The following is a 95,386-nucleotide window of genomic DNA, read 5'->3' on the forward strand; positions in this document are numbered from 1 at the left end:
GCGTTTGCCCAGGGCGGCATCCACCGCCTGGGCCAGGGCGGCGATGACCAGGCTCACCGAGGGGCGGACGACGCTGTCGTCGAGGCTCACCGTGCCGGAGAAGCCGGCGCCCGTGGCGATCTCCTCCAGGCGCTTGCCGGCCTCCTCGGCGGCCGTGCCGGTCAGGCCCAGCGCCGGCTCCATCCGCAGCACCGCGACCAGGGTGGCGAGCGCGGCGGTCCGCTCGTCGGGGAGCTGCCCGGCAATGAGCGCCTCGGCCAGCCGCTGCCGGATGTCGGCCTCCACCGAGGCGTCCGCGACCGGGTAGCGGTGCACGTGGATGAAGCCCAGCTCGGTCTCGTCGACGTCCCGGACCACGCCCCGGCCGCAGAGGTCGCCGAGGATCCGGTCGCGCAGGCCGTGCCGCAGCCGCTGCACCCACGAGGACGGGGTGTGCGGGGTGTCGGCGGCGATCCGGCCGAGGACCTCGTCGGCGATCGGCTCCCCGGTCGGCGCCGGGTCGACCACCGCCAGGTTCCCGTCGGCGTACGCGATCCGGCCGGCCAGGGCCAGCTCGACCAGCACCGCGGCGGCCATGCCGAGGTCCAGGCTGATCCGCGGCATGGTGGCCTTGCCGGTTTCGTCGTCATAGGCGAGGAGCAGCAGCTCTTCGGCGAGCGCAACACCAGTCATGGCCCGAGACGGTAGCGGCTGGGCGCACCCCGCGCACGGACTCGCCGGGTCAGGTGTCGGGGCGGCCCGCCGGCGCTGCCGGCGGGCCGGTCCGTGGGTCAGAAGCGGGGCATGCCGCCGAACTGGCGGTCCCCGGCGTCGCCGAGGCCCGGGACGATGAACATCCGGTCGTTGAGGCCCTCGTCGATCGACGCGGTGACCAGGCGCAACGGCAGCCCGGACCGCTCCAGCCGCGCGATGCCGGCCGGCGCGGCCAGCACGCAGAGCACGGTGATGTCGGTGCAGCCGCGGTCGGCGAGCAGCCGGCAGCCGTGCTCCAGCGAGCCGCCGGTGGCCAGCATCGGGTCGAGCACCAGCACCGGCAGGCCGGCGAGATCCCGGGGCAGCGATTCCATGTAGGCGCGCGGCTCGTACGTCTTCTCGTCGCGGGCCAGGCCGACGAAGCCCATCGACGACTCGGGCAGGAGGCCGAGCGCGGCGTCGGCCATGCCGAGACCGGCCCGCAGCACCGGCACGAGCAGCGGCGGGTTCGCCAGCCGGGTGCCCTCGGTGCCGGTGACCGGGGTCTGGATCGAGTACTTCTCGACGGGGAACGAGCGCGCGGCCTCGTACACCAGCATGGTGGTGAGTTCGTGCAGCGCGGCCCGGAACGACGCGGAGTCGGTCCGGGAGTCCCGCATGGCGGTCAGCCGGGCCTGGGCGAGCGGGTGGTCAATGACGTGTACGTCCACGATCGCTCAACCTACCGGTCGCGGGGCGGGCGCATCGCGGGTGCGGGCGGACCAGCGACGCCGCTCACGTGCGGCACCCCGGGCCGGCCGAGCGTGACCAAGATCACCCGACGCGCGGGTGCGTAGTATTCGAGGCATGACGGCGACAGCGACGTCGGCCCGGTCGGAGCTCTCCGAGCTGGGACGATCCGAGACCGCTCTGCGGACCTTCCTGCACGGCCTGCCCGGCGTGGACCAGGTCGGCGCGGAGCAGCGGGCGGCACAGCTCGGCACCCGCTCCATCAAGACCACCGCCAAGGCCCAGGCCATCGACCTGGCGATCCGGATGGTCGACCTGACCACGCTCGAAGGGGCCGACACCCCCGGCAAGGTCCGGGCGCTGGCCGCCAAGGCGCTGCGCCCCGACCCGGCCGACCCGTCCTGCCCGCACGTCGGTGCGGTCTGCGTCTACCCCGCCATGGTCCCGTACGTGGCCGGGGTGCTGGCCGGCAGCGGCGTGCACCTGGCCAGCGTGGCGACCGCCTTCCCGTCCGGCCAGGCCCCGCTGGAGGTCAAGCTCGCCGACACCCGGGCGGCCGTCGCGGCCGGCGCGGACGAGATCGACATGGTGATCAACCGGGGCGCCTTCCTGTCCGGCCGCTACAAGGAGGTCTACGACGAGATCGTGGCCACCAAGGAGGCCTGCGGGGACGCGCACCTCAAGGTGATCCTGGAGACCGGCGAGCTGGCCACCTACGACAACGTGCGCCGCGCCTCCTGGCTGGCCATGCTGGCCGGCGGCGACTTCATCAAGACCTCCACCGGCAAGGTCCCGGTCGCGGCCACCCCGCCGGTGACCCTGGTCATGCTGGAGGCGGTCCGCGACTTCCGCGCCGCCACCGGGCGGCAGGTCGGCGTGAAGCCGGCCGGCGGCATCAAGACCACCAAGGACGCGATCAAGTACCTGGTCATGGTCAACGAGACCGTCGGCCCGGACTGGCTGGACCCGGACTGGTTCCGGTTCGGGGCGTCCAGCCTCCTCAACGACCTGCTCATGCAGCGCACCAAGCTGACGACCGGCGTCTACGCCGGCCCCGACTACTTCACCCTGGACTGAACGCGATGTTCGAATACGCACCCGCCCCCGAGTCGCGCTCGGTGGTGGACATCAAGCCCTCGTACGGGCTCTTCGTCGACGGCAAGTTCGTCGACCCGACCGACGGCGGCAGCTTCAAGTCGATCAACCCGGCCTCCGAGGAGGTGCTGGCCGAGATCGCCGAGGCCGGCAGCCAGGACGTGGACCTCGCGGTCCGCGCCGCCCGCGAGGCGTACGAGAAGGTCTGGGGTCCGATGCCGGGCCGGGACCGGGCCAAGTACCTGTTCCGGATCGCCCGGATCATCCAGGAGCGCTCCCGCGAGCTGGCCGTGCTGGAGTCGCTGGACAACGGCAAGCCGATCAAGGAGTCGCGGGACGTCGACGTGCCCCTGGTCGCCGCGCACTTCTTCTACTACGCGGGCTGGGCCGACAAGCTGGAGCACGCCGGCTTCGGGGCGAACCCCGGGCCGCTCGGCGTGGCCGCGCAGGTCATCCCGTGGAACTTCCCGCTGCTCATGCTGGCCTGGAAGATCGCCCCGGCCCTCGCGGCCGGCAACACGGTGGTGCTCAAGCCGGCCGAGACCACGCCGCTGACCGCGCTGCTGTTCGCCGAGATCTGCCAGCAGGCCGACCTGCCGGCCGGCGTGGTCAACATCGTCACCGGCGCCGGCGAGACCGGCCGGGCCCTGGTCGAGCACCCGGGCGTGGACAAGGTCGCCTTCACCGGCTCCACCGAGGTCGGCAAGGCCATCGCCCGGGCGGTCGCCGGCACCCGCAAGAAGCTCACCCTGGAGCTGGGCGGCAAGGCCGCCAACATCGTCTTCGACGACGCCCCGGTCGACCAGGCCGTCGAGGGCATCGTCAACGGCATCTTCTTCAACCAGGGGCACGTCTGCTGCGCCGGCTCCCGGCTGCTGGTCCAGGAATCGGTCGCCGACCGGGTGCTGGAGTCGCTGAAGCGGCGGATGGCCCAGCTCCGGGTCGGCGACCCGCTGGACAAGAACACCGACATCGGCGCGATCAACTCGGCCGCGCAGCTGGCCCGGATCCGGGAGCTGTCCGAGGCCGGCGCCGCCGAGGGCGCCGAGCGCTGGTCGCCGCCGTGCGAGCTGCCGGACCGCGGCTTCTGGTTCGCGCCGACCATCTTCACCGGCGTCACCCAGGCGCACCGGATCGCCCGCGAGGAGATCTTCGGCCCGGTGCTGTCCGTGCTGACCTTCCGCACCCCGGCCGAGGCCGTGGAGAAGGCCAACAACACGCCGTACGGGCTGTCGGCCGGGATCTGGACCGACAAGGGGTCCCGGATCCTGTGGATGGCCGACCGGCTGCGCGCCGGCGTGGTCTGGGCCAACACGTTCAACAAGTTCGACCCCACCTCGCCCTTCGGCGGCTACAAGGAGTCGGGCTACGGTCGCGAGGGCGGCCGGCACGGGCTGGAGGCGTACCTCAATGTCTGAGCGGGTCGCGGTACGCAAGACGTACAAGCTCTTCATCGGCGGGAAGTTCCCGCGCAGCGAGTCGGGACGGTCGTATCTCGTGCAGGACTCCAACGTGTCGCTGGCCTCCCGCAAGGACGCGCGGGACGCCGTGGTGGCCGCCCGGGCCGCCGTGAAGGGCTGGGCCGGCGCGACCGCGTACAACCGCGGTCAGATCCTCTACCGGGTGGCCGAGATGCTGGAGGGCCGGCGCGACCAGTTCGTCGCCCTCGGCGCGTCCGCCGACGAGGTCGACGCGGCCATCGACCGCTGGGTCTGGTACGCCGGCTGGTCCGACAAGCTGCCCCAGGTCTACGGCGGCGCGAACCCGGTGGCCGGGCCGTACTTCAACCTCTCCGCGCCGGAGCCGACCGGCGTGGTGGCCGTGGTGGCCCCGGACTCCCCGGTGCTGCTCGGCCTGGTCAGCGTGATCGCCCCGGCGATCGTGACCGGCAACACGGTGGTGGTGGCCGCCTCCCCGTCGGCGCCGCTGGCGGCCGTGACCCTGGCCGAGGTGCTGGCCACCTCGGACCTGCCGGGCGGGGTGGTGAACATCCTCACCGGCCGGCTGTCGGAGACCGTGCCGACGCTGGCCGCGCACATGGACGTCAACGCCATCGACCTGACCGGGGTCTCCGACGCCGACCTGGCCGCCGAGCTGGAGGTCAAGGCCGCGGAGAACCTCAAGCGGGTGCTCCGGCCGGCCCCGGCCGACAACGACTGGTACGCCGACCCGGGCATCGCCCGGATGACCACGCTCCTGGAGACGAAGACCGTCTGGCACCCGAAGGGCGTGTGAACCCCCTTCTACTACGCGAGGTAGGATTACGGGGTGACTCGGCTCGGTGATCTGGAACGTGCGGTGATGGACGTGCTGTGGGACTCGGTCCCCGCCACGTCGGACGGCGTGACCGTGCGCGAGGTCGCCGACGCCCTCGACGGGCGGGAGCTGGCCTACACGACGGTGATGACCGTGCTCGACCGGCTCGCCGGCAAGGGCATGGTGCAGCGCGAGCGGGAGGGGCGGGCCTGGCGTTACCGGCCCGCCGCCACCCGCGAGGCGCACATCGCCCAGCTCATGCTCGACGCCCTCGACCTCGGCGGCAGCCGGGACGCCGCGCTGGTGCGCTTCGCCCGCTCGGTGACCGGCACCGAGGCCGAGGTGCTCCGGGCGGCGCTCAGCGCCGAGGCCGGGCTGACCGACCGGGTCGAGGACCCGCGGGCCGGCGGCCCGGCGCTCGACGAGGCGACGGACCGGTAGGGCGGCCGCCGTGGCGTACGCCCTGCACTTCGCCGCGACCATCCTGGCCTGCTGGCTGACCGCGCAGGTCCTGGCCGCCGCGCGGTGGACCTGGCAGGCCCCGCGGGTGGCGATCGTCTGCTGGCAGGCGGTCGGGCTGGCGCTCGGCCTCTCCGCCATGGGGCTGCCCATGGCGCTCGGCCTGAGCGCGTACGAGCTGCCGACCGGGAGCGCGCTGCTGACCCTCGTCGACGACCTGGCCCACGGCACGCTGCCGGCCGGGCTGGGGGCGCTGCACCTCGGCCTGGTCGGGGTCGGTTTCGGCATCGGGGCGGTGCTGCTCACCACGACCGTGCGCAGCATCCACGGCACCGTGCGCGCCCAGCGCCGGCACCGGGAGCTGCTCAGCCTGGTGGCCCGGCGGGACCCGACGGTGCCCGGGGCGCTGGTGCTCGACCACCCGAGCGCCGCGGCGTACTGCCTGCCAGGGGTGAAGCCGCGGGTGGTGGTCAGCGCCGGCACGCTCAGCCTGCTCGACCGCGCCGAGCTGGCGGCGGTGCTCACCCACGAGCGGGCGCACGCCCAGGAGCGGCACGACCTGGTGCTGCTGCCGTTCACCGCGCTCTGCCGGGCGCTGCCCTGGTTCCGCTGGGTGCGGGACGCGCACGAGCGGGTGGCGCTGCTGGTCGAGATGCGCGCCGACGACAAGGCCCGGGAGCTGCACGCCGGAGCGCCCCTGGCGGGGGCGCTGCGCCGGTTCGCCGCCGCCGGGCACCGCATCACCCCGGCCGGCACGCTGGGCCTGGGCGACCGCGACCTCGACGTACGCGTGCAGCGGCTCATGGTGGCCGACCGGCCGCCGCGGGTGCTCGGCGCCACCGCGCTGTCCGTCGCGACCCTCCTGGTCACCCTGCCGATCTCCCTCTTCCTGAGCTGACCGACGGGAACCCGACTCTGCGCCGCCACCGGGCCTCATAGGTAGCGAGGCTACGTGTAGGCTCGCTATGACAAGCGAGTCAACTAGTGGGAGGACGGTCATGGACCCCCTGCTCCTCGCCCGCCTGCAGTTCGCCACGACCACCTCGATCCACTTCCTCTTCGTGGTGGTCACCCTCGGCCTGGTCACCCTGCTGGTCGGCCTGCAGACCGCCGGCTTCGTCACCGGCAAGCCGGTGTACGAGCGGCTGACCCGCTTCTGGGGCCAGCTCTACGTGATCAACTACGTGCTCGGGATCGCCACCGGCATCGTCATGGAGTTCCAGTTCGGGCTGAACTGGAGCGGCCTCTCGCGCTACGTGGGCAACGTGTTCGGCGCGCCGCTGGCCATCGAGACGCTTGTCGCCTTCTTCCTGGAGTCCACGTTCCTCGGCATGTGGATCTTCGGCTGGCACCGGCTGCGGCGCGGCGTCCACCTGGCGCTGCTCTGGGGCGTCGCGCTCACCGCGTACGCCTCGGCGTTCTGGATCATGGTGGCCAACGCGTGGCTCCAGCACCCGGTCGGCTACGAGGTGCGCGACGGCGTCGCCCACCTCACCGACTTCGGCGCGCTGCTCACCAACCCCACCCTCGGCTTCGCCTTCGGCCACGTGGTCTCCGCCGGCCTGGTCACCGGCGGGATGCTGATGGCCGCGGTCAGCGCCTGGCACCTGATCCGGCGCACCCCGGACCACCTGCTCTTCCGGAAGTCGCTGCGGATCGGCCTGATCACCGCGGCGCTCGCGGTGACCACGCTCCAGGGCTTCGGCTTCGCGCAGTTCGGCCCGGTCGGTGAACTCCAGCCGACCAAGTTCGGCGGCGGGGCCGACCGCGACGCGCTGGTCGCCGAGTGGACCGCGACGTTCGGCCCGGGCGACTACACCCCGCCGGTGCTGTCCAACGTCGGCCTCGGCTTCATGATCCTCATCGGCTTCACGCTGGGCTGCGTCTGGTTCCTGCTGCCGCTGCTCTGGCGCGACTGGATCATCCGGCTGAAGTTCCCGCTCTGGCTCGTGCTGCTCGCCGTGCCGCTGCCGTTCGTCGCGGTGATCCTCGGCTGGATCGCCCGCGAGGTGGGCCGCCAGCCCTGGGTGGCGTACGGCCTGCTGCCGACCGGGCAGGCCGTCTCGCCGGTGAGCGCCGGGCTGATGCTCACCTCGCTCATCGGGTTCACCCTGCTGCTCGGCACCCTCGCCGTCACCAACTGGGTGCTGCTGGTCCGGCACGCCGCCCGGGGCGCGCACGACCCCGCGCTCGGCCGGCCACCCGCGCCGGACACCGACCACCACCCCCACCCCGTGTTCGCCTGAGGGAGCCCGCCGTGGAACTCGTCTGGTACGCCCTGCTCGGCCTCTTCTTCGCCGCCTACCTCGTGCTCGGCGGCTACGACTACGGCGTCGGGCTGCTGCTGGCCCGGGGCGCCACGCCCGAGGCCCGCCGGGCCGCCCTGAACGCGGTGGGGCCGTTCTTCCTCGGCAACGAGGTCTGGCTGGTGGCCGCGGTCGGCATCCTGTTCGGCGCCTTCCCCACCCTGGAGGGCGAGTTGCTCTCCGGCCTCTACCCGGCCGTGCTCGGCGCGCTCGCCGGGGTGGTGCTGGTCACGGCCGGGGTGCAGCTCCGCAGCCGGCCGCGCGGCCGGGCGGCCCGCGCCTTCTGGGACCGGGTGGTGGTGGCCGGCAGCGTGCTCGCCGCGCTCGGCTGGGGCGCGCTGCTCGGCGCGCTGCTCCAGGGCGTGCCGCCGGCCGGCCACGGGCACCCCGCCGGGGTCGGCCATTTGTTCACCCCGTTCGTGGCCGCCGCCGCGCTGGCGCTGCTCGCGCTGGTCGCCGTGCACGGTGCGACATTCCTCACGCTGCGGCTGCCGGCCGCCGACCTGCCGACGGTCGCCCGGCTGGCCCGGGGCCTGGTGCCGGCCGCGCTCACCGCGGTCGCCGCCGCCACCGCCCTGGGCCTGCTCTCCGATCGGGTACGCGCCGCGGTGGCCCGCCCGGCGGTCGCCGTACTCCTGCCGTTGGCGCTGGTGGCGGCGCTGCTGGCGGCCCGCGCGGCGCTGCGCCGGGGCCGGGCCGGGCTGGCCTTCGCGGCGACCAGCGTGGCGCTGGCCCTGCCGGTGCCGCTGGTCGGCGCGGCGCTCTGGCCCCGGGTGCTGGTCGCCACCGCCGACCCGTCCGCCGCGCAGCAGGTGACCGACGCGACTGTGCTCACCGTGGCCGACGCGGCGGCGAGCGGGCCGACGCTGGCGCTGCTGGGCTGGCTGGCGCTGCCGCTGGTGCCGGCCCTACTAGGCTTTCAGGCGATGAGCTGGTGGGTGTTCCGGGGACGGACCGACGGCAGGGCACCGGTGTACTGGTGAACCGCCGCCCGTTCGACCCGCGGCTGCTGCGCCGGGTCCCCGCGGCCCGGCGCGATCTTGCCGTGCTCGCGGTGCTCGGCGGGCTGACCGCGCTGCTGGTGGTCGCGCAGGCCACCGCGCTGGCCACCCTGCTGGCCACCGCGATCGACGGGCGGCTGCACCGGCCCGCGCTCGCCGGTCTCGTGGCGGCGGTCGCGGCCCGGGCGCTGGTGAGCTGGGCGCAGGGCACCGTGGCGGCCCGGGCGGCGGCGACGGTCAAGGCGGCGCTCCGGGCCGACCTGCTGCGCGCGGTCGGGCGGCACGGCCCCACCTGGGTCGCCGGCCGGCGAGCCGGACAGCTCGCCACCCTCGCCGGGCGCGGCCTGGACGCGCTCGACCCGTACTTCACCGGCTACCTGCCGCAGCTCGTCCTGAGCGTGACCGTGCCGCTGGCCGTGCTGGCCCGGATCGTGTTCGCCGACTGGAGCTCGGCGCTGATCATCGCGCTGACCATCCCGCTCATCCCCGTCTTCGGGGCACTGCTGGGCTGGCAGGCGCAGGCCGCCACCGAGCGGCAGTGGCGGCGGCTGTCGCTGCTCGGCGGGCACTTCCTCGACATGGTGGCCGGGCTGCCCACGCTGCGCGCGTTCGGCCGGGCCCGGGCCCAGGTCGGCGTCGTACGCCGGATGGCCGACGGGCACCGCCAGGCCACCATGAAGACCCTGCGCATCGCCTTCCTGTCGGCGCTGGTCCTCGAACTGGTCGCCACCCTCTCGGTCGCGCTGGTCGCCGTGCCGGTCGGCATCCGGCTGCTCGGCGGCGGGATCACCCTCTCCACCGCGCTGCTGGTGCTGCTGCTCACCCCGGAGGCGTACCTGCCGTTGCGGGCCGCGGGCAGCCGGTTCCACGCCAGCATGGAGGGGCTGACCGCGCTGGACGAGGCGCTCACCCTCTCCGCGACGCCGGAGGCGGCCGCACCGGAAGCCGCGCGGCCGGCGCCGGACGGCCGGGGCGAGATCCGCTTCGAGGGCGTGACCGTCACGTACGAGCGCACCACGGCCCTGCGGGACGTCACGCTCACCATCCGCCCCGGCGAGCGGATCGCCGTCATCGGGCCCAGCGGGGCGGGCAAGACCACACTGCTCAACCTGCTGCTCGGCTTCGTCACCCCGACCGCCGGCCGGGTCACCGTCGACGGCGTGGACCTCGCCGGGGTCGACCTCGACGCCTGGCGGCGGGAGCTGGCGTGGGTGCCGCAGCGGGCCCACCTCTTCGCCGGCTCGCTGGCCGACAACATCCGCCTGGGCGCCCCCGACACCCCGGACGCCAGGCTCCTCGGCGCGGTCACCGACGCCGCGCTGGACGAGGTGGTCGCCGCCCTGCCCGACGGGCTCGGCACCACGCTGGGCGAGCGCGGGCACGGCCTGTCCAGCGGGCAGCGGCAGCGGGTCGCGCTGGCCCGGGCGTTCCTCCGGGACGCCCCGCTCGTGCTCCTCGACGAACCGACCGCCCGGCTGGACAGCGCCAGCGAGGCCGTCGTGCTCGCGGCCACCCGGCGGCTGGTCGCCGGGCGTACCGCGCTGCTGGTCGCGCACCGGCCCGCGCTGCTGGAGGACGCCGACCGGATCCTCCGCGTCGAGGACGGCCGGGTCACCGAGCTGAGCCGCGTACCGGCCGGGAAGGTGACGCCATGACCGACGGACCCGAGCGGGCGGTGCTGCGGCTGGCCCGGCCCTACCTGGGCCGCCTGCTGGGCGCCGGGCTGCTCGCCGCGGCCACCGAGTTCGCCGGGCTGGCCCTGATGGCCACCGCCACCTGGCTGCTCATGAGCGCCGCCGGCCGGCCGCCGCTGGACCGGCTGACCGTGGCGATCGTCGCCGTGCGCGCCCTCGCGGTCAGCCGGGGCGTGCTCCGCTACACCGAGCGGCTGGCCGGGCACGACGCGGTGCTGCGCATGATCACCGACGTCCGGGCCCGGGTCTTCGCCACCCTGGTGGCCCGGCGCGACGCCACCGCCCAGCGCACCGGCGACGCGCTGAGCCGGCTGGTCTCCGACGTGGAGGCGGTGCAGGACCTGCTGCTGCGGGTGCTGGTGCCGGGTGCGGCGGCCGCGCTGGTGAGCGTGCTGGCCGTCGGGAGCGCCGCGCTGATCTCGCTGCCGGCCGCGGGCGTGCTCGCCGTCGGGCTGCTGGTGGCCGGGGTGGCGCTGCCCGTGCTGGCCGCCGGGCTGACCCGGCGGGCCGCCGACGAGGTGGCCCCGCTGCGCGGCGCGCTCGCGGTGGACGCGGTCGACCTGACCCACGGCGCCGCGGACCTGGCCGCCTTCGGCGCGACCGGCACGGCGCTGACCGCCGCCGAGACCCGGGCCGGCCGCCTGGCCCGGCTGGAACGCCGGCTCGCCACGACCGGCTTCGCGGTGGACGCGGCCGGGGTGCTGGTCGGCGGGCTCACCGCCGCCGCCGTGGTCGTCGTGGCGCTGCGCGCGGGCGTCGGCGGGGTGCTGGTCGGTGTCCTGGCGGTGGGCACGCTGGCCGCCGTCGAGGTGTCCCTCGCGCTGGTCGGGGCGGCCCGGCAGCGCACCCAGCTCCGCGCCGGCCTGGCCCGGGTGGCCGACCTGCTCACCGAGGCCGGGGAGCCGGCGCCCGCCCCACCCGCCGGCCCGGCGGCCGGCGGGCACGACGTCCGGTTCGCCGGTGTGACCGTCCGCTACCGGGAGGGGGCCGCGCCCGCCCTGGCCGGGGTCGACCTGGATCTGCCCGCCGGCCGCCGGGTGGCCGTGGTGGGGCCGAGCGGCGCCGGCAAGAGCACCCTGGCCGCCGCGCTCACCGGCGCCGTACGCCCGGACGCCGGCCGGGTCACCGTGGACGGCGTGGACGTGTCCGACCTGGCGGACGAGGAACTCCCCCGCGTGGTCGGCGGCCTGCTCGCCGAGGCGTACGTCTTCCACGCCACGGTCCGGGAGAACCTGCTGCTCGGGCGTCCCCGCGCCGACGAGGCGGAGCTGACCGCCGCCACCCGGGCCGCCGGGCTGCTGGACTGGGTACGCGACCAGCCGGAGGGCTGGGAGACCGTGGTCGGCGAGCAGGGCGGGCAGCTCTCCGGCGGGCAGCGGCAACGGCTCGCGCTGGCCCGGGCGCTGCTGGCCGCCCCGCCGGTGCTGGTGCTCGACGAGCCGACCGAGGGGCTCGACCCGGCGGCCGCGGACGCGGTGCTCGCCTCGGCGCTGGCCGCCACCCCGGCCGGGCACTCGGTGCTGCTGATCAGCCACCGGCTCAGCGGCCTCGCCGGCCTGGACGAGATCGTGGTGCTCGACGCCGGCCGGGTGGTGCAGCGCGGCCGGCACGAGGAGCTGGTGGCCCGGCCGGGCTGGTACCGGGAGCAGTGGCTGCTCCAGGAGGCGGCCGAGCGCGGCTACCTGGCCCTGGCCCCCTGAGCCGCTTTCCGGGGTTTTCCCCGACGCGGCCGGGCCGCCGCGATGGCAGGGTGGTGCCATGCGGGGGTACGAGGAGATCCGCGTCGACGAGCGGCTGCGCGAGCTGGCCGGGCAGCTGCACGGGCCGGCCCGGCTCAAGGCGGACCTGTTGACCGAGGCGCGGCACGCGCTGGAGGACGCCGTCGAGGCGTACCGGGAGGGGGGCCTGCCGGTCGCCGAGGCCGAGCGGCGGGCGGTGGCCGAGTTCGGCGCTCCGGCCCAGCTGGCTCCCGGCTACCAGGCCGAGCTGGCCGCCGGCGCGCTGCGGGGGCTGGCGCTGCGGGCGCTGGTGGTGGCCGCGGTGCTCATGGCCGGCGGCGACCTGACGTGGCGGGGGGCGAGCTGGAGCGACGGCCCGCGCCCCCCGGAGGGCTACCTGCTCCTCTCCGCCTCGATCAACGGCATCTGGGCGGTGATCGCCGGGCTGGCGCTGGCCGGTCTGCTGCTCGACCTGCTCGCCGCCCGGTACGCCACCCCCCTGCTGCCCCGGCTGGCCCGCGCGGCGGGCTTCGGGCTGACCGGCGGGCTGGCGGTCGGCGCGGCGGCCGGGGTGGCGCTGTTCGGCTGGTCGGTCCAGCTCTGGGACGCCGCGCTCACCTGGCCCCCGATGATCATCGGAGCGGTGCTCGTCGGCGCCGCCTGGTTCGCGCTGGCCCGGGCCGCCCGATACTGGCTGCTGAGCACCCGCGGCCCGCGGGTCGCCGGCTGACCCTCCGGGGGGCGGCTGGCTCTCGGGGGGCGGGCTGGCTATCGGGGGGCGGGCTGGCTATCGGAGCGCCGGCTGGCCCCGGCTCAGGCCGGGGTGGCCGGCGGTTCGTCGGTGCCGAGGAAGCGGCCGACCGTGGCGCTGAACTCGCGCCATCCGGCGCGCTCCCCCGCGAGGGCCCCCCGGCCGGCGTCGGTGAGCTCGTAGGTGCGCCGCTCCCGGCCGTTGACGGTGCTCCAGGCGCTGGCCACGAAGCCGGCCCGCTCCAGGCGGCGCAGCGCCGGGTAGATGGTGCCGGTGGGCAGGTCCAGGGTGCCGCCGCTGCGGGCCCGGAGCGCCTCGATGATCGCGTAGCCGTGCAGAGCACCCTGCTCCAGCACCGCGAGCAGCAGCGCATCCAGGTGTCCGTGCAGCGCCTGGGCCTTCATGCGTAGCAAGCCTACTTGTCCGCGGGTCGGGACGCCACCGGGGTGCGGCTCCCGGCGACGGCGGGACGCCCACTAGGGTATGTGCGCAGAGTCACTCGGCGGCCGACCGTCGCCGGGTGGGCAACCCGAAAGCACACGGAGGTCAGCGTGGCCCGCCAGTCGCCCCAACGGCCCGACGCCGACGAGCCCGAGCTCGACGACACCACCGCGTCGACCGCAGCAGACGAGGTCGAGGTCGACCGCCCGGCGGCGGACCGCGCGCTCTGGGACGAGCTGCGGATCGACCCGGTGGAGATCGCCCTGCCCGCCGGCACCGGCTTCACGCTGCGGGCGTACCGGCCGGCGCGCGAGCTGACCCCGACCGACGTCGCCGAGCGCGACGAGGACGACCCCTTCCTGGCCCGCCGCCAGGTCGTCGTGTCCGAGGACGACGAGGAGGTGGTGATCCTCGACGAGGAGTTCGCCGCCCTCACCGCCGAGGAGGACGAGGAAGCCGACGAGGAGAAGCGGCCCGGGCGCCGCCGGCGCGGCAAGGCCGAGGCGGCCGAGGACGAGGCCGACGAGGCCGAGGACGAGTCGGACGCCGCCGAGGCCGAGGCCGACGAGGACGAGTCGGACGAGGACGAGGACGAGGACGCCGCCGCGGGCGACGAGGAGGTGCCCGTCTTCCTCACCCACCGCGGCAAGCTGCTGCTGTTCAAGACCCCGGAGTCGCTGGTCAGTTTCATCCGTTCCGGTGCGCCCAACGACCTGTCTCAACTGGACAGCTGGAATGAACTGTCCGAACGGGTGGAACCCGCCGACATCGCCCCGCTGGACGAGGACACCTACGAGCTCGACCTGGTAGTGGAGAATCTCCGCGGCGGTCACGACGCGTGGGACCCGACGCTGCTGATCGAGGCCGGCGAGGTCGCCCGTGACCTGGCGTACGCCCTGCGGCTACCGGCGGTGCTCGACATGCTCTCCGCAGGCTCCAGCCTGGACGACCTGGACGAGGCGCTGCGCGCTTCTGTCAACGGCGGAATCGGTGGATTCCTCGGCCGGCGCCGGCTGAAGAAAATCGGGGCACAAACCGCAAGTTTGGGTTGGCGCACCATTGTCGGCAAGATCTCTGCTGTTGTGGACTGGCGCGACTGACCCGGAGCGGGGAGCATCAGTCTCTGGCAGAGCAAGACCTGTGTCCCGGGAGGAGGACGACGCCGTGGCGCTCGTGCGCGTGTACTGCGGTCTGGCCTCGGCGGATTCCGCCGACCGGTCGGCTTCGGTCGAATCGACGCTGACGTCCGCTGTGGTCGACGACGCAGGCCGTCTGCTGCATGTCTGCGAGATCGGTGACGACCCGGCTGGCTACGCCCAGCTGGTCGCGCTGCTCGTGGAGCGGTCGGGTGGGCCGAGCGGTGCGGCCATCGCGGCCGACAGCGACGACCACACGATCACCTCGCTGCTCAGCGCGGCGGGTCGGCCGCTGGCGATCGCGGACGACGACTCGGTCGACGACTTCGCCGAGCGCTTCGCCGACGACGACTCGCTGGAGGAGATGCAGTCCCCGCCGGCCGAGCGTCGTGCGGTCGGGCTGGCCCGCGCGCTCCAGGCCGGCGCGCTCTCCGCGGTGACCCTCCCGGCGCCGCGCGACCTCGCCAACTACAAGCAGGTCCTCGCCGCGCACGCGGCACTGGCCAGCGGCCGGCACTCCGCCGCGGTGGCACTGCGCGAGGTGCTCCGCGAGCTCTACCCGGCCGCGTTGCGCGCGTACCCCGACCCGGCCGAGCCGGTCTCCCTGGCCATCCTCGACGCGCTGCCCGAGCCGGGCATGCTCGCCGGCACGGTGGCCCGGGGCCGTGAGGTCGCGGTGGCGGCGGACGCCGTCGCCGCCCACCTGGCCGCCGAGGGTGTCGCGGACGCGGACACCATCAACGACGCGGTGACCGCGCTGCGTGTCGCCATCTCCGAGACGCCCCGGCGGGCCACCGTCAACCGGGCGCTCACCGCCGCCGTCGCCGAGACCGTGCGGCAGGCGGTCGCCTCCGTCCGGGCCTGCGACGCCGGCTGCGACGCGCTGGTCGGCGCCCTTAGCGCCCGGGTCACCACGCCCGCTCCGGCGCCGGGCCGCCGGGCCGCCGCCCGTCGCGGCGAGCAGGTCGAGGAGCTGGTCCCGTCGGCCGCCACCGGGCTGCGCCAGGTGCGCCCGGCCGAGCCCGAGCCCGTCGCCGAGCAGGCCGCGCGACGCGGCCGTCCCGAGCCGGTCTCCGGGCTGGTGGGTCGGCGCAGCCGTCCCGAGCCGGCCGGTCCGGCCGCCCCACCCTCGCCGCGCCCGCTCGGCCCGCCGCCGGTGGCCCCGCCGCCGGTCGCGCCCCCGCCCGTCGCTCCGGCGCCGGTCGCCCCGGCCGCGTCCCTGGGCCGGCCGGCCTCCGCGCCCGCGCGCCCCGAGCCGACCGCCCCGCTGCCGTCGCGTGTGGACGGCCCGACCAACCGGCCGATCTCCGCCCCGCCCCCGCCGCCGCCCGGGATCACCCCGATCGCCCCGGCACAGCGCGGCACCGTGCCGCCGGCCGAGGCCGGGGAGCCGTTCCGCCCGACGCTGACCACTGCGGCGATCAACAAGGCCCGGGCCGAGCGGCAGCGCACGGTCATCCCGCCGCGGCCCAAGACCAACCAGGAGCCGCCGACCGGCGGTTTCAGCGCCACCGACCTGACCATCCCGGTGCCCACGCCCCGCCCGGGCCAGGAGACTGCTCCCCCGGGCTCCCGGGCCAACTGGCCGCTGGTCAACAACGGCGAGGACCAGGACGACCGGGCCAAGGAGCCGCCGGCCTACCCCTATGGGCATGGTGTGGACGCGCCGAGCGACCCGGGACGGGTCACCCCGCCGTGGCTCGCCGACGACCTCCCGCAGGAGCCGCCGATGCTGCGGCTCGTGGAGCCGCCGCCGCTGGCCGACCGCGCGCTGCGCGGCGAGCTGGACCCGCCGACCGACCCCGGGTTGGACACTCCGCCGCTGCGGCTGGTCGACCGGCCGGAGGCCAACCGGCCGGGCCGCCCAGCGCCCCGCGCCGAGGCGCCCGCCCCGCTCGAGCGGCGTCCCACGCCGAAGGAGCACCGGCCGCCGCCGGTCTCAGACGAGGGCGACGGTGACCTGCTGATCTTCGCGCAGGCGAAGTCGGCCTGGTTCGTCGGGCACGGCGACGAGGCCGACCTGGAGTGGGCGACCACTGCGGACACCGGCTGGCAGGCGGCCGAGCAGGCGGCGCGCCCGTCGGTGGGCGCCGAGACCAAGGCCGGCCTGCCCAAGCGGGTCCCGCAGGCCAACCTGGTGCCGGGCTCGCCGCTGCGCGAGGAGCGTCCACTCCGGATCGTCCGCAACGCGGCCAGCCTCGCCGAGAACACCACCGGCTACTTCCGGGGGTGGCGGCGCGGTCAGGAGATCGGCGGCTTCGCCGTGGGCGGTCGCCCCGGCCGGGAGGCGGCCGGCGGCTGGGACTTCAGCCGGGACACCGGCGACCGCGACGACGACCGGGAGTACGAGTACCGGTCCGCGGGCTACCGGTCCTGATCGGCGTCACGTCCCGCCCCGCCCGCGTGTTCCTGCACACAGCCGGGTAGTTCGGCGCCGGACGCGGCCGGCCGGGAGCATGCCCGGCGGGCCGCCGGCGGCGGTGTTCGCCGAGGGCGGGCAGGCGACCCCAGTGGCGACATCGGCATTCGACTCCTCCGTGCTCACCGTCGGGGTGTCCTCGCCGCGGCAGCCGGTGCCCTGCTGCTCGCCGGCTGCGGGCAGCAGGGCGAGCGGCCGGAGGAGTCGTCGGCCAGGAGCGCCCCCAGCAGCCCGGACCCGGTCGTCGGCGCCGCCCTGGAACTGACCGGCCGGGGTCCCGCGCCTAGCGTTCCCCAGCAGCGGGCCCTCGACGTCGGCGCGTCCGGCTGCGCGACATCGGGCGGAGCCTCGCCGGCGCCGCCGAGCGGACCGCCGCCGAGTCGGACGGGTGATCGTCTGGGGTGCCACACCAGCTGCGGCGCGGTCACCGGCCGGCTGCGCAGCGTGCCGGACGGCGGACAGCGAGAAGCGCCCGGTGGCCGATGGCCGCCGGGCGCTTCGTCACCGGGTCAGGCGGGGGCGACGGCCCGCGAGCGCCGCATGGTGAGCACGTACTCGACAAGCGAGATCAGCACGTGCTTCGTCGACTCACGGTTACGGGCGTCGCAGGCCACCACCGGCACGTCCGAGGAGATCGCGAGCGCGTCCCGGACGTCCTGCGGGTCGTGGTACTGCATCCCGTCGAAGCAGTTGATGGCCACCAGGTACGGCAGCCGCCGGTGCTCGAAGAAGTCGATGGCGGCGAAGCAGTCGGCCAGCCGACGGGTGTCGACCAGTACGACGGCGCCGATCGCACCCCGGACCAGTTCGTCCCACATGAACCAGAACCGCGTCTGACCCGGCGTACCGAACAGGTACAGGATCAGATCACGATCGATCGAGATACGACCGAAGTCCATGGCCACCGTGGTCGTCGTCTTGCCCGGCACCTGCCGGGTGTCGTCGACGCCCACGCCGGCGGAGGTCATGATCGCCTCGGTGGTCAGCGGCGTGATCTCCGAGACCGAGCCGACGAGCGTCGTCTTGCCGACGCCGAATCCACCGGCGATAACGATCTTCGCCGACGTCACGCGCCCGCTCGGGGCAGGCGGCCGGTGCGACATGTCAGAGCCTGCGAAGTCCACTCAGCACCCTCTCCAGCAGTTCAGTGCCCACCGCGTCGTCGGAGTCGTCCAAAATGGTCGGCTCGTGGACCGCGACCAGGCCGTCCGTCGCCATGTCGGCGATGAGCACCCGGGCCACGCCGAGCGGAAGCTGCATGCGCGCCGCGATTTCGGCGAGCGATTGCACACGTCCGTCACACAGCGCGGCGATGTACTGGTGCTCCCGGCCCTGGCCACCGTTGCCAGTGGCAACCGACCGGCCGCGCACCGTCGTCTCGACGAGCGCCTCCAGGGCGATCTCGAGCCGGGGGCGGGTACGACCGCGGGTCACGGCGTATGGACGGACCAACGCTCCGGTCGGTTCGTCACGATCAACCATGTCGCCGCTCACCTCCTTCGTACCCGGCACCGGCTCGCCCCGGTGGCATTCGTCCTTGTCGTAGTTGTTGCCGCTTCTGACCCACCGGTCAGCGCGTCGTTCAGCCCATCATCCCGACAGCCGTACGCGGCTGCGGGGTCAGCGCGTCACCCACCCGATCGACGAGCAGGGCCATCTCGTAACCGACCTGCCCCACGTCGCAGCTGCGCGCCGCGAGCACGGCGAAGGACGAGCCGTCCGAGATGGACATCAGGAACAGGAAGCCGTTGTCCATCTCGACGACGGTCTGCAGCACCGCCCCGCCCTCGAAGCAGCGGGCCGCGCCCTGGGTCAGGCTGACCAGGCCGGACGCGATCGCCGCCAACTGGTCCGCGCGGTCCCGCGGGAGATCACGGGACGAAGCGAGGAGCAGGCCGTCGGCGGAGACGGCGACCGCGTGCGCCACACCGGGCACCCGGTCGGCGAAGTTGGCCAACAGCCATCCGAGATCCTGCGTAGTAGTCATCCTTGTTGCTCCTTCTGCCCGCTCCCGGCCACTGGGCCTGAGCCAGACTGCGAGGACTGCTGCCCGCCCGGAGTCCCCTCCGGGCCGGTGGAGTTGCTGTCGGTCGGGTTGGTACGCCCCCGCTGCACGCCCCGATGGTATGCCGAGAGCAGACCCCGTACGCCTTCCGGCGTCCGGCGCTGCACCGACGTCGACGGCTTCTCGATGCCACCGGGCACGAGTTGCGCCATCGGCGTCCGCTTCGGCAGGCCCTTCTGGGTGGTCTCCTCGACCGGGACCTCGGTGGCCGCCGAGGCGGCCCGCCAACCGTCGTCGGCCGCGGTCTGCCAACCGGGCTGCGGCGGGGCGGCGGGCTGCCGGGTCGGCAGCGCACCGGCGTAACCGGGACGGGCACCCCCGTTCGTCGAGCCGTTGTCCTGCGGCGCTCCGCCGGCCGTCGGAGTCTGTGCCATCGGTGCGTTACCTGTCGTCCCGGGTGGTGTCTGCCGCACGGCTCGACCGGCGGCGTCGACCTTGGCGAACTGCTGGGTCGCGGCGCCGTTGGTGGCCGCCGGCTGCGCTGCGGCCGCCTCCTCGTTGGGCCCCGGCCGGCGGGTGCGGAACCAGGCCGACTCGAGCTCCCGGAAGATGGGCAGCTCCATCGTCTCGTCCGCATACCGCTGGCGGTTGCCCGGCTGCTGCGGGGTTGCCGGCCGCGGCGCGGGGGCCGGTGCCGGTGCCGGCCGGTTGACGGCCGGTGGCGTCTCCGGGCGGGTGACCCGCGGCAGCTCGGTGGTCATGTCCAGGCCGGCGGCGAGTCGCTCCGGCACCGCCGGAGCCGCGGCCTGCTCGGGCGTGGCGACCGGCGGCCAGACCGGCGGGGCACCGACCTGCGGCGCCGGAGCCGGCGGGGCGGAACGCGGCGGCATCTGGTTCGCCGGAGGCACCGAGACGGGGTGACCCGCGGCCGGCCCGGCCGACACGGGCTGACCGGAGACCGGCGCTCCCGACACCGGGTAACCGGAGACCGGCGACGCCGACACGGGGTAGCCGGAGGCCGGGTAGCCGGAGGTCGGGTAGCCGGAGGTCGGGTAGCCGGAGGTCGGGTGACCCGAGACCGGGACACCGGAGACCGGCGGCAGCGGCGGCGCCGACACCGGCGGGACCGGCGGGGCCGAGACCGGAGGCGGGTTGTATGGCCGGGCCTCCGGGCTGCTCGGCAGCTGCCGCGGGATGGCCGGCTGCTGACCGGTGGAGGCCGGGTCGGCCTCGGCCGGGTTGCGCCGCTGGGGCAGCGGGTCGATCGGCTGGCCGTTCGGGTTCCGCGGCGTGTAACCGTCACCGCCGGCCAGGGGGGCGGCGCCGGTCAGGGGGCCGGCGCCGGTCAGGTCGGACCAGGCCGGCATGGACCGCGCCCCACCCGCGTTGGCCGGGGTGCCGGAGCCGTTGCGCGACGCCGGGTCGAAGGACCGCCCGCCCAGGGTGACCTGGTTGCCGGATGCACCGGGGTGCGGGGCCGGCGGCGGGGTGTGCGGGCCGTTGCCCAGGGCGGCCAGGGCGCCGAAGGCCGGCGCGGGTCCGCTCTGGCCGAACGCCGGGGCGGGACCGCCGTGCTGCGGGCCACCGGCCGGAAGGGCCGGCGCGGGCTGGCCGCGACCGGCGAGGGCCCGCGGCACCAGGACCGAGGTGGGCAGCGTGACGTCGGCGACGGTGCCCCGGTCGGCGCCGGGCCGCAGCTCGACCTTGACACCGTGCCGGGAGGCCAGCCGGGCGACCACGACCAGGCCCATCATCCGGGAGACCGCCACGTCCACCTGCGGCGGCGTGGCCAGCCGCTCGTTCAGGTCGCGGAGCTGCTCGTGGCTGATGCCGATGCCCCGGTCCTCGACGTAGAGGGAGGAGCGGTCGCCCACGCGCCGGGCCTCCACCATGACCTGCGAGTCCGGCGGGGAGAAGGCGGTGGCGTTGTCGAACAGCTCGGCGACCAGGTGCACCATGTCGTTGACCGCGTGCGCGGCGACCTCGATGTCCCGGTCGATCACGCCGAACTCGATCCGGGTGTAGTGCTCGACCTCGGACTGGGCGGCGCGGAGCACGTCGATCAGGGCGGCCGGCTCGCGCTGCACGCGGGTGGAGTCCGCGCCGGCCAGGACCAGCAGGTTTTCGTCGTTGCGGCGCATCCGGGTGGCCAGGTGGTCGAGCTGGAACAGCTCGGCCAGCCGGTCCGGGTCCTCCTCGCCGCGCTCCAGCCGGTCCAGGTGGCCGATCAGCCGGTCGACCAGGATCTGCGACCGGCGGGCCAGGTTGACGAACATGGTCGCGACGGAGGCCCGCAGGGCGGCCTGTTCGGCCGCGGTCCGGACGGCCTCCAGGTGGACGGCGTTGAACGCCTCGGTCACCTGGCCGAACTCGTCCTTGCTGCGCACCGGCAGCGGTTCGGCGATCTGGTTCGCCAGCTGCACCGGGGAGAGCTGCCCGGTGACCTGCGGGTCGCGCAGACGGGCCACCGCCTGCGGCAGCCCGTACTGGGCCACCGAGAGGGCGCCCTGGCGCAGGTCACGCAGCGAGCGGGCCATGGAGCGGGCGACCAGGTACGCGAAGAGGATGGCGAGCAGCAGCATGCTCAGCAGCAGGCCGGTCTCCAGGAAGACCTGGCGCTGCACGTCCGAGCGGAGTTCGTCGGCCTGCTTGACCACGTCGCTGTCGAACTTCGACTCGACGGTACGGACCAGCTTGGCATGGCCGACCATCGCGGCGTCCCACTGGTCGGGCCCGAAGGAGATGCTCGTCAGTGCCCCGGTCTCGTTGCCGGAGATCTGACCCTCGTAGGAGGACACCTCGCGCAGGTCGCCCCCGGCGACGGTCTGCTGGTAGAACTCCTTCTCGGACCCGTTGGCGACGGCGGTGAAGGACTCGACAGCCTGCTGCTCGGCGGTGACGGTGGAGAGGTAGTCCTTGCGCAGGGCCTGGTCGAGCCGGCCGCGGTCGAGCGTGAGGTGCACGACCACCCGACGCTGGGAGAGGAACTCCTTGCTGCGGGCGACGGCGGCGGCGGCGCGCATCCGGTCGCTCAGGTCGCTGTCGCCGGCGAGCTGGGTGCTCGAGTCACGGACCGCGAGCAGCTCGCCGATCACGGTCTCGTACTGCTTGACCGCGAAGCTGCTCGCCATCTTGCCGTTGAAGACCTGACTGCGGGTGCCGGGCAGGTCTTCCAGGTCCTGATCGATCCCGTCAAGGATCTTCTCCAGCGCGGGGGGCAGCTCGTCCAGCACGACGCGCTGCTCCGAGTACCGCCCCTGCGCCTTGTCGACCTGCTGGCCCGCCTGGGTGTACTCGTCGTTGTACCGGGCCTTGATCTTCGGGTCGTCGGCGCTCAGCAGCAGTACGGCGGCCGTCCGCTCGTCCTGCAGCTTGTCGACCAGATCACCTGAGTAATCGATCAGGGTGGCCAGGTTACCGGCCCGGTTGGCATTGTTGAGCGTCTCCAGGTGGTCGACCAGACCGCTGGTGCCGACCACGACTGTCGCGATGGTCGGCACGATCATGATCAGGCCGAGCTTGGACCAGATCGGCATGTCGCGGAGCCGGCTGGCCGGCCGGCTCAGACGCGACAGGAAGGAGCCCGCCGTCGTTGGCCGTTTGCTCACGTCACCGCCCTCGCATTACCGCGTCCGGCGTTGCCCGTGGGCAACGCCGAGCGACCGACCCGGCGGGTCGGACCTCCGAGATTCCATCACGCCGCCCCGCAAGAAGAAAGCCCAGGTTGTTCCTCGCCGGAGGTGTGATGAGATGTTGATGCAATTTGATAGCAATCCGTCTGGCCGGAGTCACTGAAGGTAATGGAACACCCGCACCGCGTCGTCCTGCTCGCTGGCCCTTCCGGCTCCGGAAAGTCGTACATAGCCCAACGAACTGGGCTTCCCGTCCTCTGCCTCGACGACTTCTACAAGGACGGCGATGACCCTACGTTGCCGCGTCGGAACGGAGAGGTGGACTGGGAGTCACCGCTGTCCTGGGATGCGGACACGGCGGTGGAAACAATCGCCCGACTGGCTCGGCACGGCAAGGCCGAAGTGCCGGTTTATGCGATCGGCGCGGACCGTCGGGTGGCCACCCGGCCATTCGACGTCGACGGATCGCCACTTTTCGTCGCCGAAGGGATCTTCGCCGCCGAAATCGTGGCGGAGTGCCGCCGCCGGGGCCTGCTCGCCGGGGCGTACGCGCTGCGCCGCCCCCGCGGCGCGACATTCGTACGCCGGCTCGCCCGCGACCTGGCCGAGCAGCGCAAGGCGCCCCGCGTGCTGATCCGGCGCGGGGTCGCCCTGCTGCGGGCGGAGCCGGCAGTGCTGCGTCGGCAGACCGGGCTGGGCGCCGAGGCGGCCCGGGCCGGGCAGGTGCTGCGCCGGGTGGCCGCCCTGCTCGCCGGCCACCCGCGGCAGCCGTGATCAGCCGATCAGCTTGGCGTACGCCGGCTTGATGACCTCGTCGATGATCTTCAGTCGCTCGTCGAACGGGATGAAGGCGCTCTTCATCGCGTTGATGGTGAACCACTGGAGTTCCTTCCAGCCGTAGCCGAAGGCGTCCACCAGCAGGGCCATCTCGCGGGACATCGAGGTGCCGCTCATCAGCCGGTTGTCGGTGTTGACCGTCACCCGGAAGCGCAGGTCGCGCAGCAGCCCGATCGGGTGGTCGGCGATCGACGCGGCCGCCCCGGTCTGCACGTTGGAGGAGGGGCACAGCTCCAGCGGGATCCGCTTGTCCCGGACGTACGCGGCCAGCCGGCCCAGCACCGGCGGGTTCCCGGGCGTGATGTCGTCGACGATCCGGACGCCGTGCCCGAGCCGGTCCGCGCCGCACCACTGGATCGCCTGCCAGATCGACGGCAGCCCGAACGCCTCGCCGGCGTGGATGGTGAAGTGGAAGTTCTCCCGCTGGAGGTACTCGAAGGCGTCCAGGTGCCGGGTGGGCGGGAAACCCGCCTCCGCGCCGGCGATGTCGAAGCCGACCACCCCGGTGTCCCGGTGCCGCACGGCCAGTTCGGCGATCTCCTGCGACCGGGCCGCGTGCCGCATGGCGGTGAGCAGCGTGCCGACCCGGATCGGGGTGCCCGCCTCGGCGGCCAGGGCACTGCCCTCCCGGAAGCCGGTGACCACGGCGTCGACCACCTCGTCCAGGGTCAGGTTCTGCTCCAGGTGCTGCTCCGGGGCGAACCGGACCTCGGCGTAGACCACCCCGTCGGCGGCCAGGTCGAGCGCGCACTCGCGCGCCACCCGGCGCAGCGCGGGCCCGGTCTGCATGACCGCCACGGTGTGCGCGAACGTCTCCAGGTAGCGTTCCAGCGAACCCGAGTTCGCCGCCTCGGCGAACCAGCGGCCCAGCGCCTCCGGATCGGTGGTGGGCAGCTCGTGGCCGGCGTCGGCGGCCAGCTCGACGATCGTCGCGGGCCGCAGACCGCCGTCGAGGTGGTCGTGCAGCAGCGCCTTCGGGACCTTGACGATGTCCTCGTACGAGATTGCCATGCACCGACCCTAGTCACCGAGCGTCGGAGAGCGGCATCGGACCGGGCCGGCTCAGGGCCGCCAGCCGTACACCCGCTCGACCGTGAGGCGGAGCACCAGCCGGCCGTCGGCCACCATGGCCGCCCGGTAGTCCGCCCAGTCCGGGTGCTCGCCCCGGATCCGCCGGTAGACCTCGACCAGTTCCTCGACCGTGGCGTCGTCGGCCGCCGCGGCCGGCGGGCTGAGCGTCACCCGCCCCTCGGCCACCGCGTACGCCCCGCCGTCCGGGGTGCTCACGTGGAAGCTGGCCCGCGGATCGCGCCGCAGGTTGCGCACCTTGGCCCGGTCGCCGGTCGTGGAGCAGCGGATGAGCCCCGGCTCGGCCAGGTAGTCGAGGTTGGAGAGCTGCGGCCGGCCGTCCCGGCGCAGGGTGACCAGCACCCCGCGCCCCCGCTCGCCGAACAGTTCCCAGAGCCGGGCGGTCACGCCGCCACCGCCCGCAGCGGGGCGAGCGCCGCGGCCAGCCGGGCGACCTGGTCGAGCATGAGGTCGGCCGCCTCGTCCCGCCCGGGATCGGGCAGCAGCTCGCCGGCGTCGTCCAGCGCCTGCCGCAGGAAGATGGTCACCGCCTCGTTGACCGGCACCATGTTCAACGTGGTCACCACCTGCTTGACCATCTGGACCGCACGCAGGCCACCGGACGTCATGCCGTAGCTCACGAAGCCCACCGGCTTGTGCCGCCACTCGTGGTAGAGGTAGTCGATCGCGTTCTTCAGCGGCGCGCTGAAGCCGTAGTTGTACTCCGGCATCACCAGCACGAAGGCGTCGGCGGCAGCGGCGGTCGCGCTCCACGACCGGGTGTGCTCGTGCAGGTAGATCCCCTCCGAGGGGTGGTGCGGCTCGTCGTGGAACGGCAGCCCGACCTCGGCGAGGTCGACCAGGCGTACCTCGTCGAAGCCGGCGTGGCGGACGGCGGCCGCGGTGAACCAGTCACCGATCCGCCGGCCAACCCGGCCGGGTCGGGTGCTGGCGACGATCACGTTCAGACGGGGCATGGCGGGGTCACTCCTGTGGGGGCGGGCCGGACCGGGGCCGGCGCGGTGAGTCGGGGGACGAGGTACTGGACGAGCGGCCCGATGGCCAACGCGAAGAGCAGGGTGCCGGGACCGACCGTGCCGCCGAGCAGCCAGCCGAGAGCGAGCACCACGAGCTCGATGAGGGTGCGGACCCGCCCGATCGGCAGGCCGCGGGCGGCCAGGCCGGTCATGAGGCCGTCGCGGGGACCGGGGCCGAGCCGGGCGCCGAGGTAGAGGGCCGTGGCGACGCCGTTGAGCAGGATGCCGGCGAGCAGCAGGGGAACGCGGCCGACGAGTGCTCCGACCGGCGGCAGCAGCGCCAGCGTGGCGTCCAGCGCCAGGCCGACCAGCGCCACGTTGGCGACGGTGCCGACGCCGGGGCGCTGCCGCAGCGGGATCCAGAGCAGCAGCACCACCAGCGCGATGCCGTTGACCACTACGCCCATCGGCAGCCCGGTACGCGCGGCCAGGCCCTGGTGCAGGACGTCCCACGACGCGAGCCCCAGGTCGGCCCGGACCAGGAGCCCGACGCTGACGCCGAAGAGCGCCAGGCCGGCGAGGAGCCGGACCGCACGGACCGGCATGCTTGTTGACATGTCATCAACCTAGGTCGTGGTTGATGACATGTCAACCATTGGGTTAGGCTCGGCGCATGGACGAACCACGGTGGTTGGACGAGCGGGAGGACCGGGCCTGGCGGGGCTACCGCCGGATGCGCCGCCTGCTCGACCTGGAGCTGGCCCGGGAGCTGACCCAGGACGCCGGCCTCTCCGAGCCGGACTACGACGTCCTCTCCGACCTCTCCGAGACGCCCGACCAGCGGCTGCGGCTCAGCGAACTGGCCGACCGGATGCTCTGGTCGCGCAGCCGGCTCTCCCACCACATCTCCCGGATGCAGCAGCGCGGCCTGGTCACCCGGGAGGAGTGCGCCACCGACGGCCGGGGATCGGTCGTCGCCCTCACCCCGGCCGGCCGGCGGGCCATCGAGGCGGCCGCCCCGGGGCACGTGGCCGCCGTCCGCCGGCACCTCATCGACCTGCTCACCGCCGAGGAGATCGCGGCGCTGGGCGCGCTGACCCACCGGGTCGTCGACCACCTCACCGACCGCGCCACCCCGGAGGCGTGACCGTGGACGCCCGCATCCTGACCCGGCTGCGCTGCCCGGTCTGCGGCGAACCGCTGGCCGAGACCACCGCCGGCACGGCCCGGGCGCTGCGCTGCCCACGCCGGCACAGCTTCGACATCGCCCGGCAGGGATACGTCAACCTGCTCGCCGGCCGTACCCCGCACACCGGGGACAGCGCCGAGATGGTCGCGGCCCGCGCCGACTTCCTGGCCGCCGGCCACTACGCCGCCGTCGCCGCCGCGCTCGCCGACGCGGCCCGGCGGATCGTGTACGGCGGGGATCCGCCCACCCCGAACCCAGCCGGCGGCGACGGGGCGTACCCCCTGGTGGTCGACGCCGGCGCCGGCACGGGCTGGTACCTCGCGGCGGTGCTGGCGGCGCTGCCGGACGCGGTCGGCCTGGCCCTCGACGTCGCCAAGCCGGCGCTGCGCCGCGCGGCCCGCACCCACCCGCGCGCCGCCGCGGCGCTCGCCGACACCTGGCAGCGGCTGCCCCTGGCCGACCGCGCCGCGACGGTGCTGCTGAACGTCTTCGCGCCGCGCAACGGCGCCGAGTTCCACCGGGTGCTCGACCCGGCCGGCGCGCTGCTGGTGGTCACCCCGGCCGCGGACCACCTCGCCGAGCTGGTCGACGCGCTCGACCTGCTCCGGGTGGACCCCGCCAAGGCCGACCGGGTGGCCGGCAGCCTGAGCGCCCACTTCACCGAGGAGTCGGCCACCGAGCACCGGGCCCGGCTGAGGCTCAGCCGCACCGAGGTGACCACCCTGGTCGGGATGGGCCCGAGCGCCTGGCACGCCGACCCGGCCCGGCTCGCCGAGCGGATCGCGGCGCTGCCCGAGCCGGTGCCGGTCACCCTCGCCGTGCGGCTCGGCGTGCACCGGCCGCGCTGACCACCGCTCAGGTGGACAGGTCCACCTCTTCCCAGCCCGGCGGCTCGTCGTGGTACGGCCCGCGCAGCATCACCGCCCACTCCAGCGCCCACCGGCGCTGCCCGATGGCGTTGGCGTCCACCAGCCCGGGCAGCGCCAGGCCGGCCTCCTCCGCCTCCAGGTACGCCCAGTCCAGGCAGTAGTGCAGGTCGAGCAGTGCGGCCGCGTCGGCCGGGTGCTGCGGGGCGGCCAGGATCCGGGCGCGCCACTGGCCGAAGTTCTCCCCGGTGACCAGGTTGGGCATCCGCTCGACCAGCCGCTCGTCCACCGGCACCGTCGGGTCCAGTTCCTTGGCGAGCCCGAGCACCCAGGCCAGCGAGAAGAGCGCGTCGTGGTGCAGCACGAACGACCGGTGGTCGCCCTTGCCCCCCATCACGAACTGCCACTCCGGTGGGGTCACCATCTCGACCAGGTGCGACTCCAGCAGCCAGCTCATGGCCGCCTGCGCCGGCATCCCGAAGCAGCGGGCCAGGATCACGTGCAGGACCGCGATCCGCGCCTCGATCTCCGGGGTGGGGCGCAGCTCGATCTCGTCCCCCGGCTCCCAGACCAGCGGGAACTGCGGGGGCGGCAGCGGGAGGCCCAGCCGGGACAGCTCGTCGAGGCTCGCCTCACGAACGGCCCGGGGGTCGGGGGCGGGTACGCGCACGGCTCAGGTCCCTGTCTGCTCGCAACGGCTCATCGCCGGTCGGTCCCCCCTTGGCCTGCGACAATAGCGGCTCGGTCGCCACCGCACCATGACCGGGAAGGATCAGCCGATCCGCTCGATCACCAGCGGCGTCGCGGCGGGGGCGTCCGGCGCGAGCCGCACCGCCCGCTCCGCCTCGGCCAGCGCGGCCGGGATCCGCTCGGCGTGCTCGGCGCGCAGCTCGTACAGGGGCTCGCCGACGCGCACCCGGTCGCCGGGGCGCTTGTGCAGCACCACGCCGGCCGGGACGCTCACCGGGTCCTCCTTGCGGGCCCGGCCGGCGCCGAGCCGCCAGGCGGCCACGCCCATGGCGTACGCGTCGATCCCGGCGACGTAGCCGTCGTCGGTCGCAGTGACCACCTCGACCTCGGGGGCCGTGGGCATGGGGGCGTCCGGGTCGCCGCCCTGTGCCCGGATCATCGCGCGCCAGGCGTCCATGGCCCGGCCGTCGCGCAGCGCCGCCTCGGGGTCGGCGTCCGGCAGGCCCGCCGCGACCAGCATCTCGCGGGCCAGCGCCAGGGTCAGCTCCACCACGTCGGCCGGGCCGCCGCCGGCCAGCACCTCGACCGACTCGGTCACCTCGACCCCGTTGCCGATGGTGCGGCCCAGCGGGGTGGACATGTCGGTGAGCAGGGCGACCGTGCGCACCCCGTGCGCCCCGCCCAACTCCACCATGGTCCGGGCCAGCTCACGGGCGTCGTCGACGTTCTTCATGAAGGCGCCGGAGCCCACCTTCACGTCGAGCACCAGGGCCCCGGTCCCCTCGGCGATCTTCTTGCTCATGATGGAGCTGGCGATCAGCGGGATGGCCTCCACGGTGCCGGTGACGTCGCGCAGTGCGTACAGCTTGCGGTCGGCCGGGGCCAGCCCCTCGCCGGCCGCGCAGATCACCGCGCCGACGTCGCGCAGCTGGGCGATGAACTCGTCGTTGCTCAGCGCGGCCCGCCAGCCGGGGATCGACTCCAGCTTGTCCAGGGTGCCGCCGGTGTGGCCGAGACCCCGGCCGCTGAGCTGCGGCACGGCCGCGCCGCAGGCCGCGACCAGCGGGGTCAGCGGCAGGGTGATCTTGTCGCCGACGCCGCCGGTGGAGTGCTTGTCCACGGTCGGCCGGGCCACCGGCGACAGGTCCAGCCGCTCGCCGCTGGCGATCATCGCGGCGGTCCACCGGGCGATCTCCGGCGCGGTCATGCCGCGCAGCAGGATCGCCATGGCCAGCGCCGACATCTGCTCGTCGGCCACCAGCCCCCTGGTGTACGCGTCGACCACCCAGTCGATCTGGCCGTCGCTCAGCACGCCCCCGTCCCGCTTGGCCCGGATGACGTCAACCGCCGTGAATGCACTCATCAGATGATCTTTCCTCGTCGTTCCGGAACCGGCGCCCCAGCTCAGGCTGGGGACCAGCGGATCGGGATCTCCAGCGGCGGTTCGCCCTCGCCGGCCCAGAAGATGGTGCCCGACGCGTCCACCACGACGACGCGCGGCGTCCGGGCCAGCCCCCAGGTGATCGCCTCCGCCGGGTCGTCCCAGGTCGGGCCCTCCTCCAGCACACCGGTCTCGGCGGCCTCGGTGTCCCCGGCCGACCGCTCCCAGTACGCCGTCCACACCTGCTGCCCGGCCGAGAGGTCCGGGTGCACGAAGACCGTGCCCCGCCCCCGCCACGCGGCCAGCCGCTCCGGCACCACCGGCAGCGGGGTCTCGCCGACCACGGCCTCCAGGTCCTCCACGCCGAACGCGTGCGGCAGCAGCTCGGCCATCCGCAGCGGCCGGCCCTTCGTCTCGATCAGGCACTCCGGGCCGCCGTTCTCCCACAGCAGCTGCCGGCACCGGCCGCACGGCATGAGCGGCTCGCCGGTGGCGTCGACGCAGGACAGCGCCACGAGCCGGCCACCGCCGGTGGCGTGCAGCGAGGAGACGACCCCGCACTCGGCGCAGAGGACCACGCCGTACGCGGCGTTCTCCACGTTGCAGCCGACCACCACCCGGCCGTCGTCGACCAGCGCGGCCGCCCCGACGGGGAACTTCGAGTAGGGCGCGTACGCGTGCCGCATGACTTCGGTGGCGGCGGCCCGCAGCCGCTCCCAGTCGATCTCCATCACGACTCCCATTCTGCCCAATTCACGCTGATCGGTCGCGGCGGCGGCCGGAGACGGCCGTGCCCGGCGGGTACAACCCCGCCGGGCACGCTGCGTCGCGGGCGGTCAGCCCTTGATGTACGGCTTGCCGTCAGCGGCCGGCGCCCGGACCTTGCCGACCAGCCCGGCCACCGCCAGGATCGTCGCCAGGTAGGGCAGCATGGCGAGGAACTGGCTCGGGATGCTGCTGCCGATCGCGCCCAGGTAGGTGGCGAGCTGGTCGGCGAACCCGAAGAAGAGCGCCGCGAGCAGCGCGCCGGTCGGGCTCCACCGGCCGAAGATCAACGCGGCCAGGGCGATGAAGCCCTTACCGCCGATCATGTTCTTGGTGAACGAGTAGAGCGCCAGGGTGTACGAGGCACCGCCGATGCCGGCCACCACCCCGGCCATCAGCACGTTGCGGTAGCGCAGCCGCAGCACCTTCACACCGAGCGTGTCGGCGGCCGTCGGGTGCTCGCCCACGGACCGGGTCCGCAGACCCCACCGGGTACGGAACAGCGCGAGGTGGATGACCAGCACCAGCAGCAGACCCAGGTAGAGGAAGATGTTGCCCCGGAACAGCGCCGGGCCGATCAGCGGGATGTCCTTGAGCAGCGGGATCTCCCAGTTGCCGAACCGGGGCGCGCTGTTGTACTTCGTCGCGTCGGTCTGCATCAACCGCTCGTAGAGGAAGCCGGTGACCCCGACCGCGAACAGGTTGAGCACGGTGCCCATGACCACCTGGTCGACCAGGTAGCGGATCGCGAAGACGGCGAGCAGCAGCGAGATGATCGCGCCGCCGACCGCCGCGGCCACCAGGCCGACCCAGACGTTCTGGTAGATGCTGCCGAAGAGCGCCCCGCTGAACGCCCCCATGAGCAGCTGGCCCTCGATCGCCACGTTGACCACGCCGGTCCGCTCGCAGAGCACACCGGACAACGCACCGAAGATCAGCGGCAGGGCCAGGATGAACGTGCCCCGGACGATGTTGACCAGCGGCATGAAGTTGCGCCCCTCGGGGGCGGCCGAGACCTGCCAGCACAGGAAGCTCAGCACGAAGGCGACCAGCCCGATGCCGAGCAGCACGGTGAGCCAGCGCTTCGGCACGCCGGCGAGCAGGGCGCCGCCGGCCGCCGCGGCGACGACGCCGAAGAGGATCGCACCGACCGTTCCGGTGATCTCCAGGGCGGCGCCGCCCTCGGTCTCGCTGAGGGTGAACCGGGCCTGCTGGTCGGTCGCGAGCGCGCCGAAGAGCACGGCGGCGAGCACGCCCAGCGCCAGCAGGACGACACCGACCTTGCGGGTACGCGTCCAGAAGCCCTCGTCGACGGTGACGGCGACATCGGGGACAGCCATGGTCGACATTGCCTTACCAGCCCTTCGCCAGGCTCGTCTGCAAGCGGGCCGCGCGAGCGGCCCGCAGCTGGAAGATCGCCTTTACCAGGGCCGGCGCGGCGACGAAGATGACGATCAGCGCCTGAAGCACGGTGACCAGCTCCAGCGAGATCCCGGAGTACGACTGCATCCGGTTGCCGCCGGCCTGGAGCGCACCGAAGAGCAGCGCGGCGAGCAGCACGCCCCATGGCTTCAGCCGCCCGAGCAGCGCGACCAGGATGCCGTCGAAGCCGATCTGCGCGATCACCAGCGGGGTGAGCGCGTTCGCGGTCGAGCCGAGCACCATGTTCGACCCGCCGAGGCCGGCCAGCAGGCCCGCGATCGCCATGACCAGCACGTAGGTCTTGGTGACGCTGATGCCGGCGGTCCGGGCGGCGTCCGGGTTCTCGCCGACCGCGCGCAGCTCGAAGCCGAGCGTCGAGCGGTTCAGCAGCCAGGCGATGAACCAGGTGATCAGCACCGCGAGCAGGATGCCGGCGTGCACCCGCAGGTTGTCGCCGAGCAGCCGGGGCAGCTGGGCGGAGGACTCGACGGGCTTGCTGATCGCGTCCGACCTGTTCGGGTTCTGCACCCCGCTCTGGACGATGATCCAGGACAGGAAGTAGACCGCCACGTAGTTGAGCATGATCGTGGTGATCACCTCGTGGGCGCCGGTGCGCGCCTTGAGGATGCCCGGGATGAAGCCCCAGAGCGCGCCGCCGAGCGCGCCGGCGATCAGCGCGACGAGCAGGTGCACCCCGGGCGGCAGCGGCAGCGCGAAGCCGGTGACGGCGGCCAGGACGACGCCGATGGTGGCCTGGCCCTGGGCGCCGATGTTGAACAGGCCGCCCCGGAAGGCGAGCGCCACCGACAGGCCGGTGAATACCAGCGGCGCGGTGTAGGTGAGCGTCTCCGAGATCGGACCCATCGCGGCGCTGAAGCCGACCGCGTCGGGGTCGAAGATGGCGCCCTTGAAGAGGTTCGCGTACGCCTCGCTCACCACGGTCCAGCTGGCGTTGAGCGCGTCCGCCGGTCGGGCCGTGATGTAGCCGTAGGTGGCCAGCACCTCCGGGTCGGAGACGATGATCAGCACCGCGCCGACAAGCATGGCCAGCAGCACCGCGAGCACGGTCACGGTGACCGTGTTGGCCGCCCAGAGGTTGTCCAGGAAGAGCCGGCCCAGCGTGGGGCGGGGCTCCCCGGCCGGGGGCTGCTTCGTCGCGGTGGCGGGCACCGCCCGCTCGGTGTCGCCGGCGGGCGCGGGCGGCGTCGCGCGGGCCTCGGTCCGCGCCTCCTGCGCCTCGGTCGCCGGCTCCTTGTCGGGGGAGCCCGACACCGGGTCTGGGTTGGTCATGCCTCGTCCTCGTTGCCAGGGCGGTCAGCGGTCGTGGTGGCGGTGTCCGGCGTGATGCCGGCCATCAGCAGGCCGATCTCCTCGCGGGGGGTGTCCGGGCCGACGATGCCGATGATCCGGCCGCGGTACATGACCGCGATCCGGTCGGCCAGGCCGATCACCTCGTCCAGTTCGCTGGAGACCACCATGACGGCGGTGCCGATGTCCCGTTCGCGGATGACCCGGCTGTGGATGAACTCGATCGAGCCGACGTCCACGCCCCGGGTGGGCTGGGCGGCGATGAAGAGCTTCAGCGGCCGGGACAGCTCCCGGGCCACGATCACCTTCTGCTGGTTGCCGCCGGAGAGGGTGCCGACCGCCGCGTCGGCCGAGGAGGTGCGGACGTCGAACTGCTCGATCCGCTCCTTCGCCGACTTCGCGATGGCGTCCGGCTTGAGCGAGAGGCCCTTGCCGAACGGCGGCTGGTCGTAGATGTCCAGCACCAGGTTCTCCGCGACGGAGAACTCCTTGACCAGGCCGTCGACGCTGCGGTCCTCCGGGACGTACCCGACGCCGGCGCGGAGCACCTTCTTGGTGGTCCAGCCGTGCACGGCCTGGCCGTCCAGGGTGATCGAGCCGGCGAGCACCGGGCGCAGGCCCATGATCGCCTCGATCAGCTCGGTCTGCCCGTTGCCCTGCACGCCCGCGATGCCGAGCACCTCACCGGCGCGCACGGTCAGGTCGATGCCGTCGACCGCGCGCACCTGCCGGTCGTCGTCGACGACCAGGCCGGCGATCTCGAGGATCGGCTTGCCGGGCTCGGCCGGCTTCTTGTCCACGGTCAGCCGGACGTTGCGGCCCACCATGAGCGCGGCCAGCTCGTCGCGGCTGGCGGTCGGCTCGGCGGTGCCGACCGTCTTCCCGCGCCGGATCACCGTGATCCGGTCGGCGACCGCCTTGACCTCGCCGAGCTTGTGCGTGATGAACACGATCGACTTGCCGGCCTCCTTGAGCGACCGCATGACCGCGAGCAGTTCCTCGGTCTCCTGCGGGGTCAGCACGGCGGTCGGCTCGTCGAGGATGAGCAGGTCGACGTCGCGGGTGAGCGCCTTGACGATCTCCACCCGCTGCTGGATGCCGACCGGCAGGTCCTCGATCACCGCGTCCGGGTCGACCCGGAGGTTGTACCGCTCGGAGACCTCGGCGACCTCGCGCCGGGCCCGCCGCCGGTCGAGGATGCCGGTGAAGCTCCCCCTGGTCTGTTCCGCGCCGAGCATCACGTTCTCGGCCACGGTGAAGACGGGCACCAGCATGAAGTGCTGGTGCACCATGCCGATCCCGGCGGCGATCGCGTCGGACGGGCCCTTCAGCTTCAGCGGCTTGCCGTCGACCAGGATCTCGCCCTCGTCGGGCTGGTACAGCCCGTAGAGCACGTTCATCAGGGTCGACTTGCCGGCGCCGTTCTCGCCGAGCAGGGCGTGGATCTCTCCAGGCTCCACCGTCAGGTCGATGTGGTCGTTGGCGACCAGATCACCGAACCGCTTGGTGATGCCGCGCAGTTCGAGTCTCAGCGCAACCTCCTGGAGTGCGAGCGATGGTGCAGCGTAGCGGCTGCCGCGCCGCCACCGCGCCGGGTGGGGGTCAGTGGGGGATCAAGGTGATCGGCCGCCCCGACGCCGCGCGGGGCTTCCCGCGTGCGCCGAGGCGGCCGGATCGTCAGATCTGGTGCCCGCCGGCCCCCGCTGCCGATGATCTCACCGCGGGGGTCGGCGGAGCGGTCACTTGGTCGGCTGGGCCTTCGAGGTGACCGTGATGGTGCCGGCGGCGATGTCCGCCTTGATCTTGTCGACCTCGGCCTTCAGGTCCGCCGGGACCTTGCTGTCGAAGTCGTGGTACGGGGCGATCGAGACACCGTTGTTGGCCAGGGTGCCGACGAAGCCCGGCTTGGCCTGCAGCTTCTCGCCGTTGGCGGCCTTCAGCACGGCGTCCTTGACGGCGTCCGGGATGTTCTTGACGACCGTGGTGACCAGCGCCGGGCAGTTCGGGGTGCTCTCGCAGCCGTCGACGTCCACCCACACGACCGAGTACTTGCCGTTGGATGCCTGCGCCGCGGCGGTGGTGCCGAGGCCGGCGCCGCCGGCGACCGGCATGATGATGTCCGCGCCCTGGGCGACCAGCGCGTCGGAGACCTTCTTGCCCTCGTCCTGCTTGACGAAGTCGTTGGTGAAGGAGCCCTTCTGGGTGGCCTTGTCCCAGCCGATGACCTGGACGTTCTTGTTCTTGGCCTTGTTGTAGTACGCCACGCCGTCGGCGAAGCCGTCCATGAAGATGGTGACCGGCGGGATCGGGAGACCACCGTAGGTGCCGACCTTGCCCGACTTGCTCAGCCCGGCGGCCAGGTAACCGGCCTGGAAGGCGGCCTGCGCGGTGTCGAACTGCATCGGGTAGACGTTGTCCACGCCCGGGTTCGCGTCCACGATGCCGAACTGCTGGTTCGGGTTCGCCGTGGCGATCTTCTTGGTGGCGTCCTGCATCAGGCCACCGACGGCCAGGATGAAGTCGCACTTCTGGTTGACGAACCCGGTCAGGTTGACCTCGTAGTCCGCCTCGGCCTTCGACTGGACGTTCTTGATGTCGATGTTGTCGTTCTCCTTCTTCGCCTCCTGAAGGCCCTTCCAGGCCGAGGTGTTGAAGGACTTGTCATCGATGCCGCCGACGTCCGTCACCATGCAGGCGCTGAACTTCTTGCCGCCGTTGCCCCCGGCGTTGTTGTCGTCCTTGGGAGCCTCACCACAAGCGGCGGCGCCCAGCACGAGGCCACCCGCCACGATGGCGGAGGCGATCCGCATCCCACGCACAGCGCGCAAGACGTCTCCTTCCCATTGCACACCGCGTCGTGCGCGGTGGCAGCCCTTGCGCCGGCCTGCGGTGTGCCGCCGGCGTCCCACGTTACGGACGGGAGCGTACGCCCGCGCCCACCCACCGGCCGACAATCGTGCACGACTGTTGGGCGGTCGTTACCCCTACGTAACCGATGCGTGGGGCACATCACCTTTCGTGCCCGCGGCCTTCCGGAGAGGTGTCGCGAACGTCCGTTTCCCGTGGTCTTCCCGCTGCGCCGGAGGGCTAACGCCAGAAGACCGCCACCGCCGCATTGACCAGCGTCAACCCGATGATCGCGAGGAAGTGCCCGCGGTTCACGGACTCCCGCTTACGGGCGAAGAAGACCATGACAAAGATCAGCAGCGCGAGCACCAACTTGGTAACAAGCTTGGCCGGTGCCGGCTCGTCGCCGTCGCGCAGCGGGGCGGACAGCCCGATTCCGGTCAGCAGGCCGATCACCGAGCCCCAGAGCATGGCCGCGTTGATCCGGAGCCGGCCGCTGACGTACTGGGCGATCGAGCCGCCGAGCAGCATCGCGAAGCCGATCAGATGGACGTAGAGAAGGATCAGTCGAAGAGCTTCCACGCCGGCCATCCTCCCCCCTCAACGACGCTTTGTAGTAGCCGGCCCGCCGAGGTGCCGTCATACCGTGACCTCGGCGGGCCGTCCGGCCGGCTCCGGGCTGACCGCGCCCACGCGGACGGACCGGCGGCCGACGAGGACCAGGGCCAGGCCGGCGAGCGCGTACCCGGCCAGCACGGCCAACGGCCGGCCGGCTCCCGCCCCGTCGAAGAAGGCCGCCGAGCGCAGCAGCGTGCCGCCCGCACCGACCGGCAGGAACTGCCCCACGGTCCCCCAGGGTTGCGGCAGCAGCTCGGGCGCGGCGCCCACCGCCGAGAGCGGGTTGCCGACCAGGAAGACGAGCAGCGCGCCGAGCCCGATCCCGGGAGCGCCGAGGAGCGCGCCGAGGCCCGCCACGGTGCCCGCCGCGGCCAGCGCGAACAGCCCGATGGCGCCCGCCTCGCGCCACAGGTCGCCGTCGATGACGCCGAGCCAGCCGTGCAGCACCGCGGTCCCCACGAGGCCGGCCAGGACGGCATAGCCGATCAGGCCGGCCAGCCGTGCCGCGCGCCGGGCGACCAGCACGGTGAGCAGGGCCCCGGCCAGCATGCCGGCCAGCGCCAGCGGCAGGAACCCGGCGGCGAAACCGGCCCCCCGCGGGTCGTCCGGGACGGCCGGCACGACCTGCACCACCGGCACCGGGCGGCCGGCGGAGAGCTGCGTGGCGGCCTCGGTGAGCAGGGCCGCGACGGTCGGGCTCGCGGCCGGCGCGGTGTGCAGGGCGACGCCGTCCGGGCCGACCACGAAGGCGGCGTACGCCTCCCGGTCGCGCAGCGCCCGGTCGGCGGCCGCCGCGTCCGGCAGCGTGGTGACGGCGAAGCCGCCGGGGCGGGCCGCCGTGAGCCGGGCGGCCAGCTCGGTGGCCGCGGGCGCCGGCCCGGCGACGGCGATCGGGAGGTCGCGCGGCGCCAGGTGGGTGGCCGGCGCCGCGAAGAGGGGTACGAGCAGCGCCTGCGCCACGACCGTGAGGCTGGCGAGCAGGGCGGCGAGTAGCCAGGGCGAGCGGGGCCGGTACGGGTGAGCGGGCATCGCCGCCTCCTTAAAACGAACGTTCGTTCTCTTGAGCTGAGGGTGCGCCGCCGGACGGTCCGCCGTCAAGAACGAACGTTCGCTTTAGACTGTGGGTCGTGCCACGCGTATCGGACGAACACCTCGCGGCCCGCCGCCAGCAGATCCTCGACGCGGCCCGGCGCTGTTTCCGGCGCGACGGCTTCCACAACACCTCGATGCAGGACGTGATCAGGGAGGCCGGGCTCTCGGTCGGCGCGGTCTACCGCTACTTCCCGAGCAAGAACGACCTGATCACGGCGATCGCCCAGTCGGTGATCGGCGGCGCCGACGGGCTCTTCGCCGAACTGGCCGCGGCCGATCCGCCGCTGCCGCTTGTCGACGCGCTGGACCGGGCCCTCACCTACGTCGACGCGCAGACCGGCCCGGACGGCGTGCTGCCGTTGGCCATCCAGGTGTGGGGCGAGGCGCAACGGGACCCGGTGCTGGCCGAGTTCGTCGGCCGCACGTACGCCGGTTTCCGCACCCACTTCGCCACGCTGGCCCGGCGCGCCCGAACAGCTGGCGAGCTGCCCGCCGACGCCGACCCGGAAGCGGTCGGCGCGGCCCTGTTCGCCCTGGTCCCCGGATATCTCCTGCAGCGGATCCTGACCGGCTCCCCGGACCGGCACACCTACCTGACCGGCGTCCGCGCCATCCTGGCCGCCCACCGCGGTTAGGAGAGGCCCCCTCCTCCACCGTGGGCGTGGAGAGGGGGCCTTCCTTCGGCTTCAGGCGAGGCGCCACACCTGGAAGGTGGGGCCGTCCGCCGGGAGGATGACGGCGCCGTCCGCGTCGGGGCGCAGTGCCGGGGCGCCGCCGTACACGTTCTCGCCGGCCGGCAGGCCGGTCAGCCGGACCGGGGCGCCGGCCGCGCGGCGGGCCAGCACCAGCACCGCGCCGGCCGGCGCCTCGCGGAGGAAGACCAGCGTGTCCGCGTCGGCGTGCACCCAGCGCAGGCCGCCGTGCCGCAGGGCCGGCTCGCCACGGCGCAGCGCCAGCAGCGACCGGTACGTGTCGAAGGTGCGCCCGTCCCAGCTCTCCGGCCGGTGCCACGGCATCGGGGTACGCGAGCCCTCCCCGTTGGCGCCGGTCAGGCCCAGTTCGTCGCCCGCGAAGACGATCGGCGTGCCGGGCATGGTGGCGAGCAGGCCGGCGGCCACCTCCTGCCGGGCCGCGTCACCGACCACCGTCCGGATCCGCGCGGAGTCGTGCGAGCCGAGCAGCTGCCACGAGTGCGTGTACGACCGCCACGAGATCAGCGACCGGTAGGTGTTGATGGTGGCCAGCACCGCGCCCCCGTCCCGCCGCCGCACCCCGCCCGGGGTGCCGAGGAAGTTCGGCAGCGTGCCGTCGCCCCGGCGCAGCCAGGACCACACCGGGTCGGTGAAGCCGACGTAGTTCATGGTGCCGTGCCAGCCGTCGCGGTCCAGGTCACCGGTGTGGTCGTGGCCGTGCTCGGCGAGCAGCAGCGCGTCGGCCCGGGTGTCGGCGACCACCTCCCGCAGCAGCCGCGCCACCTCGTGCGTGTACGCGTCGGCACCCCGCCGGCCGGTCATGTTCGCCACGTCCACCCGCCAGCCGTCCAGCGCGTACGGCGGGCGCAGCCAGCGGCGCAGCAGCGAGTCCTCGGCGGTCGCGAAGCGGCGGCGCAGCTCGGCGCTGCCCCAGTTGAGCTTCGGCAGCGACGTGACCCCGTTCCACGACTCGAAATCCCCGCCGGGCAGGTCGAAGTAGTACAGCTCCCGCTCGGGCGCGTGCACGTCGGAGACGGCGGCCGTGAACCAGTGGTGGGCGTCGCCGGTGTGGTTGCTCGTGATGTCGCCGAGCAGCCGCCAGCCCCGGGCGTGCACCGCGTCGGCCAGCCGGGCCAGGGCGGCGTCCCCGCCGAGCAGCGGGTCGACGGTGTCGAAGCTCGCCGCGTCGTACCGGTGGTTGGAGCGGGCCGGGAAGATCGGCGTGAGGTAGACGGTGTTCACACCGAGCCGGTCCAGGTGATCCAGCCGCTCGGTGACCCCGTCGAGGTCGCCGCCGTAGAACTGGCGGGGGGTCTCCGGGCCCCGCCCGATCACCGGCGTGTCCCAGTCGCACGGGATCGCCCAGTCCGGCGCCGTGCGGCCCGCCGCGGCGGCCGAGCGGGCGAACCGGTCCGGGAAGATCTGGTAGATCACCGCGTCCCGGGCCCAGGCCGGCGGCGACGCGTAGCTGACCAGCTTGAAGTCGCCGTTGTCCGGCACGTCGTGGCCGACGAGGCCGGCCGCGTTCAGCCAGCGGGCGCCCGCCGCGCCGTCGAGCAGGAAGCGGTAGTTGCTGACCGGGTTGCGGACCTCGACCTCGGCCCGCCACCACACGTCACCGCCCTCGGTGCGGTCGACCACCGCCTCGGCGAAGCGCGGCTCGCCGTCACCGGTGGTCCGGACGTGCACCTGGCGGACGTCGGCGCCGGTCGGCACCCGGACGAAGACGGGGACGGTCTGCCCGAGGGCGGGTTCCTGCTCGGGGACGTAGGTGGCGGATCCGTCGTGGTGGGGCTGGAGGGACACGGGCGTGCCTTTCGCGTCGTCGAGGACAGGGAGTGGGGCGGGCACCCGCCGCGGCCGGTCACCCGACCGCGGCGGTCCGCCCGGAAACCGCTCCGGTGTACGTCGACACGACGCCCTTGCCGCAGCGTGAGCCGAGGAGGCTCAGCCCTTGACGGCTCCGGCGGTGAGGCCGGAGACGATGTAGCGCTGGAGCAGTTGGAACACCAGCACCGTCGGGATGGCGGTGAGCAGGGTGCCCGCCGCGAACATCCCGAAGTTGTTGTTGCGCTCGCCCGCCACCATGCCGAACATCCCGACCGCCAGGGTCTTCGAGTTCGGCTCGGTGAGGAACACGTTGGCGATGATGAACTCGTTGATCGAGCCGATGAAGGCGAGCAGCCCGGTCACCGCCAGGATCGGCGCCACCAGCGGCATCATGATCCGGAAGAAGACCTGGGCGTGCGAGGCGCCGTCCATGGTCGCCGACTCGTCCAGCTCCTTCGGCAGGGTGTCGAAGAAGCCCTTCATCAGCCAGGTGTTCGCGCCGAGCGCGGTGCCCATGTAGAGCAGGAACAGCCCCCACGGGGTGTTGAAGCCGATCACCGGCCACAGGTCGGTGACCGTCGTGAAGATCAGGAAGATCGCCACGATGGCCAGGAACTGCGGGAACATCTGGATCAGCAGCAGCGCGAGCAGCCCGACCCGGCGACCGGCGAACCGCATCCGGGAGAACGCGTACGCCGCCAGCGCCGACAGGAAGATCGACGCGAAGCTGGCCACGCCGGCGAGCAGCAGCGAGTTGAGGAACCAGTGGGCGAACGGCGTCTTCTGGAACAGGTTGGTGAAGTTCTCCAGGGACGCCCCGGTCGGCAGCAACTCCGTCGACGAGAGCGTGCCGAGCGGGTTGAGCGCCGCGGAGATCACGAACAGGATCGGGAAGAGGCTGAACGCCACGGCCAGCGCCCCGACCACGTGCCGCCAGCCCACCTGGGCGAACCAGCGGCTCTTCGACCTTCCCCCGGCCCGGTTGGCGACGGCGGCGTCCGACAAGGTGGTCACGAGTAGACCTCCTCCTGCTTGCGGGTCCGCGAGAAGCTGATCGCCGCCACGATCGCCACGATCGCGAAGATGAAGATCGAAACCGTGGTGGCCAGTCCGTACTCGGCGCCCTGCGCGCCGAAGGCCAGCCGGTAGGTGTAGGTGATGAGCAGGTCGGTGGCGCCGTTGGTCGGGTTGTCCGGCGCGAACGGGCCGCCCTCGGTGGTGAACAGGATCGCGTTGACGTTGTTGAAGTTGTAGGCGAACGACGCGATCAGCAGCGGGGAGAGCGCGACCAGCAGCAGCGGCAGGGTGACCGCCCGGAAGGACTGCCACGGGCTGGCACCGTCGACCGAGGTGGCCTCGGTGAGCTCCCGCGGGATCGCCTGCAGCGCTCCGGTGGCCACCAGGAACATGTACGGGTAGCCCAGCCAGAGCTGCACGAGCAGCACCGCGATCCGGGCCGACCAGGTGCCGCCGAACCAGTCGATGTCCAGCCCGAACAGGTCGTTGACCAGGCCGAAGTCGGTGTTGAACATGTCCCGCCAGACCAGCAGCATGGCGAACGACGGCATGGCGTACGGCAGGATCAGCAGCACCCGGTAGAAGTTGGTGCCGCGCATCCGGGGCGAGTGCAGGGCGAGCGCGATGGCCATGCCGAGCAGGAAGGTGAGCCCGGTAGAGCCGATCGCGAAGGCGAAGTTCCACAGCAGGGTGCCGAAGAACGGGCCGGAGATGTCCGGGTCGGTGAGCACGCGGGTGAAGTTCTTCAGCCCGACGTTGACCTTCCAGCCCTGGGCGAGCCGCTCGCCGTCGGCGGCGACGAAGGAGCCGTTCGCCGGGTCGGCGGTCCAGGTCCTGCCCGTCTCGCTGTCCCTGACGCAGTCGCAGCCCGCGTCGTACGCCCGCACGGCCTTGCCCTCGTAGGCGCGGGACAGTCCGTTGGAGCGGACCGCGCCGCCGGCGGTCGGCACCACCAGGTCGGTGATGTCCTTGCTGCGCCCGCTGGCCTGACCGAAGTTGAGCACGGTGTAGCCGGCGGCCTCGGTGATCTTGCCGGTCGGGCTGACCGTGACGTCCGCGGCGTCGAGCTTGCGTAGCCCGCCCGCGTCACCGGCGAAGACCTCCCTGGTCTTCGGGTCGCTGAGCAGGAACACCAGCGCGCCGGTGGCCGGGTCGCCCTTCGTGGCGATGGAGAGGGAGTACTCGGTGGAGCCGGGGACCTGCTGCACCGAGGAGGTCTGGATGGCGACGATCGCGTCGTCCTTGCTGCCGCGGTGGCCGTCGCCGAAGTTCGTGAACGCGGTGCTCGCGGTGTAGAGCACCGGGAAGACCTGGAAGGCGATCAGGAAGATCGTGCCGGGGACCAGGTACTTGGCCGGGATGTGCCGCCGGCTCAGGTAGAGGTAGAACAGGCCCGCCGTGGTGGCGGCGAGGATCGCCAGTCCGACCCAGTGCTCGGCCTCGACGAGCGGGAACGCCGCCCAGATCGCGATCCCGGCCACCAGGCCGAGCAGGACCACCTTGACGACGAGGCCGGTCGCGGTGATCGGCGCGTGGTTCCGCGCGGTACGGGGCGTGCGCGGGAGCCCGCGGCGAACGGGCTCCCGGCCCGGGGCCTGCTCAGCAGACCCCGGGCCGGACAGCGACGTGCTCATTACTTGATCTGACCCGCGATGGTCTTGCCCGCGGCGGTGATCGTCCTGGCCGGGTCGGCGCCGCCGATGATGGCGGCCTCCGCCTTGCCGAACGGGTCCCAGATCGCGGCCATGGCCGGGATCGCCGGGAGCACCTGGCCATTCTTGCCGGCCTCGGAGAACTTGGCCAGGTCCGCGTCCTCGCCCTTCACCTGGTCGAAGGCGGCGGTCAGCGCCGGCGGGCGCGGCTCGGCCTTGTACAGCGCGACGGCCAGCTCGGGCTTGGTCACGTAGTTGGTGACGAACTCCTGCGCCAGGGCCTTGTTCTTGCCCTTGGCAGCGACGTAGAAGGCCTGCACGCCCACGAACGGCTGGGCCTCCTTGCCACCGGCGAAGCCGGGGACCGGGGAGATGTCGTACTTGATGTTGGCCTTCTTCGCGTCCGCGATGGCCCACGGGCCGGAGACCAGGAAGGCGCACTTCTTGCCGGTGAAGGTGGCGATGGAGTTCTCGCCGGTGATGGAGCGCTTCAGCGCGCCGTCGCCCTTCTCACCGAGCTTCGCGATCTTCTGGAAGGCCGCGATCGACTCCGGCTTGCCCACGCCCAGGTCCTTCGGGTCGTAGTCGCCGTTGGCCGCGGTGCCGAACAGGTAGCCGCCGCCCGAGGTGTACAGCGGGTAGATGTGGTAGGCGTCGCCGTTCTGGCCGGACTGGAGGCAGAGGATCTCGCTGGCCTTCTTCTCGGCCTTGAGCTTCTTGCCGGCGGCGACCAGGTCCTCGATCGTCTTCGGCGCCTCGGGGGCCAGCTCGGTGTTGCGGATCAGCGCGATGTTCTCCGTGGCGTAGGGGACGCCGTAGAGCTGGCCGTTGAAGGTGACCGCCTTGATCGCGGTCTCGTTGAACGCGCTCTTCTGCTCGGCGGCGAGCTGCACCGGGTCGATGGCGCCGTTCTGGACCATGTTGCCGATCCAGTCGTGCGCGCCGACCACGACGTCCGGGCCGCTGCCCTGCTGCGAGGCGGTGACGAAGTTGGTCTGCAGGTCCTTGGAGACGGCCTGGACCTCGACGGTCACGCCGTTCTCCTTGCCGAACTCCTCGGCGAACGGCTTCAGGGCCGCGGTCCGCTTGTCGTCGGCCCAGATGACCAGCTTGCCGCCGGTGGCCTTGGCGGACTCCTTGGCGGCCGGCTTGTCGCTGTCACCGCCGCCGCAGCCGGACGCGGCGAGCGCCAGGCCGAGGACAGCGACCACACCCGCGGTACGGATGCGCATCGGTACTCCTGTCGTCATGGCGGCGCGCCGGGGGAAGGGCGGCTCGCCAGTGGAAACCTCGGAAAGTTCTTGCTGACCGGCGCGGGGATGTTGCGCCGCTGGTCTCGCATGTTGCGGGGACGTTAGCAAGACGTTGCAGATAATGGAAGGGTTTGCAGGAGCGTACGCAAGAACTTGCCCGTGAGCTAAAGTGCCGCCATGCGCGCTCGACTGTCCGACATCGCCCAACAGGCCGAAGTCAGCGAGGCCACGGTGTCGCGGGTGCTCAACGACCGCCCCGGAGTGGCCCCCGAGACCCGGCAGGCCGTCCTCACCGCCCTCGACGTGCTCGGCTACGAGCGCCCCGCCCGGCTGCGCAAGCGCAGCGCCGGGCTGGTCGGCCTCGTCGTGCCCGAGCTGGACAACCCGATCTTCCCGGCCTTCGCCCAGGTCATCGAGTCGACGCTGGCGCAGAGCGGCTTCACCCCGGTGCTCTGCACGCAGACCCCCGGTGGGGTCACCGAGGACGAGTACGTCGAGATGCTGCTCGACCGGCAGGTCTCCGGGATCGTCTTCGTGTCCGGCCTGCACGCCGACACCGCCGCCAACCACGACCGGTACCGCGCCCTGATCGCCCGCCCGCTGCCGATCGTCATGATCAACGGGTACGCGCCCGGCATCTCGGCGCCCTTCGTCTCGTGCGACGACGGCGAGGCCACCGAGCTGGCCGTCGCGCACCTGGTGGCGTTCGGCCACCGGCGGATCGGCCTGATCACCGGCCCGGACCGCTTCGTGCCGGTGCAGCGCCGGGTGGCCGGCTTCCGCGCTGCGATGAACCGGCTCGTCGGCACCACCGAGGCGGAGGTCGGCGAGCTGGCCGAGCTCTCCCTGTTCGGCGTCGAGGGCGGCGAGGCCGCCGCGAGCCGGCTCATCGAGCGTGGCGTCACCGGCCTGGTCTGCGGCTCGGACCTGATGGCGCTGGGCGCGATCCGGGCCGCCCGGCAGCGCGGCCTCAGCGTTCCCGACGACGTCTCGGTGGTCGGCTACGACGACTCTCCGCTGATGGCCTTCACCGACCCGCCGCTGACCACCATGCGGCAGCCGGTCGCGGCCATGGCGGTGGCCGCCGTCCGCGCCCTGGTCGACGAGATCAACGGGCACGCCGCCCCGAACTCCGAGTACCTGTTCCGCCCCGAGCTGGTGGTGCGCGGCTCGACCGCGGTGGCCCGCCCGGCCGGTGGCGCGAAGCGCCAGCGCCCCTCCTCGGTCGACCCCACCCTGGCGGTCCCCGCCTGACCCTTGCCGTCAGTTCTTGCGCAAGGAATGCTTGACTCTTGCAGCGACTGAGCGGCATTCTGCTCAGACGCCCTGCCGTCCCGCGCCAGAGAACGGGGATCCACACCGATGACCTCCGCCCCCCACCCCACGCCGCTGACCGCCGACGACGACTGGTGGCGGTCCGCGGTCGTCTACCAGGTGTACGTCCGCAGCTTCGCGGACGCGAACGGTGACGGCGTCGGGGATCTCCAGGGCATCCGGCAGCGCCTGCCGTACCTGCGCGAACTCGGGGTGGACGCGCTCTGGCTGACCCCCTTCTACACCTCGCCCCAGGTCGACGCCGGCTACGACGTGGCCGACTACCGGGACGTGGACCCGCTCTTCGGCAACCTGACCGACTTCGACGCGATGATCACCGACGCGCATGCCCTGGGCCTGCGGATCATCGTGGACCTGGTGCCCAACCACACCTCCAGCGCGCACCCCTGGTTCACCGTGGCCCTCGCCGCCGGCCCCGGTTCCCCCGAGCGCGAGCGCTACCTCTTCGCCGAGGGCCGGGGCGAGCGGGGCGAGCTGCCGCCGAACGACTGGGAGAGCATCTTCGGCGGCCCCGCGTGGACCCGGGTGCCCGACGGCCAGTGGTACCTGCACCTGTTCGACCCGGCCCAGCCCGACCTGAACTGGCGCCACCCCGAGGTGCGCGCCGAGTTCGAGGACATCCTGCGGTTCTGGCTCGACCGGGGCGTGGACGGCTTCCGGATCGACGTGGCGCACGGGATGATCAAGGCCGAGGGGCTGCCGGACGTCGGCTTCAACTCGATGACCACCGGCCGGCGCCAGTCCGAGCTGCTGGGCAAGGGCCGCCTGCCCTACTTCGACCAGGACGAGGTGCACGACATCTACCGCGCCTGGCGGCCGATCCTGGACAGCTACCCGGGCGGGCGGATGGCGGTCGCCGAGGCGTGGGCGGAGACCCCGCAGCGGCTGGCCCGCTACATCGGCCCGGACGAGCTGCACCAGGCGTTCAGCTTCGACTTCCTCGACGCCACCTGGTCGGCCGACTCGTTCCGCAAGGTGATCGACACGGCGCTCGCCGAGTCGACGATCGTGGGCGCCCCGACCACCTGGGTGCTCTCCAACCACGACCGGCAGCGGCACGTCACCCGCTACGGCGACGGCGAGGTCGGCCTGCGCCGTGCCCGGGCCGCCGCCCTGCTGATGTTCTCCCTGCCCGGCTGCGCCTACGTCTACCAGGGCGAGGAGCTGGGCCTGCCCGAGGTGCTGGACCTCCCCGACGAGCTGCGGCAGGACCCCGCGTTCCTGCGCACCGGGGAGAGCCGGGACGGCTGCCGGGTGCCGATCCCGTGGAGCGGCGAGCTGGCCCCGTACGGCTTCGGCCCGGAGGGCAGCGCGCTGAGCTGGCTGCCGGCCCCGGCGACCTGGCGGGCCCTCTCGGTGGCCACCCAGGCCGGGGTGACCGGCTCGACGCTGGAGCTCTACCGGGCCGCGCTGCGGATCCGGCACGAGCACCCGGCCCTGGCCGGCACGGGCGGCATCACCTGGCTGGAGACCGAGCCCGGGGTGCTCGCGTTCCGCCGCTCCGCCGGGAACGCCGAGCTGACCTGCGTGGTCAACCTCAGTGGCGCGGAGGTGACGGTCGCCGGTCACGGCCGGCCGGTCGTCGCCAGCGCCGACCTCACCGAGCGGGGCGACGGGCACGTTCTGCCGGTGGACGCGGCTGCGTGGTTCGAACGGCGCTGAGCCGGGTAACCCGTCATTGACCTGGTCGTCCGTTGTGCCCCGCGCCGACGGGCGGCTGGGCTACCGACCCCTTGTGGTGGGGGGTGAGGTGGCGCCGACCCCTCGGGGACTCGTTCCCGAGGGGCCGGTGTCCATCTGGGACCGTCGGGGTACCACGGGGCGATGACCGCACACGTGGCGCAGTACACCCTCGACATCGGCGACCTCGACCGGATGATCGACTTCTGGTCGGCCGCCCTCGGTTACACCGTCCGCCGGGGCGGCGACGGCAACGCGAGGCTCTATCCGCCGCCCGGCCGGCCCGGCCCGACCGTCTGGTTGCAGGGCAGCGGCACCCCGAAGCACGGCAAGAACCGGCTGCACCTGGACCTGGTCTCCGACGGGGACGCGGCGGCCGAGGTCGACCGGCTGATCGGGCTCGGCGCCCGGCGCGTCGACGTCGGGCAGACCGGCACGGAGGGCTTCGTGGTGCTCGCCGACCCGGAGGACAACGAGTTCTGCGTGCTCGACGGGCCGCCGAAATGAGCCCTCAGGCTCCCCGGCTGGTCAGCAGCTCGGCGATCCGGGCGAGCCCGGCCCGGACCTCGTCCCGGCTGGGCGGGGCCGTCGGCTGCGGCTCCCGCTCGGCGGCCAGCTCCAACTCCTCGTCGATCACGTCCTCGAAGTCGCCGTAGAGGTCGGCCTGGTCCACCTGGGCCGCCTCGTCCTCGGCGGCGATCTGCGCCGCGGCGATCTCGCTGCGGATCTCCTCGGGCGTGAGCGCCGGCAGCAGCGGCTCCACCACCGCCATGAGCTGCTCCTCGGCCACCACCGCCTCGGCCAGGGCGAGAGCGTGCGGCCGCTCGTACGGGCCGCAGACCACCGGCTCCCACTCGTCGTCGTCGCCGAGCGGGCCGAAGGTGATGATCCACGGCAGGCCCAGCATCGGCGAGTCGTCCGGCAGGTCCAGTGTCATGAGTGCGCCCACCGGCCCATCATGGTCGGTGGCGGCGCGGACGTGCGCCTCATTCGCGCCAACTCCCCCCTCTCCGGCGGTCGCTCTCACCCGTGCGTACCGGCGTCCAGAGCCGCACGGACCAGGGCGACGGCGCGGTCCGGCGGGACGCCCAGGCGGAGCGCCTCGGCGGCGTACGCCGTGGCGGCGCGGTGCAGGCGGTCGGTGGCGTCGTCGCGGCCGGGGGCCACCACGGTGCCGTGCCGCCCGCGCGTCTGCACCAGCCCGGCCGACTCCAGCTCCCGGTACGCCCGCGCCACGGTGTTCACGGCCAGGCCCAGGTCGGCGGCGAGCTGCCGGACCGCGGGCAGGCGGGTGCCGACCGGCAGGCGGCCGTCGCCGATCATCGCGGCGAGCTGCCCGCGCACCTGCTCGTACGGCGGCACCGCCGAGTCCTGCTCGATCCGGATCCGGGTGCTCATCCCGCCCCTCCCGGCGTGCCCGGGTCGGTGTCCTCGTCGACCTCGACGTCCACGTACCGCCCGCCGCCACCCTCGGCCAGGTCCACCACCCGCCCGTAGCGACTCGTGGCGGCCAGCGCCGCGCCGAAGAGCACCATCTGGTTGAGCAGGTAGAGGTAGAGCAGCAGCCCCACCGCCGTGGCCACGACGGTGTAGGCCGGGTTCCGCTCGGTGCGCACCACGTAGTAGCGCCCCACCGTGTTGAGCAGCGTGATGCCGACGGCGACCGTCAGCACGGCGGGACGCAGCCGGCGGCGGCTCATCCGCAGCCGGGGCACCGCCACCAGCAGCGCGGTGGCCAGCACCGCGTTGACCACCACGCTGAGCACCGCGCTGACCGTGGTCAACCCGACCGATCCGGTGCTGCGCAGCAGGAAGCGCAGCAGCGACTCCAGCGCGTCCACGGCGGCCACCGAGATGCCGAGCAGCACGAAGACCGCGACCAGCACGCCCAGGTCGACCAGGCGGCGGATCACCAGGTTGCCGGGCTGCTGGTTGAAGCCGTACATGAGCCGCTGCGAGGAGCGGATCGCCTCGACCCAGCCGATCCCGGTGAAGACCAGGATGACCAGGCCGATCACCCCGACGGTGTTGCTGCTCTCGGCGATCTGCTTGGCGTCGAGGAAGGGCAGGTTCTCGTCCAGGAAGTCGGCCGCCGCCCTGCTCACCTCACGGTTGTCCTGGAGGATCGTGCCGAAGATCCAATAGCCGACCAGGGCCAGCGCGAACACGGCGAAGAAGCCGTAGTAGGCGATCGCGGCGGCCAACCGGCCGGCGAGGAGGTTGGCGTAGAGCGTGCCGGCGCGCCACACGTGGTCGAAGGCCGACGACCGGACCCGGGCCGCGTCGACGCGGCGGCCGAGCACCGCCTCGATCCGGCCGATGACGTTCACCCCGACATCCTCGCCGATCCGCCCGCCCCCCGGAGACAGGCCGGCCGCGCGCTCAGCTCAGCCGCCGAGGCGGAAGTCGCGGCGGGGCTGCCACCGGGTGGCCCCGCTGTGCGAGAACAGGGTGAACGCCTCGACCTCGAAGAGGGCGGAGAAGTCAGCCAGGTCCTCGTACGCCTTGTCGAGCACCTCGGGCGGCACGTCCTGGGCCACGGTGACGTGCGGGTGGTACGGGAAGCGCGCCTCGCGGTGCAGCTCGGGGGCCGCGTTGATGGCCGCGGCGAGCAGCTCGCACTCGCTGATCCCCGCGGCCACCGCCACGAAGACCACCTGGGTGACCGGCCGGAACGTGCCGGTGCCCCGCAGGTGCAGGGTGAACGGCAGGTGGGTGGCCGCCACCCGGGCCAGGTGCTCCTCGACGGCCGGCAGCGCGCGCACCGGGATCTCGGTGGGCCCGAGCAGGGTGACGTGCGCCGGGACGGCCTGCGGGTCGCCGGCCTCGATCCGCCGGCGGGTGAGGATCCCGCCCCACGGCTCGGGGATGTCGACCGCGATCCCGATCTGGATGGTGTCACCGGCGTCCGGCGACCCGTCCCTTCCATCCACGCTGCGCGCCATCCCTCCGGCCACCGACTGCGACACCCGTTCCCGCCGGGCCGCTACTCGAACCGGACCGGCGGGAAGAAGCCGATCCGCTCGTACGCGGTGCGCAGCGTCTCGGCGGCGACCACGCGGGCCTTCTCCGCGCCCTGCGCGAGCAGCTTGTCGAGCTGCGCCGGGTCGTCGAGGTAGGCGCGGGTGCGCTCCTGGATCGGAGTGACGAACTCCCGCACCACCTCGGCGAGGTCCTTCTTCAGGTCGCCGTAGCCCTTGCCGTCGTACGCGGCGACGAGGTCGTCGATGCCGCGCCCGGAGAGCGCCGAGTAGATGGTCAGCAGGTTGGAGATGCCGGGCTTGCCCTCGGCGTCGAAGACGATCTCGCGGCCGGTGTCGGTGACCGCCGAGCGGATCTTCTTGGCCGAGCGGGCCGGGTCCTCCAGCAGGTCGATGATGCCGGCCGGGGAGGAGGACGACTTCGACATCTTGGCCGTCGGGTCCTGCAGGTCGGTGATCTTCGCGGTGTCCTTGACGATGTGCGGGGCGGGCACCGTGAAGGTCGGGCCGAACAGCGAGTTGAACCGCTGGGCCAGGTCGCGCGAGAGCTCCAGGTGCTGCCGCTGGTCCTCGCCGACCGGCACCGCGTGGGCCTGGTAGAGCAGGATGTCGGCCGCCTGCAGGATCGGGTAGGTGAACAGGCCGACGCTGGCCCGCTCGCTGCCCTGCTTCTGGGACTTGTCCTTGAACTGGGTCATCCGGCTCGCCTCGCCGAAGCCGGTGATGCAGCCGAGCACCCAGGCCAGCTGCGGGTGCTCGGGCACCTGCGACTGGACGAAGAGGGTGCTGCGCTCGGGGTCGAGGCCGACCGCGAAGAGCTGCGCGGCGGCGACCCGGCTGCGCTGCTTGAGCACCTTCGGGTCGTGCCCGGCGGTGATCGCGTGCAGGTCCACCACGCAGTAGAACGCGTCGTGGCTGTCCTGCAGGGCCACCCAGTGCCGTACCGCGCCCAGGTAGTTGCCGAGGTGGAACGAGTCGGCCGTCGGCTGGATGCCGGAGAAGACGCGCGGGCGGGCGGGTACGTCGGACATGCCGGCAATTCTGTCAGCAAGCCCCGGCGTCCGTCATGACGGGCCGGCGGGTCGGGTGGGCACGGGCGGGAGCGGGGCCGTGACCTCGCGCCGGGGCTCGGGCAGGCGGGCCGGGGAGACCGCCAGGCGGGACACCCGCCGCCCGTCGAGGGCCACGACCCGCAGCAGCCAGCCGCCGGCCGGGTCGTCCGGGTCGGGTCCGCCGGTGTCGTCCGGGTCGACGGCCACCGGCACCTCGTCGCCGGTGACCGGCAGCCGGCCGAGCGCGGCCATCACGAAGCCGCCGACCGTCTCGTACGGCCCGGCGGGCAGCGGCACGCCGGTGCGTTCGGCGAAGTCGGCCAGGTTGAGCCGGCCGTCGACCACGGCCGGCAGGCCGGCGTGGGCCGGCTCGGGCGGGGCGTCGTCCTCGTCGTGGATCTCCCCGACCAGCTCCTCCACCAGGTCCTCGCAGGTGACGATGCCGGCGGTGCCGCCGTACTCGTCGACCACCACGGCGAGATGGTGGCCCTCGCGGCGCATCTCGGTCAGCGCGGCCAGCACCCGTTTGCTGCCCGGGAGCCGCTTCACCTCGCGGGTCAGTTCGGCGACCGTGGCGCGCGGGTCCCGCTCGGGGCGGAGCAGCACGTCCCGCAGATGGGCGAAGCCGACCACGTCGTCGTGGGTGCCGTCGACCACCGGGTAGCGGGTGTGCGGTTCGGCGCGGACCAGCCGCTCGGCCTCGGCCACGGTGATCCCGGCGGCGAGGAAGACCACCTCGGTGCGCGGCACCATCACCTCGCGGATCAGCCGCGCGCCGGCCACCAACACCTCGTCGATGATCCGCCGCTCGTCGGGGTCGAGCACCGTGTTGGCCGCGACCAGGTCACGCAGCTCGGCCTCGCTGATCCGCTCCCGGCCGGCGGTCGGGCTGGCCCCGAGCAGGTCGGTGACCAGGCGGGTGGCGCCGTCGGCGGCGCGCACCACGAGCCGGGCCACGGTGCGGGCCACGGGTCCGGGTTCGCGTCTCGGCCGCCCCGGCGGGCGCCGCCGGGGCCCGGGACCACCTCCCTCCCGCATGACAAAGATGGTAGACAGCGGGCGCCGGACACCCGGCGCGATGTTCGGATCTGTTCAATCATGAAGGATTGTGGTGGAATAGGGGACGCCCGCACTCACCGCCGCGACACAGCCGGCGGCCGTAGGGTGATCACGGACGGCGGCCGCGGCGCGCGGCCCAGGCAGGAGGAGCGACGTGAAACTGCTCGTCACCGGCGGCGCCGGTTACATCGGCAGCGTGGTGACCCGGATGCTGCTCGACCACGGTCACCAGGTGACCGTGCTGGACGACCTGCGCACCGGCCACCGGGAGGCCCTCGCCCCCGAGGCGACCCACGTCGACCTGCCGATCCACGAGGCCGCCCGGGTGCTCACCCCCGATGCCGGCTTCGACGGCGTGCTGCACTTCGCCGCCCTGATCGCCGCGGGCGAGTCGATGGTCAAGCCGGAGCTCTACTGGCACACCAACACGGTCGGCTCGCTCGCCCTGATCGACGCGGTCCGCGCCGCCCGGGTGCCCCGGCTGGTCTTCTCCTCCACGGCCGCCGTCTACGGCAACCCCACCGAGCTGCCCATCCCGGAGACCGCCGTCAAGGCCCCCACCAACACCTACGGTGCGACCAAGCTGGCCGTCGACATGGCGCTCACCTCCGAGGCGGTCGCGCACGACCTGGCCGCCGTCTCGCTGCGCTACTTCAACGTGGCCGGGGCCTACCGGCACGACGGGCGGACCATCGGCGAGCGGCACGACCCCGAGACCCACCTCATCCCACTCGCCCTCGAGGTGGCCGCCGGCCGGCGCGACAAGTTCCAGCTCTTCGGCGACGACTACCCGACCGTGGACGGCACCTGCGTCCGCGACTACATCCACGTCGAGGACCTGGCCCGCGCGCACCTGCTGGCCCTCGACGCCGCCACCGGGGGCCGGCACCGGATCTACAATCTGGGCAACGGCAACGGCTTCAGCAACCGGCAGGTGATCGAGGTGGTCCGCGAGGTCACCGGGCACCCGGTGCCGGTGGAGGTGGCCCCGCGCCGCGAGGGCGACCCCGCCGAGCTGGTCGCCTCCTCCGCGCTGGCCCGCGCCGAGCTGGGCTGGGTGCCGGAGAAGCCCACCCTCCAGGACATGGTCGGCGACGCCTGGGAGTTCTACCGCACGCACATCCTGGGGCAAAAGTGAGCGCCGCCGGCGACGTCGCGGCCCGCGCCACCGCCGGCTTCCGGCAGCGGTACGGCGCGGAGCCGGCGGGCCGCTGGGCGGCTCCCGGCCGGGTCAACCTGATCGGCGAGCACACCGACTACAACGACGGGTTCGTGCTGCCCTTCGCGCTGCCGCTGCGTACCGTCGTGGCCGCGGCGCTCGCCGACGACGGGCGCTGGTCCGTCTGGTCGGAGCTGGACGACGAGCCCGTGGAGTTCGGGCCGGCCGGGGCCGATGAACCCGGCCGCGTCGACGGCTGGGCCGCCTACGTGGCCGGGGTGGTCTGGGCGCTGCGCGCCGCCGGCCACGACGTCCCGGGCGCCCGCCTGGCCGTCGCCTCCGACGTGCCGGTCGGCTCCGGGCTCTCCTCGTCGGCGGCCATCGAGGCGGCGGTGCTCGCCGCCCTGGTCGACCTCGGCGGGCTGGACCTCCCCGCCGACCGCTGGCCTCGCCTCGCCCAGCGGGCCGAGAACGACTACGTCGGCGCACCCACCGGCATCATGGACCAGTCCGCGGTGATCCGCGGCCGGTCCGGGCACGCCCTCTTCCTCGACTGCCGCACCGAGGAGGTCGAGCAGATCCCGTTCGACCTGGACGCCGCCGGGCTGGCCATGCTGGTGGTCGACAGCCGCGCCCCGCACCGGCACGCCGACGGCGAGTACGCCGCCCGCCGCAAGTCCTGCGAGCGGGCCGCCAAGGCGCTCGGGGTGGCCGCCCTGCGCGACGTCGCCACCGCCGACCTGGACGCCGCGCTGGCCCGCCTCGACGACCCCGAGACCCGCCGCCGGGTCCGGCACGTCGTCACCGAGGACCAGCGGGTGCTCGACACGGTCGAGCTGCTGCGCGCCGGGCGGATCCGCGACATCGGCCCGCTGCTGACCGCCTCGCACGCCTCGATGCGGGACGACTTCGAGATCACCGTGCCGGAGATCGACACCGCGGTCGAGGCGGCCCTGGCCGCCGGGGCGTACGGGGCGCGGATGACCGGCGGCGGCTTCGGCGGCTGCGTGCTCGCCCTGGTCGACGCGGACGCCGCCGACGCGGTGGCGGCCGCCGTGGCCGCCGCGTACGCCGACCGCGGCTTCACCGCGCCCCACACCCTCCCCGTCCTCCCGGCCGGCGGCGCGACCCGCCTCGACTGACGACGGAGAAGGGCCCCCGGTCGACCGGGGGCCCTTCCTCGCGTGTGGGCAGCGGTCAGCCGGCCTCGACGATCATGCCGGCGCCGACCGTGCGGTTGGTGGCCTCGTCGATGACGACGAAACCGCCCGTGGTGCGGTTGCGCCGGTACTCGTCGGCCAGCAGCGGGACCGTCGTCCGCAGCCGCACCCGGCCGATCTCGTTCAGCTTCAGCTCACCGGCCGTCTCGTCGCGGTGCAGCGAGTTGATGTCCAGCCGGTAGTGCAGCCCACGGACGATGGCCCGCGCCGAGCGGGTGGTGTGCTTGATGGCGTACCGGGCCCCGACCTGGAGCGGGCGCGTCTCGTCCATCCAGCAGATCATCGCCTCGATGTCCTGCGCGACGGCCGGCGCGTTGTTCGGCCGGCAGATCATGTCGCCGCGCGAGATGTCGATCTCGTCGGCCAGGCGGACGGTCACCGACATCGGCGGGAACGCCTCATCCACCGGACCGTCGGCGGTCTCCACGGCGGCGATCCGGCTGGTGAAGCCCGACGGCAGCACCATCACCTCGTCGCCAGCCTTGAGCACGCCCGAGGCCACCTGGCCCGCGTAGCCCCGGTAGTCGGTGACCGTGGTGGACTGCGGCCGGATCACGTACTGCACCGGGAAGCGGACGTCGACCAGGTTGCGGTCGGACGCGATGTGCACCCGCTCCAGGTGGTGCAGCAGCGACGGGCCCTCGTACCAGGGCATGTTCTCCGAGCGGGTGACGATGTTGTCGCCCTGCAGCGCGGAGATGGGCACCACGGTCAGGTCCGGCACGTCGAGCTTCGCGGCGAACGCGGTGAACTCGTCGGCGATCTGCTCGAACACCTCCTGCGACCAGTCGACCAGGTCCATCTTGTTCACGCAGAGGACCAGGTGCGGCACCCGCAGCAGCGAGCAGAGGAACGCGTGCCGGCGGGACTGCTCCACCAGGCCCTTGCGCGCGTCCACCAGGATCAGCGCCAGGTCGGCCGTGGAGGCGCCGGTGACCATGTTCCGGGTGTACTGGATGTGCCCCGGGGTGTCGGCGATGATGAACTTCCGCCGCGGCGTGGCGAAGTAGCGGTACGCCACGTCGATGGTGATGCCCTGCTCCCGCTCGGCGCGCAGGCCGTCGGTGAGCAGCGCCAGATTGGTGTACTCGTCGCCCCGGGCCGCGCTGACCGCCTCGACCGCGGCGAGCTGGTCGGTGAAGAGCGACTTCGTGTCGTACAGCAGCCGGCCGATCAGGGTCGACTTGCCGTCGTCGACGCTGCCCGCGGTGGCGAACCGCAGCAGGTCCATGGGGCGCGCCGATTCGCTCTCGGCCGGCGCCAGCGTCTCCACGCTCATCAGAAGTAGCCCTCCCGCTTGCGGTCCTCCATGGCGGCCTCGCTGACCCGGTCGTCGCCGCGGGTCGCACCGCGCTCGGTGATCCGGGTGGCGGCCACCTCCTCGATCACCTTCTCCACCGTGTCGGCGTCCGAGCGGACCGCCGCGGTGCAGGAGGCGTCGCCCACGGTCCGGTACCGCACCTGGGCCTTGAACGGCTGCTCGCCGGCGCGGGCGCGGAAGAACTCGTTGACCGCGTAGTACATGCCGTCGCGCTCGATCACCTCGCGCTCGTGGGCGTAGTAGATCGACGGCAGCGGGATCTGCTCCCGGGCGATGTAGTGCCAGACGTCCAGCTCGGTCCAGTTGGAGAGCGGGAACACCCGGATCGACTCGCCCGGGTGGTGCCGGCCGTTGTAGAGCGCCCACAGCTCGGGGCGCTGGTTCTTCGGGTCCCACTGGCCGAACTCGTCGCGGAAGCTGAACACCCGCTCCTTGGCCCGGGCCTTCTCCTCGTCCCGGCGCGCGCCGCCGAACAGCGCGTCGAAGCGGTGCTTCTCCACCGCGTCGAGCAGCACCGGCGTCTGGATCCGGTTGCGCATGCCGTCGGCCGACTCGCGCACCAGCCCCTTGGTGAGAGCCTCCGGCACGCTGGCCACGATGAGCTGGAGACCCAGCTCGGCGACGCGCTGGTCCCGGTATTCGAGAACCTCGGGGAAGTTGTGGCCGGTGTCGACGTGCATCACCGGGAAGGGAATGTTGGCCGGGGCGAACGCCTTCTGGGCCAACCGGAGCATCACGATCGAGTCCTTGCCGCCGGAGAAGAGCAGCACGGGGCGCTCCATCTCGGCGACGACCTCACGCATCACGAAGATGCTCTCCGCCTCGAGAGCGTCCAGGTGGGACACCTGGTACGCGGCGGTGGCCGTCATGACACGAACTCGATTCGCTCGGATCCGCACATCGGGATTCCAGACCTTTCCGGTCGGACTCGTGAAGAAGAACGCTCAGGCTACCCGGAATGCCTCTGCAGCGCTGCAAGCAACCGGCTGGCGAGATCCTTGCGGCAGACCAGCAGGTCGGGCAGGCGTGGGTCGGCCTCGTTGTATTTCAGCGCAGATCCGTCGATCCGGGAAGCGTGCAGTCCGGTGGCCGTCGCCACAGCGACCGGAGCAGCCGAGTCCCACTCGTACTGACCGCCCGCGTGGATGTACGCGTCGACCTCGCCGGTGACCACAGCGGCGATCTTCGCGCCCGCCGAGCCCATCGGAACCAGATGCGCGCCGATGTCCTCTGCCAGATCGGTCAGGAAAACCGGCGGACGGCTACGGCTGGCCGCCAACCGGATGGTCCTGCCGCCGCCCGCCGTGGCGGCCTCCAGCGTCATCGGCGGGTACGCCGGCGGGTAGTCCGTGCCCAGCACCCGGTGCTGCGCCGGCAACCCCACCGCGCCCGCGACCAGCCCGTGCGGCGTCGGCGCGCTGCGCGACCAGAGCGCCACGTGCACCGCCCAGTCCGAGCGGCCCTCCTCGGCGAACTCCCGGGTCCCGTCCAGCGGGTCGATGATCCACACCCGGTCCGCGTTCAGCCGGGACACCGCGTCGCTGCTCACCTCGGCCGTCCAGGCCAGCCGGGAACCCTCGTCCTCCTCCGACAGCACCGCGTCCGCCGGCCGCCACTTCGCCAGCTCGGTGCGGATCAGATCGTGCGAGACCTTGTCCCCGGCCGACTTCAACGCCCCCGCGTCGGCGAAGCCCAGCTCCGTGCGCAGGCCCATCAGCGCCTGCCCGGCCCGGGCCGCCAACCACCTGGCGAACGCGCCGTCGATCATCGGAGGACTGCCCATGGTGTTCCCGCTCCCGTCGCCCGCCGTCGCACGTCAGAAGGCGCAGACTACCGGCACCGGACCGACCCGCCCGGGATGCCCCGCCCGGCGCCTCACGCCCCGTGGTACAGGTTCTGCGTCGGCTCCACGCCCTTGGTCACCACCGACTCCACCACGTCCGCCGCCCGGTCCACCAGGAACTCCAGCTCCTTGCGCTCAGCCGCGGAGAAGTCCGACAGCACGTAGTCCGCCGGGTCCTGCCGGCCCGGCGGCCGACCGATACCGAACCGCACCCGCACGTAGTCCTTCGTGCCGAGCGACTTCGACATCGAGCGCAGACCGTTGTGGCCGCCCTCGCCGCCGCCGCACTTCACCCGCAGCTGGCCGTAGGGGATGTCCAGCTCGTCGTGCACCGCGATCACCCGCCCCGGCGGAATCTTGTGGAACTGCGCCAGCCCGACCACCGGACCGCCGGAGAGGTTCATGTACGTCAGCGGCTTCACCAGCACCAGCTTCGGGCCGCCGAAACCCAGCCGACCCTCGGCCACCTCGGCCACCGCACGCTTGTGCCGGCCGAACTTCCCGCCCACCCGGGCGGCCAGCAGCTCCGCCACCATGAAGCCGACGTTGTGCCGGTTCCCCGCGTACTCCCGACCGGGGTTGCCCAGGCCGACCACCAGCCACGGCCCCGCCTCGTCCGTCACGCCACGTTCCTTCCGCTCAGCCCGCCGAACCGTCTCCGATACGCCGACAGGCGCCCCCGGGAACCGGGGACGCCTGTCGCACAGCCTGCGAAACCGATCAGGCCTCGGTCTTCGGCTCCTCGGCAGCCGGCTCGCCCTCGGCCGGAGCGCCCTCCGGAGCCTCGGCGGTCTCCTCGCCGACCTCGGCCTCGGCCTCCTCCTCGGCGACCTCGACCTCGGGGAGCGTGGCCTCGAGCTGCTCGGCGGTCGGGGCGGCGGTCACCGAGGCGACCTGCAGCTCCCCGTCCGCGACCAGCTCGACACCGGCCGGCAGCGTCACGTCGGCGGCGGTGATCTGGGTGCCGGCCTCGGCGCCCTCGATCGACGCCTCCAGGTGGTCCGGCACCTTCGTGGCGTCGGCGGTCACCGTGAGCGTGTCGTGGTCGTGCACGATCAGGGTGTCCTTCGCGGCCTCACCCGTCAGCTGGATCGGGACCTCGACGGTGACCTTCTCGCCGCGGCGGACCAGCAGCAGGTCCACGTGCTCGAAGGTGTCCTTGATCGGGTCACGCTGGATCGCCTTCGGCAGCGCCAGCACCTGGGTGCCGTCGCTGACCTCGATCGCGAAGAGCTGGTTCGCACCGCCCTTGCGGATCGCGGCGGCGAAATCACGCGCCGGAAGCGCGATGTGCTTGGGCTTCTCGCCGTGGCCGTACAGCACGGCGGGCACCTTGCCGGCCCGGCGGGTACGACGGGCACCACCCTTGCCGAACTCGGTACGGGGCTCGGCGCTGATCTTTACCTCGGACACGGGGAAACTCCTGATGCTTCGCTGCGGCGGCTTGTCGTCTGGCGGTGCTGGGCGAGGGGCTCGCTGGGGCTCAACGTCGTGAACGACCGCCCGGAGCACCGCGTCGATGACGGCGCCTCCGTGCGGTGCTTTTCAGCGGCCCGCCGGGCACCCTCGCCATGGCAACCGCACCAGTCTACCCGAGCGATTTCCGAGCTTTCCGGCAGTCCCCATATCACCGCCGGCGACACCGTGCCCGCCACTTTCCCGACCGGCGACGACCCCCACGCGGAGGGCCGCCGCCGGCGGGGCGCGGAACTCAGCTCAGGCCACCGAACAGGGTGGTCACCGAGCCGTCGTCGAAGACCTCCCGGATCGCCCGGGCCAACAGCGGGGCGATCGACAGCACGGTCAGCTTGTCGAGCTGCTTCTCCGGCGGCAGCGGCAGCGTGTTGGTCACCACGACCTCGCTGATCGGGCTGTTCTTCAGCCGCTCGGTCGCCGGGTCGGACAGCAGCGCGTGGGTGGAGGCCACCACGATCTCCGCCGCGCCCGACTCCTTCAGGATGTCGGCGGCCTTGCTGATCGTGCCACCGGTGTCGATCATGTCGTCGACGATCAGGCAGACCCGGCCCTCGACCTCGCCGACCACCCGGTTCGCCACCACCTGGTTCGGCTTCAGCGGATCCCGCGTCTTGTGGATGAACGCCAGCGGGCAGCCACCCAGCCGGTCCGTCCAGCGCTCGGCCACCCGCACCCGACCCGAGTCCGGCGCCACCACGGTCATCGGCCGGCCCGCGTACTTGTGCTCCACGTACTCGGCCAGCACATCCATGGCGAACAGGTGGTCCACCGGACCGTCGAAGAAGCCCTGGATCTGGGCGGTGTGCAGGTCGACCGTCAGGATCCGGTTCGCGCCCGCGGTCTTCAGCAGGTCGGCCACCAGCCGCGCCGAGATCGGCTCCCGGCCGCGGTGCTTCTTGTCCTGCCGCGAGTAGGGGTAGAACGGCAGGACCACGGTGATCCGCTTGGCCGAACCGCGCTTCAGCGCGTCGACCATGATCAGGGTCTCCATCACCCAGGTGTTGACCCCGTGCGTCACGGACTGCACCACGAAGGCGTCCGAACCGCGTACCGAGTCCTTGAAGCGTACGAAGATCTCACCGTTGGCGAAATCGTACGAGTCGGAAGGAGTCGGCGCGACGCCGAGCACCTCACCGATCTCCTTGGCGAGCTCCGGAAAACCCCGTCCGGAGAAGAGCATCAGGCTCTTGCGGTTTTCGGCGACGATGCTGCCCATGGGCCCGTCTGCTCCCGTATGTCGGTGGTTCCCGGCGGCGGTGAGCCGGGGACTATTCGGTTGCAGTATCCCCCGCGTTCACCGGTCCTCCCACGGTCTCCGGTCCCCCGTGGATTCAGTCACCTTCGCTTGCGGCACCGGCCGGGTCCGACGCACCCTCGCGGGCCCGCTGCGCCGCCTCCGCGGCCGCCGTGCCGGACCGCTTGCGCAGCACCCAGCCCTCGACGTTGCGCTGCTGACCCCGGGCCACCGCCATGGCGCCCGCCGGCACATCCGAGATGATCACCGAGCCGGCCGCCGTGTACGCGCCGTCACCCACCCGCACCGGCGCCACGAACATGTTGTCCGCCCCGGTGCGCGCGTGACTGCCGATCGTGGTGTGGTGCTTCTTCACCCCGTCGTAGTTGACGAACACCGTCGCCGCGCCGATGTTGCTGTGCTCGCCGATCGTCGCGTCACCCACGTACGACAGGTGCGGCACCTTCGACCCCTCGCCGATGGCGGCCTTCTTCGTCTCCACGAACGTGCCGACCTTCGCCTTCCGGCCCAGCCGCGACTCCGGCCGCAGGTACGCGTACGGCCCGACACTGGCCTCCGGGCCCACCTCGGCGCCCACCGCGTGGCTGCGCACCACGCTCGCGCCCGCGCCCACCGTGGTGTCCACCAGCGTGGTGTCCGGACCGACCAGCGCACCCGCGCCGACCACCGTCGCGCCCTGCAACTGCGTGTTCTGGTCGATCACCGCGTCCCGCTCGACGGTCACCGTCACGTCGATCCAGGTGGTGTGCGGGTCCAGGATGCTCACCCCGGTCCGCATCCAGCCCTCGTTCACCCGGTCCCGCAGCAGCCGCCGCAGCGCCGCCAGCTCGACCCGGTCGTTGCAGCCCAGCGTCTCCACGTGATCGGCCGCGCAGTGCACCGCCACCGGCTCCCCCGCGTCCCGGAGCAGGCCGAACACGTCGGTCAGGTACTCCTCGCCCTGCTCGTTGTCCGTCGAGAGCTTGCCCAGCGCGTCCCGCAGCCGCGCCACGTCGAACGCGTAGATGCCCGCGTTGATCTCCCGCAGCGCACGCTGCTCCGGGGTGGCGTCACGCTCCTCGACGATCTGCGCCAGCCGCCCCTGCGCGTCCCGCACGATCCGGCCCAGGCCGGTCGGGTCGGGCACCTCGGCGGCCAGCACGGTCGCCGCCGCGCCGGCGCTCTCGTGCGCCTCGACCAGGGCCGCAACGGTCTCCGGCCGCAGCAGCGGCACATCCCCGTTGATCACCACGACCGTGCCGGCGGCCTCCGGGACCGCGTCCAGCGCGATCCGGACCGCGTGCCCGGTGCCGAGCTGCCGCTCCTGCAGCACGGGGGTGGCCGCCGGGGCGATCTCGGCCAGGTGCGCGCGCACCTGGTCGGCGCCGTGGCCGACCACGACCACCTGGCGGTCCGCGCCGAGCGGCGCGGCCGCGGCCAGCACGTGGCCGAGGAGGGTACGACCGAGCAGCGGGTGCAGCACCTTGGGCAGGGCCGACTTCATCCGCTTGCCCTCACCGGCGGCGAGCACGACAACGGTGCGGAGGTGGGGCTGGGACACGACGTGGCTCCAGTCGGGACGGCGACAGTCTCGCGGCCATGCTAACCACGCGACCGGATGCAAACAGCGGAAGCTCCCGGGAGAGGATTCGAACCCCTATAATCAGGACCAAAACCTGACGTCCTGCCATTAGACGACCCGGGAAGGTCGAAAACGGGCAAAAGGGAGCCCGCTCGGCGGCTGCCTACACCTTACCGGTCGTGAGGTGGATCCTCATCGGTCATTCCCTTCATGATCCCCTCGACCCTCCAGTAGACCCGACTCGCACCCACCACGTGCACGGTGAGGCAGCCGCGGTAGTCGGTGCCGACGTTCTTGCGGATGGTGAGCGGCCGATGCCGTTTCAGGGAGGTGCGCTGGAACCGCTCGGGTGGGACTCCGATCTGATCCGCCCACCAGCGGACCGCCGCCACCGCGTCGGCGGTCTCGTGGATGCTCACGCGGTAACGCCGGTCCGCCGGCGGGACGCCGAGCGCGTCGAGGAAGCGCAGGAAGAGCGCCACCAGCATCGGGTCGCTGTTCACGAACTTGATGTGGCAGTCGTGCGGACGCCACGGCTTGGCCTTGCCACCCTCACACCAGTAGATCGCCGCGCCGATCAGCACCAGCTCGCGGTAACTCAGTCGACGAACCCACCGTGCGGCCGCCGCGACGGTCTCGGTCCGCGCGGCGTCACGTGCGGCCCGGTGCGCGCCCCACTGGGCATCCGCGCGTGCGCGCTGACCGGCCTGGCGTCTCCGTGACACCAGCTCCGGGTCGAGCGGCAGGTGCCGCGTCCAGAGGTAGGCGGTGGACTTCGACACCCGGAGCCGCTCCGCGATCTCGCCCACCGGGCAGCCCTCCTGACGCAGGAGGAGGGCCTGCGCGTGCAGCGCGGGCTTGCGGCCACGGTAGGGAGGGGAGCCGGTGACGGCACGGTCGTGGTCGGTCACTCCGGCAGGTTAGGACACGCGTGCGACAGGTATGGCCATCGACGGAGCGACGTGTCCGCTGCGATCTAGGGCGCTCCTGGTTACGGTGACGTAGGCGTACCCCGTACCACTGGGAGGTGCCATGTCGACCACCCTGACCGGCCCGGACAGCGGCCCCAAGCCACTCACCCAGGGCCACCAGTCACCCGGCATCCTGATCGCACTGTGGGCCTTCGTGGTCGTACCGTTCCTCGCCCTGCTGGCCGCCGTGCCGGTGGCCTGGGGCGGCTGGCTGGGCTGGACCGACGTGCTGGTGGCCGGATTCTGGTACGTCCTGTCCGGCCTGGGCATCACGGTCGGCTACCACCGCTACTTCACCCACGGCTCGTTCAAGGCGAAACCGTGGCTGCGGGCGGCCCTGGCGGTGGCGGGCTCGTTCGCCGTGCAGGGCGAGATCATCCAGTGGGTGGCCGACCACCGGCGGCATCACGCGTTCTCCGACCAGGAGGGCGACCCGCACTCGCCGTGGCGGTTCGGGGAGAGCATCGGCGGGCTGACGAAGGGGCTGTTCCACGCGCACGTCGGCTGGCTGTTCAACCGGGAGTTGTCGAACCGGGAACGGTTCGCGCCGGACCTGCTCGCCGATCCGATCACCCGCCGCGTCGACCGGTCGTTCCCGGTGCTGGTGGTGGTCTCGGTGCTCGGGCCGGCGGCGATGGGCGGGCTGCTCACCGGGTCGTGGCAGGGCGCGTTCACGGCGTTCTTCTGGGGCGGGCTGGTCCGGATCGCGCTGCTGCACCACGTCACCTGGTCGATCAACTCGGTGTGTCACGTCTACGGTGAGCGCCCGTTCGCGGTGCGGCAGGGCGACCGGGCGTCGAACTTCTGGCCGTTGGCGTTGCTGTCGTTCGGGGAGAGCTGGCACAACCTGCACCACGCCGAGCCGACGAGCGCGCGCCACGGGGTGCTGCGCGGGCAGGTCGATCCGTCGGCGCGGGTGATCTGGCTGCTGGAGAAGGTCGGTGCGGCCTGGTCGGTGCGGTGGCCGAAACCGGAGCGGATCACGGCGAAGCTGGTGGAGCCGGGGCGGGTGCGCGGCCGACCGGCGCGGTAACCGGTCGGTCGGAGCGGGTGGGGTTTGGCAGGATGGGCCGGGTGACCGACGTTCCCGGCAGCGACGCCAGCTCCGCCCGCAGGCGGGCCGTCCCGGCGGCGAAGCCTTCCCGGGTTCGGATGTCCGCGACCCAGCGGCGCGAGCAACTGATCTCGATCGCCCGGCAGATCTTCGCCGAGCGCGGGTTCGACGCCACCTCGATCGAGGAGGTGTCGGCGCGGGCGAAGGTGTCCAAGCCGGTGGTGTACGAGCACTTCGGCGGCAAGGAGGGGCTCTACGCGGTGGTGGTGGACCGGGAGGTCCGTTCGCTGCTGGACCGGATCACCACGGCGTTGACGGCGGGGCATCCGCGGGAGTTGCTGGAGCAGGCGGCGTTGACGCTGCTGACGTACATCGAGGAGGAGACCAGCGGGTTCCGGGTGCTGGTCCGGGAGTCGCCGTTGATGTCGGCGACGGGCAACTTCAGCAGCGTGATGAACGATGTGGCGCATCAGGTGGAGCACATCCTGGGTGCGGAGTTCTCCAGCCGCGGCTACGACCCGAAGCTGGCGGAGCTGTACTCGCAGGCGCTGGTGGGCATGGTGGCGTTGACCGGGCGTTGGTGGTTGGAGGTGCGCAAGCCGCGGAAGGAGACGGTGGCGGCGCACCTGGTGAACCTGGCCTGGAACGGCCTGTCGCACCTGGAGGCGAAGCCGGGTCTGATCACCGTCCGCAAGCGGAGCTGAGCCGGTTCAGCCCGGCAGAGCTGAGCCGGGTTCAGCGGTGGGCCTCGGCGACCGGGTGCTCGCGGCGGCGCCGTTCCTCCGCGGCGTGCTCGTCCGTGCCGACCTTGTCGTAGAGGCCGGTGGCGAGCAGGACCAGCCCGAACACCAGCGAGATGAGGACGGTGGCCATCGAGAAGTTGAGGAAGTTCGCCGACGTCTGCAGCACGGCCATCATGAGGATGCCGGTGACCAGGAAGACCGCCCCGGCGGTCAGGTTCATGTAGTGGCCGAGGTTGCCGCGGCGGGACGCGCCGATGATGAGGAAGGCGCCGAAGATCACGGAGACCAGGGCGAACGCCAGGTTGGTGCGCAGGCCGAGAGCCGTGGTGTCCTCCCGGCTGAACAGCCCGTCGCCCCAGGTCTCGAAGACCCCGTAGACGCCGAAGACCAGGATGTAGAGGCCGATGAGGCCGGACAGCACCCGGTAGAGCGGCCGTGCGGGGTGGTTCACCGGGAAGTGCGCCATGGGAACCTCCGGTCGGCTGACTGGTTTGACGCAATTGTCCCCCGTGTCACCCGCTCCCGTCCCCGGAAAACGCCGAAGGCCCGGCGGGCGCCGGGCCTTCGGGGGTGGCTGCGGGTCAGAGCACCAGGCGGGCCTTCTGCCAGGCCTCGTGCTCGTCGTCGGTGCCGACCTTGCCGTACATGCCGACCATCAGGAGCACCAGGGACAGGGTGAGCACCACGATGTCGGTCATGATCGAGAAGTTGAAGATGTTGGCGTCGGTGTGGAGGAACGCCAGCTCGGCCAGGCCGAGGACCATCAGGGCGTAGGCCAGCCACTGGTTGATCGCCACGTCGAGGTTGCGGCCGATCACGGTGCCGACCAGGATCCCGGCGCCGAGCAGGATGGCGAGCATCGAGAAGCCGAGGTTGGTGCCCTGGCCGAGAACCTTGGTGTCGTCCTGGGCGAGGACGTCGTTGCCGGCGCTGGCGATGATGCCGAGCACGCCGAAGACGACGAAGTACAGACCAACGAGCCCGCCGATCGCCCGGTAGACAGGCCGCGCGGGGTGGTTGACGGGGGTGTGGGCCATCTGTGCGTCTCCAAGACCGAACGGAAGAGGGGTCGCCTGCGATTGTCCCGCACGCCCGTCAGTGACGCCGCACACCCCCCACCGGCGGGTCGGTGTCAGCCGGCCGGCAGTTCCTCGGCGAGGGCCAGCCAGGCCTCCTCGGTGCGGTCCCGCTCGGCGCGGACCTCCTTGAGCTGGGCGTCCAGCTCGGCGACCTTCGCGTAGTCCGTGGCGTTCGCGGCGAGCCGCTCGTGCAGCGTCGCCTCCTTCTGTTCGAGCTTGGCGATCTGCCGTTCCAGCCGGCTGAGCTCCTTCTTGGCGGTGCGTACCTCGGCGGCGGACATGCCCTCCCGGGCCGGGGCGGCCGCGGCCGGGGTGAGGTCCGCGGGCGCGGGGCCGCCGCGCGCGGCGGCGCGGGCCAGGTACTCGTCGACGCCGCCGGGGAGGTGCACCAGCCGGCCGTCGCCCAACATCCCGTACGCGACGTCGGTGACCCGCTCGATCAGGTAGCGGTCGTGGCTGGCCACCACGATCGTGCCGGGCCAGGAGTCGAGCAGGTCCTCCAGCGCGGCGAGGGTGTCGGTGTCCAGGTCGTTGGTGGGCTCGTCGAGGAGGAGCACGTTGGGCTCGCCGGCGAGCAGCCGCAGCATCTGGAGCCGGCGGCGCTCGCCGCCGGAGAGGTCGCTGACCGGGGTCCAGAGCCGCCGGTCGTCGAAACCGAAGACCTCGGCGAGCTGGGCGGCGCTGATCTCCCGGTCGCCGAGCTGGACCCGCCGGGCCACCTCCTCGACGGCTTCGAGGACGCGCAGGTGGCCGGGGAGTTCGGCGAGTTCCTGGGAGAGGAACGCGGGGCGGACGGTCTGCCCGGCGGCGAACCGCCCGCCGTCGGGGCGGGTCACCCCGGCGAGCATCCGCAGCAGGGTGGTCTTGCCGGCGCCGTTGCGGCCCAGGATCGCGACCCGGTCGCCGGGGCCGACCTGCCAGGTGACGCCGTGCAGGATCTCCTTCGGGCCGGCGTGCAGGGTGACCTGGTCGAGGTCGTACACCTGCTTGCCGAGCCGGGCGGTGGCGAGCCGTTGCAGCGACATGGTGTCGCGCGGCTCCGGCACGTCGGCGATCAGCGCGTTGGCGGCGTCGATCCGGAACTTCGGCTTCGAGGTACGGGCCGGCGGGCCCCGGCGCAGCCAGGCGATCTCCTTGCGGAGCAGGTTCTGGCGGCGGGCCTCGGTGGCGGCGGCGATCCGCTGCCGCTCGACGCGGGCCAGGGTCCACGCGGCGAAGCCGCCCTCGTAGGCCCGGACCGCCTGGTCGGCGACCTCCCAGGTGGTGGTGCAGACGGCGTCGAGGAACCAGCGGTCGTGGGTGACCACGACGAGCGCGCCCTTGCGGGTGACGAGGTGCCGGGCCAGCCAGTCGACGCCGCCGACGTCGAGGTGGTTGGTGGGCTCGTCGAGGATGAGCAGGTCGGCTTCGCGGACCAGCAGCGCGGCGAGCGCGACCCGGCGGCGTTCGCCACCGGACATCGTCCCGACCGCCGCGTCCAGGCCGAGGTGGGGCATGCCGAGGCCGTCGAGGATGGCCCGGACGCCCGCGTCGCCGGCCCACTCGTGCTCGGCGCCCATGCTCTCGCGGAGCCAGGCGGTGCCGAGCACCACGTCCCGCACGGTGGCCTCGGGGGCGAGGTCCAGGCTCTGCGGCAGCCAGGAGACCCGCAGGTCACGGCGGTGGGTGACGCGGCCGTCGTCGGGCTCCTCCTGCTTGGTGAGCAGGCGGAGCAGGGTGGACTTGCCGGCGCCGTTGAGGCCGACCACGCCGACCCGGTCGGCGTCGTCGAGGCCGAGCGATACGTCGGTCAGCAGCTGCCCGGCGGCGCCGTACCCCTTGGACACCCGGTCCAGGTTGACGATGTTGGCCACGAACCCACCTTTCATGATCAAAGGCGCCCCGGTGCCCGGGACGCCCACGTCAAGGGTACGCGGACCGGGCGGGGCGGGGTTCAGACGATGCGGGCGCCGGGGACCGGGCCGTGCGCGACCCGCGCCTCCCGGCAGACGCCGGCGGCGGACAGGTCGGCGGCGATCCGCACGGCGTGCGCCTCGTCGGTGGCGAGGAAGACGCAGGTCGGGCCGGAGCCGGAGACGAGGCCGGCGAGCGCCCCGGCCGCCTCCCCCACCTTGAGCGTCCCGGCCAGCGACGGGCGCATGGCCAGCGCGGCGGCCTGGAGGTCGTTGCCGAGCGTGGCGGCGAGCACCCGCGGGTCGCGCTGGCGCAGCGCGCCCAGCAGCCCGTCGGTGCTGCCCAGCGGCTCCCCCGCGGTGCCGGCGTCACGGAGCCGGTCCAGCTCCCGGTAGGCGGCCGGGGTGGAGAGGCCGCCGTCGGCGAGGGCCACCACCCAGTGCCAGGAGGTGGGGCGGGCCAGCACCGGGCTGACCGCCTCGCCGCGCCCGGTGCCCAGCGCGGTGCCGCCGTAAATGAGGAACGGCACGTCGGAGCCGAGGTCGGCGGCGATCCCGGCCAGTTCGTCGCGGGACAGCCCGGTGCCCCAGAGCGCGTCGCAGGCGACCAGCGCGGCGGCCGCGTCGGCGCTGCCCCCGGCCAGCCCGCCGGCGAGCGGGATCTGCTTGCGCAGGTGCAGCCGGGCGTGCGGCAGGACGCCCGCGTAGCCGGCGAGGGCGTGGGCGGCCCGGATGGCCAGGTTGGAGTCGTCCAGGGCCAGCTCGCCGGCGCCCTCGCCCTCCATGGTGAGGGTCAGCGTGTCGCCCCGGCGGGCGGTCAGCTCGTCGTAGATGGAGATCGCGTGGTAGACGGTGTTCAGTTCGTGGTAGCCGTCCCGGCGCAGCGGGCCCACCCCGAGGTGCAGGTTGACCTTGGCCGGCACCCGCACCTTCACCGGGCCGCTCGCCCCGCGCCGCTGCCCGTCCTCGTCGTCCGGTCGCCAGGCCTCGGTCACGGGACGATGTCCCGCGGGCGCAGGCGGATGTCGAACGGCTTCTGCACGGTCAGCTCCTCGGCGGGGTCGGCAACGGCGCCAGCCTACTGGGCGGCCGCGGAAGCGGCCGGGGCCGACGCGGCGATGGCGGCGAACTGCTCGACGGTCAGTGACTCGCCGCGCGCGCCGGGGTCGACGCCGGCGGCCGTGAGCGCCGCGGCGGCCCGGTCCGCGCCGCCGGCCCAGCCCGCCAGGGCGGCCCGCAGGGTCTTGCGGCGCTGCGCGAACGCCGCGTCGACCACCGCGAAGACGGCCTCCCGGGGTACGTCGGCGCGGGGCGGCTCGCGCCGGGTGAAGGCGACCAGTCCGGAGTCGACGTTCGGCACCGGCCAGAAGACGTTCGGCGGGACCTTGCCGGCGGCCCGGGAGCGGGCGTACCAGGCGAGCTTGACCGACGGGATGCCGTACACCTTGGAGCCGGGACCGGCGACGAGCCGGTCGGCGACCTCCTTCTGCACCATCACGAGGCCGTGGCGCAGGGTGGGCAGCTCGGCGAGCAGGTGCAGCACCACCGGCACGGCCACGTTGTAGGGCAGGTTCGCCACCAGCGCGGTCGGCGCCGGGTCGGCCAGCTCGGCGGCGGTGACCCGCAGCGCGTCGGCGGGGTGCACGGTGAGCCGGGCGGCGTCCGGGCCGGCGAACCGCTCGGCGGTCTCCGGCAGCGCGGCGGCCAGGGCCGGGTCGAGTTCGACGGCGTGCACGTGCGCGGCCACCGGCAGCAGGGCCAGGGTGAGCGAGCCGAGGCCGGGGCCGACCTCCAGCGCCACGTCGTCCGGGGCGAGCCCGGCCGTGGTGACGATCCGGCGGACCGTGTTGGGGTCGTGCACGAAGTTCTGGCCGAGCTTCTTGGTCGGCGTGACGCCGAGCCGCGCGGCGAGTTCCCGGATCTCCGCCGGGCCGAGGAGTCCGGTCACGCCGGGCATCCTTTCACCACGGCCCGAACGCGCGCTCGCCGGTCGCGGAGATCGCCGCGCAGAGTTCGTCGAGGTCCGCCCCGGTGGTCTCGGCCAGGAACCGGACGGTCAGCGGGATGAGGTAGGAGGCGTTCGGCCGCCCCCGGTGCGGCATCGGGGTGAGGTACGGCGCGTCGGTCTCCACGAGCAGTTGCCCGGGCGGGGTGACGGCGGCCGCCTCCCGCAGGGCCGTGGCGCTGCCGAAGGTGACCGTGCCGGCGAAGCTGAGCAGGTAGCCCCGGCGGACGCACTCGCGGGCGAAGTCGGCGTCGCCGGAGAAGCAGTGCAGCACCACGGTGTCTGGGGCGCCCTCGTCGTCGAGGATCCGCAGCACGTCGGCGTGCGCGTCCCGGTCGTGGATGACCAGTGCCTTGCCGTGCCGCTTGGCGATGGCGATGTGCGCCCGGAAGCTCTCCTCCTGCGCGGCCCGCCCCTCGTCGCCGGTGCGGAAGAAGTCCATCCCGGTCTCGCCGATGCCCCGGACCCGGTCGCGGCCGGCGAGCGCCTCGATCGCGCGCAACGCCTCGTCCAGGTCGGCCAGCCGGGGCGCCTCGTTCGGGTGCAGCGCCACGGTGGCCAGCACCGCGCCGTAGCGCTCGGCGACGTCGGCGCCCCACCGGGACGACTCGACGTCGACGCCCACCTGGACGAGCCGGTCCACGCCCACGCCGGCGGCCACCGCGACGGCCGCGGCCACCGGGTCGTCGGCGGGCCCGCCCGGTACGCCGGCCTCGCTCACCGTGATGTCGAGGTGGGTGTGGCTGTCCAGCACGGGCACCGCCAGCGGCTCCGGGGCGGGCGGGAACTCGCCGGCCCGGCGGGCGGCGCGCTGCTTGCGGGTTTCGGTCTGCTCGCTCATCGCGGCCAGCATCACACACCGCCGGGGGCGGCGTTTCCGGACCGCCACCGACTGTTCACCTGCACCACATCTGTCGCGCCTACGGTCCGTGGGTGACCGTCACTCCTCAGGCCGGCGAGGCCGCCCCCGAGCGGACCGGGCTGCGCGTGACGTACGACGGCCGCGTCCACCCGGCGGAGGAGATCGCCCGGGGCGCGGCGTACGAGCTGTTCAGCGCCGAGGAGGCGCCCGGGTTCGAGTGGGCGCCCCGGCCCGGGGTGGCGTACCCGTGGCGGAAGTTCGTGCACGTCACCGAGGTGAGCGCGGTGCACGGGGCGGCCGAGCCGACGGAGGACGCCGACCCGCCGCTGCTCATGCCGCTGCACCGGGAGCACGGCTGGGCGTACCTGCACCAGCTCAGCCAGCAGCCCGGTGCGGCGGGCGACCCGCATCTCGCGGCGGTGCGCGGCTCGGCGGTGATCCGGCCGGGCACCCGGATGGTGAAGGTGCTCTCCGCCCGCCAGCTCGCCGGCTACGTGCGGGGCTGGCTGCCGCACGGCTTCTGCCACCGGGAGCACGACGTGGCGCACCTGCGCACCCCGGCCGGGATGGCGGTGCTGCGGGGCGACTCGGAGGGCGGCGACGTGGCGTACGCGCTGCGCTGGCGCGCCACCGACCCGGCGGACTACGACGTGCCGGTCGGGCCGGCGCACCGGGGGCTGACGGCGCTGCCGCCGCGGGACCGGCTCGGGCCGCCGGTGCTGGGCACCGGGTTCGTGCCGAGCAACGCCCAGCTCATCCCGGAGTTCGTCACCCGCGACTTCGCCGACCTGCCGATGCCGGCGAACGCCACCCTGCTCGCCTACCCGGCGGAGGGGGTGGAGGTGGTGCTCTACACCTACCAGGCGGAGCAGCGGGGCTGGCTGCGCATGGTCGGCCCGCAGTGGCGGCACCTGCTCGCCGCGGTGCCCGGCCTCTCCCCCGACCAGGAGTACGTGCCGACCGGCGACGCGCCCCGCTCCACCCAGCTGGTCGGCGGGTACGGCGGCGTCGAGTACGAGGCGGTCGCCGACCAGCCCGGCGGTTTCCGGCTGCTGGCCATGACCCGGGCCGCCCGCTACCCGGTGGAGTCGGCGGCCCGCCGGCTGCGCCACGCGACCTGGCGCGGGGTGCCCTGCCTGGTGCTGCGGGAGGAGGCGGGCTGGCTGCGGCTGCGGCTGTGCCGGCCGGATCCGGACGCGGTGTCCACGACGGGGGCACAGTGCCACGAGCGGGGCGTCTACGAGACGTGGGCGCCGGGCGCCGAGCTGACCGACGACCGGGTGGTGGATGTGCCGTACCGGACGGCATAACGGGGAGCGGGCCGGGAAAGCGCGGGCGTCCGAGACGCACGCAAGGGGAGAGAACCCGACATGCCTTTCGTCACCGTCGGTACGGAGAATTCCGCACCCATCGACCTCTACTACGAGGATCACGGCTCCGGCCAGCCGATCGTCCTGATCCACGGCTTCCCCTTCAACGGGGCGACCTGGGAGAAGATGGCCAACCCGCTGCTCGCGGCCGGCTACCGGGTGATCACCTACGACCGGCGCGGATTCGGCAACTCCGCCCAACCGGCGTTCGGCTACGACTACAACACGTTCGCGGCCGACCTCGACGTGCTGATGACCGAGCTGGATCTGCGCAACGCGATCCTGATCGGCCATTCGATGGGCACCGGCGAGGTGACCCGCTATCTGGGCGCGTACGGGTCGGACCGGGTGGACCGGGCGGTGCTGATGGCCCCGTTGGCGCCGTTCCTGCTGAAGACGGCCGACAATCCGGAAGGGGTCGACCAGAGCCTGTTCGACGGGTTCAAGGCGGCGATCATCCAGGACCGGTTCGCATACCTCACCAAGTTCTGCGACGCGTTCTTCAACTACAGCGAGAACAAGGGCAAGTGGGTGAGCGAGGAGGCGTACCGGGCGCACTGGCAGATCGGCGCGCAGGGGTCGGCGAAGGCAACCCACGACAGCGTGGACGCCTGGCTGACCGACTTCCGGGGCGACCTGCCGAACATCAACATCCCGGTGCTGATCATCCAGGGCGACAAGGACAACGTGCTGCCGTTCCCGGCCACCGGCCAGCGGTTGCAGCACATGCTGTCCGACTGCCGGATGGTCATGCTCAAGGGTGCGCCGCACGGCACGCCGTGGACGCACCCCACCGAGGTCAACAAGGCGATCTCGGAGTTCATCGGCGCGCCGCAGATGGCCCGCGCCTGACCCACCGACGGCGGCGGCCCCGGGGACACCCCGGGGCCGCGTGGCGTGTCAGGCCGTCAGCCGGCCAGCCGGGCCAGCTCCTCGTCGACGATCGACGGGTCGAGCTTGCGGAACACCGGCTTCGGCGCCGCGAGCGGCCGGCCCACCTCCAGGGGTACGGACTCCCACCGCGCACCGACCGTGTAGTCGCCGGTCAGGATCGGGTACGCCGGCCCGCCGTCGAGGTCCTCGACCTCCTCGATCACCGGCATCGGTGCGTGCACCCCGGTGCCGCCGAGCAGCTCGTGGATCTTCTGCGCGGAGTGCGGCAGGAACGGGGTGAGCAGCGTGTTGGCGTCGCTGACCACCTGGAGGGCGACGTGCAGGATGGTGCCCATCCGGGGCTTGTCGTCCTCGCCCTTGAGCTTCCAGGGCGCCTGCTCGGACAGGTACTTGTTGGCCTCGGCGACGACCTTCATGGCCTCGCCGATGGCCTGCTTCTGCCGGTGCCGGGCGATCAGGTCACCGACGGTGGCGAAGCCGGCCTTCGCGGTGCCCAGCAGGGCCCGGTCCGCCTCGGTGAGCCCGGCCGCGTCGACCGGCGGGATCGCGCCGAAGTTCTTCGCCGCCATCGAGACGGACCGGTTGACCAGGTTGCCCCAGCCGGCGACCAGCTCGTCGTTGTTGCGGCGGAGGAACTCGGCCCAGGTGAAGTCGGTGTCGTTGCTCTCCGGGCCGGCCACCGCGATGAAGTAGCGCAGCGCGTCGGCGTCGTAGCGCGCCAGGAAGTCGCGGACGTAGATGACGACCTTGCGGGAGGACGAGAACTTGCGCCCCTCCATGGTCAGGTATTCGCTGGAGACCACCTCGGTGGGCAGGTTGAGCCGGCCCAGCCGGCCGGGCTCGCCGTCCCGGGAGCCCTCGCCGGAGTAGCCGTCGAGCAGCGCCGGCCAGATCACCGAGTGGAAGACGATGTTGTCCTTGCCCATGAAGTAGTAGCCCCGGGCGTCCTTGCCCTCCCCGTCGGCGGACCACCACTTCCGCCACGCCTCCGGGTCGCCGGTGCGGCGGGCCCACTCGATCGAGGCGGACAGGTAGCCGATCACCGCGTCGAACCAGACGTAGATCCGCTTGTCGGGGCGGTCGCGCCAGCCGTCGAGCGGGATCGGCACGCCCCACTCCAGGTCCCGGGTGATGGCCCGGGGCTGGAGGTCGTCGAGCAGGTTGCGCGAGAAGCGCAGCACGTTGGGGCGCCAGCCCTCCCGGCTGTCCAGCCACTGCCGCAGCGCGTCGGCCAGGGCCGGCAGGTCCAGGAAGAAGTGCTCGGTCTCCACGAACTCCGGCGTCTCGCCGTTGATCTTCGACTTCGGGTTGATCAGGTCGATCGGGTCGAGCTGGTTGCCGCAGTTGTCGCACTGGTCGCCGCGGGCGCTGTCGTAGCCGCAGATCGGGCAGGTGCCCTCGATGTAGCGGTCGGGCAGGGTCCGGCCGGTGGACGGCGAGATCGCCCCGGTGGTGACCTTGGGGACGATGTAGCCGTTGCGGTGCAGCCCCTCGAACAGCTCCTGCACCACCGCGTAGTGGTTGCGGGTCGTGGTCCGGGTAAACAGGTCGTACGACAGGCCCAGCGCCCGCAGGTCCTCGGCGATCACCCGGTTGTAGCGATCGGCCAGCTCGCGCGGCGTGACCCCCTCGGCGTCGGCCTGCACCTGGATCGGGGTGCCGTGCTCGTCGGTGCCGGAGACCATGAGCACGTCGTGACCGGCCATCCGCATGTACCGGGCGAAGACGTCGGAGGGAACGCCGAATCCGGATACGTGGCCGATGTGGCGCGGGCCGTTGGCGTAGGGCCAGGCGACCGCGGCGAGAACGTGACTCATGAGCGCCAAGCCTAGTGAGTGCCGCGGGACACCGGCGAACCAATAGGGCGCGTCCCACGCGCCGGCCCCGGCCGTACGCCCGATTTGTCGCCGACACGCGGCCTGAGCTGCCCGACGGGCCCGTCCCACCGGTGTGAAATGAACGGCGTGACCAGCAGACCAGCGGCACCCGGGCCGGGCGGGCCCTCCTCCGCGCCCCCGGCCGGGGAGGCCGCGCGGCCGACCCCGGCGCGCGGCAGGGTGGCTCCCCAGCCCCGGCTGGACCCGGCGGACCCGCCCGTCGAGGTGGAACCGACCACCGGGGCGCCGGTGGACGCCGTCCCGCGCCGGGTGCCGGTCCGGCAGCCACGCTGGCACCGGCGGTCGGCCGCGGTCGACGGCGGGACCACCTGGGCGCCGATCGAGGAGGTGCACTGGGACGGCACCCCGCTGCGGGAGGAGCCGCACCGCCGGTCCCGCCGGTGGCCGCTGCGCCGGTCGGCGTCCCGGCCCGACCGGACCCGTCCGGCCCGTCCCCCGGACCCGGTCGCCGGCCTGTCCGTGCTGCTGTCGCTGAGCCTGCTGGCCGCGTTCTTCGCCTGGGTGAGCGCCGGGCCGCTCTGGCTGGCCGTGGGCCACGGCACGAGCGGCACGGCCGTGATCACCGACTGCAGCGGCGGCGGGCTGACCCAGCGCTGCCGGGGGTTCTTCCTGGCCGACGGCGAACGCTTCCTGGCCCACGGCGTGCGGGTCAGCGGGGTGCCGGCCGACCGCACCGCCACCGGCTCGATGCTGCCCGCCCGGATGACCGGGCCGGCCGCCGGCACCGCCTACGCGGACTCCGGCGCCGGCCGGCACCTGCGCTGGCTGCTCGGGCTGCTGCTGGTGGCCGGCTGCGCCGCCGGGATCGCCCGCTGGACCGGCGCCACCCGACTGCCGGAGCGCCGGCACCGCCGCTGGGCGGTGGGCGCGGCGCTGGCCGGCCCGCTGCTGATCACCCTCGGGTTCCTGGCCGCGGCCTGGTAGCCGCTCGCTGCTGGGCCGGGGGCCGCCCTTCCGGTCAGCTGTGCACGACCGTGTAGACCTCGCGGCGGCGCAGACCGTACTCGGTGGCCACCTCCGTGACGGCGTCCCGCCGGGACAGCCCGGCCGCCTCCCGCGCGGCCACCGCGGCGCGCAGCGTGTCGTCGTCCGGCCGGACGGCCGCGGCCGGCGGCGCCCCGGCCACGACCAGGGTGATCTCGCCGCGCGGCTCGCCCGCCGCGGCCCACTCGGCCAGCTCGCCGAGCGGCCGGCGGACCACCTCCTCGTACGTCTTCGTCAGCTCGCGGCACAGCGCGGCGGGCCGGTCCGGGCCGAACGCCTCGGCCAGGTCGGCCAGCGCCCCGGCGATCCGGTGCGGCGCCTCGAAGAGCACCAGGGTGCGTTCCTCGGCGGCCAGCGCGCGCAGCCGGGACCGGCGGGCGCCGGGCGTGCGGGGCAGGAAGCCCTCGAAGCAGAACCGGTCGCACGGCAGCCCGGACAGCGCCAGGGCGGTGGTCACGGCGCTCGGCCCGGGTGCCGCGGTGACCGGGACCCCGGCGTCCAGGGCGGCCCGGACCAGCCGGTAGCCGGGGTCGGACACGCTGGGCATCCCCCCGTCGGTGACCAGCGCGACGGTGTAGCCGCCGGCGAGGACCTCGACCAGTTCCGGGGTGCGCCGCTCCTCGTTGCCCTCGAAGTAGGAGACGATCCGGCCCGGCACGCTGACCGCCAGGTCGCGGGCCAGCCGGGTGAGCCGGCGGGTGTCCTCGGCGGCGACCACGTCGGCGGCGGCGAGCACCTCGCGGAACCGGGCGGACGCGTCGGCCGGGTTGCCCAGCGGCGCACCGAGCAGCACCAGGCGGCCAACCTCGGACATTTCACCCACGTCGTGCGCTCCTTCATCGACGGCCGTACCAATCTCGGGGACGACGGGCGCCACCGGGCACCTCCGCAGCCTACGATCGCCGGGTGACGAGTGCGTCGACAGCACAGAGCGCGAACGCGAGCGGGTCCGCCGCCGGGCCGACCAACGCCGACCAGGCCACGAACCCCGCCGCGAGCGGCGGCGGCGGCCGGATCCCGGCCGTCGTCCGGCGCCGGCTCGACACCGTCGACGCCCGCCTCGACCGGGGGCACGCCTGGCTGGCCACCGGGGTCGTGGTGGCGATCGCGGCGATCCTGCGCTTCGTCGGGCTGAGCGGTCCCAACGGGAAGATCTTCGACGAGATCTACTACGCGCGTGACGCGTACGGGCTGATCGACCGCGGCGTCGAGTGGAACTACAAGGACAACGGCCCGTCGTACGTGGTGCACCCGCCGCTGGGCAAGTGGCTCATCGGCCTCGGCGAGTGGGCCTTCGGCTACCAGGACGCGGAGACCAAGATCTCCGTGCCGGGGCACCTCATGACCACCGCCCCCGAGTTCGGCTGGCGGTTCGCGGCGGCCGTGGCCGGCACCCTGTCGGTGCTGCTGCTGGTGCGGATCGGCCGGCGGATGTTCCGCTCCACCACGCTGGGCTGCGCGGCCGGGCTGCTGCTCGCCCTGGACGGCTTCCACTTCGTGCTCTCCCGCACCGCGCTGCTCGACATCTTCCTGCTGCTGTTCGTGCTGGCCGCGTTCGGCGCGCTGGTGCTGGACCGGGATGCCCGGCGGCGGCGCTGGGCCCGGGCGCTGGAGGCGGGGCTCGACCCGACGCTGCCGGGGCGGGCGGGCCGGCCGCCGTCGACCTGGCGGGACTGGCCGTGGTGGCGGCTGGCCGCCGGCGTGCTGCTCGGCTGCGCCTGCGCGGTGAAGTGGAGCGGCCTCTACTTCGTCCCGGCCTTCGCGCTGCTCGTGCTCCTCTGGGAGGTCGGCGTGCGCCGCTCGGCCGGGGTCCGCCGCCCGTGGCGGGACGCCCTGCTGGACGAGCTGCCGTGGCTGCTGGCGGCCGGCGTGCTGATGGTCGTGACCTACGTGCTCACCTGGTCGGGCTGGCTGCTGGGCGACGAGGGCTACTACCGCCTGGCCAGCCGCTACCCGAACACCCCGGGGCTGAGCGACACCCCGGTCATCGGGCCGCTGATCAACCTGTGGGAATACCACAAGGCCGCGTACGGCTTCCACACCCAGCTCGACGACCCGCACAAGTACCAGTCGTGGCCGTGGCAGTGGCTGCTGCTCGGCCGGCCGGTCGCCTTCTACTGGTCGGGTGACGGCAACTGCGGCGCCCCGAGCTGCGCCTCGGAGATCCTGCTGCTGGGCACCCCGCTGCTGTGGTGGTCGTTCCTGCCGGCGCTGGTGGCGACGGTCTGGCTCGGGCTGGCCCGGCGCGACTGGCGGGCCGGCGCCATCCTGCTCAGCGTGGCCGCCGGCCTGCTGCCCTGGTTCTGGTTCGCCCTCGACGGCCGCACGATGTTCTCCTTCTACGCCGCGCCCGCGCTGCCGTTCCTCGTGCTGGCGGTGGTCTACGTGCTCGGCGCGATCGTCTCGCCCGCCCCGGTCGCCGGCACGGCGGCGCCACCGAGCGCCGAGGCCACGGCCGACCGCCGCCTGGTCGGCGGGATCATCGCGGGCGCGTACGTGCTGCTGGTCGCCCTCTGCTTCGGCTACTTCTACCCGATCTTCGTGGGCCGGCTGATGGCCTACGCGGACTGGTCCGCCCGGATGTGGCTGGACGGTCGCTGGATCTGACCGGCGCGGCCCGGCGGGGGCACCCGCCGGGCCGGAAAACCGGTTGCGATCACGGGTCTGCCCGTCGGCGGCGACTTCGGGTACGAAAAAGCGCGCCCCGATCGCCTGCCACGGGGGAAGCGGGCGATTGGGGCGCGCAAGACAGAGCTTAACCACAGTGCGGCAGTGGCACAACGGGTCGACCCTGGTCAGATTTCCGACGAATGCGCCACCCCACAAAAGGTTTACATCGGGCACCTTACGGTGGGTCACCCTGCGGAAACATCACGAATTCCTTACCATTCGCCGACGCCCGGGCGACCCGGCGCCGCAACTCCTGATCATGCCGCCGGTCGCATCGATCCACCTCGATCGGAATGACCCGGATGATCTTCCACAGTGGATCTCACTACACTTCGCCCGGTGATCAACAAGAGACGACCGACGGCCGTCCTGATCGGACTGCTGGCGGCGACCGCGCTGCTCGGCGCGCCACCCGCCGCGGCCGACGACGAGACCGCCGAACCTCCCGCCGAGCCGCCCAAGGTCGAACTGGTCCTGGACGTCAGCGGCTCGATGCGGGCCCGGGACATCGACGGGCGCAGCCGGATCTCCGTGGCCCAGCAGGCGTTCAACGAGGTGGTCGACGCACTGCCGGACGAGACCCAGCTCGGCATCCGGGTGCTCGGCGCCACCTACCGGGGCGAGGACAAGAAGCAGGGCTGCCGCGACACCCAGCAGATCGTGCCGGTCGGCCCCGTGGACCGTACGCAGGCCAAGGCGGCCGTCGCCACGCTGCGCCCGACCGGCTTCACCCCGGTCGGGCTCGCGCTCCGCTCCGCCGCGCAGGACCTGGGCACCGGCAGCACGGCCCGCCGGATCGTGCTGATCACCGACGGCGAGGACACCTGCGCGCCGCCCGACCCCTGCCAGGTGGCCCGCGAGCTGGCCGCCCAGGGCACCCGGCTGGTCGTCGACACCCTCGGCCTGGCCCCCGACGAGAAGGTCCGCCGGCAGCTGCTCTGCATCGCCGGGGCCACCGGCGGCACGTACACCGCCGCGCAGAGCGCCGACGAGCTGAGCGGGCGGATCAAGCAGCTGGTGGACCGGGCCCGCGACACGTACACCGCCACCCCGACCGTCGTCGGCGGATCGGCCGGGTGCGACGGCGCGCCGCTGCTCTCCCCCGGCGTCTACACCGACCGGGAGGCGTTCGCCGAGCACCGCTGGTACCGGGTGCCGGTGCGTCCGGGGCAGGAGCTGCGCGCCTCGGTGAGCGTCGCGCTGGACCGGCCGGTGAACCCGGACTACGGCGTGCTGCTGCGGGCCACCGCCGCGGACGGGCGGGAACTGGTCCGGGGGGTCGACGCCGGCAGCGGGCGCACCGACGTGGTCTCGGCCGGGCTGCGCTGGTCGGCCGCCGAGGAGGAGAGCCCCGAGCCCACCCCGAGCGGGGTGCAGGCGGCGCGGACCGTCTGCCTGGTGGTCAGCAACTCGTTCGCGCCGAGCCCCGGCACCCAGGTCACCCCCGGCATGCCGGTGGAGCTGACCGTGGACGTGGTCGCCGCGTCCCCCGCCCCGGACGGGCCGGACCTCGGCCGCGGCTGGGCGCTGCTGCTCCTGCTCACCCTGGCCGGGTTGGTCACCGGGCTGGTCGCCGGGCTGCTCACCCGCTGGTGGGTGGCCACCTGGAGGGAGAACTGAGGATGCGTACCCTGATCCGCTCCGCGGCGGCGCTGGCCGCCGCCGGGCTGGCCCTCACCCCCACGGCCGCCGCCGCGGCGCCGACCCCGTCGCCCGGCGCGGCCACCGTCACCAAGGCCGGCACCTCGTTCCTGACCGCCACGACCATCACCCCCGGCCAGCCGGTCCGGGTGGGCGCCTCGACCGGCGACCACCTCTACTGGTCGTTCCGCGCCGAGGCCGGCGACGTCCACGAGGTCAGCGCGACGGTCTCGTTCGGCGGCAGGGCGCGCACCGGCCCGTCCACCTGGACCGTCGACGTCTTCGACGGGCTGCGCCGCCGCCAGGCGTGCACGGCCGGGGCGCAGACCCCGACCGTCGCGGCGACCGCGACGAGCCTGACCCTCGGGTGCACGCTGCGCCGGGTCCGGCCCTGGGCCGAGCCGTGGTCCGGCGACCCGCTGCCCGGCACCTACTACCTCCGGCTCTCGGTCACCGACCTGCCCGAGCCCGACCTCGGCCTGCCGGTCGAGGTGGACCTGCTGGTCGGCGCGGCCACCGGGGGCGGCACATCCGGCGACGACGGGGAGCTCGCGGCGCCCCTGGTGGCGAACACCAGGGCCGGCACGGTGCTCACCGCGGATCCGGCCCCCGAGCCGGTCGCCGAGGAGGACGCCGGCCTCACCGGCTGGCTCCCGGAGGCCGGCTCGCGCTGGGTGTGGACCAGCGCGGGCGGGGTGCTCGCCGCCGTGGCGGGCGTGGTGGGCTTCGCGCTCACCCGGCGGCCCCGCCGCCCCTGAGCCCGCGACCGGTGGCCGCCGCGTCGGGTGCGGGGCGGCCACCGGAAGCGGGGGTCAGAAGGTGCGCGGGCCGCGCGGCACCCAGCCGATGAAACGGTCCTGGAGCGAGGAGTCCGGGGCGGCGCGGAGGTCCTGCGTGGCGGCCGCCAGGCAGGAGCCCAGATAGACGCTCAATGAGGCGCGGTCCACCTGGTACTCGTCCAGCAGTTGCCGGCGTTTGGTGGCGCAGGGCCAGTCCTCGCCGCAGGAACCGCAGGTCCAGTCGGGGGTCACGGGGGCGTGCTCGCCCGGTCGTGAGTCCGACGCCTTCGCACCAGGCGTCATCGGCCGTTCCTCTCGTCAATGAACAGGTGTGTGTGGACGGTGCCTCCCCGCAACGACCCAACAGCGCTCCGGAACCCTCCGGCGTTACACGGTTGCGGTACGTTTCGGCGTCATGCGGGACCTGCTGCCGCCCGAGGTCGCCGTGGCGGTGGCCGGCGCCACGGACTGGACCGGCGCGCTGCTCCCGGCCGAGCGGGCCGGCCTGGGCGAGCGGGCCGTGGCCGGCCGCCGCCGGGACTTCACCGCCGGCCGGGTCTGCGCGCGCCGGGCGCTGGCCGGCCTGGGACTGCCGCCCACGCCGGTGCCCGCGGCACCCGACCGCGCCCCGGTCTGGCCGGCCGGCGTGGTCGGCGCCATCACCCACACGCGGGGCTACTGCGCGGCCGCCGCCGCCCGCGCCGCCGAGATCCGCGCCGTCGGCATCGACGCCGAGGGCCACCGGGAACTTCCCACCGGGGTACGCCGGAAGGTCTGCCTGCCCGAGGAGGAGGCGGAGCTGGCCCGGCTGCCCGGCGGGGTGAACTGGTCGGTCGTGCTGTTCAGTGCCAAGGAGACCGTCTACAAGGTCTGGCACCCGCTCGTCGGAACCTGGCTGGACTTCTCCGACGCCCGGGTCACGCTCGATCCCGAGGCGGGCACGTTCACCGCCCGCATCGCGCCGGCCCGGCTCGCCGCCACCCCGCTGACCGATCCGCCGTCATCGATAGCCGGTCGGTTCGCGGTGGACGCCGAACTGGTGCGCACCGCCGCCGTTCTGGTACCCGGGTGAGGGCCTGACGGCGGCGTTGCGGGCGGCTTGTACCGTCGTCCCGACTGACGATCCCGAAGGTGCCCAAGGAGTACGGTGAGCCACCCTCAGCCTCCGTTCGGACCGCAGGACCCGAACCAGCAGCCTCAGGAACCGCCGACCCAGGCGTTCCCCACCGCGCCGATGCCGCCGGTGCCCGGCAGCCCGCAGGCGCCGCAGCCGCCGGTCTCGGGCGCGCCGTACCCGCCGACCTCGGGCGCCCCGTACCCGCCGCAGCCGCCGACCTCCGGTGCGCCGTACCCGCCGCCCTACCCGCCCGCGGGGGCCGGGTTCCCCCCGCCGCCCGGGCAGTACCCGCCGCCTCCCGGTGAGGCCTACCCGCCGACCGGGCCGTACCCGCCCGCGCCGGGACAGTTCGGCCCGCCGGCCAAGAAGTCCAACAAGAACGTCTGGATCACCGTCGGCATCGTGGCGGCGGTCATGCTGCTGCTCTGCTGCGGCGGCGGCATCTTCGCCATCTACAGCGGAGCGCAGAAGACCAAGGACGCCATCGACAGCCTGCCCACCCCGGGCGTCACCTACAGCAACCCGGTCGACGACACCCCGACCGGCGGCACCTCCGCGACGCCGGAGCCGGGCCGGACCGACAGCGAGACCTTCAACATGCCGTCGGGCGACACGCTGATCGTCAACGACGACGACGGCACCGTCGAGATCACGGTCAGCAACTTCCGGTCCAAGGACAAGTCCTGCCAGGAGTTCATGCCGGGGCCGAAGAACGGCATGTACCTGATCGCCGACGTGACCGCCGAGGTCACCAAGGGCACCGGCTCGATCAACCCGTTCTTCTTCAAGTGGGTCGGCACCGACGGCACCGAGGAGAGCGGCGTCGGTGGCGCCTTCTCCGGCTGCGGCAAGCTGATGGGCTCGGGCAACAACCTGCCCACCGGCAGCAAGCGCAGCGGCCAGCTCATCTTCGACGTGAAGAACAAGAACGGCACGCTGGAGTACGAGCACCACCTGCGTACCGCGGGCTCCTGGAAGCCGTAACGACGTCCGCCGCGTGAGCGAGGGGCCGGTCCGAAAGGGACCGGCCCCTCGTCCGTTCGGACACTTCCATGTGCGAACGCCGCCGTCGCCCCGCTAGGAAGAACGGATGGCCCACGAGACGACCATCCCGCTGCTGCCGTGCCGCTCCCTGGACGACGTGGCGCCCTTCTACCAGGCCCTCGGCTTCCGGGTCGGCCACCGGCAGGCGCGACCCAACCCGTACCTCGCCCTGCACCGCGAGGATCTCCACCTGCACTTCTTCGGCATGCCCAAGTTCGACCCGGCCACCTCGTACGGCTCCTGCCTGGTCCTGGTGGACGACCTCGTGGCGATCCACCGTGACTTCGCCGCCGGCATGCGCGCGGCCTACGGCAAGGTGCTGGTCTCCGGCCTGCCGCGGATGACCCGGCCCCGGGCCCGGAAGAACCAGGACGGGCTCAGCGGCTTCAGCATCGTCGACCCCGGCGGCAACTGGATCCGGTTCGTCGCCCGCACCGCGCCACCTGCCGACGACGGCCCGACCGGGCGGCTGGCCCGGACACTGGAGAACGCGGTGGTGCAGGCGGACTCGCGCGGCGACCACCGGCAGGCCGCCCGGATCCTCGACGCGGCGCTGTCCCGGCCAGACACCGCCGACGACCCGCTCGTCCACGTCGAGGCGCTTGTCTACCGGGCCGAGCTGGCCCTCGTGCTGGACGAGCCGGCGGCCGCCCGGGAACTGCTGGAGCGGGCAGGAGCCGTCCCGCTGAGCGAGGACGGCCGGGAGCGGTTGGCCGCCACCCTGCGGCACGCGGCGGACCTGGCCGCGACGAGCGGCTGATCACCGACCTGTCTCAGGGTTTCAGTGCTCGACGGTCGGGGACGCCGCTGGCGGAGGGGTGCCACGGCGCCCACGACGACAGGGGAGGCGGCATGAGCGTCGAACGGGCGAAGGACGACCTCGAGGATCTGGCCGGTCCGGCCCGGGCCCGCCTGGGGGACATGAACCGGGACGAACGGTCCGAGGCGAACGAGGTACGGCGCCAGGACGAGATCCGGGGCAAGCGGCCCGGTGAGCACGTCCAGCAGGACGCCGGGGACGCGCCGGACGACTTCACCGCCTGAGGGCTTCCTCGACCGGCGCCGGTTGGCGGGTCGCACCGGACCCACCGGCTCAGGTGCGGGACGTTTCGGGGTGGATGCCAACGGGGCAGATATTCGTGACCGACCATGCGAACCAGGGAGGCCACGACATGGCTAAGGGCGACATCGACACGTACCACGAGGACGGGCAGTGGAAGAACCGTCCCGAAGGCAACCAGCGGGCCAGCTCGGTGCACGACACCAAGTCGGAGGCGGAAGCCGCGGGCCGGGACACGGCCGCCGATCGGGGCGTCGAGCACGTGATCAAGAAGCAGGACGGCACGATCGGCGCGAAGAACACCTACCCCCGCAGCCGCGATCCCCGCGACATCAAGGGCTGAGCCGTCGGGTACGAAGCGCTCGGGTCGGCGGTGGCCTCCGAAGGATCGGGGCGCCACCGCCGAACTTTTTCGCGAACCGGCTCCCACTGTGGACGGTCGCCGAGATCCGGCTGACCGGCGTCTCCCACCAGCCGGGTAGCTGATCACCACTCGTCGCTCCGGGCAACCGGTCGGAACCTTCCGACGTGACAGGTCGTCGAGGTGCCAGCACCGAGGGTGTCCGATCGGCCGCTAGCAATTGTTGATGCCGCAAGCACACTGAGGGGCGTGACATACCCACCCCCGCAGGACCCGTGGCACGGGCAGGCGCCGCCGCCCCCGCCGCCACCCCAGCAGCCGACCGCCCAGTTTGCCGCGGTCCCGTACCCGACGGGGCAGTATCCGGCCATGTCGCCGCAACAGTCGTGGTGGCGCCGGCTCTCCCGCGGAGCGCAGGTCGCCATCGTGACGGCGGGTGTCCTGGTGCTCTGCTGCTGCGGCGGCATCGCGATCGGCGCGGTCACCGACCCGCCGGCGAACACCGGCAAGAAGGACGCCGCCCCGGCCACCTCCGCGCCGAACGGCGGCGAGGCCGCCGCTCCCGCTCCGGCCGTGGCCGATGTCGCCAGTCCGTCGGCGGCGGCGAGCCCCACCGAGGTGGCGCCGAGCGAGTCGCCGTCCCCCCAGGTGGAGACCAGGACCGTCACGGCCACCGAGAAGATCGCCTACTCGACCAGGACGGTCAAGGACTCATCCCTGCCGGAAGGCACCAAGAAGATCCGCACCCGGGGGGTCGCCGGCGTCCGGACGCTCACCTACCAGGTGACCGTCACCGACGGCGTGCAGACCGGGAAGAAGCTGGTGCGGTCGGTGGTCACGAAGGCACCGGTCACGCAGGTGGTCGCCGTCGGGACCAAGCAGACGCGACAGTGCGACCCGAACTACAGCGGCGCCTGCGTGCCGATCGCCAGCGACGTCGACTGCGCGGGCGGCAGCGGCAACGGTCCCGCGTACGTCCGCGGCCCGGTGCGGGTGGTGGGCAGCGACATCTACGAGCTGGACCGCGACGGCGACGGGATCGCCTGCGACTGACGGCGGAAACGCCGGGCGCCACAGTGCGCCCGGCGGCCCGTACCCCGAACCGGCGCTCCTGCGACGCGGTCGACCGGGCTGTTCCCGGTCCCGCTAGAACGGCGGCGACGGCGCCTCGGCGGGGTTCCGGCGCTCGCGCGTCGCGTCCCACACCGCCACCCCGGCGAGGACGACGGTGGCGGCAGCGGCGGCGAGCACCGGCGAGCGGTGCAGCAGCGCCGGTGTCACGGCGGCGAGAGCGACCAGCCCGATCACGCGGGACGGGGACAGCCGGGAGAACACCTCGTACTCCATGCGGGACCGCCCGGCGAGGAAGAGACCCGGCCCGCCGAGGATGACCGCGAGCCAGAGCGGATCCTGGTGCCCGCGCGGCTCCCGGATGACCAGCGCGTAGCCGACGCCGGCGGCCAGGATGCCGGTCACGATGACGAGCTGGGTGTAGTACCCGGACTTGCCGAGCTTGTCGGGGCGAGCGGCGACCTCGATGGCGGCGGAGAACACCGCGCCGGCCCGGTGGAAGTAGATCCGCCACATCAGCACCGCGGTGGCGAACGACAACACGGCCGGCGCCACCCGGTCCGGCGTGAACGCGTCGGCGAACGTCGCCCCCGTGAGCAGGATCGTCTCGCCGATCGTGATGATGATCAACTGCTGGTACCGCTCCGCGAGGTGCTCGCCCGCGAATCGCCAGTCCTCCGCCCCGGTCCGGCCGAGCCTCGGGACGGGCCAGCCGAACACGAGACCCGCGTAGTCCAAGGCGATCGCCAGCGCCCAGAGCGCCCCGCGCGCGGGACTCTGGGGGAACAGGGCCGCCCCGGCGATCCACGGCACGGCCGACATGGTGGCCCAGCACAGGTGACGCGCGGGGCTGTGCCGCTCGACGTCCCGGCGCGCGATCAGGAGGATGAGTGGCTTTCCGACCTGGATGGCGACGTACGTGATCGCGAACAGCAGCCCTCGCGCGCCGAACGCGTGCGGCAGGGTAACCGCGATGATCATGCTGCCGAACATGGTCCAGACGATCAGCAGCTGGGTCACCGGTTGCCGGGGTTCCACCCTGCTGGTCACCCACGCCGCGTGGACCCAGACCATCCACAGGGCCAGCAGCAGGAGCACCGTCTGACCGACCTCGGGCAGGACGACCTGACGGTCCGTGGTGAAGTCCTCGATCAGGCGCTGCGAGAACCGGGTCAGCACGAAGACGAAGACCAGGTCGAGAAGCAGCTCCCCCTCCCGGCCCTGCAGCATTCCGCGCCAGCCACCGATCGACATCTACCGCCAACGCCCCTGTCCGCTTCGCACCGGTTTCCCGCAGTCGTACCACGGTGATCAGGCCGCTGGCAGTCAGACGGCGCAGTGCGTCCGCGGCCGCGAGACCCACCTCGCCCCTAGGGTGGGCGATGATCCTCGCCGATTTCGCCGGGTCCTGGGCCGGCACCAACGGGTTCCGCTTGCTGCCCTCCGACCCGCTCGTCGAGTCGCCGGCCACGCTCACCGTGACGGCCGCCGCCGGCGGCCATCTCACCTCGGTCGCCTACTCCTGGACCCATCCCGACGACGGGCCGCAGGACGGCCTGGTCGTCATCGGGGCCGGCGACCGGAAAGGCTCGCTGGTCGCCGTCTGGGGCGACTCGTGGCACCAGCAGCCGACGCCCATGTCGTTGACCGGAGGCCCGGGCCGGACGCGACGTTCGCACTGTCGGCGGAGTACGGCGGCGGTTGGGCGTGGCGGATCGTCTTCGACGCCGCCGACGCGGAGAACCTGCGGATGCGGATGGACAACGTCATTCCGGCCGACCGGGCCACGGCCGAGAAGGCCGCCGGGCCCTATCCCGTCATGGTCACCGACCTGCGCCGGGTCTGACGGGTCAACCCGTCGTCTTACTAATGGCGTCGGATTGCGACGGGGTGGCGCGGTTCGTAGAGACCGAGTTCGCTCCCGCCGGGCAGCCGCAGCGCGGTGCGCAGCCCCCACCGCTCCTCGGTGACCGGGATCGTGAACTCGACGCCCCGCGCGGCGAGGTCGGCCATGGTCGCCGCGAGGTCGTCGCACATGAGGTACAGCTCGTGGGCCGGCGCGCCCTCGGTCGGGTGCACGGCGAGCTCGGCCGGCGGGAGCGTGAAAATGAGCCAGCCATGGCCGGCGTCGACGTGGCCGTAGTTGAGCGTGTCCCGGAAGAAGGCGCGGTCCGCCTCCGGGTCGCGGCTGTAGATGATCACATGAGCACCACTGATCATTGATCGACCATAGTGTCGAGGTCGACGGGGCGCCGCCGAACCCGCCATTTGAACCCCTGACCCCTCGATGCGAACTGGCTGCGTCGTGGTGTGGTCCGGCGTTGTTGTGCATCCGCTTCTCCAAAGGAGGTGCCGGATAGCCTCCGAGCGTGCGATACCTCAGCCGGTCGTTCCTCCTTGGCGCGCTGCACCGCAGGAAGGAGGTCGAGCAGTTCCTCGGACCCATCACGGTGGGGGGCATCGAAGGCATCCGCTGGGTGTCCATCTGGCCATGGCAGGACGGCTACAACGTGTCCATCCATGACGTACAGGACCTGGACGACGAGAACTATCGGGACCTGTCGGTGTTCCCGTCGCTTGATCCAGAAGGCGAGGATGACCAGGGCCCCGGCCGCCTGATCGGGCACGTTCAGGATCCGACCGAAGCGTTAGAACTGGCAGAGCGTACGACCGGGGCGTCGCCGCATCGCTGGGTCAATCACGGCGTCGCCGGGGAGGACTACGCGGACTTCGTCCGGGCCAGGCACTCCTAACTCAGACGAGCAAACCCTTGATCATTCCGCTTGACGCCTCCCGTGCGGGCCTGCCGCCCCGATCCAGGGCCGGGGCGGCAGTCCGGTTCCGCCCACCTACTCGCGCCGGGGACCCTTCTGAGCAGCGCGAGCGAGATCATGATCACGACGATGCCGAGGCCTTCCAGGAGGGTCGGCGCCTGCAGGAGCAGGTCCTCCGTCGCGTACCCGTCCGCCGTGGCAGCCCGGGTCGGATCCGTCCGGTCGACGCGTACCGCGAGTACGTCCCCGACGTGGAACTCACTTTCGTCGAGTTCGCTGGAGAACCGCTCCCGGTGCCGCACGCCGTCGAACGTGTAGTCCACGGTCAACCTCGTGGCGGCGAACGAACGGCTGATCTTGAACCGTTCGACGTGGACCACCCGGCCGGTCGTCTCGGCGCCGACGCGTAGCCGCTCGTCGATCGCCGCGGTCAGCCGAGCGTCGAGCAGGATCCCGCCGCCGATCAGAAGGGTGCCCAGGACAACCGCCAGGACCAACCTCAGCTCTCGTTGGCCGAACGGGCTCGCCATTCCCGCCCTTCCCGCGTCTCGGTTCGCATCGGTCAGTTGGTGGGTGGGACGAGTGCGTTGTAGAGCGCCCCGAAGTCGTACACCCTGGTACCTCTACCTCTGGTCCCGCCATTTCCAGCGGACGTCAGGTTGCCACAATGCGGCAACTGTCTCCTCCATGGGCCACCCGCGTCGGAAAGGCCCACGCGCTTGGATGCCATCCCGATGCTCCTATGGAGGTCAAGGGGTGAGGGCGGCGGTGCTGTGTAGACGTCGCGGACGATGTAGCGCTTGAGGCAGCGGAGGATCTCCTGCTTGCTGAGTCCCTCTTTGATGCGTCGTTGCAGGTAGGTGTTTGTGCGTGGGTCGTAGCGCATGCGGCAGAGGGCGATGGTGTGCAGGGCGTGGTTGGCACCGCGGTCGCCTCCTCGGTGGAGGCGGTGGCGGCGGACCCGCCGGAGCTGGCGGGGATGGGTGCTGCGCCGCGGAGGTGGGCCAGTGCCGCTTCGGAACGCAGTCGGTCCGGGTTGTCGCCGGCGGTCGTGAGCAGCTGTGCGGCGACGTCGGTGCCGACGCCGAACAAGGCGCTGGTGCGGGGTGCGGCCTGGCGGACCAGCGGTGCCAGCTGCCGGTCGAGGGTGGTGATCTCATCGGTCAACGTGGTGACCCGGCGGGCCAGTCCGGCCAGCGCGGCAGCGGTGGCCTGTTCCGGGTCGTTGGGCCGGGTCGGGTCGACGGTAAGGGCGGTGCAGCGGTTGACCAGGATGGCAGCGCTGAGCTTGGTCAGCTGTGACCGCAGAGCTTCGGGGGCGGCGGCGACCAGGCCGCGCATCTGGTTGATAGCCGCCGTGCGGCCTTGACCGCTCCCTGGCGAGCCACTCGCAGGGCGCGGATGGCTTCGCCCGATCCGGTGCGGGTCTTCGGCGTGCCCATGGCGGTGCCGGCGAGGGTCGCCCGGGCGGCGGCGATGGCGTCGATGGGGTCGGACTTGCCCTTGGTTCGTCGGGTTCTGCGGTCAGGGCGGTCGACCTCGACGACCGCGACCTTGTGGCTGGCCAGGTGCCGGGCGAGGCCCGCGCCATAGCTGCCCGTGCCCTCCACCCCGATGGCGACGAGGCGGCCGAAGGATCGCATCCAGGCCAGCAAGTCCGCATAGCCGTCGCCGGTCGCGGGGAACTCGGCATCGGCTTGGAGACCGCCCGTGCTGTCGATGATCGCCGCATGATGGGTGTCGCGGTGGGTGTCGACACCACCGATGACCGAGCGCTTCTTGGCTGCCATGCTGGTGAGGTCCGCCTTTCTCGGACTCACGATTCGGAGTACGGGCGCACAGACGTAACCGGGGTGCGGTGGGACGGGGCCACCCTCCGAGGCGTCGCCGTTGAGCGCGTCCTTGGGTGGCCGGACGGCCTCTCCGGCTCCGGGGCTGCGTCGGGTTGACGCGTCGGCACCCGGTGCTACTGAGCTGCACGGTTCACGAGGAGCAGGGCCTGATCCACCTCACGATGCACCCCACACCGCTGCCGGATCAGCTCGCGGCCAGCCCCATCGACCCTGCGGTCGACGGCTGCTGTACAAGATCGAAAAAGGCCGTCTCCGACGAGCGGAAACGGCCTTCGAACTGGGTGGAGCTGAGGGATTTGAACCCCATAGACCCGCCGCAACGAGAGGTCACCACCAATCGGACGGATCGAGACCGTGACCAGGGCGGGCGTTACCAACGTCTGCCAACGCCTGTCGCCCCTGGTGGCTCTCGATTGGGCTGCATTTGGGCCGGATGATCTTCCCTACCCATAGCCCGAGGGTGCCGTGCAGCGAAGCTGGCAGCAGCGCCGACCGACATCTGTGCTTCGCTGGATAGGATGGCCGCGTGGCCCGGGTCTGGTATCGCGGACAGCAATCGCGCGCGCACCATCGTGCAACCGGCGAGGTGATCGTTACCGAAGTCGAGGATCTTCCCATTGGTGTGAGCGTTTCGGTGTGGACATTCGCACCCGGTTCGCAGGTCACACTTGGGCCCTCCTACGACGACCAGCGCTTCACCGTTCTCTCAGGTTCCGGCTGGGTGGACAGCGAGGAGAACGGGCGGCAGGACCTGAAGCCTGGGGCCGCCGCGTACGTCCCTATCGAGGACACACCGACTTTCGGCTCTGCTGACGGCATGACGGTCGTGAAGGTCTTCGGTGGCCTGATGATGCCGAGATAAGCCAGTCCATCCGACCGTCGGTCGGGACCGAGGTGGAGCCACTGGACGCCTTCGGTGTGAAGGAACTTCGAGGTCACATGGACCAGCGACGACACCGGCGACGTCCTGCTCGAACGGTCCGCCCACGTCCGTGCTTGTCCGGCGGCGTGCTTGCCGGTCGTCACTCAGTTGGTCACCCAACTGGCGTTGCCGGGTGGCGCTGGGCTCAGCCCGCCGCTGCCGAGAGATTCACCGCGAAGCCCCCGAGAACGAGAGCAACGGACAGACCAGTCAGCTTCAGAATCCCCATAGGCTTCCCCTCCGTCTGACGTGCATCCCCTTCGAGTGCAACGGCAACGAGCGTGAAGAGCCAGCCGGCGACCATGAACAGGAGCGACGGAACCCGCAACAGCGGGCTCAGCCCAGCGCCGATATCGATCGTATGTCATCGCTGCTAGCCCTCCGGCCGCCGCCCGCCCCACTCTTCGCCATCCCGTCGGCCTTCGTCCGCACACCCGTGGAGTGGGTGGGGCCTGCCCGGTCAAGGTGGAGCACCCCACTGTCTGAACGACCTTGACCGGGCGGGCCCCACCTGCTCGGCTCTGCCCGGACGGAGGTTGTCGGGATGGCGCCGCCATCCCAGAGTGCCCGAGGACCCCGCCGGAGGCACTGCCCTTGAACCGATCACCATCACAGCCCCGGATCTGCCAGCAACCAAGGCGGGGCCGGGGCTTCTTCGTATGTCGCGCCGCCGGCGGGCTGGCAACCGCGTGCCGGCGGCCGAAGGCCAGAGGCAACGCGGCGGGCCGACAGGCTCGGCCCAGGTTCGGCGGCGCGCGCGGCCTGCGAAGCGGGCCGCCTTGATCTCGTACAGAAAGTTCTCACACCTGCTCAGCACGGAGGAGTGTCCGGTCTCGGGACCTGCGTGACACATCGGTATCAGGACCTGCGTGACACTCCGCCGAGTGTTGGTGGAGATGAGCGTGATGGAACAGCGGTATCGAGCCGTCCAGGACGTGCTTGCCGGATCCACGGTCACGGACGTCGCCGAACGATTCGGGGTCTCCCGCCAAGCGGTGCATCGCTGGCTGGCCTGGTATCAGGACGAGGGCCTGGAAGGGCTGGCCGACCGATCCAGCCGGCCGCGCTCCTCACCGGGACAGACGTCGCCGGAGGTGGAGGCGCTGATCTGCGAGCTGCGCCGGAACCATCCCCGATGGGGCGCCCGTCGCCTCGTCTATGAACTCGCCCGACGCGACTGTCCCGGCCCGACCCCGTCACGGATCACAGTGCATCGGGTGCTGATCCGACACGGCCTGGTCGACCCGACACCCCGCCGCCGGCGCCGGGAGGACTACCGGAGGTGGGAACGGGGCCGGCCGATGGAACTGTGGCAGCTCGACATCGTCGGTGGCATCCAGCTCGCTGACGGTGGTGAGGCGAAGGTCGTCACCGGCGTCGACGACCACTCCCGATTCTGCGTCATCGCCGCCGTAGTCCGGCGGGCAACCGGCCGGGCCGTCTGCATCGCCTTCGCCGAAGCCCTGCAACGATTCGGGGTGCCCGAGGAGGTGCTCACGGACAACGGCAAGCAGTTCACCGCCCGATTCGGCCGCGGTGGCGGCGAGGTGATGTTCGACCGGATCTGCCGGGAGAACGGCATCACCCACCGGCTGACCAAGCCCCGCTCACCCACCACCACCGGCAAGGTCGAGCGGTTCCACCAGACCCTGCAACGCGAACTCCTCGACGACGTCGAAGTCTGGGCCGACCCGGAGGAAGCTCAAACAGCGATCGACGTATTCCGGCACGAATACAACAACGAACGACCCCACCAGTCCCTCGCGATGGCGTTCCCGGCCGACCGGTTCACCGCCCAGCCCGCCGAGGAGCAGATCCCCCTGCGGCTGCCGCCAACGCTGGCCACCACCATCCCCGCACCCCGAAAGCCGCTGCTTGCACCACCGCCGACGTCTCCGTCAGCCGCCAGATCGGCCACCATCGCAGCAGCACCATCGGCAACCGGCGACGACCTCGGCCTGGCCGTGGAGGTCACCCGCCTCGTTCCCGCCTCGGGCAACCTCACCGTCTGCGGGCAACAGTTCTGGCTCAGCCCCACCCGGGCCGGACTCCCAGTCACCCTCTGGGCCGACACCACCGTCGTTCACCTACTCATCGACGGCGTCCGACTCAAGACCGTCCCATCCCGGCTCACCCCCACCCACCTGCGGCAACTCCTCGCCGACGACGGCCAACCCGCCGGGCCACCACCGATCACCACCGGGCCTATCCAAGCCGGCGCCCCGATCGAGGTCGAACGCCTCGTCAACGCCACCGGCCTGATCAGCCTCGCCGGACGGCAACACCCCGTCGGCTACCACTTCGCCGGCACGCGCGTGACCATCCGACTCGACCGCGGACTGATGCAGATCACCGCCGACGGGGTCCTGCTGCGCAGCCTGCCCAACCCCCTGACTCCCGCCGAGGCCGCCAGCATCCGCGACGCCCGCCCCGCTGGACCACCACCCACCCCGAACCCGGAACCCGTGCGGGTCGAACGCCGCGTCAGCTGCCGAGGAACCCTGGTCATCGCCGGTCAACGCATCCACGTCGGCATAGCCCACGCCGGAGCAACTCTCACCGTCGAAGCCGCCGACACCACCTTCCGCGTCCACGACGGCGACCAGCTCCTCACCGAAGTCCCCCGCACCACCACCAAGCCCATCGCCCGGTTCAAAGCCCGCAAGCCCGAACCCCCCAGGCAGATGACCCTCACTCGGAAGTGATGGCATGATCACCGGCGTGGCCGAACCCTCCGAACTGGTCATCGGACGTCCCGACGACGACCACCTGACGGTCCGCGTAATCGGAAGAATGCACCCCGGCAGCAGCGACTACTGGGACGGCAACTGGCTGATCAGCCCGATCTCAGCAAACCTGGGCAGCTTCTCCGCACAACTCGCCGCCGGGCTACGCGTCGATGAGTTACAGACCTTCCGACACGGGCTAGAGCTGATCAACCAACAACTACGCGGTGAAGCAGTGCTCACCTCACTCGAACCATGGATCTCACTGACCGTGGCCTGCCGGCCGAACGGCTCGCTGGCCGTCACCGGAGAACTTGATGACAATCCCGGCATCGGAAACCGACTGACATTCGCCATCACCGGCATCGACCAGACCGACATCCCAGCGATGCTTGCAGCCCTGTCGGCAATCGAGCGCGCCTACCCACTCCTCGGACGGCCCTGACCCCCTCCGCCTGAAGAACCAATCAGCGGCCAGTCGCAGGAAGACAACCTCAACCGCCCGCCAGTTACCCTCACCAGAGGCAGATCGTCTAGCCGGACGTGTCACGCACGTCCCGAGACTGGTCTGTCACGGAGGTCCTGAGACCCGACAGCTCAGCACGGAGGAGTGTCCGGTCTCGGGACCTGCGTGACAGATCGGTATCAGGACCTGCGTGACACTCCCTAATGCGATTGCTGCAACCTATCTTGGGCCAATGGCCTGGACGTACACCCTCGGCACTTCGCCAGACGCTGTTGGAGACGAGCGTGTTCCGCGGGCCAGCTTGGATGGGTTCCGTTGCGCGTGTTTCACGACCTTCTCGCTGCAGAGGAGGGCATCGACCTCAAGCTGATGGACAGCTTCGGCGGCAACCGCTCCTGGGACTCCATCAGTACGCCCATGCGCCTGCTGTTCGACCTCGACTACGTACGAGGGCAGCACCCGACGACGAACTATCCCGAGGTGGCCGCGAGGCTCCGGGAGCTTCACGAGCGCTGGTCCAAGGGGGCGTTTGCCAGTAACGACCCCGCGCTCGACCCGCTTCGCCAACATGTAACCGCGCGGCTGGAACAGCTCGCCCAGGTCGTCGAGGAGTGCGTCCGCACGAACGCTCGCCTCGTGATCCGCTAGATCGTCTAGCCGGAAGTGTCACCCATGTCCCGAGACTGATCTGTCACGCACGTCCTGAGACCCGACAGCTCAGCACGGAGGAGCTCAGCACGGAGGATTGTCGTGTCCCGGCTGATGCTTTACATCGGCGTCCCACCTGATGCTTGACAAGATTCGCGCCAACGGCGGAATGATGTCCGCGTGTTCGAGCCGGGATCGCGGTCCAAGCAGGTCGCAACGTTCATGCTGCCAGCGGACGTAGCCGCCTTCAGCGAGGTGATAGCGCCCTCAATCGCTGGGCTGGCGCAATGGGAGACCCACGACCGGAAGATTGGCATCGTTCCGCACGAATCTCTCCCGTCGGCGATGCAGCACGACGGCGTGCAGGCGTTCCTCCGGCTGCTCGGCCGCGACGGCGGTACCGTCGGACCCCTTATCCAGTACCTGCACACGTCCGTTTGGACCACGGACGACGAGGTACTTGCGGCCACGGGCGGCCGATACCGGCCAGCATACGGCCAACCCGAGGAAATGACGCCAGGGCGACTGGCATTCAAGTGGTTCCCGGACGACGAGGCCGACTGCGTACGGCGCGACTTCGTGGAGCTGGCGGGCTGTTCCGCACCGGGTTTGATGGAGACATCGAAACCTGGGAGGAACACCGGCGATGCCCGCACCGAAGAAGTACAACGATGAGTTGCGTGAGCGTGCGACCCGGTTGGCGGTCGAGGCCCGTCGGGAT

General features: G+C 72.7%; 92 protein-coding genes, 1 tRNA gene and 2 pseudogenes. 42 read left to right on the forward strand and 53 right to left on the reverse strand.

Annotated elements, in window-relative coordinates; translation table 11 throughout:
• Both NFX44_RS30840 and upp read right to left on the reverse strand, forming a co-directional pair.
• On the reverse strand, nucleotides 1-672 hold a 672-nt coding region (locus NFX44_RS30840; RefSeq protein ID WP_262287119.1), incomplete at its 3' end, for a GPP34 family phosphoprotein.
• 98 nt (nucleotides 673-770) lie between these two features.
• On the reverse strand, nucleotides 771-1,403 hold the full coding sequence (gene upp / locus NFX44_RS30845) for a uracil phosphoribosyltransferase (RefSeq protein ID WP_262287120.1): 633 nt from the start codon (nucleotides 1,401-1,403) through the stop codon (nucleotides 771-773).
• A gap of 136 nt (nucleotides 1,404-1,539) precedes the next feature.
• Between upp and deoC the strand changes: the two genes are divergently transcribed.
• The 10 genes and pseudogenes from deoC to NFX44_RS30895 all read left to right on the forward strand — a co-directional run bounded on the left by deoC (nucleotide 1,540) and on the right by NFX44_RS30895 (nucleotide 12,681).
• On the forward strand, nucleotides 1,540-2,499 hold the full coding sequence (gene deoC, locus NFX44_RS30850; RefSeq protein WP_262287121.1) for a deoxyribose-phosphate aldolase: 960 nt from the start codon (nucleotides 1,540-1,542) through the stop codon (nucleotides 2,497-2,499).
• A gap of 5 nt (nucleotides 2,500-2,504) precedes the next feature.
• Nucleotides 2,505-3,935 (forward strand): aldehyde dehydrogenase family protein, encoded by a 1,431-nt coding sequence (locus tag NFX44_RS30855; protein ID WP_262287122.1) that lies wholly within the window; start codon nucleotides 2,505-2,507, stop codon nucleotides 3,933-3,935.
• A complete protein-coding gene (locus NFX44_RS30860) occupies nucleotides 3,928-4,752 on the forward strand; it encodes an aldehyde dehydrogenase family protein (protein WP_262287123.1) in 825 nt (274 codons plus the stop codon). The genes NFX44_RS30855 and NFX44_RS30860 overlap by 8 nt, the downstream gene beginning before the upstream one ends.
• 33 nt (nucleotides 4,753-4,785) lie before the next feature.
• Nucleotides 4,786-5,214 (forward strand): BlaI/MecI/CopY family transcriptional regulator, encoded by a 429-nt coding sequence (locus tag NFX44_RS30865; RefSeq protein ID WP_091260462.1) that lies wholly within the window; start codon nucleotides 4,786-4,788, stop codon nucleotides 5,212-5,214.
• A 10-nt stretch (nucleotides 5,215-5,224) separates the two neighbouring features.
• Nucleotides 5,225-6,130 carry a M56 family metallopeptidase gene (locus NFX44_RS30870; protein WP_262287124.1) on the forward strand — a complete coding sequence of 302 codons (906 nt, stop codon included), beginning with the start codon at nucleotides 5,225-5,227 and terminating at the stop codon, nucleotides 6,128-6,130.
• 100 nt (nucleotides 6,131-6,230) lie between these two features.
• A complete protein-coding gene (locus NFX44_RS30875) occupies nucleotides 6,231-7,478 on the forward strand; it encodes a cytochrome ubiquinol oxidase subunit I (RefSeq protein WP_262287125.1) in 1,248 nt (415 codons plus the stop codon).
• An 11-nt stretch (nucleotides 7,479-7,489) separates the two neighbouring features.
• Entirely contained in the window at nucleotides 7,490-8,521 is a 1,032-nt protein-coding gene (locus tag NFX44_RS30880) for a cytochrome d ubiquinol oxidase subunit II (protein ID WP_262287126.1), read from the forward strand.
• Complete coding sequence (gene cydD, locus NFX44_RS30885; protein WP_262287127.1) at nucleotides 8,518-10,194, forward strand: thiol reductant ABC exporter subunit CydD; 1,677 nt, start codon at nucleotides 8,518-8,520, stop codon at nucleotides 10,192-10,194. The genes NFX44_RS30880 and cydD overlap by 4 nt, the downstream gene beginning before the upstream one ends.
• A 20-nt stretch (nucleotides 10,195-10,214) precedes the next feature.
• Nucleotides 10,215-11,933, forward strand: a pseudogene (cydC, locus tag NFX44_RS30890) (thiol reductant ABC exporter subunit CydC); the annotation flags it as partial.
• Between the two features lie 58 nt (nucleotides 11,934-11,991).
• Entirely contained in the window at nucleotides 11,992-12,681 is a 690-nt protein-coding gene (locus tag NFX44_RS30895; protein WP_262287128.1) for a permease prefix domain 1-containing protein, read from the forward strand.
• Nucleotides 12,682-12,764: 83 nt separating this feature from the next.
• Here the strand turns inward: NFX44_RS30895 and NFX44_RS30900 are convergent, their stop codons facing one another.
• Nucleotides 12,765-13,106 (reverse strand): PadR family transcriptional regulator, encoded by a 342-nt coding sequence (locus NFX44_RS30900; RefSeq protein WP_262287129.1) that lies wholly within the window; start codon nucleotides 13,104-13,106, stop codon nucleotides 12,765-12,767.
• A 147-nt stretch (nucleotides 13,107-13,253) separates the two neighbouring features.
• Between NFX44_RS30900 and NFX44_RS30905 the strand changes: the two genes are divergently transcribed.
• The gene (locus NFX44_RS30905; protein WP_262287130.1) at nucleotides 13,254-14,243 is read left to right on the forward strand and encodes a DNA primase; all 990 of its coding nucleotides are present in this window, start codon (nucleotides 13,254-13,256) and stop codon (nucleotides 14,241-14,243) included.
• Nucleotides 14,244-14,283: 40 nt separating this feature from the next.
• Entirely contained in the window at nucleotides 14,284-16,656 is a 2,373-nt protein-coding gene (locus NFX44_RS30910; protein WP_262287131.1) for a transposase, read from the forward strand.
• 551 nt (nucleotides 16,657-17,207) lie between these two features.
• Here NFX44_RS30910 and NFX44_RS30915 read toward each other — a convergent pair.
• The 4 genes from NFX44_RS30915 to NFX44_RS30930 form a co-directional block, all read right to left on the reverse strand.
• The gene (locus tag NFX44_RS30915) at nucleotides 17,208-17,801 is read right to left on the reverse strand and encodes an ATP/GTP-binding protein (RefSeq protein ID WP_091260490.1); all 594 of its coding nucleotides are present in this window, start codon (nucleotides 17,799-17,801) and stop codon (nucleotides 17,208-17,210) included.
• 1 nt (nucleotide 17,802) lies between these two features.
• A complete protein-coding gene (locus tag NFX44_RS30920; protein ID WP_091261430.1) occupies nucleotides 17,803-18,180 on the reverse strand; it encodes a DUF742 domain-containing protein in 378 nt (125 codons plus the stop codon).
• Nucleotides 18,181-18,280: 100 nt separating this feature from the next.
• Nucleotides 18,281-18,685 (reverse strand): roadblock/LC7 domain-containing protein, encoded by a 405-nt coding sequence (locus NFX44_RS30925; RefSeq protein WP_013283992.1) that lies wholly within the window; start codon nucleotides 18,683-18,685, stop codon nucleotides 18,281-18,283.
• Nucleotides 18,682-22,311: a nitrate- and nitrite sensing domain-containing protein gene (locus NFX44_RS30930; protein ID WP_262287132.1), complete on the reverse strand. Its 3,630-nt coding sequence runs from the start codon at nucleotides 22,309-22,311 to the stop codon at nucleotides 18,682-18,684. The genes NFX44_RS30925 and NFX44_RS30930 overlap by 4 nt, the downstream gene beginning before the upstream one ends.
• Nucleotides 22,312-22,770: 459 nt before the next feature.
• Between NFX44_RS30930 and NFX44_RS30935 the strand changes: the two genes are divergently transcribed.
• Complete coding sequence (locus NFX44_RS30935; RefSeq protein WP_262287133.1) at nucleotides 22,771-23,109, forward strand: hypothetical protein; 339 nt, start codon at nucleotides 22,771-22,773, stop codon at nucleotides 23,107-23,109.
• On the opposite strand, the gene NFX44_RS30940 is transcribed toward NFX44_RS30935, so the two are convergent.
• The 4 genes from NFX44_RS30940 to NFX44_RS30955 are packed head-to-tail and all read right to left on the reverse strand — an operon-like array spanning nucleotide 23,110 to nucleotide 25,834.
• Complete coding sequence (locus NFX44_RS30940) at nucleotides 23,110-24,183, reverse strand: adenosine deaminase (protein WP_262287134.1); 1,074 nt, start codon at nucleotides 24,181-24,183, stop codon at nucleotides 23,110-23,112.
• 51 nt (nucleotides 24,184-24,234) lie between these two features.
• Nucleotides 24,235-24,648, reverse strand: coding sequence for a PPOX class F420-dependent oxidoreductase (locus NFX44_RS30945; RefSeq protein WP_262287135.1), 414 nt, complete (start codon nucleotides 24,646-24,648; stop codon nucleotides 24,235-24,237).
• On the reverse strand, nucleotides 24,645-25,217 hold the full coding sequence (locus NFX44_RS30950) for an NADPH-dependent FMN reductase (protein WP_262287136.1): 573 nt from the start codon (nucleotides 25,215-25,217) through the stop codon (nucleotides 24,645-24,647). Before NFX44_RS30950 ends, NFX44_RS30945 begins: the two co-directional genes overlap by 4 nt.
• The gene (locus NFX44_RS30955; protein WP_262287137.1) at nucleotides 25,205-25,834 is read right to left on the reverse strand and encodes a YitT family protein; all 630 of its coding nucleotides are present in this window, start codon (nucleotides 25,832-25,834) and stop codon (nucleotides 25,205-25,207) included. The genes NFX44_RS30950 and NFX44_RS30955 overlap by 13 nt, the downstream gene beginning before the upstream one ends.
• Nucleotides 25,835-25,890: 56 nt before the next feature.
• Here NFX44_RS30955 and NFX44_RS30960 point away from each other — a divergent pair, with 56 nt between their 5' ends.
• Both NFX44_RS30960 and NFX44_RS30965 read left to right on the forward strand, forming a co-directional pair.
• Nucleotides 25,891-26,364, forward strand: coding sequence for a MarR family winged helix-turn-helix transcriptional regulator (locus NFX44_RS30960; protein ID WP_262287138.1), 474 nt, complete (start codon nucleotides 25,891-25,893; stop codon nucleotides 26,362-26,364).
• A 2-nt stretch (nucleotides 26,365-26,366) separates the two neighbouring features.
• Complete coding sequence (locus NFX44_RS30965) at nucleotides 26,367-27,254, forward strand: putative RNA methyltransferase (protein WP_262287200.1); 888 nt, start codon at nucleotides 26,367-26,369, stop codon at nucleotides 27,252-27,254.
• A 7-nt stretch (nucleotides 27,255-27,261) separates the two neighbouring features.
• Here NFX44_RS30965 and NFX44_RS30970 read toward each other — a convergent pair whose 3' ends face one another.
• From NFX44_RS30970 to NFX44_RS31010, 9 genes are all read right to left on the reverse strand, one after another.
• A complete protein-coding gene (locus NFX44_RS30970) occupies nucleotides 27,262-27,942 on the reverse strand; it encodes a DUF4272 domain-containing protein (protein WP_262287139.1) in 681 nt (226 codons plus the stop codon).
• Between the two features lie 102 nt (nucleotides 27,943-28,044).
• On the reverse strand, nucleotides 28,045-29,325 hold the full coding sequence (locus NFX44_RS30975; protein WP_262287140.1) for a thymidine phosphorylase: 1,281 nt from the start codon (nucleotides 29,323-29,325) through the stop codon (nucleotides 28,045-28,047).
• A 41-nt stretch (nucleotides 29,326-29,366) separates the two neighbouring features.
• Complete coding sequence (locus tag NFX44_RS30980) at nucleotides 29,367-30,074, reverse strand: cytidine deaminase (RefSeq protein ID WP_262287201.1); 708 nt, start codon at nucleotides 30,072-30,074, stop codon at nucleotides 29,367-29,369.
• Between the two features lie 105 nt (nucleotides 30,075-30,179).
• A complete protein-coding gene (locus tag NFX44_RS30985; protein WP_262287141.1) occupies nucleotides 30,180-31,457 on the reverse strand; it encodes an ABC transporter permease in 1,278 nt (425 codons plus the stop codon).
• Between the two features lie 4 nt (nucleotides 31,458-31,461).
• A complete protein-coding gene (locus NFX44_RS30990; RefSeq protein ID WP_262287142.1) occupies nucleotides 31,462-32,820 on the reverse strand; it encodes an ABC transporter permease in 1,359 nt (452 codons plus the stop codon).
• Nucleotides 32,817-34,370, reverse strand: coding sequence for an ABC transporter ATP-binding protein (locus tag NFX44_RS30995; protein ID WP_262287202.1), 1,554 nt, complete (start codon nucleotides 34,368-34,370; stop codon nucleotides 32,817-32,819). The genes NFX44_RS30990 and NFX44_RS30995 overlap by 4 nt, the downstream gene beginning before the upstream one ends.
• A gap of 207 nt (nucleotides 34,371-34,577) precedes the next feature.
• Nucleotides 34,578-35,648, reverse strand: coding sequence for a BMP family protein (locus NFX44_RS31000; protein WP_262287203.1), 1,071 nt, complete (start codon nucleotides 35,646-35,648; stop codon nucleotides 34,578-34,580).
• A 277-nt stretch (nucleotides 35,649-35,925) separates the two neighbouring features.
• Nucleotides 35,926-36,267: a hypothetical protein gene (locus tag NFX44_RS31005; RefSeq protein ID WP_262287143.1), complete on the reverse strand. Its 342-nt coding sequence runs from the start codon at nucleotides 36,265-36,267 to the stop codon at nucleotides 35,926-35,928.
• A gap of 57 nt (nucleotides 36,268-36,324) precedes the next feature.
• Complete coding sequence (locus NFX44_RS31010) at nucleotides 36,325-37,332, reverse strand: hypothetical protein (protein ID WP_262287144.1); 1,008 nt, start codon at nucleotides 37,330-37,332, stop codon at nucleotides 36,325-36,327.
• A gap of 98 nt (nucleotides 37,333-37,430) precedes the next feature.
• Here NFX44_RS31010 and NFX44_RS31015 point away from each other — a divergent pair, with 98 nt between their 5' ends.
• Nucleotides 37,431-38,030 (forward strand): TetR/AcrR family transcriptional regulator, encoded by a 600-nt coding sequence (locus tag NFX44_RS31015; protein ID WP_262287145.1) that lies wholly within the window; start codon nucleotides 37,431-37,433, stop codon nucleotides 38,028-38,030.
• A 51-nt stretch (nucleotides 38,031-38,081) separates the two neighbouring features.
• On the opposite strand, the gene NFX44_RS31020 is transcribed toward NFX44_RS31015, so the two are convergent.
• The 4 genes from NFX44_RS31020 to NFX44_RS31035 all read right to left on the reverse strand — a co-directional run bounded on the left by NFX44_RS31020 (nucleotide 38,082) and on the right by NFX44_RS31035 (nucleotide 43,818).
• Nucleotides 38,082-39,893 carry a glycoside hydrolase family 13 protein gene (locus NFX44_RS31020; protein WP_262287146.1) on the reverse strand — a complete coding sequence of 604 codons (1,812 nt, stop codon included), beginning with the start codon at nucleotides 39,891-39,893 and terminating at the stop codon, nucleotides 38,082-38,084.
• A gap of 141 nt (nucleotides 39,894-40,034) precedes the next feature.
• A complete protein-coding gene (locus NFX44_RS31025) occupies nucleotides 40,035-40,931 on the reverse strand; it encodes a sugar ABC transporter permease (protein ID WP_262287147.1) in 897 nt (298 codons plus the stop codon).
• Nucleotides 40,928-42,568: an ABC transporter permease subunit gene (locus NFX44_RS31030; RefSeq protein ID WP_262287148.1), complete on the reverse strand. Its 1,641-nt coding sequence runs from the start codon at nucleotides 42,566-42,568 to the stop codon at nucleotides 40,928-40,930. Before NFX44_RS31030 ends, NFX44_RS31025 begins: the two co-directional genes overlap by 4 nt.
• Nucleotides 42,568-43,818 (reverse strand): maltose ABC transporter substrate-binding protein, encoded by a 1,251-nt coding sequence (locus NFX44_RS31035; RefSeq protein ID WP_262287149.1) that lies wholly within the window; start codon nucleotides 43,816-43,818, stop codon nucleotides 42,568-42,570. Before NFX44_RS31035 ends, NFX44_RS31030 begins: the two co-directional genes overlap by 1 nt.
• Nucleotides 43,819-44,016: 198 nt before the next feature.
• On the opposite strand from NFX44_RS31035, the gene NFX44_RS31040 reads away from it, so the two are divergent.
• From NFX44_RS31040 to NFX44_RS31050, 3 genes are all read left to right on the forward strand, one after another.
• Nucleotides 44,017-45,093 carry a LacI family DNA-binding transcriptional regulator gene (locus NFX44_RS31040; protein WP_262287150.1) on the forward strand — a complete coding sequence of 359 codons (1,077 nt, stop codon included), beginning with the start codon at nucleotides 44,017-44,019 and terminating at the stop codon, nucleotides 45,091-45,093.
• A gap of 108 nt (nucleotides 45,094-45,201) precedes the next feature.
• Nucleotides 45,202-46,836, forward strand: a complete 1,635-nt coding sequence (locus tag NFX44_RS31045; RefSeq protein ID WP_262287151.1) for a glycoside hydrolase family 13 protein — start codon at nucleotides 45,202-45,204, stop codon at nucleotides 46,834-46,836.
• Between the two features lie 162 nt (nucleotides 46,837-46,998).
• Nucleotides 46,999-47,361, forward strand: coding sequence for a VOC family protein (locus tag NFX44_RS31050; protein ID WP_262287152.1), 363 nt, complete (start codon nucleotides 46,999-47,001; stop codon nucleotides 47,359-47,361).
• 4 nt (nucleotides 47,362-47,365) lie between these two features.
• On the opposite strand, the gene NFX44_RS31055 is transcribed toward NFX44_RS31050, so the two are convergent.
• The 6 genes from NFX44_RS31055 to NFX44_RS31080 all read right to left on the reverse strand — a co-directional run bounded on the left by NFX44_RS31055 (nucleotide 47,366) and on the right by NFX44_RS31080 (nucleotide 51,925).
• Nucleotides 47,366-47,803: a hypothetical protein gene (locus tag NFX44_RS31055; protein ID WP_262287153.1), complete on the reverse strand. Its 438-nt coding sequence runs from the start codon at nucleotides 47,801-47,803 to the stop codon at nucleotides 47,366-47,368.
• 74 nt (nucleotides 47,804-47,877) lie between these two features.
• A complete protein-coding gene (locus tag NFX44_RS31060; protein ID WP_262287154.1) occupies nucleotides 47,878-48,252 on the reverse strand; it encodes a GntR family transcriptional regulator in 375 nt (124 codons plus the stop codon).
• Entirely contained in the window at nucleotides 48,249-49,184 is a 936-nt protein-coding gene (locus NFX44_RS31065; protein ID WP_262287155.1) for a YihY/virulence factor BrkB family protein, read from the reverse strand. Before NFX44_RS31065 ends, NFX44_RS31060 begins: the two co-directional genes overlap by 4 nt.
• A 57-nt stretch (nucleotides 49,185-49,241) precedes the next feature.
• On the reverse strand, nucleotides 49,242-49,799 hold the full coding sequence (locus NFX44_RS31070) for a 2'-5' RNA ligase family protein (protein WP_262287156.1): 558 nt from the start codon (nucleotides 49,797-49,799) through the stop codon (nucleotides 49,242-49,244).
• 41 nt (nucleotides 49,800-49,840) lie between these two features.
• Nucleotides 49,841-50,866 (reverse strand): tryptophan--tRNA ligase, encoded by a 1,026-nt coding sequence (trpS, locus tag NFX44_RS31075; RefSeq protein ID WP_262287157.1) that lies wholly within the window; start codon nucleotides 50,864-50,866, stop codon nucleotides 49,841-49,843.
• A gap of 33 nt (nucleotides 50,867-50,899) precedes the next feature.
• Nucleotides 50,900-51,925, reverse strand: a complete 1,026-nt coding sequence (locus NFX44_RS31080) for a hemolysin family protein (RefSeq protein ID WP_262287158.1) — start codon at nucleotides 51,923-51,925, stop codon at nucleotides 50,900-50,902.
• A gap of 229 nt (nucleotides 51,926-52,154) precedes the next feature.
• On the opposite strand from NFX44_RS31080, the gene galE reads away from it, so the two are divergent.
• Nucleotides 52,155-53,084 carry a UDP-glucose 4-epimerase GalE gene (gene galE, locus NFX44_RS31085; protein WP_262287204.1) on the forward strand — a complete coding sequence of 310 codons (930 nt, stop codon included), beginning with the start codon at nucleotides 52,155-52,157 and terminating at the stop codon, nucleotides 53,082-53,084.
• The gene (gene galK / locus NFX44_RS31090; protein WP_262287159.1) at nucleotides 53,081-54,247 is read left to right on the forward strand and encodes a galactokinase; all 1,167 of its coding nucleotides are present in this window, start codon (nucleotides 53,081-53,083) and stop codon (nucleotides 54,245-54,247) included. Before galE ends, galK begins: the two co-directional genes overlap by 4 nt.
• Nucleotides 54,248-54,302: 55 nt before the next feature.
• Here galK and cysN read toward each other — a convergent pair whose 3' ends face one another.
• From cysN to NFX44_RS31135, 9 genes and pseudogenes are all read right to left on the reverse strand, one after another.
• Nucleotides 54,303-55,604 (reverse strand): sulfate adenylyltransferase subunit CysN, encoded by a 1,302-nt coding sequence (cysN, locus tag NFX44_RS31095; RefSeq protein ID WP_262287160.1) that lies wholly within the window; start codon nucleotides 55,602-55,604, stop codon nucleotides 54,303-54,305.
• On the reverse strand, nucleotides 55,604-56,515 hold the full coding sequence (gene cysD / locus NFX44_RS31100; RefSeq protein ID WP_262287161.1) for a sulfate adenylyltransferase subunit CysD: 912 nt from the start codon (nucleotides 56,513-56,515) through the stop codon (nucleotides 55,604-55,606). Before cysD ends, cysN begins: the two co-directional genes overlap by 1 nt.
• A gap of 80 nt (nucleotides 56,516-56,595) precedes the next feature.
• Nucleotides 56,596-57,429, reverse strand: coding sequence for an inositol monophosphatase family protein (locus NFX44_RS31105; RefSeq protein WP_262287162.1), 834 nt, complete (start codon nucleotides 57,427-57,429; stop codon nucleotides 56,596-56,598).
• A 92-nt stretch (nucleotides 57,430-57,521) separates the two neighbouring features.
• Nucleotides 57,522-58,112, reverse strand: coding sequence for an aminoacyl-tRNA hydrolase (gene pth, locus NFX44_RS31110; RefSeq protein WP_262287163.1), 591 nt, complete (start codon nucleotides 58,110-58,112; stop codon nucleotides 57,522-57,524).
• A gap of 97 nt (nucleotides 58,113-58,209) precedes the next feature.
• The gene (locus NFX44_RS31115; protein WP_262287164.1) at nucleotides 58,210-58,902 is read right to left on the reverse strand and encodes a 50S ribosomal protein L25/general stress protein Ctc; all 693 of its coding nucleotides are present in this window, start codon (nucleotides 58,900-58,902) and stop codon (nucleotides 58,210-58,212) included.
• A gap of 298 nt (nucleotides 58,903-59,200) precedes the next feature.
• Nucleotides 59,201-60,181: a ribose-phosphate diphosphokinase gene (locus NFX44_RS31120; RefSeq protein WP_262287165.1), complete on the reverse strand. Its 981-nt coding sequence runs from the start codon at nucleotides 60,179-60,181 to the stop codon at nucleotides 59,201-59,203.
• 52 nt (nucleotides 60,182-60,233) lie between these two features.
• A pseudogene (glmU, locus tag NFX44_RS31125) lies at nucleotides 60,234-61,760 on the reverse strand (bifunctional UDP-N-acetylglucosamine diphosphorylase/glucosamine-1-phosphate N-acetyltransferase GlmU).
• A 73-nt stretch (nucleotides 61,761-61,833) separates the two neighbouring features.
• Nucleotides 61,834-61,904 (reverse strand) — tRNA-Gln (locus tag NFX44_RS31130).
• Between the two features lie 47 nt (nucleotides 61,905-61,951).
• Entirely contained in the window at nucleotides 61,952-62,692 is a 741-nt protein-coding gene (locus NFX44_RS31135) for a helix-turn-helix domain-containing protein (protein WP_262287166.1), read from the reverse strand.
• A gap of 121 nt (nucleotides 62,693-62,813) precedes the next feature.
• Here NFX44_RS31135 and NFX44_RS31140 point away from each other — a divergent pair, with 121 nt between their 5' ends.
• Nucleotides 62,814-63,785: an acyl-CoA desaturase gene (locus NFX44_RS31140; RefSeq protein ID WP_262287167.1), complete on the forward strand. Its 972-nt coding sequence runs from the start codon at nucleotides 62,814-62,816 to the stop codon at nucleotides 63,783-63,785.
• A 41-nt stretch (nucleotides 63,786-63,826) separates the two neighbouring features.
• On the forward strand, nucleotides 63,827-64,510 hold the full coding sequence (locus tag NFX44_RS31145) for a TetR/AcrR family transcriptional regulator (RefSeq protein ID WP_262287168.1): 684 nt from the start codon (nucleotides 63,827-63,829) through the stop codon (nucleotides 64,508-64,510).
• 31 nt (nucleotides 64,511-64,541) lie between these two features.
• Here the strand turns inward: NFX44_RS31145 and NFX44_RS31150 are convergent, their stop codons facing one another.
• From NFX44_RS31150 to NFX44_RS31175, 6 genes are all read right to left on the reverse strand, one after another.
• Nucleotides 64,542-65,015, reverse strand: a complete 474-nt coding sequence (locus NFX44_RS31150; RefSeq protein ID WP_262287169.1) for a DUF4383 domain-containing protein — start codon at nucleotides 65,013-65,015, stop codon at nucleotides 64,542-64,544.
• A gap of 115 nt (nucleotides 65,016-65,130) precedes the next feature.
• Nucleotides 65,131-65,586 (reverse strand): DUF4383 domain-containing protein, encoded by a 456-nt coding sequence (locus NFX44_RS31155; RefSeq protein WP_262287170.1) that lies wholly within the window; start codon nucleotides 65,584-65,586, stop codon nucleotides 65,131-65,133.
• 95 nt (nucleotides 65,587-65,681) lie between these two features.
• Entirely contained in the window at nucleotides 65,682-67,481 is a 1,800-nt protein-coding gene (locus NFX44_RS31160) for an ABC-F family ATP-binding cassette domain-containing protein (RefSeq protein WP_262287171.1), read from the reverse strand.
• Nucleotides 67,482-67,561: 80 nt separating this feature from the next.
• Entirely contained in the window at nucleotides 67,562-68,515 is a 954-nt protein-coding gene (locus NFX44_RS31165) for a 4-(cytidine 5'-diphospho)-2-C-methyl-D-erythritol kinase (protein ID WP_262287172.1), read from the reverse strand.
• An 83-nt stretch (nucleotides 68,516-68,598) separates the two neighbouring features.
• A complete protein-coding gene (gene rsmA / locus NFX44_RS31170) occupies nucleotides 68,599-69,468 on the reverse strand; it encodes a 16S rRNA (adenine(1518)-N(6)/adenine(1519)-N(6))-dimethyltransferase RsmA (protein WP_262287173.1) in 870 nt (289 codons plus the stop codon).
• Nucleotides 69,469-69,481: 13 nt separating this feature from the next.
• Nucleotides 69,482-70,378: a TatD family hydrolase gene (locus NFX44_RS31175; RefSeq protein ID WP_262287174.1), complete on the reverse strand. Its 897-nt coding sequence runs from the start codon at nucleotides 70,376-70,378 to the stop codon at nucleotides 69,482-69,484.
• An 80-nt stretch (nucleotides 70,379-70,458) separates the two neighbouring features.
• On the opposite strand from NFX44_RS31175, the gene NFX44_RS31180 reads away from it, so the two are divergent.
• The gene (locus NFX44_RS31180) at nucleotides 70,459-71,697 is read left to right on the forward strand and encodes a hypothetical protein (protein WP_262287175.1); all 1,239 of its coding nucleotides are present in this window, start codon (nucleotides 70,459-70,461) and stop codon (nucleotides 71,695-71,697) included.
• 60 nt (nucleotides 71,698-71,757) lie between these two features.
• Nucleotides 71,758-72,609: an alpha/beta fold hydrolase gene (locus tag NFX44_RS31185; RefSeq protein WP_262287176.1), complete on the forward strand. Its 852-nt coding sequence runs from the start codon at nucleotides 71,758-71,760 to the stop codon at nucleotides 72,607-72,609.
• Between the two features lie 56 nt (nucleotides 72,610-72,665).
• On the opposite strand, the gene metG is transcribed toward NFX44_RS31185, so the two are convergent.
• Nucleotides 72,666-74,468, reverse strand: coding sequence for a methionine--tRNA ligase (metG, locus tag NFX44_RS31190; RefSeq protein WP_262287177.1), 1,803 nt, complete (start codon nucleotides 74,466-74,468; stop codon nucleotides 72,666-72,668).
• 138 nt (nucleotides 74,469-74,606) lie between these two features.
• On the opposite strand from metG, the gene NFX44_RS31195 reads away from it, so the two are divergent.
• On the forward strand, nucleotides 74,607-75,473 hold the full coding sequence (locus tag NFX44_RS31195) for a hypothetical protein (RefSeq protein ID WP_262287178.1): 867 nt from the start codon (nucleotides 74,607-74,609) through the stop codon (nucleotides 75,471-75,473).
• 34 nt (nucleotides 75,474-75,507) lie between these two features.
• On the opposite strand, the gene rsmI is transcribed toward NFX44_RS31195, so the two are convergent.
• A complete protein-coding gene (gene rsmI, locus NFX44_RS31200) occupies nucleotides 75,508-76,356 on the reverse strand; it encodes a 16S rRNA (cytidine(1402)-2'-O)-methyltransferase (protein ID WP_262287179.1) in 849 nt (282 codons plus the stop codon).
• Between the two features lie 191 nt (nucleotides 76,357-76,547).
• Between rsmI and NFX44_RS31205 the strand changes: the two genes are divergently transcribed.
• The 3 genes from NFX44_RS31205 (at nucleotide 76,548) to NFX44_RS31215 (ending at nucleotide 80,602) form a co-directional block, all read left to right on the forward strand.
• Nucleotides 76,548-78,140: a dolichyl-phosphate-mannose--protein mannosyltransferase gene (locus NFX44_RS31205; RefSeq protein ID WP_262287205.1), complete on the forward strand. Its 1,593-nt coding sequence runs from the start codon at nucleotides 76,548-76,550 to the stop codon at nucleotides 78,138-78,140.
• 402 nt (nucleotides 78,141-78,542) lie between these two features.
• Entirely contained in the window at nucleotides 78,543-79,823 is a 1,281-nt protein-coding gene (locus tag NFX44_RS31210; protein WP_262287180.1) for a VWA domain-containing protein, read from the forward strand.
• Nucleotides 79,824-79,825: 2 nt separating this feature from the next.
• Nucleotides 79,826-80,602, forward strand: coding sequence for a peptidase (locus NFX44_RS31215; RefSeq protein WP_262287181.1), 777 nt, complete (start codon nucleotides 79,826-79,828; stop codon nucleotides 80,600-80,602).
• Between the two features lie 54 nt (nucleotides 80,603-80,656).
• Here the strand turns inward: NFX44_RS31215 and NFX44_RS31220 are convergent, their stop codons facing one another.
• The gene (locus NFX44_RS31220) at nucleotides 80,657-80,926 is read right to left on the reverse strand and encodes a hypothetical protein (protein WP_262287182.1); all 270 of its coding nucleotides are present in this window, start codon (nucleotides 80,924-80,926) and stop codon (nucleotides 80,657-80,659) included.
• 112 nt (nucleotides 80,927-81,038) lie between these two features.
• Here NFX44_RS31220 and NFX44_RS31225 point away from each other — a divergent pair, with 112 nt between their 5' ends.
• From NFX44_RS31225 to NFX44_RS31250, 6 genes are all read left to right on the forward strand, one after another.
• Complete coding sequence (locus NFX44_RS31225) at nucleotides 81,039-81,695, forward strand: 4'-phosphopantetheinyl transferase (RefSeq protein ID WP_262287183.1); 657 nt, start codon at nucleotides 81,039-81,041, stop codon at nucleotides 81,693-81,695.
• 75 nt (nucleotides 81,696-81,770) lie between these two features.
• Entirely contained in the window at nucleotides 81,771-82,724 is a 954-nt protein-coding gene (locus NFX44_RS31230) for a hypothetical protein (protein WP_262287184.1), read from the forward strand.
• 106 nt (nucleotides 82,725-82,830) lie between these two features.
• Nucleotides 82,831-83,544 (forward strand): VOC family protein, encoded by a 714-nt coding sequence (locus NFX44_RS31235; RefSeq protein ID WP_262287185.1) that lies wholly within the window; start codon nucleotides 82,831-82,833, stop codon nucleotides 83,542-83,544.
• Between the two features lie 92 nt (nucleotides 83,545-83,636).
• A complete protein-coding gene (locus NFX44_RS31240) occupies nucleotides 83,637-83,828 on the forward strand; it encodes a general stress protein CsbD (RefSeq protein ID WP_262287186.1) in 192 nt (63 codons plus the stop codon).
• 128 nt (nucleotides 83,829-83,956) lie between these two features.
• The gene (locus NFX44_RS31245; protein ID WP_262287187.1) at nucleotides 83,957-84,187 is read left to right on the forward strand and encodes a DUF2188 domain-containing protein; all 231 of its coding nucleotides are present in this window, start codon (nucleotides 83,957-83,959) and stop codon (nucleotides 84,185-84,187) included.
• Between the two features lie 267 nt (nucleotides 84,188-84,454).
• On the forward strand, nucleotides 84,455-85,258 hold the full coding sequence (locus tag NFX44_RS31250; RefSeq protein WP_262287188.1) for a G5 domain-containing protein: 804 nt from the start codon (nucleotides 84,455-84,457) through the stop codon (nucleotides 85,256-85,258).
• A gap of 93 nt (nucleotides 85,259-85,351) precedes the next feature.
• On the opposite strand, the gene NFX44_RS31255 is transcribed toward NFX44_RS31250, so the two are convergent.
• Nucleotides 85,352-86,530, reverse strand: a complete 1,179-nt coding sequence (locus tag NFX44_RS31255; RefSeq protein ID WP_262287189.1) for a low temperature requirement protein A — start codon at nucleotides 86,528-86,530, stop codon at nucleotides 85,352-85,354.
• Between the two features lie 361 nt (nucleotides 86,531-86,891).
• Here NFX44_RS31255 and NFX44_RS31260 point away from each other — a divergent pair, with 361 nt between their 5' ends.
• Nucleotides 86,892-87,122 (forward strand): hypothetical protein, encoded by a 231-nt coding sequence (locus tag NFX44_RS31260; protein ID WP_262287190.1) that lies wholly within the window; start codon nucleotides 86,892-86,894, stop codon nucleotides 87,120-87,122.
• Nucleotides 87,123-87,142: 20 nt separating this feature from the next.
• Here the strand turns inward: NFX44_RS31260 and NFX44_RS31265 are convergent, their stop codons facing one another.
• Nucleotides 87,143-87,496 (reverse strand): VOC family protein, encoded by a 354-nt coding sequence (locus NFX44_RS31265; RefSeq protein ID WP_262287191.1) that lies wholly within the window; start codon nucleotides 87,494-87,496, stop codon nucleotides 87,143-87,145.
• A 149-nt stretch (nucleotides 87,497-87,645) separates the two neighbouring features.
• On the opposite strand from NFX44_RS31265, the gene NFX44_RS31270 reads away from it, so the two are divergent.
• Nucleotides 87,646-88,029, forward strand: a complete 384-nt coding sequence (locus NFX44_RS31270; protein ID WP_262287192.1) for a hypothetical protein — start codon at nucleotides 87,646-87,648, stop codon at nucleotides 88,027-88,029.
• Here NFX44_RS31270 and NFX44_RS31275 read toward each other — a convergent pair.
• The 3 genes from NFX44_RS31275 to NFX44_RS31285 all read right to left on the reverse strand — a co-directional run bounded on the left by NFX44_RS31275 (nucleotide 88,026) and on the right by NFX44_RS31285 (nucleotide 89,840).
• Nucleotides 88,026-88,580, reverse strand: coding sequence for a DUF3592 domain-containing protein (locus NFX44_RS31275; RefSeq protein ID WP_262287193.1), 555 nt, complete (start codon nucleotides 88,578-88,580; stop codon nucleotides 88,026-88,028). The two genes, NFX44_RS31270 and NFX44_RS31275, sit on opposite strands and share 4 nt — an antisense overlap.
• Nucleotides 88,581-88,704: 124 nt before the next feature.
• Nucleotides 88,705-89,391, reverse strand: a complete 687-nt coding sequence (locus NFX44_RS31280; RefSeq protein ID WP_262287194.1) for a transposase — start codon at nucleotides 89,389-89,391, stop codon at nucleotides 88,705-88,707.
• A complete protein-coding gene (locus NFX44_RS31285; protein WP_262287195.1) occupies nucleotides 89,343-89,840 on the reverse strand; it encodes a transposase in 498 nt (165 codons plus the stop codon). Before NFX44_RS31285 ends, NFX44_RS31280 begins: the two co-directional genes overlap by 49 nt.
• A 589-nt stretch (nucleotides 89,841-90,429) precedes the next feature.
• Between NFX44_RS31285 and NFX44_RS31290 the strand changes: the two genes are divergently transcribed.
• The 5 genes from NFX44_RS31290 to NFX44_RS31310 all read left to right on the forward strand — a co-directional run bounded on the left by NFX44_RS31290 (nucleotide 90,430) and on the right by NFX44_RS31310 (nucleotide 95,340).
• The gene (locus tag NFX44_RS31290; protein WP_262287196.1) at nucleotides 90,430-90,765 is read left to right on the forward strand and encodes a hypothetical protein; all 336 of its coding nucleotides are present in this window, start codon (nucleotides 90,430-90,432) and stop codon (nucleotides 90,763-90,765) included.
• Nucleotides 90,766-91,721: 956 nt separating this feature from the next.
• On the forward strand, nucleotides 91,722-93,530 hold the full coding sequence (locus NFX44_RS31295; protein WP_262287206.1) for an IS481 family transposase: 1,809 nt from the start codon (nucleotides 91,722-91,724) through the stop codon (nucleotides 93,528-93,530).
• Between the two features lie 4 nt (nucleotides 93,531-93,534).
• Nucleotides 93,535-93,996 (forward strand): hypothetical protein, encoded by a 462-nt coding sequence (locus NFX44_RS31300; RefSeq protein WP_262287197.1) that lies wholly within the window; start codon nucleotides 93,535-93,537, stop codon nucleotides 93,994-93,996.
• Between the two features lie 342 nt (nucleotides 93,997-94,338).
• Nucleotides 94,339-94,665 carry a hypothetical protein gene (locus tag NFX44_RS31305; RefSeq protein WP_262287198.1) on the forward strand — a complete coding sequence of 109 codons (327 nt, stop codon included), beginning with the start codon at nucleotides 94,339-94,341 and terminating at the stop codon, nucleotides 94,663-94,665.
• Between the two features lie 180 nt (nucleotides 94,666-94,845).
• Entirely contained in the window at nucleotides 94,846-95,340 is a 495-nt protein-coding gene (locus NFX44_RS31310; protein ID WP_262287199.1) for a hypothetical protein, read from the forward strand.
• The last annotated feature ends 46 nt before the right edge of the window (nucleotides 95,341-95,386 follow it).

The sequence above is a fragment of the Micromonospora sp. MA102 genome, from assembly GCF_025460765.1.
GTDB classification, from domain to species: Bacteria; Actinomycetota; Actinomycetes; order Mycobacteriales; family Micromonosporaceae; genus Micromonospora; species Micromonospora halotolerans.

Bases quoted from the DNA above. Each gene is read 5' to 3' on its own strand.
- NFX44_RS31245 (WP_262287187.1), top strand. From the start codon at position 83,957: ATGGCTAAGGGCGACATCGACACGTACCACGAGGACGGGCAGTGGAAG.
- NFX44_RS31040 (WP_262287150.1), top strand. From the start codon at position 44,017: ATGCGCGCTCGACTGTCCGACATCGCCCAACAGGCCGAAGTCAGCGAG.
- NFX44_RS31240 (WP_262287186.1), top strand. From the start codon at position 83,637: ATGAGCGTCGAACGGGCGAAGGACGACCTCGAGGATCTGGCCGGTCCG.
- NFX44_RS31220 (WP_262287182.1), bottom strand. From the start codon at position 80,926: ATGACGCCTGGTGCGAAGGCGTCGGACTCACGACCGGGCGAGCACGCC.
- NFX44_RS30900 (WP_262287129.1), bottom strand. From the start codon at position 13,106: ATGAAGGCCCAGGCGCTGCACGGACACCTGGATGCGCTGCTGCTCGCG.
- NFX44_RS30980 (WP_262287201.1), bottom strand. From the start codon at position 30,074: ATGGAGATCGACTGGGAGCGGCTGCGGGCCGCCGCCACCGAAGTCATG.
- NFX44_RS30925 (WP_013283992.1), bottom strand. From the start codon at position 18,685: ATGACTACTACGCAGGATCTCGGATGGCTGTTGGCCAACTTCGCCGAC.
- cysD (WP_262287161.1), bottom strand. From the start codon at position 56,515: ATGACGGCCACCGCCGCGTACCAGGTGTCCCACCTGGACGCTCTCGAG.
- NFX44_RS30940 (WP_262287134.1), bottom strand. From the start codon at position 24,183: ATGGCAATCTCGTACGAGGACATCGTCAAGGTCCCGAAGGCGCTGCTG.
- NFX44_RS31010 (WP_262287144.1), bottom strand. From the start codon at position 37,332: ATGCCCGCTCACCCGTACCGGCCCCGCTCGCCCTGGCTACTCGCCGCC.
- NFX44_RS31120 (WP_262287165.1), bottom strand. From the start codon at position 60,181: ATGGGCAGCATCGTCGCCGAAAACCGCAAGAGCCTGATGCTCTTCTCC.
- NFX44_RS30920 (WP_091261430.1), bottom strand. From the start codon at position 18,180: ATGGTTGATCGTGACGAACCGACCGGAGCGTTGGTCCGTCCATACGCC.
- NFX44_RS31275 (WP_262287193.1), bottom strand. From the start codon at position 88,580: ATGGCGAGCCCGTTCGGCCAACGAGAGCTGAGGTTGGTCCTGGCGGTT.
- NFX44_RS31225 (WP_262287183.1), top strand. From the start codon at position 81,039: ATGCGGGACCTGCTGCCGCCCGAGGTCGCCGTGGCGGTGGCCGGCGCC.
- NFX44_RS31280 (WP_262287194.1), bottom strand. From the start codon at position 89,391: ATGCGCGGCCTGGTCGCCGCCGCCCCCGAAGCTCTGCGGTCACAGCTG.
- NFX44_RS31195 (WP_262287178.1), top strand. From the start codon at position 74,607: ATGAACGGCGTGACCAGCAGACCAGCGGCACCCGGGCCGGGCGGGCCC.
- NFX44_RS30895 (WP_262287128.1), top strand. From the start codon at position 11,992: ATGCGGGGGTACGAGGAGATCCGCGTCGACGAGCGGCTGCGCGAGCTG.
- NFX44_RS30860 (WP_262287123.1), top strand. From the start codon at position 3,928: ATGTCTGAGCGGGTCGCGGTACGCAAGACGTACAAGCTCTTCATCGGC.
- NFX44_RS31035 (WP_262287149.1), bottom strand. From the start codon at position 43,818: ATGCGCATCCGTACCGCGGGTGTGGTCGCTGTCCTCGGCCTGGCGCTC.
- NFX44_RS31155 (WP_262287170.1), bottom strand. From the start codon at position 65,586: ATGGCCCACACCCCCGTCAACCACCCCGCGCGGCCTGTCTACCGGGCG.
- NFX44_RS31105 (WP_262287162.1), bottom strand. From the start codon at position 57,429: ATGGGCAGTCCTCCGATGATCGACGGCGCGTTCGCCAGGTGGTTGGCG.
- NFX44_RS31235 (WP_262287185.1), top strand. From the start codon at position 82,831: ATGGCCCACGAGACGACCATCCCGCTGCTGCCGTGCCGCTCCCTGGAC.
- NFX44_RS31265 (WP_262287191.1), bottom strand. From the start codon at position 87,496: ATGATCAGTGGTGCTCATGTGATCATCTACAGCCGCGACCCGGAGGCG.
- NFX44_RS31070 (WP_262287156.1), bottom strand. From the start codon at position 49,799: ATGGCGCGCAGCGTGGATGGAAGGGACGGGTCGCCGGACGCCGGTGAC.
- NFX44_RS31215 (WP_262287181.1), top strand. From the start codon at position 79,826: ATGCGTACCCTGATCCGCTCCGCGGCGGCGCTGGCCGCCGCCGGGCTG.
- metG (WP_262287177.1), bottom strand. From the start codon at position 74,468: ATGAGTCACGTTCTCGCCGCGGTCGCCTGGCCCTACGCCAACGGCCCG.
- NFX44_RS31285 (WP_262287195.1), bottom strand. From the start codon at position 89,840: ATGGCAGCCAAGAAGCGCTCGGTCATCGGTGGTGTCGACACCCACCGC.
- NFX44_RS31300 (WP_262287197.1), top strand. From the start codon at position 93,535: ATGATCACCGGCGTGGCCGAACCCTCCGAACTGGTCATCGGACGTCCC.
- NFX44_RS31080 (WP_262287158.1), bottom strand. From the start codon at position 51,925: ATGCGGGAGGGAGGTGGTCCCGGGCCCCGGCGGCGCCCGCCGGGGCGG.
- cysN (WP_262287160.1), bottom strand. From the start codon at position 55,604: ATGAGCGTGGAGACGCTGGCGCCGGCCGAGAGCGAATCGGCGCGCCCC.
- NFX44_RS31050 (WP_262287152.1), top strand. From the start codon at position 46,999: ATGACCGCACACGTGGCGCAGTACACCCTCGACATCGGCGACCTCGAC.
- NFX44_RS31255 (WP_262287189.1), bottom strand. From the start codon at position 86,530: ATGTCGATCGGTGGCTGGCGCGGAATGCTGCAGGGCCGGGAGGGGGAG.
- NFX44_RS31185 (WP_262287176.1), top strand. From the start codon at position 71,758: ATGCCTTTCGTCACCGTCGGTACGGAGAATTCCGCACCCATCGACCTC.
- NFX44_RS31000 (WP_262287203.1), bottom strand. From the start codon at position 35,648: ATGCGGATCGCCTCCGCCATCGTGGCGGGTGGCCTCGTGCTGGGCGCC.
- NFX44_RS31060 (WP_262287154.1), bottom strand. From the start codon at position 48,252: ATGAGCACCCGGATCCGGATCGAGCAGGACTCGGCGGTGCCGCCGTAC.
- NFX44_RS31045 (WP_262287151.1), top strand. From the start codon at position 45,202: ATGACCTCCGCCCCCCACCCCACGCCGCTGACCGCCGACGACGACTGG.
- trpS (WP_262287157.1), bottom strand. From the start codon at position 50,866: ATGTCCGACGTACCCGCCCGCCCGCGCGTCTTCTCCGGCATCCAGCCG.
- NFX44_RS30960 (WP_262287138.1), top strand. From the start codon at position 25,891: ATGGACGAACCACGGTGGTTGGACGAGCGGGAGGACCGGGCCTGGCGG.
- NFX44_RS31030 (WP_262287148.1), bottom strand. From the start codon at position 42,568: ATGAGCACGTCGCTGTCCGGCCCGGGGTCTGCTGAGCAGGCCCCGGGC.
- galE (WP_262287204.1), top strand. From the start codon at position 52,155: ATGCTGCTCGACCACGGTCACCAGGTGACCGTGCTGGACGACCTGCGC.
- deoC (WP_262287121.1), top strand. From the start codon at position 1,540: ATGACGGCGACAGCGACGTCGGCCCGGTCGGAGCTCTCCGAGCTGGGA.
- NFX44_RS31295 (WP_262287206.1), top strand. From the start codon at position 91,722: ATGAGCGTGATGGAACAGCGGTATCGAGCCGTCCAGGACGTGCTTGCC.
- NFX44_RS30855 (WP_262287122.1), top strand. From the start codon at position 2,505: ATGTTCGAATACGCACCCGCCCCCGAGTCGCGCTCGGTGGTGGACATC.
- NFX44_RS30875 (WP_262287125.1), top strand. From the start codon at position 6,231: ATGGACCCCCTGCTCCTCGCCCGCCTGCAGTTCGCCACGACCACCTCG.
- NFX44_RS30990 (WP_262287142.1), bottom strand. From the start codon at position 32,820: ATGACCAACCCAGACCCGGTGTCGGGCTCCCCCGACAAGGAGCCGGCG.
- NFX44_RS30915 (WP_091260490.1), bottom strand. From the start codon at position 17,801: ATGTCGCACCGGCCGCCTGCCCCGAGCGGGCGCGTGACGTCGGCGAAG.
- NFX44_RS31175 (WP_262287174.1), bottom strand. From the start codon at position 70,378: ATGCTGGCCGCGATGAGCGAGCAGACCGAAACCCGCAAGCAGCGCGCC.
- NFX44_RS30975 (WP_262287140.1), bottom strand. From the start codon at position 29,325: ATGAGTGCATTCACGGCGGTTGACGTCATCCGGGCCAAGCGGGACGGG.
- NFX44_RS30955 (WP_262287137.1), bottom strand. From the start codon at position 25,834: ATGTCAACAAGCATGCCGGTCCGTGCGGTCCGGCTCCTCGCCGGCCTG.
- NFX44_RS31140 (WP_262287167.1), top strand. From the start codon at position 62,814: ATGTCGACCACCCTGACCGGCCCGGACAGCGGCCCCAAGCCACTCACC.
- NFX44_RS31150 (WP_262287169.1), bottom strand. From the start codon at position 65,015: ATGGCGCACTTCCCGGTGAACCACCCCGCACGGCCGCTCTACCGGGTG.
- NFX44_RS30950 (WP_262287136.1), bottom strand. From the start codon at position 25,217: ATGCCCCGTCTGAACGTGATCGTCGCCAGCACCCGACCCGGCCGGGTT.
- NFX44_RS30985 (WP_262287141.1), bottom strand. From the start codon at position 31,457: ATGTCGACCATGGCTGTCCCCGATGTCGCCGTCACCGTCGACGAGGGC.